Annotated in this window: 98 protein-coding genes, 5 tRNA genes, 5 rRNA genes and 1 riboswitch (2 of these 109 cut by a window edge); of the genes, 46 read left to right on the top strand and 62 right to left on the bottom strand. The window is 42.6% G+C overall.

Annotated elements, in window-relative coordinates:
• The 9 genes from AC2SLO_RS02240 to AC2SLO_RS02200 all read right to left on the bottom strand — a co-directional run.
• A 23S ribosomal RNA gene (locus AC2SLO_RS02240) occupies window positions 1–1874 on the bottom strand (it extends 979 nt beyond the left edge of the window).
• Window positions 1875–2183: 309 nt separating this feature from the next.
• Window positions 2184–2259 (bottom strand) — tRNA-Ala (locus AC2SLO_RS02235).
• 86 nt (window positions 2260–2345) lie between these two features.
• Window positions 2346–2422: transfer RNA gene (locus AC2SLO_RS02230), tRNA-Ile, on the bottom strand.
• A gap of 66 nt (window positions 2423–2488) precedes the next feature.
• Window positions 2489–4025, bottom strand: a 16S ribosomal RNA gene (locus AC2SLO_RS02225).
• 715 nt (window positions 4026–4740) lie between these two features.
• Window positions 4741–4854: ribosomal RNA gene (rrf, locus tag AC2SLO_RS02220) — 5S ribosomal RNA — on the bottom strand.
• Window positions 4855–5004: 150 nt separating this feature from the next.
• Window positions 5005–7857 (bottom strand): 23S ribosomal RNA (locus AC2SLO_RS02215).
• Between the two features lie 309 nt (window positions 7858–8166).
• Window positions 8167–8242, bottom strand: a tRNA-Ala gene (locus AC2SLO_RS02210).
• Window positions 8243–8328: 86 nt separating this feature from the next.
• Window positions 8329–8405 (bottom strand) — tRNA-Ile (locus tag AC2SLO_RS02205).
• 66 nt (window positions 8406–8471) lie between these two features.
• Window positions 8472–10008: ribosomal RNA gene (locus tag AC2SLO_RS02200) — 16S ribosomal RNA — on the bottom strand.
• The 16S, 23S and 5S rRNA genes sit together here with 4 tRNA genes alongside, the layout of an rRNA operon.
• Window positions 10009–10630: 622 nt before the next feature.
• On the opposite strand from AC2SLO_RS02200, the gene AC2SLO_RS02195 reads away from it, so the two are divergent.
• Window positions 10631–11449: a hypothetical protein gene (locus tag AC2SLO_RS02195; protein WP_486543812.1), complete on the top strand. Its 819-nt coding sequence runs from the start codon at window positions 10631–10633 to the stop codon at window positions 11447–11449.
• A 22-nt stretch (window positions 11450–11471) separates the two neighbouring features.
• Here AC2SLO_RS02195 and AC2SLO_RS02190 read toward each other — a convergent pair whose 3' ends face one another.
• The 5 genes from AC2SLO_RS02190 to AC2SLO_RS02170 form a co-directional block, all read right to left on the bottom strand.
• Window positions 11472–12545: a glycosyltransferase family 2 protein gene (locus AC2SLO_RS02190; RefSeq protein ID WP_486543813.1), complete on the bottom strand. Its 1074-nt coding sequence runs from the start codon at window positions 12543–12545 to the stop codon at window positions 11472–11474.
• A gap of 67 nt (window positions 12546–12612) precedes the next feature.
• Entirely contained in the window at window positions 12613–13782 is a 1170-nt protein-coding gene (locus AC2SLO_RS02185) for a hypothetical protein (RefSeq protein ID WP_486543814.1), read from the bottom strand.
• Entirely contained in the window at window positions 13779–14990 is a 1212-nt protein-coding gene (locus AC2SLO_RS02180; RefSeq protein WP_486543815.1) for a glycosyltransferase, read from the bottom strand. Before AC2SLO_RS02180 ends, AC2SLO_RS02185 begins: the two co-directional genes overlap by 4 nt.
• A gap of 91 nt (window positions 14991–15081) precedes the next feature.
• Window positions 15082–16692, bottom strand: coding sequence for a glycosyltransferase family 2 protein (locus AC2SLO_RS02175; protein ID WP_486543816.1), 1611 nt, complete (start codon window positions 16690–16692; stop codon window positions 15082–15084).
• A 463-nt stretch (window positions 16693–17155) separates the two neighbouring features.
• The gene (locus AC2SLO_RS02170) at window positions 17156–17788 is read right to left on the bottom strand and encodes a DNA glycosylase (RefSeq protein WP_486543837.1); all 633 of its coding nucleotides are present in this window, start codon (window positions 17786–17788) and stop codon (window positions 17156–17158) included.
• A 311-nt stretch (window positions 17789–18099) separates the two neighbouring features.
• Between AC2SLO_RS02170 and upp the strand changes: the two genes are divergently transcribed.
• A complete protein-coding gene (upp, locus tag AC2SLO_RS02165) occupies window positions 18100–18735 on the top strand; it encodes a uracil phosphoribosyltransferase (RefSeq protein ID WP_486543817.1) in 636 nt (211 codons plus the stop codon).
• A gap of 35 nt (window positions 18736–18770) precedes the next feature.
• On the opposite strand, the gene AC2SLO_RS02160 is transcribed toward upp, so the two are convergent.
• The 6 genes from AC2SLO_RS02160 to AC2SLO_RS02135 form a co-directional block, all read right to left on the bottom strand.
• Window positions 18771–19511 carry a hypothetical protein gene (locus AC2SLO_RS02160; protein WP_486543818.1) on the bottom strand — a complete coding sequence of 247 codons (741 nt, stop codon included), beginning with the start codon at window positions 19509–19511 and terminating at the stop codon, window positions 18771–18773.
• Window positions 19511–19993 carry an acyl-CoA thioesterase gene (locus AC2SLO_RS02155; protein WP_486543819.1) on the bottom strand — a complete coding sequence of 161 codons (483 nt, stop codon included), beginning with the start codon at window positions 19991–19993 and terminating at the stop codon, window positions 19511–19513. Before AC2SLO_RS02155 ends, AC2SLO_RS02160 begins: the two co-directional genes overlap by 1 nt.
• A 20-nt stretch (window positions 19994–20013) precedes the next feature.
• Window positions 20014–20835, bottom strand: a complete 822-nt coding sequence (locus tag AC2SLO_RS02150; protein WP_486543820.1) for a uroporphyrinogen-III synthase — start codon at window positions 20833–20835, stop codon at window positions 20014–20016.
• Window positions 20836–20899: 64 nt separating this feature from the next.
• Entirely contained in the window at window positions 20900–21916 is a 1017-nt protein-coding gene (gene hemC, locus AC2SLO_RS02145) for a hydroxymethylbilane synthase (protein ID WP_486543821.1), read from the bottom strand.
• 129 nt (window positions 21917–22045) lie between these two features.
• Complete coding sequence (locus AC2SLO_RS02140) at window positions 22046–22786, bottom strand: LytR/AlgR family response regulator transcription factor (RefSeq protein ID WP_486543822.1); 741 nt, start codon at window positions 22784–22786, stop codon at window positions 22046–22048.
• Window positions 22787–22909: 123 nt separating this feature from the next.
• A complete protein-coding gene (locus AC2SLO_RS02135; protein WP_486543823.1) occupies window positions 22910–24070 on the bottom strand; it encodes a sensor histidine kinase in 1161 nt (386 codons plus the stop codon).
• Between the two features lie 95 nt (window positions 24071–24165).
• On the opposite strand from AC2SLO_RS02135, the gene argH reads away from it, so the two are divergent.
• Window positions 24166–25551: an argininosuccinate lyase gene (gene argH, locus AC2SLO_RS02130; protein ID WP_486543838.1), complete on the top strand. Its 1386-nt coding sequence runs from the start codon at window positions 24166–24168 to the stop codon at window positions 25549–25551.
• 26 nt (window positions 25552–25577) lie between these two features.
• On the top strand, window positions 25578–25877 hold the full coding sequence (locus AC2SLO_RS02125; protein WP_486543824.1) for an oxidative damage protection protein: 300 nt from the start codon (window positions 25578–25580) through the stop codon (window positions 25875–25877).
• 104 nt (window positions 25878–25981) lie between these two features.
• Here AC2SLO_RS02125 and phoU read toward each other — a convergent pair whose 3' ends face one another.
• The 5 genes from phoU to pstS all read right to left on the bottom strand — a co-directional run bounded on the left by phoU (window position 25982) and on the right by pstS (window position 31154).
• On the bottom strand, window positions 25982–26737 hold the full coding sequence (phoU, locus tag AC2SLO_RS02120) for a phosphate signaling complex protein PhoU (RefSeq protein WP_486543825.1): 756 nt from the start codon (window positions 26735–26737) through the stop codon (window positions 25982–25984).
• A 218-nt stretch (window positions 26738–26955) separates the two neighbouring features.
• Complete coding sequence (gene pstB, locus AC2SLO_RS02115) at window positions 26956–27867, bottom strand: phosphate ABC transporter ATP-binding protein PstB (RefSeq protein ID WP_486543826.1); 912 nt, start codon at window positions 27865–27867, stop codon at window positions 26956–26958.
• 64 nt (window positions 27868–27931) lie between these two features.
• Entirely contained in the window at window positions 27932–28825 is an 894-nt protein-coding gene (gene pstA, locus AC2SLO_RS02110) for a phosphate ABC transporter permease PstA (RefSeq protein WP_486543839.1), read from the bottom strand.
• A gap of 71 nt (window positions 28826–28896) precedes the next feature.
• Window positions 28897–29847, bottom strand: a complete 951-nt coding sequence (pstC, locus tag AC2SLO_RS02105; RefSeq protein ID WP_486543827.1) for a phosphate ABC transporter permease subunit PstC — start codon at window positions 29845–29847, stop codon at window positions 28897–28899.
• A gap of 137 nt (window positions 29848–29984) precedes the next feature.
• Window positions 29985–31154, bottom strand: coding sequence for a phosphate ABC transporter substrate-binding protein PstS (gene pstS, locus AC2SLO_RS02100; protein ID WP_486543828.1), 1170 nt, complete (start codon window positions 31152–31154; stop codon window positions 29985–29987).
• 465 nt (window positions 31155–31619) lie between these two features.
• On the opposite strand from pstS, the gene AC2SLO_RS02095 reads away from it, so the two are divergent.
• Both AC2SLO_RS02095 and thiC read left to right on the top strand, forming a co-directional pair.
• Window positions 31620–31982, top strand: a complete 363-nt coding sequence (locus AC2SLO_RS02095) for a septal ring lytic transglycosylase RlpA family protein (RefSeq protein WP_486543829.1) — start codon at window positions 31620–31622, stop codon at window positions 31980–31982.
• Window positions 31983–32130: 148 nt separating this feature from the next.
• Window positions 32131–32264: riboswitch (TPP riboswitch) on the top strand.
• Window positions 32265–32548: 284 nt separating this feature from the next.
• Window positions 32549–34549 (top strand): phosphomethylpyrimidine synthase ThiC, encoded by a 2001-nt coding sequence (gene thiC / locus AC2SLO_RS02090; protein WP_486543830.1) that lies wholly within the window; start codon window positions 32549–32551, stop codon window positions 34547–34549.
• 147 nt (window positions 34550–34696) lie between these two features.
• Here thiC and AC2SLO_RS02085 read toward each other — a convergent pair whose 3' ends face one another.
• Window positions 34697–35587, bottom strand: a complete 891-nt coding sequence (locus AC2SLO_RS02085; RefSeq protein WP_486543831.1) for a fructose bisphosphate aldolase — start codon at window positions 35585–35587, stop codon at window positions 34697–34699.
• Window positions 35588–36022: 435 nt separating this feature from the next.
• Here AC2SLO_RS02085 and AC2SLO_RS02080 point away from each other — a divergent pair, with 435 nt between their 5' ends.
• The 6 genes from AC2SLO_RS02080 (at window position 36023) to AC2SLO_RS02055 (ending at window position 41879) form a co-directional block, all read left to right on the top strand.
• On the top strand, window positions 36023–36541 hold the full coding sequence (locus AC2SLO_RS02080; protein ID WP_486543832.1) for an META domain-containing protein: 519 nt from the start codon (window positions 36023–36025) through the stop codon (window positions 36539–36541).
• Window positions 36542–37036: 495 nt separating this feature from the next.
• The gene (locus tag AC2SLO_RS02075) at window positions 37037–38032 is read left to right on the top strand and encodes a DUF1852 domain-containing protein (RefSeq protein ID WP_486543833.1); all 996 of its coding nucleotides are present in this window, start codon (window positions 37037–37039) and stop codon (window positions 38030–38032) included.
• Window positions 38033–38137: 105 nt separating this feature from the next.
• Window positions 38138–39166, top strand: a complete 1029-nt coding sequence (locus tag AC2SLO_RS02070; protein WP_486543834.1) for a methionine synthase — start codon at window positions 38138–38140, stop codon at window positions 39164–39166.
• Between the two features lie 79 nt (window positions 39167–39245).
• Window positions 39246–39758: a flavin reductase gene (locus AC2SLO_RS02065; RefSeq protein WP_486543835.1), complete on the top strand. Its 513-nt coding sequence runs from the start codon at window positions 39246–39248 to the stop codon at window positions 39756–39758.
• A gap of 149 nt (window positions 39759–39907) precedes the next feature.
• Window positions 39908–40741 (top strand): sulfite exporter TauE/SafE family protein, encoded by an 834-nt coding sequence (locus tag AC2SLO_RS02060; RefSeq protein WP_486543836.1) that lies wholly within the window; start codon window positions 39908–39910, stop codon window positions 40739–40741.
• Between the two features lie 202 nt (window positions 40742–40943).
• Complete coding sequence (locus tag AC2SLO_RS02055) at window positions 40944–41879, top strand: IS256 family transposase, variant Zn-binding type (protein WP_495637095.1); 936 nt, start codon at window positions 40944–40946, stop codon at window positions 41877–41879.
• A gap of 156 nt (window positions 41880–42035) precedes the next feature.
• On the opposite strand, the gene glmS is transcribed toward AC2SLO_RS02055, so the two are convergent.
• From glmS to AC2SLO_RS02015, 8 genes are all read right to left on the bottom strand, one after another.
• Window positions 42036–43883: a glutamine--fructose-6-phosphate transaminase (isomerizing) gene (gene glmS, locus AC2SLO_RS02050; RefSeq protein ID WP_486542477.1), complete on the bottom strand. Its 1848-nt coding sequence runs from the start codon at window positions 43881–43883 to the stop codon at window positions 42036–42038.
• Window positions 43884–44096: 213 nt separating this feature from the next.
• A complete protein-coding gene (gene glmU, locus AC2SLO_RS02045) occupies window positions 44097–45485 on the bottom strand; it encodes a bifunctional UDP-N-acetylglucosamine diphosphorylase/glucosamine-1-phosphate N-acetyltransferase GlmU (protein ID WP_486542479.1) in 1389 nt (462 codons plus the stop codon).
• Between the two features lie 24 nt (window positions 45486–45509).
• A complete protein-coding gene (locus AC2SLO_RS02040; protein WP_486542481.1) occupies window positions 45510–46112 on the bottom strand; it encodes a phosphatidylglycerophosphatase A family protein in 603 nt (200 codons plus the stop codon).
• Between the two features lie 2 nt (window positions 46113–46114).
• Window positions 46115–47137, bottom strand: a complete 1023-nt coding sequence (gene thiL / locus AC2SLO_RS02035) for a thiamine-phosphate kinase (RefSeq protein ID WP_486542483.1) — start codon at window positions 47135–47137, stop codon at window positions 46115–46117.
• 56 nt (window positions 47138–47193) lie between these two features.
• Window positions 47194–47952, bottom strand: a complete 759-nt coding sequence (gene nusB, locus AC2SLO_RS02030) for a transcription antitermination factor NusB (protein WP_486542485.1) — start codon at window positions 47950–47952, stop codon at window positions 47194–47196.
• A 300-nt stretch (window positions 47953–48252) separates the two neighbouring features.
• On the bottom strand, window positions 48253–48765 hold the full coding sequence (gene ribH / locus AC2SLO_RS02025) for a 6,7-dimethyl-8-ribityllumazine synthase (protein WP_486542487.1): 513 nt from the start codon (window positions 48763–48765) through the stop codon (window positions 48253–48255).
• Window positions 48766–48936: 171 nt separating this feature from the next.
• Entirely contained in the window at window positions 48937–49707 is a 771-nt protein-coding gene (gene hisF / locus AC2SLO_RS02020) for an imidazole glycerol phosphate synthase subunit HisF (RefSeq protein WP_486542489.1), read from the bottom strand.
• Window positions 49708–49790: 83 nt separating this feature from the next.
• Window positions 49791–51089 carry an MFS transporter gene (locus AC2SLO_RS02015; protein ID WP_486542491.1) on the bottom strand — a complete coding sequence of 433 codons (1299 nt, stop codon included), beginning with the start codon at window positions 51087–51089 and terminating at the stop codon, window positions 49791–49793.
• Between the two features lie 398 nt (window positions 51090–51487).
• On the opposite strand from AC2SLO_RS02015, the gene AC2SLO_RS02010 reads away from it, so the two are divergent.
• The 3 genes from AC2SLO_RS02010 to AC2SLO_RS02000 all read left to right on the top strand — a co-directional run bounded on the left by AC2SLO_RS02010 (window position 51488) and on the right by AC2SLO_RS02000 (window position 53983).
• Window positions 51488–52738 carry a homoserine kinase gene (locus AC2SLO_RS02010; RefSeq protein WP_486542493.1) on the top strand — a complete coding sequence of 417 codons (1251 nt, stop codon included), beginning with the start codon at window positions 51488–51490 and terminating at the stop codon, window positions 52736–52738.
• An 84-nt stretch (window positions 52739–52822) separates the two neighbouring features.
• Window positions 52823–53062: a hypothetical protein gene (locus tag AC2SLO_RS02005; protein WP_486542495.1), complete on the top strand. Its 240-nt coding sequence runs from the start codon at window positions 52823–52825 to the stop codon at window positions 53060–53062.
• A gap of 15 nt (window positions 53063–53077) precedes the next feature.
• Entirely contained in the window at window positions 53078–53983 is a 906-nt protein-coding gene (locus AC2SLO_RS02000; RefSeq protein WP_486542497.1) for a class II glutamine amidotransferase, read from the top strand.
• A 58-nt stretch (window positions 53984–54041) separates the two neighbouring features.
• On the opposite strand, the gene AC2SLO_RS01995 is transcribed toward AC2SLO_RS02000, so the two are convergent.
• Window positions 54042–54590 (bottom strand): YchJ family protein, encoded by a 549-nt coding sequence (locus AC2SLO_RS01995; RefSeq protein WP_486542499.1) that lies wholly within the window; start codon window positions 54588–54590, stop codon window positions 54042–54044.
• Between the two features lie 305 nt (window positions 54591–54895).
• On the opposite strand from AC2SLO_RS01995, the gene AC2SLO_RS01990 reads away from it, so the two are divergent.
• Both AC2SLO_RS01990 and AC2SLO_RS01985 read left to right on the top strand, forming a co-directional pair.
• Complete coding sequence (locus tag AC2SLO_RS01990) at window positions 54896–55063, top strand: hypothetical protein (protein WP_486542501.1); 168 nt, start codon at window positions 54896–54898, stop codon at window positions 55061–55063.
• 18 nt (window positions 55064–55081) lie between these two features.
• Window positions 55082–57148 carry a neutral/alkaline non-lysosomal ceramidase N-terminal domain-containing protein gene (locus tag AC2SLO_RS01985; protein WP_495637083.1) on the top strand — a complete coding sequence of 689 codons (2067 nt, stop codon included), beginning with the start codon at window positions 55082–55084 and terminating at the stop codon, window positions 57146–57148.
• Window positions 57149–57375: 227 nt separating this feature from the next.
• Here the strand turns inward: AC2SLO_RS01985 and AC2SLO_RS01980 are convergent, their stop codons facing one another.
• From AC2SLO_RS01980 to AC2SLO_RS01970, 3 genes are all read right to left on the bottom strand, one after another.
• Window positions 57376–57759, bottom strand: a complete 384-nt coding sequence (locus tag AC2SLO_RS01980) for a DUF2147 domain-containing protein (protein WP_486542505.1) — start codon at window positions 57757–57759, stop codon at window positions 57376–57378.
• 303 nt (window positions 57760–58062) lie between these two features.
• Window positions 58063–58377, bottom strand: a complete 315-nt coding sequence (locus AC2SLO_RS01975; RefSeq protein ID WP_486542507.1) for a hypothetical protein — start codon at window positions 58375–58377, stop codon at window positions 58063–58065.
• A gap of 165 nt (window positions 58378–58542) precedes the next feature.
• Window positions 58543–59541 carry a DNA/RNA non-specific endonuclease gene (locus AC2SLO_RS01970; protein WP_486542509.1) on the bottom strand — a complete coding sequence of 333 codons (999 nt, stop codon included), beginning with the start codon at window positions 59539–59541 and terminating at the stop codon, window positions 58543–58545.
• 272 nt (window positions 59542–59813) lie between these two features.
• Between AC2SLO_RS01970 and AC2SLO_RS01965 the strand changes: the two genes are divergently transcribed.
• Window positions 59814–59904 (top strand) — tRNA-Ser (locus tag AC2SLO_RS01965).
• Between the two features lie 221 nt (window positions 59905–60125).
• Window positions 60126–61430, top strand: a complete 1305-nt coding sequence (locus AC2SLO_RS01960) for an iron-containing alcohol dehydrogenase (protein ID WP_486542511.1) — start codon at window positions 60126–60128, stop codon at window positions 61428–61430.
• Window positions 61431–61574: 144 nt separating this feature from the next.
• Here AC2SLO_RS01960 and AC2SLO_RS01955 read toward each other — a convergent pair whose 3' ends face one another.
• Complete coding sequence (locus AC2SLO_RS01955; RefSeq protein WP_486542513.1) at window positions 61575–62510, bottom strand: LysR family transcriptional regulator; 936 nt, start codon at window positions 62508–62510, stop codon at window positions 61575–61577.
• A 383-nt stretch (window positions 62511–62893) separates the two neighbouring features.
• On the opposite strand from AC2SLO_RS01955, the gene AC2SLO_RS01950 reads away from it, so the two are divergent.
• The 3 genes from AC2SLO_RS01950 to ycaC all read left to right on the top strand — a co-directional run bounded on the left by AC2SLO_RS01950 (window position 62894) and on the right by ycaC (window position 65560).
• Window positions 62894–63307, top strand: coding sequence for a DoxX family protein (locus AC2SLO_RS01950; protein WP_486542515.1), 414 nt, complete (start codon window positions 62894–62896; stop codon window positions 63305–63307).
• Window positions 63308–63769: 462 nt separating this feature from the next.
• Window positions 63770–64537 (top strand): YoaK family protein, encoded by a 768-nt coding sequence (locus AC2SLO_RS01945; RefSeq protein WP_486542517.1) that lies wholly within the window; start codon window positions 63770–63772, stop codon window positions 64535–64537.
• A 348-nt stretch (window positions 64538–64885) separates the two neighbouring features.
• Complete coding sequence (gene ycaC / locus AC2SLO_RS01940) at window positions 64886–65560, top strand: isochorismate family cysteine hydrolase YcaC (protein WP_486542519.1); 675 nt, start codon at window positions 64886–64888, stop codon at window positions 65558–65560.
• A 456-nt stretch (window positions 65561–66016) separates the two neighbouring features.
• Here ycaC and AC2SLO_RS01935 read toward each other — a convergent pair whose 3' ends face one another.
• Window positions 66017–66343 carry a GNAT family N-acetyltransferase gene (locus tag AC2SLO_RS01935; protein ID WP_486542521.1) on the bottom strand — a complete coding sequence of 109 codons (327 nt, stop codon included), beginning with the start codon at window positions 66341–66343 and terminating at the stop codon, window positions 66017–66019.
• 324 nt (window positions 66344–66667) lie between these two features.
• Between AC2SLO_RS01935 and AC2SLO_RS01930 the strand changes: the two genes are divergently transcribed.
• From AC2SLO_RS01930 to AC2SLO_RS01920, 3 genes are all read left to right on the top strand, one after another.
• Window positions 66668–67381 carry a pirin family protein gene (locus AC2SLO_RS01930; RefSeq protein ID WP_486542523.1) on the top strand — a complete coding sequence of 238 codons (714 nt, stop codon included), beginning with the start codon at window positions 66668–66670 and terminating at the stop codon, window positions 67379–67381.
• Window positions 67382–67543: 162 nt separating this feature from the next.
• The gene (locus AC2SLO_RS01925) at window positions 67544–68476 is read left to right on the top strand and encodes a pirin family protein (RefSeq protein ID WP_486542525.1); all 933 of its coding nucleotides are present in this window, start codon (window positions 67544–67546) and stop codon (window positions 68474–68476) included.
• Between the two features lie 194 nt (window positions 68477–68670).
• On the top strand, window positions 68671–69279 hold the full coding sequence (locus AC2SLO_RS01920) for a nitroreductase family protein (protein WP_486542527.1): 609 nt from the start codon (window positions 68671–68673) through the stop codon (window positions 69277–69279).
• Window positions 69280–69756: 477 nt separating this feature from the next.
• Here the strand turns inward: AC2SLO_RS01920 and AC2SLO_RS01915 are convergent, their stop codons facing one another.
• The 3 genes from AC2SLO_RS01915 to AC2SLO_RS01905 form a co-directional block, all read right to left on the bottom strand.
• Entirely contained in the window at window positions 69757–70566 is an 810-nt protein-coding gene (locus AC2SLO_RS01915) for an SDR family NAD(P)-dependent oxidoreductase (protein ID WP_486542529.1), read from the bottom strand.
• Window positions 70545–71657 (bottom strand): MBL fold metallo-hydrolase, encoded by a 1113-nt coding sequence (locus AC2SLO_RS01910; RefSeq protein ID WP_486542531.1) that lies wholly within the window; start codon window positions 71655–71657, stop codon window positions 70545–70547. Before AC2SLO_RS01910 ends, AC2SLO_RS01915 begins: the two co-directional genes overlap by 22 nt.
• A 188-nt stretch (window positions 71658–71845) precedes the next feature.
• Complete coding sequence (locus tag AC2SLO_RS01905; protein WP_486542533.1) at window positions 71846–72559, bottom strand: RluA family pseudouridine synthase; 714 nt, start codon at window positions 72557–72559, stop codon at window positions 71846–71848.
• Between the two features lie 332 nt (window positions 72560–72891).
• Between AC2SLO_RS01905 and trxA the strand changes: the two genes are divergently transcribed.
• The 3 genes from trxA to AC2SLO_RS01890 all read left to right on the top strand — a co-directional run bounded on the left by trxA (window position 72892) and on the right by AC2SLO_RS01890 (window position 75958).
• Entirely contained in the window at window positions 72892–73218 is a 327-nt protein-coding gene (gene trxA / locus AC2SLO_RS01900; protein ID WP_486542535.1) for a thioredoxin, read from the top strand.
• A 1019-nt stretch (window positions 73219–74237) separates the two neighbouring features.
• Window positions 74238–75506: a transcription termination factor Rho gene (rho, locus tag AC2SLO_RS01895; RefSeq protein WP_486542661.1), complete on the top strand. Its 1269-nt coding sequence runs from the start codon at window positions 74238–74240 to the stop codon at window positions 75504–75506.
• Between the two features lie 206 nt (window positions 75507–75712).
• Window positions 75713–75958, top strand: coding sequence for a YMGG-like glycine zipper-containing protein (locus tag AC2SLO_RS01890; RefSeq protein WP_486542537.1), 246 nt, complete (start codon window positions 75713–75715; stop codon window positions 75956–75958).
• A gap of 126 nt (window positions 75959–76084) precedes the next feature.
• Here AC2SLO_RS01890 and ypfJ read toward each other — a convergent pair whose 3' ends face one another.
• Window positions 76085–76969: a KPN_02809 family neutral zinc metallopeptidase gene (gene ypfJ / locus AC2SLO_RS01885; RefSeq protein WP_486542539.1), complete on the bottom strand. Its 885-nt coding sequence runs from the start codon at window positions 76967–76969 to the stop codon at window positions 76085–76087.
• A 641-nt stretch (window positions 76970–77610) separates the two neighbouring features.
• Between ypfJ and AC2SLO_RS01880 the strand changes: the two genes are divergently transcribed.
• Complete coding sequence (locus AC2SLO_RS01880) at window positions 77611–77988, top strand: hypothetical protein (RefSeq protein ID WP_486542541.1); 378 nt, start codon at window positions 77611–77613, stop codon at window positions 77986–77988.
• 145 nt (window positions 77989–78133) lie between these two features.
• Here the strand turns inward: AC2SLO_RS01880 and AC2SLO_RS01875 are convergent, their stop codons facing one another.
• The 5 genes from AC2SLO_RS01875 to rpmI form a co-directional block, all read right to left on the bottom strand.
• Window positions 78134–78439, bottom strand: a complete 306-nt coding sequence (locus tag AC2SLO_RS01875) for an integration host factor subunit alpha (protein ID WP_486542663.1) — start codon at window positions 78437–78439, stop codon at window positions 78134–78136.
• 162 nt (window positions 78440–78601) lie between these two features.
• A complete protein-coding gene (gene pheT / locus AC2SLO_RS01870; protein WP_486542543.1) occupies window positions 78602–81013 on the bottom strand; it encodes a phenylalanine--tRNA ligase subunit beta in 2412 nt (803 codons plus the stop codon).
• Between the two features lie 106 nt (window positions 81014–81119).
• On the bottom strand, window positions 81120–82223 hold the full coding sequence (gene pheS, locus AC2SLO_RS01865) for a phenylalanine--tRNA ligase subunit alpha (RefSeq protein WP_486542545.1): 1104 nt from the start codon (window positions 82221–82223) through the stop codon (window positions 81120–81122).
• 328 nt (window positions 82224–82551) lie between these two features.
• Window positions 82552–82908, bottom strand: coding sequence for a 50S ribosomal protein L20 (gene rplT, locus AC2SLO_RS01860; protein WP_007394884.1), 357 nt, complete (start codon window positions 82906–82908; stop codon window positions 82552–82554).
• 84 nt (window positions 82909–82992) lie between these two features.
• Window positions 82993–83193: a 50S ribosomal protein L35 gene (gene rpmI / locus AC2SLO_RS01855; RefSeq protein ID WP_486542547.1), complete on the bottom strand. Its 201-nt coding sequence runs from the start codon at window positions 83191–83193 to the stop codon at window positions 82993–82995.
• Between the two features lie 524 nt (window positions 83194–83717).
• Here rpmI and hisIE point away from each other — a divergent pair.
• The 6 genes from hisIE to AC2SLO_RS01825 all read left to right on the top strand — a co-directional run bounded on the left by hisIE (window position 83718) and on the right by AC2SLO_RS01825 (window position 89006).
• Window positions 83718–84572 carry a bifunctional phosphoribosyl-AMP cyclohydrolase/phosphoribosyl-ATP diphosphatase HisIE gene (gene hisIE, locus AC2SLO_RS01850; RefSeq protein ID WP_486542549.1) on the top strand — a complete coding sequence of 285 codons (855 nt, stop codon included), beginning with the start codon at window positions 83718–83720 and terminating at the stop codon, window positions 84570–84572.
• A gap of 64 nt (window positions 84573–84636) precedes the next feature.
• Window positions 84637–84891, top strand: coding sequence for a twin-arginine translocase TatA/TatE family subunit (tatA, locus tag AC2SLO_RS01845; RefSeq protein WP_486542551.1), 255 nt, complete (start codon window positions 84637–84639; stop codon window positions 84889–84891).
• A 65-nt stretch (window positions 84892–84956) separates the two neighbouring features.
• On the top strand, window positions 84957–85721 hold the full coding sequence (tatB, locus tag AC2SLO_RS01840; RefSeq protein WP_486542553.1) for a Sec-independent protein translocase protein TatB: 765 nt from the start codon (window positions 84957–84959) through the stop codon (window positions 85719–85721).
• Window positions 85718–86551 (top strand): twin-arginine translocase subunit TatC, encoded by an 834-nt coding sequence (gene tatC / locus AC2SLO_RS01835; RefSeq protein WP_486542555.1) that lies wholly within the window; start codon window positions 85718–85720, stop codon window positions 86549–86551. Before tatB ends, tatC begins: the two co-directional genes overlap by 4 nt.
• 245 nt (window positions 86552–86796) lie before the next feature.
• Entirely contained in the window at window positions 86797–88311 is a 1515-nt protein-coding gene (locus AC2SLO_RS01830; RefSeq protein ID WP_486542557.1) for a UvrD-helicase domain-containing protein, read from the top strand.
• Window positions 88312–88355: 44 nt separating this feature from the next.
• Window positions 88356–89006: a DUF2268 domain-containing putative Zn-dependent protease gene (locus AC2SLO_RS01825; RefSeq protein ID WP_486542559.1), complete on the top strand. Its 651-nt coding sequence runs from the start codon at window positions 88356–88358 to the stop codon at window positions 89004–89006.
• Here AC2SLO_RS01825 and AC2SLO_RS01820 read toward each other — a convergent pair.
• Window positions 89003–89377, bottom strand: a complete 375-nt coding sequence (locus AC2SLO_RS01820) for an ASCH domain-containing protein (RefSeq protein WP_486542665.1) — start codon at window positions 89375–89377, stop codon at window positions 89003–89005. The genes AC2SLO_RS01825 and AC2SLO_RS01820 overlap by 4 nt on opposite strands.
• A gap of 308 nt (window positions 89378–89685) precedes the next feature.
• Here AC2SLO_RS01820 and AC2SLO_RS01815 point away from each other — a divergent pair, with 308 nt between their 5' ends.
• The gene (locus tag AC2SLO_RS01815; RefSeq protein WP_486542561.1) at window positions 89686–90654 is read left to right on the top strand and encodes a tRNA dihydrouridine synthase; all 969 of its coding nucleotides are present in this window, start codon (window positions 89686–89688) and stop codon (window positions 90652–90654) included.
• Between the two features lie 100 nt (window positions 90655–90754).
• Here AC2SLO_RS01815 and AC2SLO_RS01810 read toward each other — a convergent pair whose 3' ends face one another.
• The 3 genes from AC2SLO_RS01810 to AC2SLO_RS01800 form a co-directional block, all read right to left on the bottom strand.
• Entirely contained in the window at window positions 90755–91180 is a 426-nt protein-coding gene (locus AC2SLO_RS01810; RefSeq protein ID WP_486542563.1) for an MAPEG family protein, read from the bottom strand.
• A gap of 74 nt (window positions 91181–91254) precedes the next feature.
• Window positions 91255–91665: an OsmC family protein gene (locus tag AC2SLO_RS01805; RefSeq protein ID WP_486542667.1), complete on the bottom strand. Its 411-nt coding sequence runs from the start codon at window positions 91663–91665 to the stop codon at window positions 91255–91257.
• Window positions 91666–91892: 227 nt separating this feature from the next.
• On the bottom strand, window positions 91893–93821 hold the full coding sequence (locus AC2SLO_RS01800) for an autotransporter domain-containing protein (RefSeq protein WP_486542565.1): 1929 nt from the start codon (window positions 93819–93821) through the stop codon (window positions 91893–91895).
• A 398-nt stretch (window positions 93822–94219) separates the two neighbouring features.
• Between AC2SLO_RS01800 and AC2SLO_RS01795 the strand changes: the two genes are divergently transcribed.
• Window positions 94220–94741: an RNA pyrophosphohydrolase gene (locus AC2SLO_RS01795; RefSeq protein ID WP_486542567.1), complete on the top strand. Its 522-nt coding sequence runs from the start codon at window positions 94220–94222 to the stop codon at window positions 94739–94741.
• Between the two features lie 150 nt (window positions 94742–94891).
• Here AC2SLO_RS01795 and AC2SLO_RS01790 read toward each other — a convergent pair whose 3' ends face one another.
• Both AC2SLO_RS01790 and AC2SLO_RS01785 read right to left on the bottom strand, forming a co-directional pair.
• Window positions 94892–95986, bottom strand: coding sequence for an NAD(P)-dependent alcohol dehydrogenase (locus AC2SLO_RS01790; protein WP_486542569.1), 1095 nt, complete (start codon window positions 95984–95986; stop codon window positions 94892–94894).
• A gap of 299 nt (window positions 95987–96285) precedes the next feature.
• Window positions 96286–97146, bottom strand: a complete 861-nt coding sequence (locus tag AC2SLO_RS01785) for an NRDE family protein (protein ID WP_486542571.1) — start codon at window positions 97144–97146, stop codon at window positions 96286–96288.
• Window positions 97147–97440: 294 nt separating this feature from the next.
• Between AC2SLO_RS01785 and urtA the strand changes: the two genes are divergently transcribed.
• The 8 genes from urtA to AC2SLO_RS01745 all read left to right on the top strand — a co-directional run bounded on the left by urtA (window position 97441) and on the right by AC2SLO_RS01745 (window position 106665).
• Complete coding sequence (urtA, locus tag AC2SLO_RS01780; RefSeq protein ID WP_486542574.1) at window positions 97441–98790, top strand: urea ABC transporter substrate-binding protein; 1350 nt, start codon at window positions 97441–97443, stop codon at window positions 98788–98790.
• Between the two features lie 373 nt (window positions 98791–99163).
• Window positions 99164–100954, top strand: coding sequence for an urea ABC transporter permease subunit UrtB (gene urtB / locus AC2SLO_RS01775; RefSeq protein ID WP_486542576.1), 1791 nt, complete (start codon window positions 99164–99166; stop codon window positions 100952–100954).
• A 10-nt stretch (window positions 100955–100964) separates the two neighbouring features.
• Complete coding sequence (gene urtC / locus AC2SLO_RS01770) at window positions 100965–102035, top strand: urea ABC transporter permease subunit UrtC (protein ID WP_486542578.1); 1071 nt, start codon at window positions 100965–100967, stop codon at window positions 102033–102035.
• Complete coding sequence (urtD, locus tag AC2SLO_RS01765; RefSeq protein WP_486542581.1) at window positions 102035–103069, top strand: urea ABC transporter ATP-binding protein UrtD; 1035 nt, start codon at window positions 102035–102037, stop codon at window positions 103067–103069. The genes urtC and urtD overlap by 1 nt, the downstream gene beginning before the upstream one ends.
• Before the next feature lie 78 nt (window positions 103070–103147).
• Window positions 103148–103846 (top strand): urea ABC transporter ATP-binding subunit UrtE, encoded by a 699-nt coding sequence (gene urtE / locus AC2SLO_RS01760; protein ID WP_486542583.1) that lies wholly within the window; start codon window positions 103148–103150, stop codon window positions 103844–103846.
• A 182-nt stretch (window positions 103847–104028) separates the two neighbouring features.
• The gene (lgt, locus tag AC2SLO_RS01755) at window positions 104029–104913 is read left to right on the top strand and encodes a prolipoprotein diacylglyceryl transferase (protein WP_486542585.1); all 885 of its coding nucleotides are present in this window, start codon (window positions 104029–104031) and stop codon (window positions 104911–104913) included.
• Window positions 104914–105114: 201 nt separating this feature from the next.
• Window positions 105115–105975: a thymidylate synthase gene (locus AC2SLO_RS01750; protein WP_486542587.1), complete on the top strand. Its 861-nt coding sequence runs from the start codon at window positions 105115–105117 to the stop codon at window positions 105973–105975.
• 108 nt (window positions 105976–106083) lie between these two features.
• Entirely contained in the window at window positions 106084–106665 is a 582-nt protein-coding gene (locus AC2SLO_RS01745) for a dihydrofolate reductase (RefSeq protein ID WP_486542590.1), read from the top strand.
• A gap of 198 nt (window positions 106666–106863) precedes the next feature.
• Here AC2SLO_RS01745 and AC2SLO_RS01740 read toward each other — a convergent pair whose 3' ends face one another.
• The gene (locus AC2SLO_RS01740; RefSeq protein ID WP_486542592.1) at window positions 106864–107232 is read right to left on the bottom strand and encodes a hypothetical protein; all 369 of its coding nucleotides are present in this window, start codon (window positions 107230–107232) and stop codon (window positions 106864–106866) included.
• A gap of 229 nt (window positions 107233–107461) precedes the next feature.
• Window positions 107462–108181, bottom strand: a complete 720-nt coding sequence (locus tag AC2SLO_RS01735) for a TSUP family transporter (protein WP_486542594.1) — start codon at window positions 108179–108181, stop codon at window positions 107462–107464.
• Between the two features lie 249 nt (window positions 108182–108430).
• On the opposite strand from AC2SLO_RS01735, the gene AC2SLO_RS01730 reads away from it, so the two are divergent.
• On the top strand, window positions 108431–108541 hold the full coding sequence (locus AC2SLO_RS01730; RefSeq protein ID WP_486542597.1) for a transposase: 111 nt from the start codon (window positions 108431–108433) through the stop codon (window positions 108539–108541).
• Window positions 108542–109018: 477 nt separating this feature from the next.
• On the opposite strand, the gene AC2SLO_RS01725 is transcribed toward AC2SLO_RS01730, so the two are convergent.
• The 5 genes from AC2SLO_RS01725 to lnt form a co-directional block, all read right to left on the bottom strand.
• Window positions 109019–109804, bottom strand: a complete 786-nt coding sequence (locus AC2SLO_RS01725) for a class I SAM-dependent methyltransferase (RefSeq protein WP_486542599.1) — start codon at window positions 109802–109804, stop codon at window positions 109019–109021.
• Window positions 109805–110014: 210 nt separating this feature from the next.
• Window positions 110015–111838 (bottom strand): aminopeptidase P family protein, encoded by a 1824-nt coding sequence (locus AC2SLO_RS01720; protein WP_486542601.1) that lies wholly within the window; start codon window positions 111836–111838, stop codon window positions 110015–110017.
• Window positions 111839–112094: 256 nt separating this feature from the next.
• Window positions 112095–113666, bottom strand: a complete 1572-nt coding sequence (locus tag AC2SLO_RS01715; RefSeq protein WP_486542603.1) for a peptide MFS transporter — start codon at window positions 113664–113666, stop codon at window positions 112095–112097.
• Between the two features lie 766 nt (window positions 113667–114432).
• Entirely contained in the window at window positions 114433–114876 is a 444-nt protein-coding gene (locus AC2SLO_RS01710) for a hypothetical protein (RefSeq protein WP_486542605.1), read from the bottom strand.
• A 286-nt stretch (window positions 114877–115162) separates the two neighbouring features.
• On the bottom strand, window positions 115163–115343 hold the 3' end of the coding sequence (gene lnt, locus AC2SLO_RS01705; protein WP_486542607.1) for an apolipoprotein N-acyltransferase. 1397 nt of this gene lie beyond the right edge of the window; the window shows 181 of its 1578 coding nt (coding positions 1398–1578); the start codon falls outside the window, past its right edge; it ends in the stop codon at window positions 115163–115165.

Below are 115343 nucleotides of genomic sequence, written 5' to 3'. Positions count from 1 at the left end.
GCCGTTTACTGGGGCTTCGATCAAGACCTTCGCATACGCTAAGCCCATCAATTAACCTTCCAGCACCGGGCAGGCATCACACCCTATACGTCCACTTTCGTGTTTGCAGAGTGCTGTGTTTTTAATAAACAGTTGCAGCAGCCTGGTATCTGCGACTGTCAATAGCTTACGGAGCAAGTCCTTCACCATCGACAGCGTACCTTCTCCCGAAGTTACGGTACCATTTTGCCTAGTTCCTTCAGCAGAGTTCTCTCAAGCGCCTTGGTATTCTCTACCTGATCACCTGTGTCGGTTTAGGGTACGATTCGTTTATGACTATCGTTTAGAAGCTTTTCCTGGAAGCATGGTATTTGCCACTTCGCTGTACAAGTACAGCTTGCTATCAGATCTCAGTATTAACAGCCCGGATTTACCTAAGCCGTCTACCTACATCCTTTCACTCAGACAACCATCGCTGAGCTGGCATAACCTTCTCCGTCCCTCCATCACATCATAAACAAGTATCAGAATATTAACTGATTTCCCATCGACTACGCCTTTCGGCCTCGCCTTAGGGGTCGACTCACCCAGCCCCGATTAACGTTGGACTGGAACCCTTGATCTTCCGGCGTGGATGCTTTTCACACCCATTATCGTTACTCACGTCAGCATTCGCTCTTGTGATACCTCCAGCATGCCTTACGACACACCTTCACAGGCTTACACAACGCTCCCCTACCACTTGAAACATGTTCAAATCCGCAGCTTCGGCTCCTAGTTTGAGCCCCGTTACATCTTCCGCGCGGGCCGACTCGACTAGTGAGCTATTACGCTTTCTTTAAAGGATGGCTGCTTCTAAGCCAACCTCCTAGCTGTCTATGCCTTCCCACTTCGTTTCCCACTTAACTAGGAATTTGGGGCCTTAGCTGGCGGTCTGGGTTGTTTCCCTCTCCACGATGGACGTTAGCACCCACCGTGTGTCTCCCGGATATCACTCATCGGTATTCGGAGTTTGCATCGGTTTGGTAAGTCGGTATGACCCCCTAGCCGAAACAGTGCTCTACCCCCAATGGTGTTCGTCCGAGGCGCTACCTAAATAGCTTTCGGGGAGAACCAGCTATCACCGAGTTTGATTAGCCTTTCACCCCTATCCACAAGTCATCCCCTAGCTTTTCAACGATAGTGGGTTCGGTCCTCCGGTGCCTGTTACGGCACTTTCAACCTGCTCATGGATAGATCACTCGGTTTCGGGTCTATACCCTGCAACTAATTCGCCCTATTAAGACTCGGTTTCCCTACGGCTCCCCTAATGGTTAACCTTGCTACAGAATATAAGTCGCTGACCCATTATACAAAAGGTACGCGGTCACGGATCAAGTCCGCTCCCACTGCTTGTACGCACACGGTTTCAGGTTCTATTTCACTCCCCTCACAGGGGTTCTTTTCGCCTTTCCCTCACGGTACTGGTTCACTATCGGTCAGTCAGGAGTATTTAGCCTTGGAGGATGGTCCCCCCATCTTCATACAGGATTTCTCGTGTCCCGCACTACTTAATATGCTTGCATTTATGTTTCGAATACGGGGCTATCACCCACTATGGCCAGTTTTCCCACACTGTTCTTCTACATAAAATTAAGTCGGCTCCTCCCCGTTCGCTCGCCGCTACTAGGGGAATCTCTATTGATGTCTTTTCCTAAGGGTACTGAGATGTTTCACTTCCCCTCGTTCGCTTCCTAATAAATTAGGATACCTAACTTACGTTAGGTGGGTTTCCCCATTCAGAAATCTCCGGATCGCAGGTTATTGCCACCTCCCCGAAGCTTATCGCAGGCTGTCACGTCTTTCATCGCCTCTGACTGCCAAGGCATCCACCATGTGCGCTTAATTACTTGACCATACAACCCCAAAGGGTCTTTGTCAGCAATTATAACGATATCACCTTGATAATTTACGCTTGATTCAGTTCTCTTTACTTTGTAACCAACCTCTTGGGATAACAACTGATGTCGTTAAAGAGGTTGGTTACTGGTTGACACCTAAACGTGAAAGATTAGGTATCAACCGTATTACAACTCATATCTATGTTTTTAAATAATAATAACGCTGTCATCCAGTCGTCATATGCTTTCTGTATAAAACAGAAGTAAGTAATCAGTAATCACTTAATTCTGGTTTATCTATTACTCTTAATCTGTATCACCAAATGGTGGAGCCAAGGAGAGTCGAACTCCTGACCTCCTGCGTGCAAGGCAGGCGCTCTACCAGCTGAGCTATGGCCCCTGAGAAGCGTGAAGAAATGTGCTGGGAGCACATTTTAGCTTCGCAAGAGAAAATCTGTGATTTTCTAGTGCTTTCCGTATGATAAGTGGTGGGTCTGATAAGACTTGAACTTATGACCCCCGCGTTATCAACACGGTGCTCTAACCAGCTGAGCTACAGACCCTGAGCTTAAAGCTTACTAAAACCAAAGAACAACTTGTTGTGAATTCTTGCTGACCGGATGCGTCAATAAGGAGGTGATCCAGCCGCAGGTTCCCCTACGGCTACCTTGTTACGACTTCACCCCAGTCATCAACCACACCGTGGTGAGCGCCATCCTAAAAGGTTAGGCTACCCACTTCTGGTGCAATCAACTCCCATGGTGTGACGGGCGGTGTGTACAAGGCCCGGGAACGTATTCACCGCGGCATTCTGATCCGCGATTACTAGCGATTCCGACTTCATGGAGTCGAGTTGCAGACTCCAATCTGGACTACGATAGGCTTTTTGAGATTCGCATCACATCGCTGTGTAGCAGCCCTCTGTACCTACCATTGTAGCACGTGTGTAGCCCTGGTCGTAAGGGCCATGATGACTTGACGTCGTCCCCGCCTTCCTCCAGTTTGTCACTGGCAGTATCCTTAGAGTCCCCGGCCGAACCGCTGGTAACTAAGGAAAAGGGTTGCGCTCGTTGCGGGACTTAACCCAACATCTCACGACACGAGCTGACGACAGCCATGCAGCACCTGTATTCTAATTCCCGAAGGCACTCCCGCATCTCTGCAGGATTCTAGATATGTCAAGACCAGGTAAGGTTCTTCGCGTTGCATCGAATTAAACCACATGCTCCACCGCTTGTGCGGGCCCCCGTCAATTCATTTGAGTTTTAACCTTGCGGCCGTACTCCCCAGGCGGTCTACTTATTGCGTTAGCTGCGTCACTAAGGGATCAAGTCCCCCAACGACTAGTAGACATCGTTTACGGCGTGGACTACCAGGGTATCTAATCCTGTTTGCTACCCACGCTTTCGAACCTCAGTGTCAGTATGATGCCAGGAGGCTGCCTTCGCCATCGGTATTCCTTCAGATCTCTACGCATTTCACCGCTACACCTGAAATTCTACCTCCCTCTCACCTACTCTAGCTCACCAGTATCAGATGCAGTTCCCAGGTTAAGCCCGGGGATTTCACATCTGACTTAATAAGCCACCTACGCTCGCTTTACGCCCAGTAATTCCGATTAACGCTTGCACCCTCTGTATTACCGCGGCTGCTGGCACAGAGTTAGCCGGTGCTTATTCTGCAGCTAATGTCATCGCTTATGGGTATTAACCATAAGGTCTTCTTCACTGCTTAAAGTGCTTTACAACCAAAAGGCCTTCTTCACACACGCGGCATGGCTGGATCAGGGTTGCCCCCATTGTCCAATATTCCCCACTGCTGCCTCCCGTAGGAGTCCGGACCGTGTCTCAGTTCCGGTGTGGCTGATCATCCTCTCAGACCAGCTACAGATCGTCGCCTTGGTAGGCCTTTACCCCACCAACTAGCTAATCCGACTTAGGCTCATCCAATAGCGAGAGCGCAAGCGCCCCCTTTTCCCCGTAGGGTGTATGCGGTATTAATACGAGTTTCCCCGTGCTATCCCCCACTACTGGGCAGATTCCTAAGTATTACTCACCCGTCCGCCGCTCGACGCCTGATAGCAAGCTACCATCGTTTCCGCTCGACTTGCATGTGTTAAGCCTGCCGCCAGCGTTCAATCTGAGCCATGATCAAACTCTTCAGTTTAATCTTGCTATGAAGTCCTTTAAAGAGACTTCTAAACTTGGCTCATCCTATTACTAGCAAATTTGCTTTCCGTATGTTTCATATAATGAATTAACTTCGAGTTTCTTTACTAATTAAAGAATGATAATTTTTATAGTTAGTCACTACCCCGATAAGAGATAGCCCCAACTTTAATTTTTAGCATCCTAAATCAGCAAAAATCCACACAAGTTGTTCTTTGATTTTAGCTTTTAAATAGTTGACTTATCGCGTCATCCGCGGTAAGTTTAACACTAAGATAAGTTTAAGCAATTTACGTTCTTACTTAGCGAGCCATTCAGTATATCACTTTTTCGATTCCTGTCAAGCTTTTGTTCTAATTCGTTTCATTCAGGTAACACGAACCAATCTTTCAATTGGCAATCTCGTTGTCCCGATGAGGTGCGTATTATAGACGCTTTAATTATTTAGTCAAGAGCTTTTTTAAAGTTTTTCAATTCTTTATCCGCTTCGCTTACGCTAGGCTTTCTCTTGAACAGGTAGCGTATTATATAGACTATTAGAGCAAGGTCAAGGGTTTGTTTTTATTTAATTTATTGACTCAAATCTGCTACTTGGACCAGCTAAAATGACACCTAAATAATCAACTTTTAATAACTTCTAGCTAAATAATAAAACCATGCAAAAGAAAAAGCCCCCATTCAAATTAATGAAAGGGGGCTTTTAGGGTATAGGGAGCTGACGATGACCTACTCTCACATGGGCGAACCACACTACCATTGGCGCTACGATGTTTCACTTCTGAGTTCGAGAAGGGATCAGGTGGTTCCATCGTGCTATTGTCGTCAGCAAAGGGGGTATAGATATGAGTTGGTTAAGTGTTAGCTTAACTTTGTGTTGACTAGTATATCAAGAACCTGAATCAATGTATTATCAGGATGATATCGAAATAATTGGCTGTCTCTGTTTTATCAGAGCTACAAAACCACTTGGGTGTTGTATGGTCAAGCCAAACGAGCAATTAGTACAGGTTAGCTACACGCATCACTGCGCTTCCACACCCTGCCTATCAACGTTGTAGTCTTCAACGGCTCTTAAGGGAAATCTAATCTTGAGGTTGGCTTCCCGCTTAGATGCTTTCAGCGGTTATCCAATCCGAACGTAGCTACCGGGCAATGCCATTGGCATGACAACCCGAACACCAGCGGTTCGTCCACTCTGGTCCTCTCGTACTAGGAGCAGATCCTCTCAAATTTCCAACGCCCACGGTAGATAGGGACCGAACTGTCTCACGACGTTCTAAACCCAGCTCGCGTACCTCTTTAAATGGCGAACAGCCATACCCTTAGGACCTGCTTCAGCCCTAGGATGAGATGAGCCGACATCGAGGTGCCAAACACCGCCGTCGATATGAACTCTTGGGCGGTATCAGCCTGTTATCCCCAGAGTACCTTTTATCCGTTGAGCGATGGCCCTTCCATACAGAACCACCGGATCACTAAGACCTACTTTCGTACCTGCTCGACTTGTGGGTCTCGCAGTTAAGCGCGCTTTTGCCTTTATACTCTATGAACGATTTCCGACCGTTCTGAGCGCACCTTCGTACTCCTCCGTTACTCTTTAGGAGGAGACCGCCCCAGTCAAACTACCCACCATACATTGTCCTCGGTATTGTTATACCTGAGTTAGAACCCCAACATGACCAGGGTGGTATTTCAAGGTTGGCTCCACAAATACTGGCGTATCTGCTTCAAAGCCTCCCACCTATCCTGCACAAGTCAGGTCAAAGTTCAATGTAAAGCTGTAGTAAAGGTTCACGGGGTCTTTCCGTCTAGCCGCGGGTACACAGCATCTTCACTGCGATTTCGATTTCACTGAGTCTCTGCTGGAGACAGCGCTGCCATCATTATGCCATTCGTGCAGGTCGGAACTTACCCGACAAGGAATTTCGCTACCTTAGGACCGTTATAGTTACGGCCGCCGTTTACTGGGGCTTCGATCAAGACCTTCGCATACGCTAAGCCCATCAATTAACCTTCCAGCACCGGGCAGGCATCACACCCTATACGTCCACTTTCGTGTTTGCAGAGTGCTGTGTTTTTAATAAACAGTTGCAGCAGCCTGGTATCTGCGACTGTCAATAGCTTACGGAGCAAGTCCTTCACCATCGACAGCGTACCTTCTCCCGAAGTTACGGTACCATTTTGCCTAGTTCCTTCAGCAGAGTTCTCTCAAGCGCCTTGGTATTCTCTACCTGATCACCTGTGTCGGTTTAGGGTACGATTCGTTTATGACTATCGTTTAGAAGCTTTTCCTGGAAGCATGGTATTTGCCACTTCGCTGTACAAGTACAGCTTGCTATCAGATCTCAGTATTAACAGCCCGGATTTACCTAAGCCGTCTACCTACATCCTTTCACTCAGACAACCATCGCTGAGCTGGCATAACCTTCTCCGTCCCTCCATCACATCATAAACAAGTATCAGAATATTAACTGATTTCCCATCGACTACGCCTTTCGGCCTCGCCTTAGGGGTCGACTCACCCAGCCCCGATTAACGTTGGACTGGAACCCTTGATCTTCCGGCGTGGATGCTTTTCACACCCATTATCGTTACTCACGTCAGCATTCGCTCTTGTGATACCTCCAGCATGCCTTACGACACACCTTCACAGGCTTACACAACGCTCCCCTACCACTTGAAACATGTTCAAATCCGCAGCTTCGGCTCCTAGTTTGAGCCCCGTTACATCTTCCGCGCGGGCCGACTCGACTAGTGAGCTATTACGCTTTCTTTAAAGGATGGCTGCTTCTAAGCCAACCTCCTAGCTGTCTATGCCTTCCCACTTCGTTTCCCACTTAACTAGGAATTTGGGGCCTTAGCTGGCGGTCTGGGTTGTTTCCCTCTCCACGATGGACGTTAGCACCCACCGTGTGTCTCCCGGATATCACTCATCGGTATTCGGAGTTTGCATCGGTTTGGTAAGTCGGTATGACCCCCTAGCCGAAACAGTGCTCTACCCCCAATGGTGTTCGTCCGAGGCGCTACCTAAATAGCTTTCGGGGAGAACCAGCTATCACCGAGTTTGATTAGCCTTTCACCCCTATCCACAAGTCATCCCCTAGCTTTTCAACGATAGTGGGTTCGGTCCTCCGGTGCCTGTTACGGCACTTTCAACCTGCTCATGGATAGATCACTCGGTTTCGGGTCTATACCCTGCAACTAATTCGCCCTATTAAGACTCGGTTTCCCTACGGCTCCCCTAATGGTTAACCTTGCTACAGAATATAAGTCGCTGACCCATTATACAAAAGGTACGCGGTCACGGATCAAGTCCGCTCCCACTGCTTGTACGCACACGGTTTCAGGTTCTATTTCACTCCCCTCACAGGGGTTCTTTTCGCCTTTCCCTCACGGTACTGGTTCACTATCGGTCAGTCAGGAGTATTTAGCCTTGGAGGATGGTCCCCCCATCTTCATACAGGATTTCTCGTGTCCCGCACTACTTAATATGCTTGCATTTATGTTTCGAATACGGGGCTATCACCCACTATGGCCAGTTTTCCCACACTGTTCTTCTACATAAAATTAAGTCGGCTCCTCCCCGTTCGCTCGCCGCTACTAGGGGAATCTCTATTGATGTCTTTTCCTAAGGGTACTGAGATGTTTCACTTCCCCTCGTTCGCTTCCTAATAAATTAGGATACCTAACTTACGTTAGGTGGGTTTCCCCATTCAGAAATCTCCGGATCGCAGGTTATTGCCACCTCCCCGAAGCTTATCGCAGGCTGTCACGTCTTTCATCGCCTCTGACTGCCAAGGCATCCACCATGTGCGCTTAATTACTTGACCATACAACCCCAAAGGGTCTTTGTCAGCAATTATAACGATATCACCTTGATAATTTACGCTTGATTCAGTTCTCTTTACTTTGTAACCAACCTCTTGGGATAACAACTGATGTCGTTAAAGAGGTTGGTTACTGGTTGACACCTAAACGTGAAAGATTAGGTATCAACCGTATTACAACTCATATCTATGTTTTTAAATAATAATAACGCTGTCATCCAGTCGTCATATGCTTTCTGTATAAAACAGAAGTAAGTAATCAGTAATCACTTAATTCTGGTTTATCTATTACTCTTAATCTGTATCACCAAATGGTGGAGCCAAGGAGAGTCGAACTCCTGACCTCCTGCGTGCAAGGCAGGCGCTCTACCAGCTGAGCTATGGCCCCTGAGAAGCGTGAAGAAATGTGCTGGGAGCACATTTTAGCTTCGCAAGAGAAAATCTGTGATTTTCTAGTGCTTTCCGTATGATAAGTGGTGGGTCTGATAAGACTTGAACTTATGACCCCCGCGTTATCAACACGGTGCTCTAACCAGCTGAGCTACAGACCCTGAGCTTAAAGCTTACTAAAACCAAAGAACAACTTGTTGTGAATTCTTGCTGACCGGATGCGTCAATAAGGAGGTGATCCAGCCGCAGGTTCCCCTACGGCTACCTTGTTACGACTTCACCCCAGTCATCAACCACACCGTGGTGAGCGCCATCCTAAAAGGTTAGGCTACCCACTTCTGGTGCAATCAACTCCCATGGTGTGACGGGCGGTGTGTACAAGGCCCGGGAACGTATTCACCGCGGCATTCTGATCCGCGATTACTAGCGATTCCGACTTCATGGAGTCGAGTTGCAGACTCCAATCTGGACTACGATAGGCTTTTTGAGATTCGCATCACATCGCTGTGTAGCAGCCCTCTGTACCTACCATTGTAGCACGTGTGTAGCCCTGGTCGTAAGGGCCATGATGACTTGACGTCGTCCCCGCCTTCCTCCAGTTTGTCACTGGCAGTATCCTTAGAGTCCCCGGCCGAACCGCTGGTAACTAAGGAAAAGGGTTGCGCTCGTTGCGGGACTTAACCCAACATCTCACGACACGAGCTGACGACAGCCATGCAGCACCTGTATTCTAATTCCCGAAGGCACTCCCGCATCTCTGCAGGATTCTAGATATGTCAAGACCAGGTAAGGTTCTTCGCGTTGCATCGAATTAAACCACATGCTCCACCGCTTGTGCGGGCCCCCGTCAATTCATTTGAGTTTTAACCTTGCGGCCGTACTCCCCAGGCGGTCTACTTATTGCGTTAGCTGCGTCACTAAGGGATCAAGTCCCCCAACGACTAGTAGACATCGTTTACGGCGTGGACTACCAGGGTATCTAATCCTGTTTGCTACCCACGCTTTCGAACCTCAGTGTCAGTATGATGCCAGGAGGCTGCCTTCGCCATCGGTATTCCTTCAGATCTCTACGCATTTCACCGCTACACCTGAAATTCTACCTCCCTCTCACCTACTCTAGCTCACCAGTATCAGATGCAGTTCCCAGGTTAAGCCCGGGGATTTCACATCTGACTTAATAAGCCACCTACGCTCGCTTTACGCCCAGTAATTCCGATTAACGCTTGCACCCTCTGTATTACCGCGGCTGCTGGCACAGAGTTAGCCGGTGCTTATTCTGCAGCTAATGTCATCGCTTATGGGTATTAACCATAAGGTCTTCTTCACTGCTTAAAGTGCTTTACAACCAAAAGGCCTTCTTCACACACGCGGCATGGCTGGATCAGGGTTGCCCCCATTGTCCAATATTCCCCACTGCTGCCTCCCGTAGGAGTCCGGACCGTGTCTCAGTTCCGGTGTGGCTGATCATCCTCTCAGACCAGCTACAGATCGTCGCCTTGGTAGGCCTTTACCCCACCAACTAGCTAATCCGACTTAGGCTCATCCAATAGCGAGAGCGCAAGCGCCCCCTTTTCCCCGTAGGGTGTATGCGGTATTAATACGAGTTTCCCCGTGCTATCCCCCACTACTGGGCAGATTCCTAAGTATTACTCACCCGTCCGCCGCTCGACGCCTGATAGCAAGCTACCATCGTTTCCGCTCGACTTGCATGTGTTAAGCCTGCCGCCAGCGTTCAATCTGAGCCATGATCAAACTCTTCAGTTTAATCTTGCTATGAAGTCCTTTAAAGAGACTTCTAAACTTGGCTCATCCTATTACTAGCAAATTTGCTTTCCGTATGTTTCATATAATGAATTAACTTCGAGTTTCTTTACTAATTAAAGAATGATAATTTTTATAGTTAGTCACTACCCCGATAAGAGATAGCCCCAACTTTAATTTTTAGCATCCTAAATCAGCAAAAATCCACACAAGTTGTTCTTTGATTTTAGCTTTTAAATAGTTTCTTAGCTTGTCGTCCAAGCCTAAGTTAAATCTTTTGCTACACTCAGTTATTATTAATTAGTAATAACGTTGTTGCTTAGCAGGCTGACAATTATATAGATTTCGATATCTTTGTCAACACTTAATTTTAATTCTTTCTAAGTGAACTCGCTTCTAATCTCTCGATTAATTCGCTGTTGTCCGTCTTAGTGAGGGCGTATTATAGAGGGTTTAATTCTAGTGTCAACCCTTGATCTAAAAGTATTTATTTTTAGTGAAGATTAAAGTCTTTTTTGATTGATAACTGAATTCTTGTTTACATCAAACCTTATATTAGTTAATTACCTCTGCTCTACTAAACTTTATAATACAGACACCATATCACTATAAAAGTGCTTCGTTTATGACCTATAAGACAGAACTTAAATCAGAGTTACCTTCTAACTCTCAAATACTTAACCAGACTGACCTTTTTGAAAAGGATATCCTTCAAGAGGCTTATCTAACCCTACCCCGTTTTTTCATTGAACACTTATTAGATAGCCAAAGAGTCGTTCTTATCGCCAACAATCCTGCTATTAGCACAGAAATTTTGGATAGCACCTTACAACAAGACGATATTCTGGTGTTGTTCAATCATTTTATTCAAGCCGATTACTTCACGAGCAGCCCATTGGCTCAACCATTGCTTAAATTATTATTTTTTAGGCAAATAGGTGACAGTCTTCTACATTTCGGCTTACCACCACGTCGCAACAATCTACCCGCTATCGAGCAAATACTGAAAGATGGCAAAGTTGGTTTTCTTTTTGGCAATGAGGGCTATCACTTTCCTACTGTAGAAGATGACCCTAATCCTGATGACGATCCTATTGATGACAGTGTGACACTCGTAATTAGCAATTTATTACGTCAGGCAATAAGCGATGACTACTACACTAGAATCTTAAACGATATGCACCCAGTGGTCGCTGATTATCCTGTTTATGAAAACATTCATTCATCAGCCCCCTCATCAGGTTTTTTAATGTATCGCTTAATGCTCGCAGTGCAAGCTTATTTAAAAGACCAGTATGAACACCCGCTAGAGATTGTGTTACTTGGCTTTAATCATAATAAGAGCACAGAATATTTTTGGCATGGACATAACTGGGATTTTGAAAGACAGGAAATGTCTAATCTACCTGATAACGTCACAAGAATTAAAACAACTGAGTCGTAACCTCATTGATATCATATTTAGTTTATACGAATGGCGCATCAGGACAGTGCGCCTTATCGACTTCTTGCGAAGTAGGTTGTCTTAATATGTCAATTGGCTTGGCTTGATTATTATCCCATTTAATCAGTCCCATATCTACAAACTCGGTTAGCCAACCTGACATCGGCCAATGTTGCCACTTATCAAAAAACTGATTGGCATTAATAACGATACTGTTTAAGTGGTTAAGCGGTGGCCGATATACCGAATGCTGTTGATGATAAACAACATCACTGGTGAGGTAGAAATCTATATCTAGCTTGCGAGCAGTAAAGGCAAAATCTGTATCCTCAGCACCGTAGCCTACATAGCTGGTATCAAATCCGCCTATATGCTCAAACTGTGATTTATAAATTGCGAAACACAAACTCCAAAACGAGCCATAATCATCAGTTTGCTCTATTTTAGTATCGTCTTTGTCTATCAGATATTTGTCTGTAGAACCACTCGATGTTTGAGCCTCAATTAATACCTTTGATACCAGATTATGTCGATAAGGATTTGGCACTGACAAAGAATCTAACCACTTTGTAGACAATATACTTTCTTTATTATTCTCATCTTCAGCTTCACTATAAAAACTTAATCGTTGAGTCTCTTCTTCCGTCAAAGGACGCGTTAAATAAAGAGGTTGTCCCATGATTAGGCTTTGTGGGTACTGCTTAATTTTGTTCGTTATTCCTGCAATAAAATCCGCTGAGGCGATACAATCAACATCTAAAAAAATAAGAATATCATAGCTTGCCCGCCTCGCACCTAAATTACGATTACGACCAATATCAAACCGTGCTGACAGTTTGTTTTCAGAGTCGTCTTCTATGGTCTGACTGGCTGTGGTAGGAACTTGAATGATATTTAAATCAAAAGTATTCAGTCTATTTTTATCCGCATCATCATTAACAATAATTACCTCAGCAGGCTGCATAGCCCCTGATTGCAAGCTTGCCAGCAAATTATATAAATGATTATTACGCCCATAGCAGGTCGTAATCACACTGACAGGTAAGATATTGTCTGAATTATTATCTGCAGATCGAGTGTGGGAGACAAGAGGCATGACTGTGGATATTCCTTGATTTTGATGGTGCTGCTTAGAGATTAGACTTGGCTTTTAAAGTCCAAACTCAATTCTGACGCTTGGGCTGGATACTAAGTTGCGGCAGTAACCACTTATAAAACCAGTGTTTAACACTTTTGTGTTTAACGAGGCTTTGACTAAAGTCAGCTGTCGCAGATTGAGAAAGCATGTCCCGCAATGAGCGATTGGTATTCGGAATGGTTGCCATATTGCTATCAACTAACTGCTCGAATGCGATGGCTCGACCACACGAGATGAGTGCTTGCGCCATTTGCTGCTGTTCATCATGTGGACGTTCATCCGGAATAACAACCAAAGGCGTATCGTATTGGCAAACCTCCCCCACGGCATTGAGGCCACAGGCCATCATCAATAAATCGCTATACTGTAAAAAAGGAGTGACACTGTCTACTTGGGCCGCTAAATCAACAGACGATTTTGCTTCGGTAGTGATAGGACCAAGCGAAATAATATAAGCATCAGGTAGTAACTCTCTTAGCGTGGGCAATAAAGTATCCACTGTTTCATGCCCGCCGAACCCTTTTATAACCGTTACTATAGTAGACGGCCGTCTTGGATCGAGCAGGTTCTCTTGCTGATTGGCTAAATCAGCGACCATTGCCTTAAACTGTTCTTTTGAAAGATTTTGCTTAGAGAGGGATTGATTTGCAAAACCCAAATATAAGGTTTTGTCACGTACCCACTGCGGCACACTGGCAGATTCTAATGCTTTTGGATACGGCGCTAACAATCCAATAGCACCAGCAAACGCATTTAGATGCGGTGAATCATTGCGCTCACCTGGCAGGCGTACATATAAATAAGGGATGCTGGCAGTTCGGCATAACAAAGCGACTTCAACACTTAAATCAACAATCATCAAGTCGATTTTGCGGCTTTGTACTTCTGACAGTAAGATGTGACTGCGCTGCCGAATATTATTATTCCCAACCGGTGAGTAGTGCAAGCAATCAGGCTGCCAATAAACACCTGCTCTACCCGGCAAAACATCTGAATTCATTTCATGTTCATCTGGTAGGCGTATGATATTTCTGAGGTCTACATGCCGAAAGATATAATTATCTTCAGGCAAACTGGTAAATACCGTCAAATTGTCTGATGAGGCCTTATCGAGTAACTGCAATTGAGCCGCTAATTTATCTGCTTGACGGCAGTGCCCTGTACCATGATGGTGCGCATAATACCCGATATTCATAGATTATACGTCTCATCTATAGATTGATAACCAGCAGCTAGCTGTGCTGATACACCATCACAACCTTTCTCTGCTAGGTTATTAATCGTCTTAAAATAACAAGATAAGTATCCATCTACCATCGCCTGTACAGAGCAAAACGCCTCTGCTCGAGCACGGCACGCTTGTCGTGAGATATTCTTAATATCACTGAAAGCAGCGATAAATTTCTGCTCGTCATGCTTTGGTACAATAATACCGCTGTCTCCTGTAATAATATCCTTACTCGCACCAGCATCGAAACCAATAACAGGGCATCCGGCCGCCAGACTTTCAGCCAGAGTTAGTCCATAAGGTTCATCCCATGTACTGGTAAACAGCATGGCTGTCGACTGCGTTAGATAGCCGTTTATTTCATTCTTAGTCAGATGCCCAACATAATTAAACAAGCCTTGACCGCCATTTTCCGACTTATCTCTCTTTAAAATCGGAGCTACTTTTTCATTAAAGTAGTCAAGATTGCTTTTGGGCCCTGCAATGGTTAGTTTTTTATTGGCTTTTAGGCAATACTGCATCGCAAGATGGGTGCCTTTTTCTGGACAAATCCTGCCAAACCAAAAATAAGACTCTTCCTTAACCTCATCGGTATTGCATACAAATGATTGAACATCGACGCCATTATAGACAACGGTAGAGGCAACAAATTCCTCAAATAGGTGTTGTTGAAAATTGCTGACACTCGTGAACTGGGTGTCTGTACCTTTACTTAGCGTCAGTAACGCCAAACGTAACTGTGGAAAAATAGGCGTATGAAAGGTGGTTATCAATCTTGGTCCAAGCGCTTGACCAACCAGCATCGGTACATAATGTAAGCTGTGGTTGTGAACCATATCAAATTGACCTCGATTGGTCGCTTCAATAATCTCTCGCATGGCATCTTGGTATAAGTGATACTGGTACAGCTCATCACGCGTCATACCCAGTGAAGTGTGTTCATTGGGGTATATTTGCTCATCGAATGCCTCACGTGTCATCAGTGGTCTTAATATTGCACCTGTTTGACTGTCTTTGTGCGCATAAAGGGTTACCTCATGCCCACGCTTAACCAGCTCATCACACAGTAAATGAGTAATCAACTCCAACCCGCCAGCATAAGGCTCAGCGATGGGATATAAAGAATGCGCGATAATGGCAATTTTTAGAGGCCGGTTCACTCCCTCTGTAAACATAGAGCGTCCTTAATTTGTATTCGTTATAAACGATTTATTATTGTTATTTCGAGACTTTTTACGTTATATAAAGCAGTTAAATATTTTCAAGCTAGGCAATACTTTTAAATACATCGGCACTGAACTCTGTGCTATTTAACCTCTCTAGACTGTTACTAGCAGGTTGACTGAAGCCAACATTTGACTCTGAATAATTAGACATAAGCACCGCAGCTGCGGCTAATTTTAAGCCTATTATTGATAAAGCACAGACCGTCAACGCTTTTGAATGCGGCCATACCATGACAACTGTCCCAATATTGAGGCCGGTTAAAAGCTTAGGAAGCACTCTTGCTGCTTGCCACTGATTTTTCAATGTTTTTTGTGGATGGGTATTGACCTTTGGCGTACATATAAACGGCTTTTGCTGTCCCCACAACACAGGAAGCCATGACAAGGCGCCAATTTCCCAAAAATTTAGGTGCACAACCCAAGCACGTAATCTATGAATAATAGAGGTTTTATAAGTAAGGGTTTTTCTATCAGCCTTTGATCCTCTTAGCTTAGTCATCAAAGATTTAAAGGGATTAGTCTTAATAGAAGAAGATGCTGAAATATCTGTCTGAATTGGATCTGGCACGGTTAGCGGTTTTGAGTCACTTAAATACGCCCATAATCTACGACTAATAAAAACAGCGTATCCTGCAAAACTAAATTGCAGCGCTGTTAATGAGATAGATAATAAAGACTCTTGGTCAACGTAGTTATTAACAATCAGACCGCCAATACCCAATGTTTGCAGCAGTATAAAGACGCCTGTTAAATTTATCCAAGCATTCAATTGAGAGACATGTGCCCGAAGATAACGAACACTCTTAAAGTCAAGAGCCTGCGAGAATTTAAAGGGAAGACGCTTATTTACAGGGTGCTTATCCTGTATCTGATTAGATGAATTAGCCTCAAGCTCCATTTTATTGACTGTCTCTGCGATATTCGATAGCCCTAATTGCTTAGATCTGCGTAGAATCTTGCCGTAATTTCGTAGCACTTGCACGTTGCCATATACCCAGCGTCGGCGCTGTGCTATGAGATCAACTATATTCAGAGGCAACATGCCTGTAGCAATCACCTCATTAACGTACTGAGTGCGTTCCCCATTTAGATGCAGTAACACACCCATCTGCGCATCCTCTGTTATCGAGTCACTACACCATCCTCCCACTCTTACTAACGCATCTTTTTTAATAACGGCACAGGTACCCGTCGATAATGCCCGCTGCCGATTATTGGGTTTATTTAAATGATAGCTAAAATAATGATTGAGCTCGGTATGTATATCCGCTCTCCCTCTATCCCGATAATATTGAGGAAACTGTAGCAGCGCATGATCAGGAAAGCGCTTAACTGCTTGCTTAATTCTCTCACGTGCCCAAGGAAGAAGCTGATAATCACTGTCAACGACAACAATGTAATCACACGCCTTATCCATCATCTGCAGTGCTAGATTTAACGCGCCAGCCTTATAGCCTACAACGTCATCAATATGATGAAAGCGTACTTTTAGTGACTTAGGCAAACTATTACAGTACTGCTCTAAAGGCTTATAAAGAGCTTCATTGGTATGGTTATTATCGATAATGAGTATCTCATCAGCATGAGATTTAACCACCAACAATGCCTCAATCGTTTGCTGCACGACAGCAGGTGGCTCAGCACGAGTCATCAGTTGAAAGCTTATATTAATGGCAACACCTCAAATAGGATTAATTAGAAATAATTAAAGCAGAAAGCATACGTCTTATCAGCTTTCTTATTAAATACACTGTTAAAATTTTTATTAACTAAATCAAAGCAGTAACCCCATTAGACCACTAATAGACGAGTGGATTATGTGCTTTTTTTGTCCTATCCTTTGAACTATCTGTAAATGAAAGACTAGCTGTGTAACCAAATGCATAAACTGTAACTTTATATAATAGATATAGCTTATCTATGTGACAGATAGATGTATTAAATCTAGGTCAATAGTGCAAATTAAACTAGAAAAATAGCATCAACGACCTTAGCCTTTTCACTAAAATATAGCAAAAGATTAAGGCCGTATTGACAGTCTGATAGGATTAAGAATAAATACGCTGGAAAATCGGAATAATAGCCAGATAAGCTCTAACCCGATTTGAAGAGAACTAGACTTTCCCTACCTGCTCAAAGAAGTCTCGATAAGCGGCCACTTTCTTATCCAATGACAAAGGATAAGCTCGAGACGTAGAGGGTAGTCGATATAAGGTTAAGTCTCGGCCTGCATAAAGGTAATCTATCTGCTGATTGGTCTTGGGCATTTTTGATTTAGGAATGGGCGCGCCTTGCTCTTCTTCTAACAATTGCATCAATATCTCAGTCGCTTTACCACCGGTGGTAAAAATGGTCTTAAGCTGTGGCAGCTGCGACAATATCTCATGTAAATCTACCGTTTCGACAATAGTCAAAAAGCGATCCGCAGCATTACCCTGCTCTCGAATGGCCTTTTTAACGGTCGGGCAAGAGGCGATACCTCGATCATATAAAAAAGCATTGATACGCTCAGGGTCAAAACCTTTTTCTGTTCCATTACGGAAATAATCGGCATTATTAAAGAATACACGCCCATAAATACGCCACATATCATTATTAAAGTTCGGGTAATGAAAAGACATCCCCCATTTATCTGGCGTGGGCGGCAGGGTTCCCATCATCATGACAGTCGCATTTTCAGGTAGCACCGGCTCGAAAGGGTGACTTTCTACAGGTAAATCGCTATTAGTGTTATCGTTATTAATGATTCATTCTCCTCATTATTATTAGCGGGTATAGCTTTATATAAGATTAAAACTATTCATATGATATCTAGCCTATCTAAACTGGCAGGTTTGTCAGTTGCTTTTGTTTTATTGGTATAATTGTTTTGGTAATTTTTTGGCACATATATTAGGGCGTATTCGTTGATACACCCTATTTTATTGCGCTATTTTATGTACACTATAGATAGACTCAAGTGCTATTTAAAATAACATCAGGGTCAGCAAATATCTCTTTATAATACTGTAACTTCATTCTATTCGCCCGCATCCCCCAGACGCTTAACAGAGGTTTTATGAACAATCTGAACATAGAAATCATCGACCATCCCCTAGTCCGTCATAAGCTAAGCTTAATACGACAAAAATGCAGTACTTATAAATTTCGTACTTTGACCAGTGAGCTTGCTCGATTAATGGCTTATGAGGCGTGTCGTGACTTTGAAATTGAAGAGTTTCCGATGGAAGGCTGGGATGGTAGTGAAATTAAAGGTGAGCAGATTATAGGTAAAACGGTGACCGTCGTACCTATTCTACGCGCTGGATTGGGTATGTTAGATGGGGTTTTAGATTTGATTCCAACTGCTAAAATCTCAATGGTTGGCTTACAGCGAGATGAAGAGACACTACAGCCCGTACCTTTTTTCGAAAAGTTGGTTGCTGATGTTGATAAGCGCCCTGCTCTAATCATTGACCCTATGTTAGCGACTGGCGGCTCAATGTTAGCAACCATTGAGATGCTAAAGAAGAAAGGCTGCTGTTCAATTAAAGCGCTAGTCTTGGTTGCTGCGCCTGAGGGCGTGCGTTTGATTAATGAGCATCATCCAGATGTTAAGATTTATACCGCCTCGTTGGACAGTCATCTAAATGACGATGGCTATATTATCCCCGGTCTTGGCGATGCTGGTGACAAAATCTTTGGTACTAAATAAAAGCAAAGCTAAACTCTAGGTTCGCTCTATTCGCTTTAACGCATCGTATAATGCCTAATCAGATATTGACTATCAAGTTGGGCATTATTTTTATTTGTATGTGACTCTTCTTTGGTCAGAATTAACTGATTGAAATCTAGAATCATCACTTCATTACGCAAACCATCACTGGTACGCTTATTGTGCTTTACTGCAAAGGCTTTGACGTATTCTGAGGCTGCGGTAATGATATTTAAAACAATCACAGGATTTGTATTAACAGTTGATTTAGACGTAGAAGGCTTTCGCTGATTATTATTAATATGAGAATGGCGCACAGCATCATTTAATGCCTTAAACGGATTGAGAGTGCTAATTAATAACTTCTCTTGCCTAACGATACTGGGAAGTTTTCCGCCAACCAATACAACTTGACCGGCTGGCAGGCGCTGAGTATGCCGCATCAGCTCGTGCCTTAATAAGTCAGGCATATCGGCGTTAAAGATATCTTCGTTTTGACTATAAAACGCTCTAAAACTGCGCTGAACATAGCCACCAAAGACCGTAAAGTTAATCCAATCTTGATACATCGGCTCTTGTTGCAGCAACTGACTAAACTGCTTTTGCAGCTCGGCATCCTCTTGATAACCCTGTTGAATAACCGATAACAGCAACTCGTAAGCAGAATCATAATGGTGACCCTGCCATAACAATGGATACAGCGTGCTATCAAGACTCGGTAATAAAGGCGTTAATTCACCGGCAGCAGGGGCCTTTTTGAATAATAAGGAGAACATTAAGTTTGCGGGGTATGACCGACACGCAGCTCAAACGATAAGATGATGCTGCGCTCTGTGTCTGTCCAAGCGACTTTAGCATTGCCCTCTTTATTGAGTCTGACTAAGGCGGAGCTACCGGTTGCCACCACAGCTTGCTGCGCGGTACTAAAATAGCAATACTCCATCACGATGCTGGTATTACCCAGTTTTTTTGTGCGTACGCCAATCAATAGTGTATCTGGATAAACCACCGGCTTTAAGTATTGGCAGCTAGACTCCGCCAACACTGTGGTCACTTCATCATTAAAACAATTAACATCAGACAGATAATTAATCCGCGCTGACTCTGCATAACGATAATAGACCACATTATTAACATGATTAAAGGCATCCATATCGTTCCAAACGACAGGCTGCGCGTAAACACTAGCAAATTTAGTTAAAGCTTCGGGCTTCTCAAATGTTTCTGATACTTTAATAGTCTGCTGACTGCTGCTCATAGTTTATCTCTTATTAATTATTATTCAGGATATTGACTTAAACGCTCAATACCCCGCCAAACCTCATCCACATCCAAGTGTTCAATACGCGTACAAGACAACTGCAGATCTTGCAAGGTCTGAGTCAGGCGCGTCCCAAAGGTTAGATAGCTGAAGTCTATTAATTTCAGTGTTGCGTCTTTACTGTCTAGTAATAAACGCCAATTGGTAAATGCCTCACCACTGCTGACCAGTGCAATCGGCTTTTGATGTGATAATTGGCTCTCTTGCGACTCTTTATTAGTATCAATATCCGCATGCTTTAGACTATCTAACTGTTGCTGCATGGCCTTAAAATTTTGCTCGGCATCGACGGGGATATGACGCTGATACCAAGCAATGGAATCGACTACTATCTCTTTATCTTGTAAATGATTAACGAGTAGCCGTCTACCGCCACGTCCTCGCCAAATCAGCACCTTATCTCCGGCTTGTAAAGTAAACAGCTCCGCCATTCGCATCATGCCCTCATTACTGTATTCATCTGGGCATTGCACCGTCCAATCGGCCTGCCGCAGTACCTCAGCGGTGGTATGACCCACGGCAATAACTGCGCAGCTTGGCACAAATCCATCGGGACAAGCTGCCAAACCCATACGTGCTGCGGTAGGACTCACCACTACTAATGCGTGGTAGGCGTTAGGCTTCTGATAAAAGTCTTGTTGATACTGATACTCGCACTCACTGATATTAATGGGTGTTAATGTCAGTAGCGGCATCTCTAGCACCGTCAACCCTCTATCCTGCAAAGCATCACTTAACAGTTTGGCACGGTTAGCAGGACGAGTATTAATAAATATCATGACAATCGTTACGCGCGTCAGGGTTTAGGTTAATAAGAGAGCTTATAAAATAAATAGAAAGTTATTAACTCTTATTATCAGAATATATGGCCGCTAGGATACTGTCTGCACCTGAACTTAGTAGCTGTTCGGCAACATCAATACCCAATTGCTCGGCTTGTGCTTCACGGTCTGCTTGGTTGCCTGTCATTGCGATACGCTTATCCGCTTTTAGCAATGTCGTTCCATCTTCTGAGCCGACACGGCCACGCAGCCATAAGGTTTTGTTATGCGAATTGGCTTCCTCTTTTTCAATAACTGCAAACGCTGCAATCGGTACCTGACAACCACCTTCTAAACGGCGATTTAAAGCGCGCTCTGCGATAAGACGGATACGCGCCTGACCATCATTTAATGGCTTAAGCAAATTGAGCACTGCCTCATCATCACTACGACATTCGATAGCAAGTGCCCCTTGCCCTACTGCTGGCAGGCTGATGTCAATATCAATTTCTTCACGGATACGGTCGCTTAGCTCAACTCGTTTCAGACCACTGGTCGCTAAAATAATCGCATCATACTCGCCAGCGTCTAGTTTACCCAAACGGGTCTGCACATTACCGCGTAACGACTTAATAACCAAGTCAGGGCGATAAGCTTTGATCTGGCATTGGCGGCGTAAACTGGCAGTACCCACGACCGCACCTTGAGGTAGGTCATCTAATTTGCTGTAGTTATTAGACACAAAGGCATCGGTTGGGGTTTCACGTTTGCAGTAGGTCCCTAATATGAGCCCCTCAGGCAATTCCATCGGCACATCTTTTAGCGAGTGAACCGCAATATCTGCGCGTTTGTCATAAAGTGCTTGCTCAAGCTCTTTGACGAACAGCCCTTTACCGCCAATTTTGGCCAAAGGTGTATCCAAAATCTTGTCGCCCTTAGTTACCATGGTCACTAAGTTCACCGTTAAATTGGGATATAAAGACTCTAATCGCTGCTTAATATGCTCAGCTTGCCACATTGCCAATGGGCTTTTGCGCGTGGCAATATTCAAAGTATCTAATGCAATGTCTACGGTTGTGTTATTCGCTGATGTGGTCATAAATATCTTTTTATCAATGTGGTCAATGTGTGGTGTATTAAAATACGTTAAAAAACACCCCTATTTAATCATAAACACAGGGGTGTTGCAGTGTGGTTATGTTGGCAATACTTTAAAAAACAGGCGTATTTAGTTATTCTTCATACGCTCGCGTAGTGTAGGAACATGACGGCGACTGACAGCCAATGTATCCTCTATCTCCTGAAAGCCTACCTGATACTGACCGGCATCTACCATCTCTAAATACTTCAAATAATCTACATTAATCAGTGCGTTACGGTGAATTCGGAATAATTTGCCATCAAATTCCTGCTCAATCTCTTTTAGAGTGTCATCAATCAAAACCACGCCTTTTTTATGACGTACTTTGACGTACTTTTGATCGGCAGTAAAATAATAGATATCTTCTAATTGGATAATTTCAATGCCTTTATGAGTACGTGCAGAAATAGAATTGCGCTCTGTCGTCTCTTCAATATTATTATTTAACTTGGCAAGCTCATTCATTTGAGCCGCATTCAAATGACTGGCTTTATCCAATGCATTAAGCAAATCTTGTTTTTTAGCCGGTTTGAGCAAATACGCAATTGCATTGGTCTGAAACGCAGTAATGGCGTACTCATCAAAAGCAGTCACAAAAATAATCGCTGGTGGGTGCGCCATTTTATTTAGCTCAGTAGCGCACTCAATACCGTCCATCTCAGGCATACGTATGTCGAGTAACAAAACATCGGGGTGATATTCTGCAACCGTCTTTAAAGCTTCGCGCCCTGACTTTGCTTGTGCCACCACAGTATGCCCTGACTGCTCGATAATCCGTACCAAAAGTGCTCTGGCTAAATTCTCGTCATCACAAACGACTATTTTCATTCACTTATCCTAAGACTGTTTAAAGCGTGTGACTCTCTTCCTTGTTGCCGCTATCTCTTCAATGACTCTAATAATTATCCATCACTCTCACATTATTCTACTTACTTTCTACCCTAACTGATTTTAAAACTGAGCATCATGTAAAGGATAATCGATTCGAGTAACAATCTGTTGATTCTCTGCTGACATGATTATTTTTGCACTGTCACCAAAATTCTTACGCAGGTAATTCTCCTGCACACTAAAATCAAGATATCGGTTTAAGTCGTATTTATTGATATCATTACCCTCTGGGATATTCGAGGTCACGATAACATAGACTTTATTATTCTGCCATTGTACAGTTATGGTTATAAATACCACGTCTGTGCTTAGTCCTGCAACATATAATATCGTTTTTTCTAATACCTGCTGAATACTAAAAGAGGGGATACTCATATCATAAATCAAATCAGCATCAGGCAGATTCCAAGTGACTACCAGTCTATCCTGCAAGCGGTAATGCTCAATAGCAAGGTAATGCTCGCATAGTTCAATCTCATCTTCAAAATTCACCTCATCAGGTTCGTTAAAGCTCATCCGAAATAAATAGGACAAATGCTGCAGCATATCCGTGGCATCTTGCTTTTTGTCATCTACCTCGATGAGTGAAATAAGGGTATTAATAGTATTAAATAAGAAGTGTGGCTCTAATCGCGCCTTAATATATTCGTTTTGGGTGGCCAATCTATATTCAAAGGACTTCTGCAGGTTTATTAAATCACGGTGACGACGTAGATAGTAAATCATCATCACCAACATAAATCCGCCAGTATTCACCGCATGCAGCGCCGTCACCCTGACAATACGTTCAAGAGTTATATCAGTAATACCAAAATAACCAACCAGATATAAGACACTAAAGGCTGCAAATATAGCGACTAACACCCCCGTCAGCAGCATTTTAGTACATACCGTTATCACCCGAGCATCTTTGAGAGATGGGCGCTGTATTTCTATTAAAAAGACAGTGGTAAAAATAGTAATAAATAGGACAATAAAGCTGAGCACATAATAGTTGACAGCGTCTTGCCAACCATTAAACCCCTCTAACTGAAGTCCGGTAATGAATAATGCCCAGACCGCAATATAGGCAAGTCCCTCTAATAATGAAAATGAGCGAGAAAACACGGGTACAAAAAACTCCAAGCGCTCAGCTAGCAAGGTCGACTCGTCCTTTGCTATACTGGGGACTCTGTGCTTTTTACTGGATTTAGACTGATATGACTGCCACCAACGACTCACCAAATAATACCCTTACATCATCGACTCAAACGTCAACTGCTGCTAACGCCTCTCCCCCTGATTCTAACACAGCCGGTAAAGGACAAGGCCAACAAATGTGGGGCGGCCGCTTTAGCGAGGCCACTGACAGTTTTGTTGCCGCATTTACCGCATCGGTTGGCTTTGACCAACGTTTTGCCAGACATGACATTCAAGGCTCTATCGCCCATGCCACCATGCTTGGCAAGTGTGACATCTTAACTCAAGAAGAAGTAGACACCATTATTAAGGGGCTACATCAAGTTCAGCAAGAGATTGATGCTGGTGAGTTTAACTGGTCTATCGCGCTTGAAGATGTACATATGAATGTCGAATCGCGTTTGACAGATATCATTGGCACAGTTGGTAAAAAACTGCACACTGGTCGTAGCCGTAACGATCAGGTTGCCACTGACATTCGTCTTTGGCTACGTGAAGAAGTAGACAACATTGTTGTGCTATTGGTGAAATTGCAAGCTGGTCTATTGGGTCTGGCAGAGAAACACACTAATACCATCATGCCAGGCTTTACCCATCTACAAACCGCACAGCCTGTGAGCTTTGGCCATCACGTGATGGCTTGGTTTGAGATGTTAAACCGTGATACTGATCGTCTAATTGATGCGCGTCGCCGTATTAATCAAATGCCATTGGGCAGTGCCGCACTTGCCGGTACCACCTTCCCTATCGACCGCACAATTACTGCTGAGCTATTAGGTTTTGAAGGTATTTGTGAAAACTCATTGGATGCTGTTTCTGATAGAGACTTTGCGATTGAGTTTACCGCAGCGGCGTCTATCTTAATGATGCATTTATCACGTATGAGTGAAGAGATTATCTTATGGATGTCTGCACAGTTTGGTTTTGTGCAAATTCCTGACCGCTTCTGTACCGGCTCATCAATTATGCCGCAGAAGAAAAACCCAGATGTACCAGAATTGGTACGTGGTAAAGCAGCACGTGTATTCGGTCAGCTGACTACCTTATTAACCTTGATGAAAAACCAGCCATTGGCGTACAACAAAGACAACCAAGAAGACAAAGAGCCTTTATTCGACTGCGTCGATACTCTAACCGGCTCGTTACTTGCATTTGTGGATATGCTGCCTAATATAGTACCTAACAAAGAAAATATGCGTGCTGCAACGATGAAAGGCTACGCCACTGCAACTGACTTGGCAGATTACTTAGTACGCCGCGGCGTAGCATTCCGTGATGCGCATGAAGTCGTCGGCAATGCCGTTGCCTTAGCCATTGAAGAAGGCGTCGATTTAAGCGAGCTTGAGCTTGGACAATTGCAGCAGTTTAGTGATGCTATTGGTGAAGATGTATTTGACTATCTCACCTTAGAAGGCTCGCTTGCTGCCCGTGACCATTTAGGCGGTACTGCGCCGAACCAAGTTATTAAAGCGGTGGCTCGTGGTCGTGAACGCTTGGCTAAATACAATATCGACACTCAATAAACCACTGATATTAATAGGATAAAATAATGACAACTACTTTTGATCCAAAAGCGAATACCGTATTTTGCCGCAAATATAAACAAGATTTACCAAAAATGCCAAAGCCACCTTTTCCTAACAAAAAAGGTGAGGAGCTTCAAAATAGCGTATCTAAAAAAGCATGGGATGAGTGGCTAGAATTACAGACCATGCTGATTAATGAAAACCATTTAAGCATGATTAATCCTGATGCCAAAAAGTTCATTAATGAGCAACGTGAGAAATTCTTCGATAATGAAGACTACGAGCGTCCTTCAGGATATACGCCTGAAACTGACAGCAAGTAAAACGCTTCACTAAACCACCTGAGTGAATATGTAAAAGTTTGAAGCAATAAAAAAGGAGCAACCCTAGGGCTGCTCCTTTTTTAGGTCAGTAATTAACGGCTCCGTTACAAATTACCGTTACCGTTATGGTTACGTGCAGCTATATGATTAGACGCCTCTTGAACCGCTTGTTCTACGGTCACAAAGTCAGTATGTCGCACATCTTTACCACTGGTGCAATAAATAACTAATTCAGCAATATTACGCGCATGATCACCGACACGCTCTAACGCACGCAGTACCCACAAAATATTAATGACTTTAGACACATGACGGCTGTCTTCCATAATATAAGTCATTAAAGATCGCGTCGCTGTTTGATATTCAGCATTCACCACATCATCACTTTGTAATACGGTAAGGGCTTGCTCAGGATCCATACGGACAAAGGCATCAAGTGAATCGAGTAGCATTAGTCGAACTTGATTAGATAAATGCTGAACTTCGGAATACCCTCTTGGTGACTCGCCCTCTTTTGCTAGCTGAACAGCCATACGGGCAATTTTACTGGCTTCATCACCCACTCGTTCTAAGTCAACCACGCCTTTACTTAATGCCATGACGAGACGTAGGTCATTGGCTGCTAATTGACGCTTGGCGACCAGCAAAATAATCTGCTCATCGACCTTAATCTCCATCTGGTTGACGTTAGTATCATCATCGATAACTTTTATGGCGGTTTCAGAATTACCATCAACGAGTGAATGCGTGGCTAAGGTCACTTGTTCTGCTACTAACCGTCCCATCTCCATAAATAGCTCAACACTTTGTCTTAAATCTTGATCAAAGCTTTTAGACAGATGTTTTTCAGATGTGGGCATAAGGATATCCTATTCTTTTTGTGAAATGTTTCCGTACACAACATGTCCATGAACAAACAAGCCAAATAACAGACAATACCTCTAAGTTGTGCTCAGGATTTGTCGCTATTTGGCTTGGCTATCTAAAATTGAGTCGGTATAACTTAGCGTAACGCTTACACTTTATATTAGATAAGCATCAACTAACAATGCTTATTTTTATAAAGAATCGTTTAGCGTTAGCCATAACGACCTGTAATATAGTCTTCAGTCGCTTTTTGTGCTGGGTTAGTGAAGACTTGATTGGTCTCACCCATCTCAACCATATCACCTAGGTACATATAACAGGTATAGTCAGAAACACGAGCCGCTTGTTGCATGTTATGGGTTACGATAGCAATGGTATAGTCGTGTTTTAAGTCTTCGATAAGATCTTCAATCGCACCGGTTGAAATTGGGTCAAGTGCTGACGTTGGCTCATCTAATAACAATACTTCAGGCTTAGTTGCTACACCGCGAGCGATACATAGGCGCTGCTGCTGACCACCTGATAAAGACAGACCAGATGCTTTTAGCTTATCTTTTACTTCTGGCCATAATGCTGACTTTTTAAGCGCCCACTCAACGCGCTCATCAAGATCGGCCTTGCTCAGCTTTTCATACAAGCGCACACCAAATGCCACGTTGTCATAAATAGACATTGGGAATGGCGTTGGCTTCTGGAATACCATACCGACGCGGGCACGTAGTAAGTTCACATCAACATCTTTATCTAAGATATTTTTGCCGTCAAGAATGATTTTACCGTCAGCACGCATGCCTGGGTACAAATCATACATTCGGTTAAAGGTACGTAGCAGCGTAGATTTACCACAGCCAGATGGGCCGATAAATGCCGTTACATTCTTTTCAGGAATGTCGATGTTGATTTGCTTTAGGGCTTTAAAATCGCCGTAATAAAAGTCCAAATCACGGATTTTCATTTTTGGATTTGGCATATTGTCTGGCAAATCAGCAACGGTTTGTTTGGTAAAAGAGGCCGTATCTGGCTGCTCTTGTTGATTACCCGTCTGAATTGGCTGCTCTAACATACTTTCACCACTGTTGTTTGTGGTGTTAACGACTGCTTTTTTCTCTAATGTGTCTGACATAATCATACCTTATATATCACTTAAAAATGAGTAACGGTTGTGTGTGCTTGTTTGTTTAATCAGCTTAATTTTTCTCGCGGCCAACAATACGAGCAAGGATGTTAAGGCCTAATACAGAGAAGGTAACTAACAAAGCACCACCCCATGCAATCATATTCTGTGTGTCATCTGGTGCTGCAGCAAATTGGTAAATGGTCATTGGTAAGTTGGCCATAGCACTGCCCATGTCCCAACTAAAGAATCGGTTATTTAGTGCCGTAAATAGTAATGGTGCGGTCTCACCGGTAATACGGGCAAAGCCTAAAAGAACACCGGTAATCAAACCTGATTTTGCGGCACTCATTGTTACTGAAGTCACTACTTTCCACTTCGGTGCGCCTAGCGCATAAGAGGCTTCGCGCAATTGGTTAGGTACTAAGTTCAACATGGTTTCGGTGCTACGTACCACAACTGGGATAATAATCAGTGCCAGTGCAATAGCGCCTGCCCAACCTGAGAAGCTGCGGTTGTTTACCATTAATGTAAACACAAATAGACCAATAACAATAGAGGGCGCTGATAACAAAATGTCATTTAAGAAACGTGTTGCTTTACCAAGCCATGAGCCTTGAGAGAACTCTGCTAAATAAACGCCAGCCATGAGTCCGATAGGTGCGCCTATCAACAGACCGCTACCTGCAATCATGATCGAACCCACAATCGCATTTCGCAAACCACCCATGGTATTAGGCGGCGGCGTATCGACGGTAAAGATAGGCATGGTAAGCATCGCCTCCATCCCTTTACGCAGTAGATCAAATAAGATCCAGCCCAGCCAAAATAAACCAAAACTCATAGCCAATACGGCAAAGATAAGACCCAGTACGTTATAGAACTTACGCTTTGAGTACAGTGACTTATTCATGCGCTGCTCAAAACTGCTTGGGCTACTAGAGGCTGATGTTACACTTGAATTCATTGTCATAATATTTTTCCTGCCAAATACCTTACATATCTATGATTAAGTCGTCTAAAAATAGCTGCCTAAAATTAGTTACCAGCTCTCTTATCAATACGTGACAACATGATTTTAGATATGGATAAAACAACAAAAGTTATAACAAATAGAATTAAGCCTAGATGTAATAAGGTGGCGACGTGCATTTCACTAGAGGCTTCCGCAAATTCATTGGCAATTGACGAGGTAATAGTCACACCTGAGCCGAATAAATTTGAATTAATGTTATAAGTGTTACCGACTAAGAAAGTTACCGCCATGGTTTCACCCAGTGCACGGCCAAGACCAAGAATCACACCACCAACAACACCCGCTTTGGTATAAGGTAGGATAATCTTATACATGACTTCCCAAGTAGTCGCCCCTGCGCCATAAGCCGATTCTTTTAATAACTCTGGAACCACCGAGAACACATCTCGCATGGTGGCAGCAATAAAAGGAATGATCATAATGGCTAAGATTAACGAGGCAGTGAAAACACCGATCCCCAGCGGCGGTCCGCCAAAAAAGCTACCAATAACCGGTATCGGACCAAAGTTATCAATAATGAAAGGTTGAACATATTTGGCAAATAAAGGCGCTAATATGAAAAAGCCCCACATACCATAAATAATAGACGGAATACCCGCTAATAATTCAATGGCCATACCCAATGGACGCCGTAACGTCTTAGGGCAAAGCTCTGTTAAGAAGATTGCAATACCAAAGCTAACCGGAACGGCAATCAGAATAGCGATAATAGACGTCACAATGGTGCCGTAAATCGGGGCTAAAGCACCGTACTCATCATTAACGGTACTCCAATTTGAACTGGTATAAAAACCAAAACCAAATTCTTTAATGCTTGGCCATGCTCCGATAATTAGCGACAGCATGATTCCGCCTAAAGAAACCAATACTAATAACGCAAAGAACTTGGTCATATTGACAAAAATGACGTCGTTTCTTCGCTGCTTTGCTAGCTGAGCCTGTAAGTCAGACATGGTTACCCCAACATGAGTAGAAATTTAACTTTCTTAAAATTTATAAATCGAAATATAATTAGTAAAAGGCAAGTAAATGAATTGTCATTTACTTGCCAATTGTTTAACATTCATTAACAGTGACAAGTTAACGAATATTATTTAGGGGTATATACTGGCTGACCGTCAGCACCAACTACTTGCTTCCACTCTTCTTTGAATAGAGCGACAGCTTCGTCTGGGAATGGAACATAATCAAGGTCTAATGCCGCTTGATCACCTTCGTTATATGCCCAGTTAAAGAAGTTCAATACACCAGCAACTTTTTCAGGGTTCTTAGGCTGTTTGTGTACTAAGATGAAGGTTGCTGCAGCGATAGGCCATGCATCGGCAGTATCTGAGTTTGCGATAACTTTGTAGAAGCCTTCCGCTTTTGACCAATCAACGTTACCAGAGGCGGCGAATGATTCAGCAGATGGCTCAACTTTGTTACCCGCAGCGTTAATCATAGCGGTATGAGACATGTTGTTCTGCTTAGCGTAAGCATACTCAACATAACCGATTGAGTTAGGTGCTTGAGTTACCATACCAGCAACGCCTTCGTTACCTTTACCACCAACGCCAGTACCGGTTTGGTCAGTTGGCCATTCAACGCTTTTATCAACGCCGATGTTAGCCCAGTCGCTTGATACTTCATTTAGATAATAAGTGAAGTTGAACGTAGTACCAGAACCGTCAGAACGGTGAACCGTAGTGATGTTGGCATCAGGAAGCTCAACGCCTTCGTTTAATGCAGTGATTGCTGGATCGTTCCACTTAGTGATTTTACCTAGGTAGATATCAGCCAATACTTCGCCGCTTAATACCAATTCACCAGGCTCAATACCTTCGATATTAACGATAGGTACAACGCCGCCGATAACGGTTGGGAACTGGATAAGACCGGCTTCTGCTAGCTCTTCTGGCTTAAGCGGCTTATCTGATGCACCGAAATCAACTGTGTTTGCTTTAATCTGCTTAACGCCACCTGAAGAACCGATAGAGTTATAGTTGACTTGACCTTTGGTAGCGTTTTGGAAGTCAGCAGACCATTTTTGATAGATAGGTGCTGGGAAAGATGCACCGGCACCACTGATGTTCATTTCAACGCCTTCAATGTCTGTGTAGCTATCAGCACTACCAGCAGTTGAATTGGTTGATTCAGAAGCGGTTGTGCCTTCAGTAGTGGTGGCTGTCTCACCATTTGTAGCGGTGTCGTCCGTTTTCTTGTCACAAGCGGCTAAACTTAAAACACTTGCTACTGCTACGGCCAATAGTGAATAACGCATATTCTCTCCTAAAGAGTCATTGATAAATATTTTTATATAGGTAGGTAAAAATAGAGTTGCCACATAATGATGAATCCTTTTATCAGCTCCTCTATCGGATTGAGCACATTTTGCCCTCTAAATATGACAGTTTGATGAAATAATTATTTATTGTAAAAAATAGTAACTTTTAGAAAGCAATCTTTTTAAAAACTTACATTGCGTATGCTTTAACACGACTCCCACAGAGCTATCTATCTCACCATTAAGTATTCTTTACATTGACTTTACCTATTAGCAAGGTAAACTAAACCGTAGTCCTGTACACTACGCATTCAATGTTTTGGTGCAGACAATTTAATTTTGCTACCCGTCAGGGCTCTTAATAGAGTAATACTTAGGACTAACAGCCTAAGATTAACGGTAACGCCAAGATTCTATTGTAACAATGTGTCCCAACCATTAATGAAAAAACAGGTACAACCTATGAAAAAACTTTTTATGCCATTTGCTCTGCTGTTAACTATGTTATTAACAGTACCTGCCAACGCTGGCCTCGCCTCGTGGTATGGTCCAGGGTTCCATGGTAAAAGAACGGCATCAGGCGCCATTTATAATATGTACGCCATGACAGCCGCTCATAAATCACTGCCTTTCGGTTCTAAAGTAAAAGTAACCAATCTTAAGAACAACAAATCGGTTGTGGTTAAAATTACTGACCGTGGTCCATTCACCCCAGGTCGTATTATTGATTTATCTAAAAAAGCAAACCAGTCGCTAAACTGCAACTTATGTAAAGTGGACGTCGAAGTACTGAGTAGAGGCGACGGCAAGTACCGTAAACAGTAAGTCTTACTGACATTATTATGTGCAAAAAGCCAATGGATTAATCCATTGGCTTTTTTTGTGTTATAAAGGAAATGGCATATAAGATTTAAATGCAATTGAAGACTGTTATTGGACTCAAAGTTTGATAAGATATCTGTATTATCAAAATCATTAAGACTCGGGGTGCAGGCCATCTGTTCGCTAATAGTTTAGTTACTATTATTGGACAAAGCGTTTGCTGAGACATCACCCGTTGAACCTGATGCGGTTAATACCGCCGTAGGAAAGTCATTGCAACTCCCCTATCCTTTATAAAGACCTGCTCATTATCATGACGAGCCAGACTCACGCTTATGTTAATCCTTTAAAATTCGCATGCTTATTTATCAATATATAAGCGCATAATATTTAAAGAGATATTCTCAAGTTACCGTCTGCTGATACAGGGTTTATTTATAAACAAATAGGGTACTGTCAAAACGACAAAATCTGCACTTACCGAGTCTTTATTTTTACCTCCGGTTTTTAGCCTTTTATTCTAGAAGCCAACGTGGCAATTGCCATTAGCAAAAAATAAGGAAATTCCCATGAGTAATGCAGAAAATAGTATCAAAACTCCCGCTCACCGCAACGCCAAAGACGAGCGCTTTGACGAAGAAGCCCGCGACTTAACGCGCAGCCTGCCCGCCTCACGCAAAGTATATATCGAAGGCTCACGTCCTGATATCCAAGTGCCGATGCGTGAAATTACTCTAACCGATACTCCAACTGGCGGTTTTGGTCTCGAAAATGGCGAAAAGAACCCGCCTTTTTATGTCTATGACACCTCGGGCGTGTATACCGACCCCAATGTTAATATCGATTTGACTAAAGGCTTGCCAAAGCTGCGTGAAAAGTGGATTGAAGAACGTGGTGATACTGAAATTCTAGACGGCCTATCAAGCAACTACGGTAATGAGCGTGCGCGTGACATCAAAACTGCTAACATTCGCTTTGCTCATATCGATAAGCCACGTCGTGCCAAAGCAGGTAAGAACGTTACCCAAATGCATTATGCACGCCAAGGTATTATTACTCCTGAAATGGAATATATCGCCATTCGTGAGACTCAAAAGCAGCATGAACGGACCGATATGCGTCAACATGCTGGCGAAAGCTTCGGTGCCAATACCCCAAAAATTATCACCCCTGAATTTGTGCGTGATGAAGTAGCCGCCGGCCGAGCCATTATTCCAAACAACATCAACCACCCTGAATCTGAGCCAATGATTATCGGTCGTAATTTCCTAGTGAAAATTAACGCCAATATCGGTAATTCAGCACTGGGCTCAAGCATTGATGAAGAGGTGTCGAAGATGACGTGGGCTACCCGTTGGGGTGCGGACACCATCATGGACTTATCAACTGGTAAGAATATCCACGAAACCCGTGAATGGATTATCCGTAACTCGCCAGTGCCAATCGGTACCGTGCCTATCTATCAAGCACTAGAAAAAGTCGATGGCGTAGCAGAAGACTTAACTTGGGAGATATTCCGCGATACCTTAATTGAACAAGCTGAACAAGGCGTGGACTACTTTACTATTCATGCTGGCGTACTACTGCGCTATGTGCCATTAACTGCTAAACGTCTGACCGGTATCGTCTCTCGTGGCGGCTCTATCATGGCCCAGTGGTGTTTAGCGCATCATAAAGAAAGCTTTTTATATACCCACTTTGAAGAAATCTGCGAAATCATGAAGCAGTATGACGTGGCTTTTAGTTTAGGCGATGGTTTGCGTCCGGGCTGTTTGCAAGATGCCAACGATGAAGCTCAATTTGGTGAACTGCGTACTTTAGGCGAGCTGACTCAAGTGGCTTGGGAACATGATGTACAAGTTATGATTGAAGGTCCAGGTCATGTTGCCATGAACCGTATTAAAGAGAACATGGATCTACAGCTTGAGATGTGTCATGAAGCGCCTTTCTATACCCTAGGCCCATTGACCACAGATATCGCTCCTGGTTATGACCATATTACCAGTGCTATCGGTGCGGCTATGATTGGCTGGTATGGTACGGCAATGCTGTGTTATGTGACCCCAAAAGAGCATTTGGGCTTACCGAATAAAAAAGACGTAAAAGATGGCATTATCACTTATAAGATAGCTGCCCATGCTGCTGACCTTGCTAAAGGTCACCCTGGCGCTCAAGCTCGAGACAATGCTCTGTCTAAAGCTCGCTTTGAATTCCGCTGGGATGACCAGTTTAACCTGGCCTTAGATCCAGATACCGCACGTGAATATCATGATGAGACGCTGCCGAAAGATGCGCATAAGTCAGCTCACTTCTGCTCAATGTGTGGTCCTAAGTTCTGCTCAATGAAGATCACTCAAAATGTGCGCGAATATGCAGCAGGCCTGCCTACCGGTAGCGAGGTAACCCCAAGTAGTGGCGAGCTGTCTGATGATGTACATCTAATCAAAGAAGTGGATACTGAGCTTGTTGGTCAAGTCGGTGAAGCCAGCTTTGAGGAAGTACAAAAAGGCATGGAACAGATGAGTGAGAAATATAACAGCGAAGGACGCCAGTTGTATAAAGAGGTTTAATAAAAAGGTATATGATCTAGATCTTTAGTGCTAAAATAATAAAAGAGCTTGAATCTCTAGAGATTCAAGCTCTTTGCTTTTGTATAGGTTTAAAACAGCAGCATTAAGAATAAATAACCTAAAAACTGTGCTTGTAAGATGAACTATCTATACTTTAGATGCGGTATAGATTTTGTCGATTGATGCATCAATAGTCGCTGAGAATTCTTCGTCTGTTTGAGACTTAGATAAACCTTCAGTGAAAGCACGCGAGAAGCTAGCAATCATACCTGGGTTTTGTTTTAAACGCTCACAAGCTTCATCACGACTATAACCACCTGATAAGGCAACCACTTTAAGCACTTTTGGATGGTTAACTAACTCTTTATAGAAGCCTTGCTCTTCTGGCAGTGTCAGCTTCAACATCACTTGATGGTCATCATCTAAGCTGTCTAAGTTACGTAGAATCTCCTCTTTTAGTAACACTTCGCTTTCAAGCTTATCTTTGCTTTCGATGTTAACTTCAGGCTCAACGATTGGTATAAAGCCTTCAGACAAAATCTGCTTCGCCACGTCAAACTGCTGTTGTACCACAACTTCGATACCGTGTTGGCTCGCTTGATGGATAACCGAGCGCATTTTGGTACCAAAGATAGGATAGTTTTTTGCCTTCTCTAGTAATGCCGCCAGATTTGGAATTGGCTTCATCACTTGTACACCATCCATCTCTTCTGCCAGACCTTTATCTACTTTTAAGAAAGGAACGATATTTTTATCTTCCCATAAGTAGTTAGCGGTTGGCTTACCATTCACTTCGCGGTCCATCGTGTCTTCAAACAAGATAGCGCCCAATACACGACCACTGTCAAAGCAATCACAAGTCATGATACGGGTGCGCATTTCATGCACTTTAGCAAACATCTCATCATCATTTGAGTATTCGCTTTCTTCTACGCCATACATACGTAGCGCTTTTGGTGTACTGCCTCCACTTTGATCAAGGGCTGCGATAAATCCAGTGTCATTTTTGATACGTTCTAGCTGTTGCTGATAGCTCATGATTTTTCCTATTTCTATGCTAAAAGTGAATGAAAGAGTGATAAAAGGAGTAACTTAATTTTTGTTATAAAGGTAACATAGCTTAGCAAAAAAATCCGCATTGTTCATGTTTAATAGCGAGGCAAACCATTACCCTAAAGCTTACTATATAACTGTCACTGCTTGGATAATTTCTGTTGGTATTATACGCTACTGAGCCCGAAAAATAAGCCTAGATAGCAGCAAAAATACAAGAGTATTACGCCTCTATTGACTCAATTCTACTCGATTAGTACTCTGTTGAATTTTAATTACGGGTTAACGATGAAGACAGTTAATAGTTAATACTTTTAGTATTCGAATGGTTATTATATCTTGTATGCAAAAATAGGCTCTGTGATAATGGGGCTTAAAATAACAAATAACCCTAATTTTTTCACTTTTAAAGAGAGTATTATGAAAGCATTAAATGTACTGATAATGGTCACTACCCTTACTATAGGCGCTCTTGCTGCTGGGTGTCAAACCACCAACGGCGTACAAACTACCACTCCGCATGCTCATTCTAAAATCACTACCCAACCGATTACTAATGATGTGTTACAAGCCTACAATTGGCAGCTTATTGATGCAGTTGATGCTGATAACCAAAAGGTAGATGAGCTGTTTATTAATCCGTCTAAGCCATTGACCTTAAACTTTATGGCAACTGACAGTGGCAATCTCGTTAACTTTAAAAACACCTGTAATAATATTTCAGCGCCTTATAGTATTAATAATGGTGATGTACACATTGGCAATATCATGAGCACTATGATGGCTTGTCCAGATACCGAAGCAAAATTCGATGCCGCCACAGTAAAAACAGTGATGGGCACATATACTTTGAGCAAAAATAGTGGCAATGTGCCTGTGTTAGTTATTTCAAATGACAACCAAGTGTCTCATTTTAAAGCCGTTGCTAAAAATAAATAACCGTCATCCATATCTTATTATCTCATTACGAAGGAGTGCTTATCTCTAGGCGCTCCTTTTTTATGCCTCTCACACCTTCTTATATCTCCCCGGTTTGGCTAGCTTTATTGTTATACCAGTTGATACTTTCTAATAGTAGGATGAATAGAATTCATTTATAGCAAAATCTGTCTATTCTTTAATCAATTTCTATCCACGACACCTGAGTAACTATTCTTCTATCTAATTGACATTCACTAATCACGCTGATATCAAGCCAATCCTATACACCCCTTATATAATATAGCCTTAGCTATTAAAAACCTTTAAATTACTCTGATTTTTAATCCTTAAAATCACCTTTAAATAGTATTCCTTTATTTAAAGCATCTATAAACATGAATTAAATTCATCTTATTTTTAATTTATATCGTTTTTATTCATGTTATATATTGAGTATGATTCATCACATACAGACATTTGGTCGATTTAAAAATTAAGATAGAGGGTAATCCGATGAGCAAGCAGTTAACCTATTCAATCTCGAAAATTCGTTTTGATGAAAACTACAAACCGGCAGACAGCACGCGTCTGACAACCAACTTTGCGAATTTAGCCCGTGGCAATAGCCGCCAAGAAAACCTACGCAAAACGCTAACCATGATCAACAACCGCTTTAACGCGTTAGCCAACTGGGACAATCCAAATGCAGACCGCTACTCAGTTGAAGTAGATATTATTTCTGCAGATTTAGACGTCGAAGGAGATGGTAAGACTTTTCCAGCGATTGAAATGCTACAAACCACTATCGTTGATCATAAAGAGAACAAGCGTATTGAGGGCATTATCGGTAACAGTTTCTCCTCTTATGTGCGCGATTACGACTTTAGCGTGGTATTGCTCGATCATTTTGATAAGAATCCAAACACACCACCACCTGAAAGCTTCGGTGCACTGCACGGCAAACTGTTCCAGCACTTATTAAATTCAGACGCTTACAGAGCCAACTTTAATAAGCAGCCTGTTATTTGCTTGAGCGTGTCGACCAGCAAAACCTATCACCGCACAACCAATCAACATCCCGTATTGGGCGTGGAATACAGACAAGATGAATACTCGTTAACTGATGAGTATTTTCATAAAATGGGCTTAAGAGTGCGTTACTTTAAGCCTAAAGGCAGCGTGGCACCACTGGCGTTTTACTTCTCTGGTGACCTGTTGGCCGATTATACTGATCTCGAATTAATCAGTGCAATCAGTACGATGGAGACTTTCCAGAAGATTTACCGTCCGGAGATTTACAATGCCAATTCAGCAGCCGGTCAGGTTTATCAGCCAAGCTTAGAGTATCAAGATTACTCACTGACTCAAATTGTCTATGACCGTGAAGAGCGCAGTCAGTTAGCAGTGAAACAAGGTAGATTTACTGAAGAGCAATTTATTAAGCCGCATCAAGAATTACTTAATGAGTGGGCAGCAAGTTTAGATGACTCGAGCACTACATCTAGTTAAAATGATGCACATACTAAAAACGTGGCTTAAGCGTTTGCTTACTGATTAAAACCGACCGCTCCCAAATATATCAAACATCAAACCAGATTAGAGAAGATAAATAACATGGCACTATTATTACCAACGTCAACCGCAGGCAGCTTACCAAAACCTTCGTGGCTGGCAGAGCCTGAAAAATTATGGTCTCCTTGGAAATTAGAGGGTGACGCGCTTATCGAAGCCAAACAAGATGCGCTACGTGTGTCATTGCAAGAACAAGTCAATGCAGGCATCGATATTGTCAGTGACGGCGAGCAGACTCGTCAGCATTTCGTGACAACCTTTATTGAGCATCTCGATGGTGTTGATTTTGAAAATCGTGAAACAGTTAAAATCCGTAATCGCTATGAAGCGAGCGTTCCCTCAGTAGTCGGTGCGGTTAGCCGTCAAAAGCCAGTGTTTGTTGAGGATGCTGCTTTTTTACGGGCACAAACCGATCAACCTATTAAATGGGCGCTGCCTGGTCCAATGACCATGGTGGATACTTTATATGATGGTCATTATAAGAGCCGTGAAAAATTAGCTTGGGAATTTGCCAAAATATTAAACCAAGAAGCCAAAGATTTGGAGGCTGCTGGCGTAGATATTATCCAGTTTGATGAGCCTGCCTTTAATGTCTTCTTCGATGAGGTCAGTGACTGGGGTGTTGCCACGTTAGAGCGTGCTATTGAAGGCTTGAAATGTGAAACGGCAGTACATATCTGTTATGGCTATGGTATTAAAGCCAATACCGACTGGAAAAAGACGCTGGGTTCAGAATGGCGTCAGTACGAAGAGATATTCCCTAAGCTTCAGCAGTCTCAGATTGATATTGTATCGCTAGAATGTATCAATTCACGTGTACCAATGGACTTGATTGAATTGATTCGCGGTAAGAAAGTGATGGTTGGTGCCATCGATGTGGCAACCAATGAGATTGAAACACCGGAAGAAGTAGCCGATGTGCTACGTAAAGCCTTGCAATTCGTCGATGCAGACAAGCTATACCCATCGACCAACTGCGGTATGGCGCCTCTATCACGTCAAATCGCTCGAGATAAGTTACATGCGTTAAGTGCAGGCTCAGCCATTGTTCGTAATGAGCTAACTCGCTAGTTTTGCTAATAAGCAATAACAGGCGTGATATAAATAAGGTATTTAGTACTCTATCAAAACCAACCTTAGGATGACAGTCATGATTGAAGCAACCGATTTTAGAGATGCCATGTCTTTGTTAACGACTGCTGTCAATGTCGTCACCACCAAAGGCGCCACTGGCATTCATGGATTTACAGCCTCTGCGGTGTGCAGCGTCACCGACACACCGCCGACGTTATTGGTCTGTATGAATACCACTTCTCGTTCCCATGCGCATTTCGTTGATAATAAAGTGTTAAGCGTCAATGTGCTGGGTGCCCATCATGAACAAATCTCGAATGCTTTTGCATCTAGACTAGATTCTGAAGCGCGCTTTAAACAGGCTAATTGGACTGAGCTTAAAACAGGTGCGCCTATTTTGGAAGATGCTTTAGTGAGTTTTGATTGTGAAATTGACCAAATCCAAGAGGTAGGAACACACAGCGTATTTATGTGCCGCGTTGTCGCTATTAAGCAAGCCGAGCAGCATAGAGGAAAGGGAGAGAGCTTAGTCTATTTTAATAGATCTTATCATCAGCTTGGTCAAAGTGCTCAAGCACAAATTGCTTAGCTACAGACTAAAATAAAGAGGGTCTATGTATTATTCGATAGACCTTGATTTAAGCACTACTCACTTATCTCTAATAAAAATCGTAATCTGGCCAACCAACGTTTGATAAACTATCAAACCAAATAAACTTGACTGAGATATAAAATCCCGTGGAATTAATCATCTTTTTAATTATTGGCGCTCTAGCAGGATTTGCTGCGGGGCTTTTTGGTGTGGGCGGTGGCACGATAATCGTACCCCTGCTTTTTATTGTGTTTACCCAAATGGACTACCCTGCTGACGCAATTATGCATTTAGCGTTAGGGACATCACTGGCGACCATTATTGTAACCTCTATTAGCTCGTTAATGGCGCACAATAAAAAAGGCTCAGTGATGTGGCCTGTGTTTAAAAATCTAGCACCTGGCATGGCAATCGGCTGCTTTTTGGGCGCAGGATTGGCAGGACAAATCTCTGGAATTCACTTACAAATTATCGTTGGTGTGTTCTTGCTTTGGGTTGCTTATAAAATGTTCGCTAAAGCCAAGAATCAGGCAACACCGGCAAATGCTAACAGTCAAAACGTCGGTTATACAGAGGCTCACCTACCGTCAACACCTAAGCAATTAGCCGCTGGCGGCGTGATTGGTATCGCCTCGGCCATCTTCGGTATTGGCGGCGGCAGTTTAACCGTGCCCTACCTCACCCGTTATGGGGTGGTCATGCAAAAAGCAGTGGGCACTTCAGCAGCTTGCGGCTTGCCGATTGCGATTGCTGGCGCGTTAGGCTTTATGCTGTTTGGTATGCAGCAAAAATTAGATGTACCAAATACCATTGGCTTTGTGCATATTTATGCCTTTTTAGGTATTAGCGTCATGAGCTTTTTTACAGCCAAACTAGGTGCAAAAGTCGCTCATATTCTATCTCCGGCGATGCTAAAGAGATGCTTTGCTGTGCTACTAACTGTTGTCGGCTGTTACTTCCTATACAAAGGTCTGCGTTAGGCCTGACAATTATAGTCAGCGAACTACTCAGCGGTTACAGTGTTAACCTCGCTAAGCCTACATTTGTAGGACTGACACTCGGTTGCTTTGTAACCATGTTAGACCTCTTTGACTATATATTACGCCTAGTGATTAAAGGTGTAATGGACAAAATTCAGGCTGACACCCCCTTTAAAGCTATATACTATAAGTATTTGCAAGGATTGAAAGCCATGAATCAAAAAACTGCCCTTTTTGTGGTGAAAAACACACTAAAAAGAATGGTTATAAATCAGGGAAACAGCAGTACAAATGCCTTGTTTGTAATCGGCAGTTTTTAGGTGGCAGGCGGCTCAATAATACAACTTTGTGGCAAGAATATACTCAAGGTAAACAGACTTATAAACAACTTGCTCATAAGTATGGCTGTAGCATAAAGACCATACAAAGGCGACTAGATACAATTGAGATAAAGTCACTTAATAAGCTACCTACTCGTGCCAACATAGTGATGGACACGACCTACTTTGGTAGAACATTTGGCTTAATGGTATTTCTCGACTATACAAGCAAAGCGGTATTACACCACCGTATTATTCACTATGAGACCAACGCTCTGTATAAACTGGGAATAGAGCATATAAAATCACAAGGCATTGATATCACTAGCATTACTTGCGATGGAAGACGAGGTCTTAATGCTTTGTTTAAAGATATACCGATACAAATGTGCCAGTTTCATCAACTACAGATCATCACTCGATACTTAACTCGTAGGCCTCAAAATATCGCAAGTATTGCACTTAGACAGCTAGCTTTAAATATAAAGGATTATGATAAGACAACGTTCATTCAAGCTCTAGATAGTTGGTATTTGACTCATGAGGACTACTTAAATGAGCGTAGTACCAATATAGATACTGGTAAGACTTGGTACACCCATAAGCGTCTTAGAAGTGCTTATAGAAGCTTGCGAGTAAATAGTGATTGGTTATTCACTTCTAGAAAATTAGATGACTTAAACATTCCAAATACAACTAATTCTCTAGAAGGTTTGTTTAGCGAGTTAAAACGCCAATTAAGCAGTCATAATGGGCTCAATAAACAACGTAAGCTTAAGTTTATTAACAACTTTTTAATGACATACTCTGAAGGGTAGCCTGAATTTTGTCCATTAGAGACTAACCGCTCGTTTTTAGCCTGAATTTTGTCCATTACACCTGATTAAACCAATCAGATAACAAAAGCCCCTGCTAATCTTAGAATTAGCAGGGGCTTTACGTGTAACAAAGTTAGAATCTGTCGAAGATTAAATCTATTCGACCGTCACTGATTTTGCCAAGTTACGTGGCTGATCCACATCCGTGCCGCGCATAACAGCTACATGATACGATAAGAACTGAATGGGAATGCTATAGACGATTGGCGCTAGATGCTCATTCACATCTGGTACATTAATCACGTGCAGTCTGTCATCGCTCACAAGCTCGCTTGAATCACTAGCAAACACAAACAGCTCACCATGGCGCGCATGCACTTCTTGCATATTGGCTTTTAATTTATCAAGCATGCTGTCTTTTGGCGCAAGCACTACAATCGGCATATCTTTATCAACCAAGGCCAATGGACCATGCTTGAGCTCACCGGCCGCATACCCTTCGGCATGAATATAAGAGATTTCTTTAAGCTTTAATGCACCTTCTAAAGCGATAGGATACTGCACACCGCGGCCTAAGAATAACGTACTCTTTTTGTCTTCGAACTTCTCACTCATCTTTTCAATCGACTGGTCAAGCGTTAAGCTCTTATCTAGCTGACCTTTTAGGTTGTGCATTTCGGTGACAATGGTTTTGAGCTCATTGGCATCAATACGCTGCTGAACTTTACCCACTTTCAACACCAGTAACATTAAAGCAGCCAATTGAGTAGTAAACGCTTTGGTCGATGCAACACCAATCTCCACGCCAGCTAATGTCGGCACAAAAATATCAGTTTCACGTACCAAAGACGAGGTCGCTACGTTACACACGCTTAGGCTGACTAGGCCATTGATATCGCTTCTTTTAGCCAAGCGCTGAGTTTCACGTAAGGCAGATAAGGTATCCGCTGTCTCACCCGATTGTGATAAGCAAACCACTAAGGTGTTGTCCACCACCACAGGATTACGATATCTAAATTCGCTGGCCACTTCTACCGAGCAAGGCAGGCGGGTTAAATTCTCAAACCAATACTTAGCGACCATACCGGCATGATAACTAGTACCACAGGCCAAGACCTGAACATGACGAACACCTGCCAACGCTTCTTCATGACGCTGCAAAAAGTCTGCTTTCAAATCATCGGCATCGATACCCATCTCTAGAGTACGCGCCACCGCATCTGGCTGCTCGTAAATCTCTTTGAGCATATAATGCTTAAACTCGCCTTTATCTGCGTTATGCTGCTCGGCATCTAACTCTTTAATCGCGCGTTCAACCGGCTTACCATCAGCAAATACTTGGATACCATCACGTTTGATAATCGCAATGTCACCTTCCTCTAAATACATAAAGCGGTTGGTTACAGGCAATAGTGCCAATTGGTCAGAAGCAATAAAGTTCTCTCCAATGCCCACGCCGATTACCAATGGAGAGCCTAGACGTACAGTGATTAATTCATCAGGGTTATCGACGTGTACCACGCCTAGTGCAAACGCACCCTGTAAACGTGGCACAATCTGCTTAACCGCTTTAAATAAATTACCGGTCTCTTTATAGGCGTCTGCTACTAAATGAGCCACTACTTCCGTATCGGTCTGAGAGGTAAAAGCATAACCTTTTTTAATCAACTCTTCTTTTAGCGGTCCGTAGTTCTCTACAATGCCGTTGTGTACCACGGCTACTTTACCAGATACGTGCGGATGCGCATTATGCTGTGCAGGCTCACCATGGGTCGCCCAACGGGTGTGGGCAATACCAATATGACCTTTAAAAGTATTGGCGTTACCGTCTACAGCATTGACGAGCTCTTGGACTTTACCGACCTGACGCTCACGATATAACTCGCCGTCACGGATAACAGTAAGACCCGCTGAATCATAGCCTCTATACTCTAAGCGCTTTAGACCCTCCAATAAAATATTAGAGATATTACGCTCAGCGATGGCACCGACTATTCCACACATATCTTGTCCTTAATTGATCATTCTTAATAGCTGCTGATGAGGTTATCTAGCCAGCTTCTTATTTGTTATTCACCCGCACATCACCTTATCCGCGGCCGACGATATCTTCCTATAATGGCTTTTCTATAACAGCTTTCTATGAGCTAAGGTCGCATCGACTGGTTCAGAGGCTAAAGGGTTATTGTTACGGGATAATACTGTGTCATCCTGAGCTTACTTCTTCTTTTCAGGACGCTGATAATTGTCTTTTTGTACTTGACGACCACGGGCAATCGCTAGCGCATTGTCGTCTACATTTTTAGTAACCACAGAGCCTGCACCAATTGTTGCCGTACTGCCGATAGTCACAGGCGCTACCAGACTTGAGTTCGAACCAATAAAGGCGTTATCACCAATGGTCGTTTGATGCTTATTAACCCCATCATAATTACAGGTAATCACGCCGGCGCCCACATTCACATGACGGCCAATTTGTGAGTCGCCCACATAACTTAGATGATTTACTTTACTGCCTTCACCAATGTTCGACTTTTTGATTTCAACAAAGTTACCTAGACGAGTGCTATCGGCCAATACCGATTGTGGACGCAGGTGCGCAAATGGGCCAATGCTGGCTGACTCACCAACAGTTGCCTCATCAAAGACACAGTAAGGCTTCACGTGGGTACCGCTACCAATATGACTGTCTTTAATAACACAGCCTGCCTCAATAGTCACGTTATCGCCTAACGTAACTTGACCTTTAAACACCACATTCACATCAACAAAGACATCTTGACCGACCGTGACTTGACCACGGATATCAACGCGACTCGGGTCAGCAAACTGTACGCCTTGTACTTGTAAATCCTCTACTAGCTTTGCTTGCAAACTGCGTTCAAGTTTGGCAAGTTGCTGGCGGTTATTAACGCCCTCAATCTCAAATTCATAATCAGGCTCAATTGCTTCAATGGCAAGACCATCGGCGACGGCCATTTTTACGATATCGGTCAGATAATATTCTTGTTGCGCATTATCGTTAGATAATTTAGGCAAATATTTGTGCAATAGCGCATTATCAACACAATAGATACCGCTGTTGATTTCACGAATCAATTGCTCTTCTTCAGTCGCATCTTTTTGTTCAACAATCGCTGTAATCAGACCTTGCGCATCACGTTTAATACGGCCTAGTCCAAACGGATTATCGACTGTTAACGTCAGCATCGACATGCCTTCGACATTGGCCTCTTTTAAGCGCGTCAGCGTGTCAGCGCTAACCAGTGGTACATCACCATATAAAATTAAGCTTTTGCCCTCACTCGGCAAATCCTCTAATGTTACTTTGACCGCATGACCGGTGCCGAGCTGCTCGGCCTGCTCAACCCAAGTCAACTTGTAATCTGCCATTGCATTTTTGACTTGATCGCCACCAAAGCCATACACCACAATCGTCTTATCTACATTGATTGACTGGCAAGTATCTAAAACATGGGCCAACAATGGCTTGTCCGCCAAGGTTTGTAATACTTTTGGTTTTGCTGACTGCATGCGCGTGCCTTTGCCAGCAGCAAGGATAATGACAGATAAGGCAGAAGAATTTGATACAGAAAGTTTTGTCATAGTTTATATCGTTATTTAAATAAGTTAAAAAAGAATAGTGACCGCTATAAAACTTGCAATTGCCATTAATAATATTGCCATCGCTGCGGCAATAACATCATCGAGCATAATACCCAGCCCACCCTTTACTTTACTATCAATCCATCCTATAGGATAAGGCTTTACAATATCAAAAAATCTAAATGCTAAAAAAGAGGTGATTAAAACAATCCAATCTAAAGGCACTTCATCTATATGGGTTAATTGACCCAAACCTATATAAGATAATGGTAGCATGGTAATCCACATGCCTGCCCATTCATCCCAAACAATATGTGGGTCATCATGCACGTCCATAAGGATTGAAGTACGGTCGCAGATCCAAATGCCGACGACACTAGCAATTATGGTTATGGTCAAAAAGGGGATGAACCCTAACATCATAAGTGGTATGCCAATCAAGAAACCAGCAAGTGTGCCCCATGTACCTGGTGCCCGTTTAGGCAGTCCACTACCAAGCCCAATACCTAGCCAATAAACTAGCTTATCAAGACCGTTTGAGTTCTGCGGTAAAGGAGGACATATATTAGCCTTTCTAATATCAGGCTTATGATCATGATGAGGTGAGACAGATGGGTCAGACGACATTGCTATTCCTTGCTAAAGTGCTGATAGCCGCTTAAGTTAGGATATTCAGTAAACGGATAGGGGCTTTGATGGGTCACTGAAGTACCTTGATAAACTAGATTAATATGTGACGTCTCTTGTAGTGTTGTTTCTGGTTCAACGACCTCACCAATACAAGTCACTTGAGTATGCACTGTGGGCACAGACACATCAGCAGGTAAGGTAAATGCCAGCTCGTAATCATCTCCGCCGGTTAACTGGCACAATAGTCGCTGCGCCAAATCAATGCGCTGTAATGGGTCGCTGGCAGGCAGATTCTCTAACTCTAAACGCATGCCGACACCGCTTTGCTCACAAATATGGCTTAAATCTTGAGTCAGTCCATCCGAGACATCAATCATAGCAGTAACCTTTCCTTGCTGAGACAGTGCTTCACCTAGGCTAATACGGGGGGTCGGCATATGCAAGCGATGCGCCAACTGCTGACCAATCTTAGTTTCTGGATGATACAGCGCATAACAAGCATCGCCTATACTACCAGAGACATAGACCTTATCACCAACTTGTGCGCCGCTGCGATAAATAGCCTGTGTTGTACCATCCAGAATACCATTAGCCGTTATACTCAGCACAAGCTTATCATTGCGCGTGGTATCACCGCCAATAAGACGCACTCCAAATTGGGTGCAAGCGTGAAACAGCCCTTTTGCAAAGTCGCTAAGCCAAGCTTCATTAGCTAACCGCTTTGGTAGCGCTAATGCCAGCAAAATACTATGTGGTTTTGCACCCATTGCGGCAATATCGGATACGTTTACTGCAACAGTCTTAAATCCAATCACAAACGCCAACTCATTTACTTTTGTCCAGTCTTCACTAAAATGCCGACCTTGCACCAGTGTATCAACACAGGTCACCCATTGACTAGTAGCAGGTAATCTAATGACTGCCGCATCATCCCCTAAGCCTTTAATAATAGGAGCAGCACTTTCCACTTGGCTATGGGACAGTTGTTCAAAATAACGGTAAATAAGCTCAAATTCAGTCATTAAATATCGTCCTGAGTTGGACAAGGGGTAAAAAGCTTATGCTATAAACACGTGGTTTACTTTGAAGATTTACGTCCAATTCGAGGTTTTGGCTCACGTTTAGGCTCACTCTCGCTGCTCGAATCCTCAATCGTATTTTTGTTTGCCTTGTCTACATCTAAGGTACCAGTATCTAATCTATTAGCATCGTTTAAAGTTTCTGAACCATGCTTATCCGTCTTTTCTGACACTGCATTTAAAGCTTGTTTCTCTTTTGACTTCTTCTCTTTATAACCACTGCCTGTATCCGCAGCAACTTCTACTTCGCGAAGCTCGGCTGCTAACTTGTCCATTACCGCGTTGATAAGCTTATGCGCATCTGTTGCGCCAAAGTGTGTATTCAGCTTCATCGCTTCATCTAATACCACTTTATAAGGAATATGCAGACTGTGTTTTAATTCATAAGCACCAATTAACAGTACGGCATGCTCAACCATATCAATCTTATCGATTTCACGGTCTAGATGCTGCGAGATTAGCGCCTCTAGCTCTTCGATTTGCTCAGGAATATCACGCATCATATCGTGATAATAGCCCAAATGCACGGTATGCATGGCATTGGTCGCACGGGTACGCGCCGCGATATCATGGGGCGGGTTTGACTTCCAAGCACCATGGCCAGTTTGCTCAAAGCGGTGATCAGTCATTAGCCACTCGTATAGCCCTTGTAACGCAAAACGGCGTGCTTTACGTACCGCAGTATGGCTGGTTTTGTAGCTGGATTCGCTGATATCGAACTGGGTGTTTTCAGCTTGTATCGGGGTGTTGTCGCTCATATAGTCAGATACCTATCGCCAGAGGGGATGCTCTGACATTTCTTTAATTACATTCAATAAAAATATTTAATAAAAAACTTTAATAAATAAGGTCACAGCCAACAGGTTAATTTGGAGGGCTGCTTTATATATAGTAGTGCACCTGTTGTGAGTATCACAAATAGGCACAACATCATGCAAAATTAACGATAATAATCAATTGTGTTGGCTAAGTAGAATGGCTATGTTCATAATAACAGAGCCACTCTCCTGCCAGTTCTGCTTATCTAATATAAAAAATTAGACTTAGAATCTTGCAGCTTACTCGTCGTCTTCAACATCAAGTTGAGACAATACTGCGATCATCTCAAGAGCAACTAAAGCGGCTTCTGAGCCTTTATTACCGGCCTTTGTACCAGAGCGCTCAATGGCTTGCTCGATGCTGTCAGTGGTCAAGATGCCATTAATTACAGGAATATTATAATCCATAGATACACTAGCAAGACCATTGGCCGAGCTGCCGGCAACGATATCAAAATGAGGCGTGCTACCACGGATAACCGCGCCTAACGCAACAATCGCGTCAAAACGATCAGACTCTGCAGCACGCTGTGCTGCTAGTGGTAATTCAAAGGCACCCGGTACACGAATCACACTGATGTTTTTGCCAGAAACGCCATGACGTAATAAGGCATCAATTGCGCCATCGACTAATGACTCAACAACAAAGGCATTAAAACGGCCAACCACGATACCGATACGGGCATCGGTGTTTTGATGTAAATTGCCTTCTAGATGGGTGATATCGTTACGCTCTTTTTGTAAATCTTGCATTGCCATGTCCTAATATAAAGAAGTAGCTCATTAAAGTGACGGCCTGCAGCTTGCGTCCGATAACTGACAACAAAGCTATCATAGACCAAAAGTAAAATAAATTAGGCTTATAATAGCATTTTTTACCATCAATTTTCGTTGTGATTCGTTGTTATCTGCACAGAGTATATGCTACAAACGCATCTCAATACCGCGCTCGGCCATATACTGCTTTGCCTCACCAACGGTATATTCGCCAAAATGGAAAATACTGGCTGCCAATACCGCATCAGCACCGCCTTCTAATACGCCTTCTGCTAAATGCTGCAGATTACCCACACCACCAGAGGCAATAACTGGTATATTGACGCGCTGAGTAATAGTTTTCATTAATGCCAAATCATAGCCCTTTTTGGTGCCATCGCCATCCATTGAAGTAACCAATAACTCGCCAGCGCCAAGCTCCGCCATTTTAACTGACCAAGCTACTGCATCGATACCCGTTGGTTTGCGGCCGCCATGAGTGAATATCTCCCAGTGCGGCTTTCCATCAACATCATCCACTCGTTTGGCATCAATCGCCACAACAATACACTGACTACCAAATCTCGCTGCTGCTTCTGCAACAAACTCTGGCGTAAATACCGCTGCTGAGTTAATTGCCACTTTATCGGCACCGGCATTAAGCAGATTACGGATATCTTCAATTTTACGCACGCCGCCGCCTACTGTTAGCGGAACAAAAACCGTTTCAGCGATACGCTCTACCATCTCATACGTGGTATCGCGCCCATGATGAGTGGCGGTAATATCCAGAAAAGTAATCTCGTCAGCGCCTTGCTCGTTATAGCGCTTGGCTACTTCTACTGGGTCGCCTGCATCTTTGATATCAACAAATTGAACACCCTTTACCACACGGCCATTATCGACATCTAAACACGGAATAATTCGTTTTGCTAACATGCACTCTGCCCTATAATTGTCATTTCTATGTTTGGTATCTATTACTAAAATTAGCCACTACGCTTATCATAGTCAAATTTATATCAAATGTCTTGCAGTGGTCTAAAGGTCGGCAAACGATAAATATAAAACCCAGTGATAAAGCCTATAAAGCCCAAGAACGCCATATAAAGCGCGGGCGTGAAGCTGACCTGAGTGGTTGCATAGACCAGCAGTGCTGGTAATACACCGCCGACAATGGCATAAACGCCATTATAAATAACAGATATCGAGGTCAATCGGTTTTGTGTTGGGAATAGTTGCAGCATAATAATCGGGCATAAACTAACCACACCCGCGGTAAAGCCAAGTAAGGCGTACATAATCAGCACGTAATCGGCGCCACCATATTGCAGACTATAATAAAAGGCAAACATCTGGATAACAGGGATTACCGAGCCTATCATCAGCACTCTGCCTAGATTACCTTTATCCGATAACAGGCCATAAAACAGCGTGCCAAGGATAAAGAAAAATACGCCTATTACATTGGCAGCCATCAGCATGCTGGCATCGACACTAAAGCGCATTAATACCAATTGCGGTAAAGCCAAGGCCACCATAATAAACATACTGGCCAAATAAAAGCTAAGCAACGAAGATAAAAATATGGCATGGAAGCGATTGGTGGTTGCCGCGCCTGATGATTCAGCCACTATCTCTGTAGAGCCCCGTTCAGCATTTTGTAATTGCTCTTGTTTAAATATCGGTGTTTCTCTTAAATAGCTGATTAAGATAACAGCGATAAAGCAAAAGGCTGATGAGCTGATAAATACGCTGCGCCAAGTGCTATTCCCTAAGTCTTCGATAGAGAACCTGTCAAACAGTCCTTTAAAGACAAAAACAGTGACCAGCACGCCGAGCAAAAAGCTTGCTGACACCGCACCCAAATACAGTCCGCGCTTAGTACTGGGCGCATGCTCACCAATAAACACCCAGCTTAATGCACTGTGTGCACCAAAGCCCATGCCTTGCACTATTCTGATGATTAAAAATAAAATAGGCGCTAGGATACCAACTTGCGCATAGGTCGGCAGGCAAGCGGTAATCAAAGAGGTAGTGGCTATAAATGAGGCGCTGACCATAAATGCCGGCTTGCGCCCCTTGCCATCACCATAGCGTCCTAATACATACCCGCCAAGCGGGCGTGCTAAATAACCGGCTGCGAAAATACCAAAGGTCTGCAGCTGAATTAATAGCGTGTTTTGGGTGCTCGGAAAGAAGGTATCGCTTAGTGTATCCGCTAAATAGAAGTAGATTAAAAAGTCAAAAAAGATAACAATATTACTGTATAGAATAATACTGAACTGTTTAAGCGGGAAATTCTTGGCAGTCATAGGCATAATAAGTGAATCCAAGAATTCATATCATTGGTGTCGTCATAATTAAAATATTGATATCTGCTAAAAAAAACGTTTAGAGTGTATCGACTATTTTTTGTATAGATAATTGGGTATATATATGAAACATATTATACCTACTACCTGATTAACAATGTTATTTTTTCCAATAGATTCGTGCTGTCAGATGTGCAAAGGCTGCTTTGATTCTAATAGATAGTATTAAAAATTGATAAAGCCGTCATAAATGATAGCAGTATTTAGGCGAATTCTATCGGCCTTTATCCTATAATCATTGACTAATGCGTATCCAAATTGAATCATACTATTTAATAGTCATTATTTACACCTGTGGTCTACGTCACATTAACAAACCAACCTCAACCGATTAAGAGAGCGTCATGTCTGTATATACTCATTTGTCAGAAGACCAATTCACCGCCTTTTGTCATGCCTTTGGCATCTCATTTGATAAAGCCATTCCCATTACCCAAGGGGTGAAAAACTCTAACTGGTTTATTCGGACCACCGAAGATATTGAAGGTGAATACTCGTATGTGTTTACCTTATTTGAGGAGCGCCCACCTGCTGATATCGAAAAAATGGCGACCATCTTAAACAGTTTAAAAGGTCAATTACCAGTTGCGGCACCGCTACCGAAAATCGCCCGTAAGCCCAATGGCGCACCGGATTACTTAATCCAATATGAAAACAAAGCCATTACCTTGGTGCCTTGCCTATCAGGTACGCATCCCAAGCAGACCACTGCCAGTATGTGCCATACTATGGGACAAGCACTGGCCAAGCTGCACAACACTTTGCAAGATTTAACACCGGCTGAAAACTATGGTGTTCCGCTATATCCTTGGGATAAAGTCCGTGATCGCGAGATTCAGTTTATGCCCTCAGATGAGGCGCAGCTGATGCGAGATATCTGGCAGGACTATGAGGCACTGCCACTTGCCAGCCTACCGAAAGGCTTATGTCATTTAGATATGTTTGCCGATAATACTTTGTGGGATTTGAAAAATGGCAATGAGCAATTAACTGGTCTGCTAGATTTTACTGAGGTCAGTGTTGAGCATTATGTGATGGATATTGCCATTACTATTAATGACTTCTGTACCACTTGGGGTGATGCCGGTGACGGTGAGTCTGTGAATTTTAATCGGCAGAAAATGCAGGCATTTATTAGCGGTTATCAAAGTGTGCGTCCTTTAACCGCTGATGAGGAACATGCTCTACCGCTGATGCTTGCCATGGCAGCTGTTACCTTTTGGCTACTGCGCTTAAATGTGATTTTCTATAATCGTGAGCAAGGGCGTACTGGCGACAATATTATGGTCAAAAACCCTGACCTAATGAAACGTCTAGCGGCATATCACTGGAGCCAAGTTGAGAAGCTACGCAATGAACAACAAACCGTTTACGTATTAGAACATGCCCGTTTCGAGAATGACGATCGAGACAATGATCATACTGATTTTAAACTTATTGGTGTATTTGCTAGCGAGAAGGATGCGCAGAATGCCATTGAACAACTTAAAGATAAGCCTGGCTTTAAAGACTATCCAAATGGATTCCATATAGATGCCTATCCGCTTGGTCAGATTAATTGGTCATCAGGGTTCGACTTACCGATTGAGCGATAAATTATCTTTAATTATGGTTTAATTAAGGCTCTGTTTAATACCCATTAAAGCGATCAATTTTTGAATACTCAACAAGGAGCAGTTATGAGTGAGCACGTGGATGACTGGCACAAGTTGGCAAGTTACGATACCAATATTCAAGGCGATCTGCATGCCAACCTATTGAAAAACAATGGTATTGAAGTCTCTACCCAAAGCCTAAGCGCCATCCCTGGTATGAACTCTGGCGCGGTACTTTGGGTAAAAAAAGATGATTTAAGTGCCGCAAAACAAATTTTAGAGGACATTGATGTTCTTGACGTCGATGATCCTAGCAACGAATAACGTAGTGAGTAAACCATGTGTCAATTATTAGGTATGAACGCCAATACACCCACGGATATAGGATTTAGCTTTGCTGGATTTCGTGCCCGCGGCGGTAATACCGACCACCACAGCGATGGCTTTGGTATTGCTTTTTTTGAGCCTAATGCCTGTTCACCCGACGAGGATAATCCAGCCGCGCGTGGATTAAGACTGTTCCATGATGACAAGCCAAGCTTTGAGTCACCGGTTGCAGAGCTGGTAAAGAATTACCCGATTAAAGCGCTCAATGTTGTGGCTCATATCCGTAAAGCCACTCAGGGGCGTAATTGTCTTGCCAATACTCACCCCTTTGTGCGTGAAGTGTGGGGTGAGCAGTGGGTATTCGCTCATAATGGTCAGATGAGGGATGGCTTTATTAAACGCTGCCAACGCCTGCAAAGTAATGGTAATAGTGAATACTGCCGTCCGGTGGGATCAACGGACTCTGAAGCGGCGTTTTGTTATTTGATTAATCGCTTAAAATCGACCTTTAAACAGCGTCCTTCAGATGAGGCTTTATTTGCCTTTTTAACCACCCAGTGCCGTTATCTTGCGGCAAATGGACTGTTTAACTGTCTGATTTCTAATGGTGATTGGCAGCTTGCTTATGCCAATACCCTACTGTTTTATTTAACCCGTAAAGCACCGTTTGGAGAAGCCAAGCTTGCCGATGATGATTTGTCGATTAACTTTGGGGATGTGACCACAGACAAGGACAAGGTCACCATTTTAGTAACTGTGCCTTTGACTGAAAATGAAGACTGGCAACAGCTTGCGATTAACGAGTGTCTTGTCTTTCGAGATGGCGACATTGTGTTTCAAGACACACCAAGCCAGCGTAAGTACCTCAGTATCGAGGAAGGTATCGCTATTGCCCGTGAGGTTGGGGCAAGTGTTTAGTGGACACTAACCATTAAAACAAAACTTTGAAATGCCCTATATGACATATAGGGCATTTTTACGCAACAAACTGTCCACAACAGCGTTTAAACTTCTCGCCAGAGCCGCAAATACACGGCTGCTTTTGAGTCACCTTCAAACGAACTGTTGGGTCTAAAAAATACCATTGCTCGGATTTCGAGCCTGCTTTATCTCTGGCTTTGGCTTTGACGAATGCAGATAACTCTGGATGAAAGCCCAATTTAAGACTGCCTTCCTCCAAAGTATGATAATAAGCATTGAACGCTACCTGCGCATGCCGTTTACCTAGTTTCGACGTATGTTGCTTTATCTCAAGCCCTGCCCAGTTTGTCTCCTCTGCCCACATCTGTATGGCCTGTTTGTCCAAAGATGACTGCTGCGCTGGCAATGTGGTCGCCACAATATACTCAGGCAGTACTTTTACAAAAGCACTATAACGCGAGCGCATTAACATCTCTGCATTCTCGGCCTGTTTATCACCTTGATGCAGTGGCTGACAACACTCGGCATAAGAGGGCTGTGTGACGGGCGTTTCTACCGCTGTTTGGGTAAGTGATACTCTACAAGGACAGATCGTAGTTGGCATAATAGACCTCAGAATAATAACAACCAAAGCAGATTCAAGCTTGGTCAATAGATGGATAAATAACTGATACAAAGTGTAGCACTATATGAATCAAAACTCGCTTTGGCTCAAAAATGCTTAAAGAAGTGTTATCCCATCCATTTTTCACGTATATTAAGTGAACAGTCGTTACAGGGAACCCAACGACTTAGAGAAAAGGTGCGCGCCTATTTTGCTATAAATCATGCGTGCGCCTTTTACTGTTAACAAAATACAGTCCAATATCACATTGCGTCTCGTATTTTATTGTATGTTAAGGATAACCAATGAAAACCTCTTTTTCACCCACATCACTACTTCGGCCACCTATGTTACTTGCAATCATATCTACCGCCGCCTTCGGCATGGCACTCACCACTTGGGGTAACTCCTCGTCAGAGGATAGTCAGAAGCCTGAAAAGACTAGCGTTAATCCCTCAGCTCAAGTTGATTAAACAGCGATGCCGTCTTTATTGGCAACCAATGCAAATCCATCAACACTAAATCTACTTTCCTCAAACAATTCGAGCAATGGATACGCCCAAGCTGCCGCACCTGCCAGCCCTTATTTGGTAGGTGTTGGTAAAGCCGATATCACTGGCGCTGCCGCAGAGTCCGGTATGTTCGGTTATGCCGATGGTCAAGTGGTAGAAGGTATTAACGATCGCCTATATTCACACGCCTTTATTATTGGTGACCCAAACAGTGACAGCCGTGTTGTCTATGTGTCCGCCGATATGGGCGCCATGTTTACTTCCGTGAAGCTTGAAGTCATTAAACGATTGGCCAGCAAATTTGGTAGTGAATATAACGATGACAATGTGATGCTAACAGCGACCCACACCCATGTGGGTAACGCCGGCTATTCACATCAGCAGCTGTATCAAATCGCCAGTAATGATGACACCACCGCCGGCTATAGCACTCAAAACTTCAATGCCATCGTCGACGGTATTGTTACCTCCATTGAGCGTGCGCATAAAACTTTGACCCTAGGACGCTTGTCGTTAGCACAAGGCGAGTTAAAAGGTGCAACTATTAACCGATCTATTCCTGCTTATAATAATAATCATGATGCGCATGATTATGACAGCAATGTGAACGAGACCATGACGCAGCTTCGCCTTGATACCGCTGATGGTACACCACTAGGATTGATTAACTGGTTTGCGGTGCATCCCACCAGCTTTAGTAACCAGTTTATGCATCTAAGTGCGGACAATAAGGGGTATGCCCAGTTAGAAGCTGAGAAAAAACTGGCGCCAAATTCAGACAAGCCTTTTGTCGCCGCCTTCGCCAATGCCGATGAAGGTGACGTTATTACCCGCGGTGGTAATGCCAACTCTAAACCCGGCTATCAAGGCAGTGATAATGAATGGGAAAATGTGATCCGTGATGGAGAGCTACAAGTCAACAAAGCCATTGAGCTTTGGAATCAAGGCACTCCTGTCGTAGGTCCGGTTGATTATCGAGCACGCTGGATTAATCTGAAAGGCTATCAGGTCGATGCCAAGTTCACCGCTGGCGCAGGCAACAAAACCTTATGTTTGCCAGCACGCGGTTACTCTTTTGCCGCTGGTGGTGAGAATGGCCCCTCCAATATTCCTGGGATGTATGAGGGGATGACCCGTGAAAACTTCCGTATCAATGATGATATTAATAAAGTTGACCCCTCATTTTTGGGCAGTTTAACCCGAAGCATTTTTGGTATTGTCTCAACTGTGAACCAAGACGACTGTCAGGCTGAGAAGCAAGTACTATTACCGACGGGCAGCTGGGGCTGGATTAATACCGAACAACCGGTACAGTTGATGCGTATTGGTAATTTAGCCATCGTCGCTATTCCTGGTGAACCCACGACCATGGTCGGTCGCCGCCTACGTGCAGTGGTATTAGAGCAGCTAAAAGACTCAGGGGTTGATACTGTGATTATTAATGGTCTAGCTAATAATTACAGCGGCTATCTAAGCACTCGTGAAGAGTTTGCTATGCAGCATTACGAGGGTGCCTCTACCGAATATGGTCCGTATCAAACTAATGCTTACCTGCAAGAATACACGCTACTTGCTCAAGCCATGCGGGATAATACCGACATCTATGACACCACCAGCCCGCCTGATTTCTCTAACAAGAGCTTTACAGAGCGTCCAGGCGTTGTCTTTGATGACAAACCTCTACAAGAAAAGTGGGGGCAAGTTCTTATTCAGCCTAATAGCAGCTACCAAGTAGGCGAGACTGCTACAGCCATCTTCCGTGGTGCACATCCTAAGAACAACTTACGCACTGAAGATACCTTCTTAAAAGTTCAGCAGCTAAAAGAGGGTCAATGGGTAGATTACTTAACCGATAGCGATTTTGAGACCATGTATACTTGGAAACGTGATGGTATCAGCTATAGCAAGGTTATGATTGATTGGCGTATTGGAGAGCAAACGCCACCGGGCACGTATCGTCTAGTACATCAAGGCGACTGGAAGAATGGTTGGAACCAAAAGATTTCGCCATATACGGGTTACTCTAACGCTTTTACGGTGCAATAAATACTGTTCCATATAGTTTATCAATATAAAACGGATTGGAACAAAGGACTTACTGGTTATAGACAAAATAGTCAGTAAGTCCCTCTTTCTCACTATCCCTTTATATAAACGATAGACGCAAAAAAGCCAGACACTGAAGTGTCTGGCTTTTTGCTGTTATAACCCGTCTTTATAAGGATGGGGTTATAAAAGAGTTGCTTATTTAGCGACTCAAATTGAAGAGTAACTTATTTCTTTTTCCACGTTTGGCTACGTGAGAATGGACCTAAATGACCTTTCAGTTTTAAGTCGCTACCGCTTAATTGTGCGGTTAGACGATAGGTTTTACCATTTTCTGGATCAGTGATTTTACCACCGCTGTATTTACCGCCGCCATCAGCTTTTAAGCCTTGGATAACAGTACGACCAACAAACTTCTGACCTTCAGGACGCTTAGTTGAAATGATTTTACCGCTTAGCGTGCCATTAGATTCAACGATTTTAACAACTGCTTTTGGTTCGCCGTCATCATAAGTCTGCCAAGTGGTGTTAGCTAATGGATCAGCCGCCATAGCGACAGTGGCAAGACCTAGAGCTGATAATGCAAGAACTGATTGGTTGAATAATTTCATATTACGATTCCTTTCGATAGACGAGGGTTTACTTAGTTAAATTCATAAAATAATGAATTATATTAAACAAATAACTTATCAACATGCCTTTTCTTGTATGTTGTGCAATATCTTTGCAAAGTTATTGTTTTAATTACTACTTCTTGATTCATGGTTCGTTGTATCTTATGCCAGTGCCTATAGTCTGGTCAAGACATTTTTATTCGTGAACCATGAATGACTGTATTAATTATAGAGATAAAAACCAAAAAATAAAGTTTTAAATGATCTGTTTATTGCAAACTTATATTTCAACGGTAAGAGTTATGAAAAGGGATTGTCTACTTCGTTACCCGATTGCGTCTGTCCGCTTACAATCGACTCTTTTGTTGCTGTTACGTTGTCTGTTGCATTAAGCGTACCTTCAGCATCTGCTTGCTGCAATGCGCTTACCACATCATTAAACACTTGCTTTAGTTTAAGCGCCTGCTCAAGGCCTTTTTTGGATTTGGTAATATCAATATCACCATACACAATCACTTTATCGGTTTGATTCTCAAAGATAAGCTCACCGATTTGCATACTTTGATGATCATTTTCAAAAGGAGCAAATAGCTTTTTTGGGCTTGTCTCGTTCATTACGGCATTCCTTTATTGGCTAACAGAGGCTGATGATTTGACCACGCTATGGGTTATTATTGACTATAATAAATAATGGTAATAAAAGCCGTTATAAAAATCTTGATGGTCTTAGTGAAAACCATTCAAGCTTATTATAAGTAGATTGGATGAAAGCATCTGACATTATTTGGTTAAAAAATTATCCACAAACCAGCATAAAATCTCAACCAATATAAGATACCACAGCGGCTCATCTTCATCCTGCTGATTGGTATGCGGAGCATTGTAATCACTACGGTCGTCTATATCACTGAGCATAGTTGGTAATGACATGGGATTGGCTCTAGACTGCGGCGAAATACCTGGGAACACATCGATACCTGAACGCAGCGCCAGCTCATCAATACTAATCACCTCTACCCGTTTGGTATCGTCATTTGGCGCATAATAGGCACCGGCCTCCCCTGTCGATGGCACGTACAATGCTTTGAAGGTATGCGTTGGTACAATCACCCGCTTATTAAGCTGGGTGACTTTATTACCTCTAAAAGCCACACCGGTTACCACGTAAACGTCGCCATGCTTTTTGGTCAGATAACGGGTCACTGACTCCAAGTTTTTCCACACATAACGGTTATTTTCAGGAGTTTGCGGGATAATATTGGCTAGACTAAAACTATCATATTGCTGACTTTCATCAGCCATATCGGCATTGGGTGCAAGATGCCCGCGGTCATATCCTGAGCCCTTATAATCAGATAACTGCGCTCGCATACGACTTGGCAATCTGCTTTCACTATGGAAGCTGTCATCCCTAGGAATCTCTTCTGCTTGTAGCAGGCGCTCGCGGGTCAAATACTCAGCTGACCATAACGGTGTGCGTGATAAGCCAGAATATAAGGTAGCAAATCCATCAAAGCACAAAGGGACACTGTCTTTGACTAATTTATTTTGCAGTAAATCTGGCGCTATGCCGTCATAGAAATTTTGTCCACAACTTCTAAAATCAGCACTCCATGCTGCAATAGAGAAGAACAAACTTGTTATCACTACCAACAATGAGCGCAAGATAACTTGAACTGCGTTGGAACCCTGTCGTGCTTTATTGGCTATAGTATTGTGTCTACATCTTTCATTCACCACGTTTTTTACCGCCCCATACCTTGCTAAATTATCGTTCATTGCCCTACCTTTAAGCCAACAATACTACTCACTCATGCTAACCCAAAAAAGAACATCATCCTAACAATGCATGTCTTAAGAGTAAAGCGGTGCCGACGTTTAAACGTCGTTACATGACATGTATTTATTAAGCTTTATCTCATAAGCCCATATAGTTTACTGAATTCATGATTAAACAGCACTAATTGCCGGTTATATTAGAAAATAAAGCGAAAGTGACAGCTTATGATGACAACGGGGCCGCCTTTCGGTATACTATGCGGCTATCAAATGGTGAAGTGGCCGAGTGGCTGAAGGCGCACGCCTGGAAAGTGTGTATACGTTAATAGCGTATCGAGGGTTCGAATCCCTCCTTCACCGCCAATTTGATTAACTACTCTCCTTTTATATCTTCAATATTTACCAAGCCATTTCTTTTGAAATATAATTTAAGCACCTACTCAACACCCCTTTCTCATTGATGCAAAACCTTTTTTGCTATCGGCCGTTATAATAAATACCCCTCTAATAATCCCTATCTTGCTGATATTCTGCTATTATTTCCACATTAATAGACTATTTCATGCTTTAAAAAAGGATTTTTTATGCTTGCCAAAACCTCTCTTGAAACTCTAAGCTCACTACATCCAAAATCAATCAGCCGTAATGGTATCCTAGGCACCCTGACTCATTCAGGTTATGTCGCCGTGGCCAAAACTCGTGCTACCGCATTACAAGCCTTTGCTATGGTGGTGACCATTCCACGTCCACAGTTATTCGTTGGGGAACAATCTTGCTACGAGCTTTGCGATTTGATGATTAACGAAGGTGCTACTAATATCCTTATTGTTACCGATGCGGTATTAAATAAGTTAGGCGTTCCTGAAAAAGTTACTACTTATCTTGAAAGTAAAAACATCAGCTATCACCTCTTTGATGGTATCACTCCAGACCCTACTTTTAGTGTGGTTGAAGCGGGACTAAAGGCATCTGTTGATAATAACTGTGATGCCATTCTTGCCGTAGGTGGCGGCTCAGTAATCGATGCCTCAAAAATTATTGCTATAGCTCAAGCAACCAAACGTAAGCCGCAAAAGCTAATGGGCATCTTAAAAGCCTCCAAGTGTATGCCACTATATTGCATCCCGACCACGGCGGGCACTGGCTCAGAAGCCACATTGGGTGCTGTTATTTCGGATGATAAAACCCATCAGAAGTCATTGTCGATTGACCCGCGTATGGTGCCCTTAGCATCAGCCGTAGACCCGAAGATTATGCAAGGTATGCCGCCGCATATCACTGCCGATACCGGTATCGATGTATTGACCCATGCGCTGGAGGCATGGATGAGCGCCAATGCCAGTAGCGAGACTGATTATTACGCAGCCTCTGCAGCCCGAACCGTAATGCGGTATTTACCCATTGCTTATGAAAATGGGGAAGACTTAAAAGCGCGTGAACAGATGGGCATCGCCGCTCATTACGGCGGTATTGCCTTTAACAAAGCCGGTTTAGGATATGTTCACGCTATCGCTCACCAATTAGGCGCGGTGTACGGTATTCCACATGGCCGTGCTAATGCCATTGTTTTACCTTATATTCTTGATGCAAATCGCAATGTGTCTAAAACCAGATTGGCGCTGCTCGCTAAGAAGACAGGCCTTGTAGACCCTTCAGCTGATGATGCTGAATTGGCTGATTACTTCATTACTCAGGTCAAAGCCCTGATTGAACAGGTCAATATTGACCCTATCGTTAAAGGTATGAAAGAAGAAGACTTCAAGAAAATGGCCAAAGGCGCTGCGAAAGAAGTCAGTGATACTTATGCCGTTCCAAGATATTTAACCAGTAAGCAGATTGTTGCTATCTTGAAGAAGATTAAAACGGCTAGCGAAACGGATAGTCAATAAACCAAGCCAGATTTAGCTTAAGCCTCTATTAAAAAAGCCCGCTATCTTAAGATAGCGGGCTTTTTATATCGTCTATATTTTTAATACCACCATATACAACGACGGATGGGCACTATACACAATGGTTGCTATAAATAGTCGATACTAAAACTGATTAATCATACCCTCTGTTACCAGATGTTGATCCCAATAAGGGTCATCGCCAATTTGCTCAATAATAAAGTCTATCAAGAATCGGCAACGCTGCGATAAAAACCGGCTCTTAGGATAGACAGCATAGGCATTAATCTGTGGTAATCGATACTCAGGCATTATTGAGACCAACTCGCCACTTAATAGACATTTATAGGCAATAAAGGTCGGCATATACGCAATCCCATGCCCTTTTCGAGTCATGTCTAATAAAAAATCACCGTTATTTGCTTTGATTTTGGACTGAGTGACAATACGATGTGACTCGCCGGCATCATCTGTCAGTACCAATTCACTGGCACGCCCTAGTCCGTATTGCAAAAACAAATGCTCTTTTAAATCATTAATAGTCTTGGGCGTACCCTTCTTTGCGAGATACTTAGGGCTACCACACAGAACAAAGCGTATCGGCGTTAGGCGTCTGGCCTGATAACTAGAGTCTTTTAGCTCGCCAATACGCACAGCCATCTCATAGCCTTGCTCGATTAGGTCAACTTGTTTGTCTGAAAAATCCAGCTTAAAATTTAAATTTGGGTGCAGCTGCGAATACTCATGAATAATATCGCTTAAATGCATCAACCCAAAGCTTAACGGGGCAGTCATCTTGAGCGTGCCTTCAATGTGAGTCTGCTCTCCGCTAACCTCTTCATTCAAAATATCTACTTCGCTTAATATACGCCGTGACTGCTGATAATACTGACGGCCTGCTTCGGTCAGCGTTGAGTTGCGCGTCGTACGGCTAATCAGTTGACTGTTTAAACGGTGTTCTAAATCCTTAAGACGTCGACTCACTGCAGATTTAGCGATATTTAATTGTTCTGCAGCACTGGTGATACTACCCGCATCAACAATACGGATAAACAGTGCCATATCTTCTAATTGTCCCATTCCCATCCCTTCTTATCAGATAACCGTCTAAATTGTAGGTTATAAAATGCCTTAATTTATAAACAGGTTTATTTAACTCTTTATTGGCGTTTATTGTTGGCACTTAAGACCATTCCTGAGAGCATCCTGTTTTCATTGATTATTTTCTTTACTCTCTTACTACTTTGTAACAGACATAATAAGATAAACTGCAAAGTCTCAAGTGCTGTCGCTGTATAGATTAATAGTTGGTTTTATTGACTAGCACAGCAAAACTTCGGATTGTTCTGATATTAAGAACTATAATTTGCGATTATTGGTGTTTACATCGTTTTAGTCAACAATTAAGATACTCACCATTAGCAAAGAACATTAAAACAACGACTCTTTTTAAGGAATTAATCATGAACGCAATCTCAAACATCAGTGCCCCACTTGGCCGTATTCTAATTGCTGGTCTCTTTATCTACTCAGGTATCGGCAAAATCACAGGCTATGCTGCTACCCAAGGTTACATGGAAATGATGGGTGTGCCAGGCTTCATCCTACCTTTAGTTATTTTGTTAGAAGTGATTGGTGGTATCGCTATCGTGGTTGGTTTTCAAACACGTATCGTGGCATTGTTCTTGGCTATATTTAGCTTAGCCTCTGCCTTTATCTTCCACCCATTCAGCGATCCAGAACAGCAAAACCATTTCTTGAAAAACCTCGCAATCGCTGGTGGTTTCTTAATGATTGTTTCTCACGGTGCCGGTCCTTTCTCAATTGATGCATCAAGAGAGCCAGCCACAACAGCGCGTCATAACAACCGTATCTAATAGTTAGCGAAATCGCTTTACTCTAAATTTTAGTAAAGTCATTCATAAAGGGCGTATTGAACGAGGTTCGATACGCCCTTTATTGTTTGATTAGTTACCTAAAACCGCACTAATTGAGGGCTCAGACTCATCAGTGGATGCAAAACCATTAAGCTTTTAACTGAAACGCAACTCAAAAATGTGTATGTATCCTCCATAATTAAGTCATCATAATAAACTTGATACAAATTAGATTTGTGACCTTTGTACGCACTGTACATGCCACCTATCTGAGACTGTAGCAAGTTTATTTTTTATATATAGTGATAAGATTATATTTACAGTTTAATTCCTAGGATTAGCATTTATAAAATGTAAATCACCATAGTCCACTTTTTGAATACTGATAAGACGATAATCAATATAGCTCAGATTTGTCTCATTAGGAGTAACTTATGGATAATAATTTTTTGGAGTATAATAATGAGTAATCCGAATATTAATGACAATAAAGATGAGACCCATAAGGTCACAAAGCCTGACCCTCACTCTCAGTTAGGATTTTGGCAACGATTTCATGGCCCGATTCTACTGACCTTAGTCGGTGGTGCAATTGATACCATTGGTTTCGTTGGCCTATTAGGTTTCTTCACTAACCATGTGACAGGAAACTTAGTAACCGCCGGTAGTGCCATCGTGAAGAACGATAATAGTCTTTGGATTGACCTCTCTGTTCTTCCTGTGTTTATTATCACGGTTATGCTGACCAAGCGATTTATTGATCGCAGTGATTCGAAGTCGCCTATTTTAAGCCGCTTATTATTTACTGAAGTTGCTTTTTTAACTGCATTTATGGTTTCAGCATTGTACTTTGGTCCATTCAGCGATGCTGGTGCGGTTGAGCTGGCATTTACCGGATTTTTAGGCTTAATGGCCTTTGCTATTCGTAACACAGCGGGCAAGACAGTCATGGGTAAAATGAGCCCAACGCTATTGATGACGGGTAATACGACTAAGTTAGGTATGGATTTATCTGATTATGTTTTTAACCGTAATGAATGCAATATGAATGACTTACAACACAGCTTAGCGCTTGTTATGAGCTTCGTCACTGGTGCCTTCTTAGGTACAATCCTTTATATCTGGATTGGATTTTGGTCTATTGCTCCGTTCATCCTACCTGTTCTATATTTGGCGTTTGCAACACGCGATGAGGATTACCGAAAATCTCAGCAAATGCATCCTAAATAAAGAGCTCAATTTGCAGCACGTTAAGCCTCTATCTACCCAGGGGATAGGGGCTTTTTTATACCTAAATTTTAAGGGTTGCAAAGGTATACATAGAACAGCAGGTATTTACTTAACTTTCTCTACATTGTTTACAAACCACGTACCAAACAATACTAAGTCAATAAAGTTATATTGATTAGGAATGGTATTCTCTAAGGGTATCGAGATTACTTAGTTCTAATAATATTGCATTTAGCTTAGTTAAAGCAATCTTATTAAAATTTACTTAGTAATACGTTATATATAGATATATCAAGATTCAAATTTATTCTTACTACTATAAATAAACCAATTAAAAAGGACCTAGATATGTTTAAGCCTAAAAAAACAAAACTAAAAACGGATGACAATCTATATAAGCGTCTGTCTGTAGATGATGCTGTTGTACTATTTGTTGACCATCAAACAGGTCTACAAACTCTATGCCGCGACATGCCAGCTGATGAGTTCAAAAGCAACGTATTAGCTATGGGTAAAATCGCTAAATATTTCGATTTACCAGCAGTTATGACTACTAGCTTTGAGCAAGGTCCAAATGGTCCAATGATGCCAGAGCTAAAAGAGATGTTCAAAGACGCGCCTTACATTGCTCGTCCAGGTGAAATCAACGCTTGGGATAATGAAGACTTTGTTAAAGCAATTAAGAAAACTGGCCGTAAACAAATCATCATCGCTGGTATCGTAACGGAAGTTTGTGTTGCATTCCCAGTATTGTCTGCATTAGCAGAAGGCTACGAAGTATTCGTCATCACCGATGCTTCAGGTACATTCAATGATATGAGCCGTAACGCTGCATGGTTACGTATGCAACAAGAAGGTGCTCAGTTGTTAACTTGGTTCGCTATGGCGAATGAGCTACGTCGTGACTGGCGTGAAGATATGGAAGGTTACCTAAACCTTTTCTATGATATCAGCACTGAATATGCGCCATTAGTAGACAGCTACAATGCGGTTAAAAATGCTGATCCAAAAGACTTGCTATAATTAGTAATCCGAGATTCCGTAATGGAATGAAGACTGACATTCTAGGGCGTGTCCTCATTTTGAAAATGGTGATAAAAGTAAGATAAATCGCAGTCAGACAAGGAAGATAATGCCGTAAATATCGAGATATTTACTCGTCATTTGAGGCAGTATGACAAGATTTAGCTATTTTTAGCCCATTTAAATGTAATCGTACGAATTGAGGACACGCCCTAACTTAATGCTTATTTTTCTAATCAGCTTTATAGTGAGATAACTTTTAACTTACTAAGATTTGTTTAGTCTTCTATAAAAGCACCCTTTCTAACTCATAGTTAGTTGGGGTGTTTTTTATGTCTGTGTATTTCTTAAGGTTGGATTCTAATCGTGAGCCGATTAGGGTTAGAAAATGATAAGAATAAAGTCATAAAAAAATGAGCAACCTAAGTTGCTCATTTTTACGATTAAATCTAACGCTTATGCTTTAGCGTTATGGAATACTGAGTTATCTTGGTACTCAGGATGCTTATCGATATATGATTTGATAAAGGGGCAAATAGGTTTCACGCGTAGATTATTTTCAGCAGCGTAATCTAGTAGATACTTGGCTAAATAACCAGCGATACCACGGCCGCCTAACTCTTTAGGTACTTCGGTATGCAGATAAGCAATACCCGGTTCACCTTGAGAGGTTTCAAAGAAGTCATAATCTTCAAAAGCCACGTGGCCGTCAACGTGAATCTCAAACTTTTTGGCTTCTTTATTATCAATAACTTCGTAATTTAAAGGTTGTTTATCAGACATTATTATTCCTCTATTAATAACACCTTGCCCAATGAGCAATATCATTTTTATCAATGCTACCGCTTATTTATGACACAAGTGAATTTGGATGATTTATTAGTTTTAGAGTATCGAGCTTGGATAAAGACAGCCTAGCAAATGAATTGCTAGCCCCTTTTATTCGCTACGTTCTCATGATATATCGTTGTCATATGAACGTCTAGTTGACCTATGTACAAAAGCGCAACTATCAGTAACTTGCATTTTATTTTACAGGCTTTATTATGTACCTGTATTAAATCTTATATCGTCTTTATTAAGAATTGGTTGTTAAAGGTGGTTATTATGAAACTGGTTTACCATGCAGCTAATACACGTGGTGGCGCACATCATGGGTGGCTAAAAAGCAAACACACCTTTAGCTTTGCAGATTACTATAATCCGGACCGTGTCGGCTTTGGCGCGCTACGGGTTATCAACGATGACCATGTCGAAGGCGGCACAGGATTTAGCGAGCATTCTCACCGCAATATGGAAATTATCAGTATTCCTTTGTTCGGTCAGCTCAAACACAAAGACAACATGGGTAACGAGGGCATTATCGCAACTGGTGACATTCAGGTGATGTCGGCAGGCACAGGGGTGGTCCACTCCGAAATGAATGCGAGCAATAACCAGCCGGTTAAATTTTTGCAAATTTGGGTCGAACCCAATAAGATGAATGTAGAACCGCGCTATCAGCAAGTACGACTGGTTGACCTACTAAATCGCAATCAATTTAATCAAGTGCTGTCGCCTAACCCAGATGATGATGGGGTTTGGATTCATCAAAATGCTTGGTTTAGTGTTGGTGAGTTTGATAAAGGTGAGATTAGCACCTATGCCATACGTGGCCCATTAAATGGCGCTTATGTTTTTGTTATCTCAGGAAAAGTGGTCATTAAAGGTCAGATATTAGAAGGTCGAGATGGTCTAGGTATCACCGATACCAAAAACTTTACTATGGATGTGCTGGAAAATGCTCAGATATTGGTCATGGATATTCCGATGACATTCTAAGAGCATCGGAATTAGAAGTGCCAGAATAACAGAGTACAAACAAATTTTTACGTAGTCGCTGACCCTAATTTTTCTAGATAAGCTACTGTATGACAACCCATAGCGTATATGTACAGGTAGGTACAACGTCTATCATAATTAATGTTAATTTAGAGGTGAATTATGAAAACTAAAATTCTTGAACCACGTCTAGCAGATGTTGGCGGTATTCCTATTGCTCGATTACTACCGAATAAAGGCAAGCGCCCTATTGGTGCTTGGTGCTTTATGGATCATGCCGGTCCTGCAGAGTTTGGTGAAGATGAAGACGGTATGCAAGTGGGTCGTCATCCACACATCAACCTACAGACGTTTAGCTGGATGATTGATGGCGAAGTGCTACACAAAGACAGTATTGGTAATGAGCAAGTCATTACCAAAAACCAAGTTAACGTAATGACTGCAGGTACTGGCCCTGATCAAGGTATCAGCCATACTGAGCAAAGCGTATTTCCAGATACAGGCGGCTCTGCTAATGCGTGGCGAGGTATGAATATGGTTCAGTTATGGATTGCTTTGCCATTAGATCAAAAAATCGAACGTGATTTCCATCATTACCCAGAGCTACCTAGCTGGTCAGCAAACGGTGCAGATTTCGTTCTAACCACAGGTGTTTATAATACACCAACTGGTGACAGCTACGAAGCGCCTACTATTCAGTACTCTAAGCTTGTCGGTGTTGACGTTCACTTAACCGAAGATACAGAGGTTGAGTTAACCCTAGAGCCGGGTATGGAGTACGGTATCTTAATGGTAGTTGACGGTGCTGAATATAATGGCACTCAGTACAAACAAAACGACTTAATCCGTTTTGATGATGTTCAAGAGCGCACAACGATTAAAGTAAGTGGTAAAAAAGACACTCGCTTTATGCTGTTAGGCGGTGAGCCACTGAATCAAAAAGTATTATTGTGGTGGAACTTTGTGTCTGATAACAAAGAAGATATTGAGCAAGCCATTATCGATTGGAACAACCATCACCCTCGCTTTGGTAATGTCAATTCGGATCTTAAGCGTTTGGTAGCACCAAAATTACCTGAAGGTTTTAAAGAATAGACTCTTTATTAAATGTATAAAATTACTATCTACTGTTAAATAAATTTACAAAAAAACAATGTCAGTTTTATTTGATTATTTTATAATCATGCAAGATAATTTACAGGGGCACTAGAAACTTACAATAAGCGTGCCCCAACGTAAGTTAACTTTATAGCTGTATTTTATTTCTTGTTTCATAACGGAGAATGACTATGTCAGACCTACAAAACTTACAAAAACTAGCTGAAAAACGTCGTACTATCTATGCATTAAACAGCACTCTACCTGTCGCTAAAGAACAAGTTACTAAAATTGTTGAGCATGCTATTTTGCATACGCCTTCAGCATTCAACTCTCAATCAACTCGTATCGTTGTATTGTTTGGTGAAGATCATAAAAAATTATGGCAAATCACTGAAGATGAGCTACGTAAAGTAGTTGCAGATGACGAAGCATTCGAAGCGACTAAGCAAAAACTTGAAGGCTTTAAAGCAGGCGCAGCAACTATCTTGTTCTATGAAGATCAAAACGTTATTGAATATCTACAAAACAACTTTGCTCTATATGCAAACAAATTCCCAATCTGGTCAGAGCAAACAAGCGCTATGCACCAGTATGTAATCTGGACTGCACTTGCTGCTGAAAACATCGGTGCAAACCTACAGCATTACAACCCACTAATCGATAGCGAAGTTGCTAAAACTTGGAACATCGATCCTAAATGGGATTTAGTTGCTCAAATGGTTATCGGTGGTATCGAACAGCCAGCAGGCGAAAAAGAATTTGAACCACTAGAAAAACGTCTTAAAGTTTTCGGTTAATTGAAAACCCATACTGATTAGAGACGTTTATAATATTTATAACGCTCTAATGACGTAAAAAAAGCAGCCTTGAGCTTTCAGGGCTGCTTTTTTATGTGCGCTTGTTTTATTTTAAGCTTAAACATATTGATTAAGCTAAATTATATTAGGGCGTGTGGAACATTCGACCATGGCACTGGCGGCGACTATTTTTTAGTCAATATGCAGTGAAATTTTTGACGCTTAGTCATTCTAAGTTAGACAATTTCGCAATATATTGGCAAAAAAGAGTCCCGCCCCTGAGAACGGGCAAAGCACTGCTTTGCCCGTTCGCAAGGCGAGAGCTGTGCTCGAGTGAGGCTGATGCTAAAATCGCCCCAGACGTTGTTGCAAACCTAGTCAAGGTCTAGACATTAACGACGGTTTACGCCTAGTCTGAAACAATTTTAGCTATCAGCAGTGCTAATTTGCGAATGTTCCACACGCCCTAAAATAAGCCTAGCGTTTAGCCTGACGCTTAAGACCTTTCTTGCGGAAAGTTTCCACAAAGTTACCTGTTGTCTGTGGAAAGATATTCGCAATCTTTGCCACCACACCACGGCTTGCCGGCAATACCATCTCAAGCGGACGTTTTTCAAGCACAGGGCCTACAATAGCATCAACCACTTCATCCACACTTAAGGTACGATTGCCCGAGAAGGTCAGCGCTGCCTGCTCCTTACCCTTTTGCTGATCAAGCATAGGCGTCTGTACAGCATCAGGACATAAAGTCGTCACCGCAATACCATATTTGCCTAATTCCATACCAGCGGCTAATGAATAGGAACGTACAGCATACTTACTCGCACTATATAAAGACAGACCTGGTACTGGTGAAAGCGCCGCTAAAGAGGCCACATTGATGATATGTCCGCTGCCCTGCTGACGCATAGTATCGACCACACTTTGGGTACCGTATATCGTACCTTTGACGTTAATGTCAAAGTGCAGGTCAACATCATTGGGTACATCAATGTCGGTTATCCAGTTTTCTTTAAGCACGCCCGCCACATTGCACAGCACATCCACTCTTTGCCATTTCTCAAGCACGGTGGCGATGACCTGTTGCCACTGCTCAGGTTCACGTATATCTAAAGACTGCAATAACAACCGCTTGCGTACAGAGTCGGTTAACTGTGCATAACTGCTTTGTAGTGCATCCTTATTGATATCACAGGCGCATACATTATTGCCGCTATCAAGTAAACGCTGACACAGTGCTCGGCCAATACCTGAAGCACCGCCCGTTACGATATAAGTTTGCGCCATATGCCACCTCTCTTCTTTTTGTTTTTAGATTTAGGATTTGGCGTAAACTTACCAAACTCAAGCTCGCCCATACGTATGGTCGGCGCCGTGCCTGGGAAGAATACATATCCTGCAGACTCTGAGGACAAGGCCATGTTATAAAAGCGCTCGTCTTTAGGATAAGGTCCGGCTACGGTTTTCTCTTGAATCATAGACAGATATTGATCAATACCGAATTCTAAAGTATTGCCATTTAAAATAACTTCTGATTGAGTCATTTTGGCGTAGTCAGCAAGACCTTTTATTTTGGAGTGCTCAGGTGAGTAAGCATCCATGCTAACCCCATTTTCGGAGGTTACTAATAAGCCTTGATCGGTATGGGCAACAATCGAGTGATTGCCCTCGGTATGGCCTTTGGTACGCATCAGCGCAACCGAGCCATCACCGAGCAATACATCGCCATCTAATAGCTCAATTCGACTGTCATCGATACCATCGATACCGCCTGGGCAATACCACTGATTCTGCCAAGGCAATAAAGCTTGAGCACTTTCCCACTCCTCACGCATCACGAGTAGCTTGGCATTTGGAAATAATGCAGACTGCCCTGTACCACCTAACCAACGGGTAATATTCTGGGTATGCAAATGATCATAGGTAATATAATCAACGTCTTCAGGATTTAGTCCGAGTTTATCTAGCACGTTAAGCACGGTATTGGTGGCTCTGACCATAATCTTTTCAACAGGCTTAGACAATACACCCATATCTTGCAACATGTGGTAGAAATAGGGTGTCTCTGCTTGATGCTCCCAGTCTGATGGGCTAACCAGTAAGGTTTTTAGACCCTCATCACTATCAAACTGAATGACGAATACTTTGTTACAGATATGAAGGTAGGGAGAGGCGCCGCCAAAAGCGTGTAAATAGCCAAACTTGGTCGGGTATGGAATACGAATCAGCTCAAAGGTTTTGTAGAATTTGACCTTGGGGCCAGCAAGCATGGTTTTGCGGAAGTCTTCGGCAGCAGCGCGTACATCTTCGACTCGGTCGAGCGGCTTTGCCGCATCACGCGCGTGCTCGAAGTGATTGGTTGAGTGAATCACAGTCATAGAATATCCTTATTTTATGGTAGCCCCTTGTTAGCACTAGTCTAATGGCCTTTAGGGGTTGGTTCACAGAAAGACGCATTACCTTTGACAGGTAATGTCATCTTTAAGAGAGACTATCTAATATATATCCTATCTACACGATACTATCTGGCTCTATTGATTAAAAGACTTTTATTTGCCTGATAGGTTTAAAACGGCACAGGACTTTCCCACGCCATCCAAGTGTTCATTGCCGGATGTTTAAGACGCAGTTTGTGGGCATGTAAATTTAATCGTGGCGCCAGCTCTAGCGCTTCGCCTTCCGCATAAATGGGGTCACCGATAATAACATGACCCAAGTGCAACATATGCACACGCAATTGATGGCTGCGCCCAGTAACAGGATGAAGCGCAACACGAGTCACAGACTTACCTTGACGCAGCTCATGATGCAGCACTTCATAATGGGTCAGTGCATGCTTTTTCCAGTCTGGATCAGCCACATGCTTGGGCTTAATAGTCGGCTCATAACGTACCGGAATATTAATCTTACCCTTCTTACCAGGTGTCGCTAAAGTGCCCTGCACGATGGCTTGATATTCTTTTTGTGGAATACGTTCAATAAATTGTTTACTAATATGGGTTTGCGCCGGTTTGTTTTTGGCAAAAATCATTAGACCTGACGTGTCCATATCCAAACGGTGAATAAGCTTTACATCAGGATTGGCTTTCACCAGTCGAGCCAATAGGCTAACCTTTAAGTCCTTACCGTCAATACTGAGCAGTCCGGCCGGCTTGTCCACCAATAAGATATCGTCATCTTCATAGACGGTAATTTGTGCCATAAAGTCTTTGAAAAACTGCGTATCACGCTGGGTTTCTTCAAGGTTAAGCTGGTTTACTGTTTCTAGTGGTATCGCCATAATACATTGCAACGCTGTAATAAATGATTGAATAAAAAGGTAAAACTGCTCTAGTAGTTATCTAAGTAAATAAGCGGCTAATCCACAACCTTATTTAATATGTTTGCACGCCATTTGATAAGTATTATCGCCCATTTACTGGAGGTGTGAGTATATCATCAATCCAACTTATACCAATTATTAACCAGATTTAACCGGCCGCAGACAAAACAATGCATAATAAATGGTAAAATAGTTTCTAATAGTATTTTCGCATCAACGTGCTATATCTATTTTTTAATATTTATAACATCCATTCACATCCGTATTTTAATAAAATAAAGGAAATCCTTATGTCAGATTTAATTATCAACACCACAGATGCAAACTTTGACCAAGATGTACTACAAGCAGATAAGCCTGTATTGGTAGATTTTTGGGCAGCTTGGTGTGGTCCATGTAAAGCAATTGCACCAGTTTTAGAAGAGCTTGCTCAAGACTACAATGGTAAAGTAACCATCGTTAAAGTTGACGTTGATGAAAACCCAGAAACTGCAAGCCGTTTCGGTATCCGTAGTATCCCAACGCTAATGGTATTCAAGGGCGGCGAGAAAGTAGATACGGTTATGGGCCTTCAGCCTAAAGCTGATCTAGCTGCTTTACTTGATAAGCATGCCTAATGACTTTTTGGTCTTTTTGTGATGTCCTTTTGATTGGGTATTCACCTATCGGCATTCACTAAAAAAACCAAGGAGCAGGGTTTAAAAAGGCGATTGTCCTTAGATAATTGCCTTTTTTATCTTTATAATTATGGGCTTAGCGAGGCGAATAACGGCTTATATACTGCCTTACTATTAAATCCTTATCTAATGAAGTAGAGAGTATCTTCTATTATTAGGCCAAAATATGAGTGCGTTTAGGTAAAATCCTGATATTTAATGGCCTTTAAAGCAACAAAACCATTGACATAACGCTGTAAAACACCGTATAGTTTGTGTTCTAGAGAATACCTATTGTCAACTTGCGGTCAATTCGCGAAGTCTCAAGAAATGAATGCTGATTTAACGCATCCTTAGTTTCTGTCTTACCAGTACTCGCTTATCTGTACGCAATCTTTGATTTATCATCCCTTATCTAAATCACACTATCTGAACTTGCGTCACTGTTAATAACAACGCCAGTTAGTCGTCTTTTTATATGCTGATTGATAGTCAAATATTGACAATCAAAAGACCTTTTCTCGCTTTCTTGCACAACAGTAAACCCCGTCTGAATCCAATATACTTTATATTTAATTGATTAAATAATAGGTAAAACGCTTATCTAAGATACTGCGTATAAGCTGCCTTCTTCTAGCTTAGCGCCAATTTTACATATTCATTTATTGTCACTACTTATTGCTATATAACCTAATATATTTGCAAATTGTTAGTGATAATGTGCAAGATAATGGTTGCTATAACATCAAAAGACGTGTGTGTGACTTGTGCAAGTATTAATACGTGGTCATGGTACCTCTATTCTATTTATATCATAAACTCAGTAATCTTATTTTCATGAATAACCTTACTTTTTCCTACCATTATTTGGTGTCAACTCTACCTGTGTGTAGCGATAGCCTTTATCGTAACCACAACAATCACTTATTGCATACTTCTAGTAGCTGACTATGACTCAACAACCATCAAACGAAACCTCTATGAATCTGACTGAACTAAAAAAGAACTCTGTTTCTGAATTGCTAAATATTGCAAAAGAGATGGGACTCGATAATCTTGCCCGTAGCCGCAAACAAGACATCATTTTTGCTATTTTAAAAAAGCATGCCAAAAATGGTGAAGCCATCTATGGTGATGGTGTACTTGAAGTACTGCCCGATGGTTTTGGCTTTTTGCGCTCATCAGAAGGCTCGTATCTAGCAGGTCCTGATGATATTTATGTTAGTCCGAGCCAAATTCGCCGCTTTAGCCTAAAAACAGGCGACTCTATTGCCGGTACGATCCGTCCGCCAAAAGATTCTGAACGTTATTTTGCGCTATTGAAGGTCGGTGAGATTAACTTTGATACCCCAGATCGTTCACGTCATAAATTAATTTTTGAAAACCTAACACCACTATTCCCAACTGAGCAGCTTAAGCTTGAGACAGGTAATGGTACGACTGAAGATTTAACCGGTCGTGTTATCGACTTGATTGCGCCTATCGGTAAAGGTCAGCGCTCTATTATCGTGGCACCGCCAAAAGCTGGTAAAACCGTTCTACTTCAAACCATTGCACAGTCTATTACGCGTAATAATCCTGAATGCTATTTGATTGTTCTGCTTATCGATGAACGCCCAGAAGAAGTGACCGAAATGCAGCGCACGATACGCGGTGAAGTGGTTGCCTCTACTTTTGATGAGCCGCCACAGCGTCACGTCCAAGTTGCCGAAATGGTTATCGAAAAAGCCAAGCGTCTGGTTGAGCACAAACAAGACGTGGTGATTTTATTAGACTCTATCACTCGTTTGGCACGTGCTTATAATGCGGTCGTACCGTCATCTGGCAAAGTATTATCAGGTGGTGTAGACGCCAACGCGTTAGCACAGCCTAAACGCTTCTTTGGTGCAGCACGTAACATCGAAGAAGGCGGTAGCTTAACCATTATCTCAACTGCCCTAATCGATACTGGCAGTAAGATGGACAGCGTTATCTTCGAAGAGTTCAAAGGGACAGGTAACCAAGAAATTACGCTTGAGCGTGATTTGGCTGAAAAACGTGTATTCCCAGCTATTAATATCAAAAAATCTGGCACACGCCGTGAAGAGCGCCTGCTTGATGAGGATACGCTGCGTAAAGTTTGGATTTTACGTAAATTGCTTCAGCCGATGGATGGTACGCAAGCCACTGAATTCTTGCTCGATCGCTTAAAAGAGGCAAAAACCAATGATGATTTCTTTGATCAAATGAAGCGTAAATCACAAAACTAGTTGTTTAAAAGCTTGATATAACGTACGAAAGAAGATGGCCGTTAACAGATGTTAGCGGTTTTTTTGTAGGATACATCCACATAACACCGTTTACATTCCGTGAGTATAGCGTAGCCTTATCGATACACTGCTATTTTGGCTGATACGCTACACTTATCAAATCGTAACTTGTTTAATTTCTCAGGCCAAATAAGGAAGAATATATCATGAAACTTACTAAAACTCTTGCATTCGCAACGATGACTAGCTCTGCACTTCTTATGGCTGGCTGTAATTCAACGGGTGGTTTTAATCCAAATAATATGAACAACACTGCTAAAGGCGCGGCGGCTGGCGCGGTTGCTGGTGCTCTTATCAAGAGCGGTGGTGATAGTGGAGATATCGCTAAAGGTGCTGCAACGGGTGCCGTATTGGGCGGTGGCACGGGTTATGTTATCGATCATACTAAATAATTGTGGGTTAATGAGTCGCTATTTTATTTAATTATCCAATGATAAATGATTAAACAAAAAAGCCTGCAATTGCAGGCTTTTTGTTTAAAAGCTATTTACCTAACATCTAGCGTCTATTAAATACTGCTAAATACTGCCTGAGAATGTATCACAGTTGCGTACATCACCCGTTTCAAAGCCACGGCTAAACCAGTTCACACGCTGCTGACTGCTACCATGCGTAAAGTTATCAGGAACCACTGCTCGGCCACTAGCCTGTGCTAAACGGTCATCACCAATCTGACTGGCTGCCTGTAGTGCTTCATCAATATCGCCCGATTCTAAGAACTGAACACGTTGTTGATTACGATTCGCCCATACCCCTGCATAGCAGTCTGCTTGCAATTCTTGACGTACTGACAACTCATTACCTTGCGCTTCACTGACTTGACGACGCGCCTCATTTACCTTTTGTGATGTACCCATTAAGGTTTGCACGTGGTGACCCACTTCATGTGCAATCACATAAGCCTGTGCAAAATCACCCGCCTTACCTTGGTTTTCAGCATCGCCTGAACCTTGCTGATCACCAGTAATGCCTAAATTTTGTCGCATTTCAGCGAAAAAGGACGTATCTAGATATACTGTCTGATCACCTGGGCAATAAAAAGGACCAGTTGCCGCCGTTGCGCTACCACAGGCTGAGTTAACGCTACCGTTAAATAATACCAATTGTGGCTCTTGATATGTTCCGCCTAACTCTTGGAAGACCTGTTTCCAAACATCTTCAGTATCCGCCACAACAGTGGCGACAAACTGAGCATCACGGCTATCATCATTTAAAGGTTGAGTACTCGTAGCACTACCTCCCCCGTTAGTAACGGATTGACCTGTCTGAAAAGCGGTCATTGGATTCATGCCAAATACTAACCATAAGATGAGGCCAATTATGATACCAAAAATACCACCGCCTGCTGCTTTACCTCCACTCATGCGCACATTAGAGCTTCTACGCCTACCTCGCCATTTCATCGATAGTTGCCTCAATTATTGATTTATAAACATTGTTATATTACCTGTTTCATACCTTATCTTATAGGATTTGGATATTATATAAAGCCCCTACACAAGGCGATACGACAAAACACAACATATTTATATAAGTAGATGACTGTTATTAGTCATAGCATGCAGCTAATACCATCCAATCTACCGTTCATCCTATAAGTATCATAGTATAGGCACAAATAAGACTATACTCTAGGGGTGGTGCAGCATGACGGCTTTGTGTTCTTAATGGAATGGACAGCTCAGTAAGGATTGGTACTGTTTTGAAGTAACAATGAACTTACATTCTGTGATTGCATCCAGTTGAGTTAAGAAATAAAATGAACAAAAATGCTTAGTATAAGTGTTTATCAAAATTTTTAGACTTAATTTTTTAGGTAATCGAGAGAATTTATTACTCTAGTTTCGTTAAAAATTGTATCTAAATATAATGTTTAACAAGATTTACTTTATATTGTCATATTGGTGAGGTATAATCGCCAACGAATTCTGACTCTGTAAGATTTCACTTATGATCTAGTTAGATGACAGAAATACTTTTTATTTCTGCGTGACTGTTTATAAATTGCTTTGTCAGTCATATTTCACTTTTTTGGAGATAAACTATGAAACTTAAGCTACTTGCACTTTCAGGTCTAATGGCTGCTACTATGGGCTTAACAGCTTGTGACAGCAACAAAGAAAACGCTGTTGAAGACGTTAACGACGCTCAAGAAGAGCTACAAGACGCAGAAGCAGAACTAAACGAAGCTGCTGCTGAAGGCGAAGCTGTTGGTACTGAACAAGCTGAATTAGCTGACGCACAGGCTGCTGCAGACGAAGCTGAAGCTGCTGCTATGGCTGGTGATGCAGAAGCTATTGAAGAGTCAAACACTACTGATGTAGATGCAGTTTCAAATGAAGCTATGGCTACTGCTGATGACACTACTGATGTAGCTGTTGTTGAAGATGCTGAAGGCGATGCTGAAGTTGTAACTCAATAATAGTAATTCCTACCTAGCAAAAAAGTTATACAAAAAAGAGAGCCAGTTGGCTCTCTTTTTTTGTTTTTTGACTTCAATTTAAAAATAGTTCAAGGTTAAGATTCTGTAGAAGCGAGCAATAACTTATGTTACTGGCTATCAACTTCTAAGCTTGTTGCGCTGTCTGCCTCTCATCTACTTGGCGACGCAGTTTTTGACCTGCTTTAAATGTCACCACACGGCGTGCACAGATTTCAACCTCTTCTCCTGTTTTCGGGTTGCGTCCTGGTCTACTCTTCTTATCTTTTAGGATAAAGTTACCGAAACCGGATAACTTTACATCTTTGCCATCTACCAAATTGGCATAAATTTCATCAAAAAACGAATCTACTAACATTCGTCCCTGTTGACGGGTAAACCCAAATTTATCAACAAGGTGATCAATAATATCTGCTTTTGTAAGAGTCATGATTGCGTCTTCCTTTTCGTATTCAATCTTATCAATGGCTTTTAATAGACCTGATAATAATAGTAAGGCCCATAAGCTTCCTGCTTGATGGGCGCTGTTTTGGTTATTTTAAAAACAACTGTCTTTAAAATAACATTTATGTGTCAGAGTGTATATTAATATTTCTTAACTGTCTCTTAATTGTACACCATAGGCTTCCTGTAATGAACCTATCACTTTCTCCATTGCCTCGTTGACAACCTCATCGGATAGGGTCTGTGCGACATCCTGCCAGATTAAAGCAAAGGCAACGGAACGCATGCCCTCTGGTGTGTGCTCACCTTGGTACACATCAAACAACCAGTGCTGTTGTAGTAGGGTTCCACCTGCCTTGCGGATAGTCGCAGATAAATCTTGACGAGGAATATTAGCATCTACTAAAAAGGCAATATCACGGCGAACTTGAGGGAACTTAGAGGGACTTTGAATGCCGTGTAGCACTCGCATTTGCTCCAAAATTGGCTCTAATGTTAATTGAGTAACCCAAGTCTTAGGTAAATCCAGTTCTTGAGCAATACTTGGATGCAGCTGACCTAACCAGCCCACAACCTCACCATTGATTAATAACTCTGCGCTTTGACCAGGATGTAAGAAATCCAATGTGCTGCGCTGATAGCTAATACTGGCGTCATCTAATGTCGATGGTAGTAATTGCTCCACATCATTTTTTAGATCAAAGAAGTCCATCGCACGATTGTCATGTGCCTGTTCTGGATAGATATCACCAGTTGCGACAATCGCTAGACTTGGGGTTTGAACCAGTTCAGAAACAGTAGCGCCCACAAAGCTTAGACCGGTTTCAAAGAAACGCACGCGAGGCTGTTGACGGTTTAAGTTATACTGCACACAAGGCAATAAGCTTGATAGTAAGGTGCGGCGCATTACCGCTAGATCTGATGAAATAGGGTTAGCAAGCGCTAACACATTACCCAGTTTTGAGTCATCCAAGATGGTTTCAATCTTCTCATCACTAAAACTAAAGCTAATCGCTTCCATATAGCCTGCATCGACCATTTTAAGCTTCAAGCGGTGCGTCAAATCAGCAGTGTCATCGAAACTCATGTCGACACCAAGATTTGGCAGGGTGCTTGGAATATTGTCATAGCGATAGATACGCGCGATTTCTTCAATCAAATCTTCACTAATCTCAATATCAAAACGATGGCTTGGCGGTAAGCAGTAGAGAACGGTCTTGCCGTCGTGCTCAGATTCTTCTACTTGAATCTCAAGACGTGTTAATATCTCGATAATACGCTCTTTGGCAATCTCAATACCAATCACGTCTTTCACTTTCTGTAAAGGTAGACGTACAATTGAACGGTTTGGCAACTGATTAGTGTCTTCAACGGTTGTAATATGACCGGCTTCACCACCTGCTACACTGCTAATGAGGTTAACTGCACGATTTAGGGCTGTTGAAGGCAGCTCAAAGTCCACACCACGTTCAAATCGCTGCGAGGCATCAGTATGTAAACCAAAACGGCGCGCACGCCCTGCGATAGCAAGCGGTTCAAAGAACGCACTTTCTAACACAATATTGGTGGTCTCATCGGTAACGCTGCTGCGCATACCGCCCATAATACCAGCAAGGGCTAATATGCCTTCATCGTCAGCAATAACCAGTTCGTCCCCTTTTAAGGTGACGGTTTGCTCATTGAGCAGCTCCAAGCTTTCGCCTTCTACCGCTTTACGAACCTTAATGGCACCGATAATCTTATCAGCATCAAAAGCATGTAGCGGCTGACCCAGCTCTAATAAAACATAATTAGTCACATCGACCAAGAAGTTATGCAAACGTTGGCCACTTTGTAGCAATGCTTTTTGCATCCACTCAGGTGTCTCAACACTGCGGTCAATATTAAGCACCGGCTGTGCAAGATAGCGTGGACACGCATCAACCGCATCAACCGTTACTGCTTGAGTTGCGTCAGTATCACCAACTTGCTCAGTGGTCTCTGGAGCAGTCACAGGCAGATTGTTAATCACACCGATTTCACGGGCAATACCACGGACGCTAAAGCAGTCGCCACGGTTTGGGGTGATAGAGATGTCTAAAACCTTATTGTCTAGACCTAAGTAATCACGAATATCTGTGCCCAGAGGTGCATTGTCTGGCAGCTCAAGCAAACCATCTACCACATCTGGCAAATCAATTTCTGATGCACCGCATAACATACCTTGTGACTCAACACCGCGCAGCTTGCTCTTTTTAATCTTAAAACCTTTGCCGTCTGGTGTCGGTAGCTTTGCACCAATAGTAGCCACAGGTGCACGCATGCCAACACGCACATTTGGTGCACCACAAACAATTTGTAGCGGCGCATCACTATTGATATTAACCTGAGTTACTCGCAATTTATCGGCATCAGGATGAGGTTCAACAGAAATTACTTCACCGATGACCACACCACTAAAGTCAGCCGCAACCGCTTCGATATCGTCAATTTCAAGACCTGCCATGGTCAACTGATCGGCCAGCTCTTGTGTACTGTTATTTGGGTTTACCCACTCGCGTAACCATTGTTCGCTAATTTTCATAGAATTCTCAAAAGGCTGTCAAATTATTATGTCTGTTATCGTATCGGATATTTACCAGAGACTTTGCGTAATACCGCAAATCTATCTGGATTTATCAGCACTTGGCTTAACCAAACTGACGTAAAAAACGCACATCGTTTTGGAAGAATAAGCGTAAGTCGTCAATGCCGTAATAAAGCATGGCGAAACGCTCGATACCCATACCAAAAGCAAATCCTGTATATTTCTCAGAATCAATACCGCAATTGGTTAATACTTTAGGATGTACCATGCCGCAGCCCATCACCTCAAGCCACTTACCGTTATCGGCTAAGATATCAACTTCTGCTGACGGTTCTGTGAATGGGAAGAATGACGGACGGAAACGAACGGTCAGCTCTTTGCCAAAGAAGGCTTGCAAGAACTCATTGATTAAGCCTTTAAGCTCCGCAAATGTGGTGCGTTCAGTAACCATTAGCCCCTCCAATTGATGGAACATAGGCGAGTGGGTTTGATCTGAATCGTTACGGTACACGCGTCCTGGACAGATAATACGAATCGGCGGCGCGCCCGCTTCCATGGTGCGCACTTGCACTGGACTGGTATGAGTACGCAGTAAATAATGTGCATCAAAATAGAAGGTGTCATGCATAGCACGCGCAGGATGATGCGACGGGATATTCAGCGCTTCAAAGTTATAATAATCGCTTTCAACTTCAGGGCCAGTCGCCACATTAAAGCCAGCTTGCATAAAGAACTGCTGCATACGTTGAGCGGTCATAGTCACTGGGTGTAGTTGACCTTTTTGCTGACCACGTGCCGGTAAAGTGATATCGATACGCTCTGCTGCTAATTTAGCTTCAAGTGCCGCAGCTTCGAGCGCTTGCTGCTGATTGTTTAGCGCATCATTAATCTGAGTACGCACTTGATGTAGCCAGCCACCCATGGTCTTTTTGCTATCAGCATCAAGTTTGCCCATCTGCTTTGACCAACCAGTTAATGCGCTTTTCTTACCGGTTAAATTCACACGCATCTGCTGCAAATCGGCACTGCTTGCAATCTCGCTAACGGCCACTTTTGCAGCATCAGCATATGTCTGCAACTGCCCTTCATTTAACTCGCTTAGCGTTTCAGATAAATTTGGAAGGCTGGCTATAAGGTCAGCTAAGCCACGTTTTGGCTCAGTGTTAGTATCATTTTGAGTATTCGATGTGCTGTCAGATTGAGTCATGTAAGCATTCTCAGAGTTTGTTAGCTGTGGGCAGCCTTGTCCTTCTCTATATAAGGATAAGGCGCCTTAAATTGAGGGGTTAATTAGATCAAAGTAATGGCTTAGCATCAAATATAAGATGCGATTATGACGACTTTATTGTTATTAGAATCACGCTCTGTCTTTATTCATATTAATAAGTGCTGATATGAATATACAGAAATAGCAATGATTTTAGTCGGCCATAGAGTGAGCTATTTGCCAGTAATTGTAAGCAAATTAAACAAAAAAAGCCATCGATATGCGATGGCTTCTTTTATTACGATAATGACTACTTAATGAATGCTAATTAAGCCAAAGCAGCTTTTGCTTTTTCAGTCAATGCTGTGAATGCAGCAGCGTCATGCATAGCGATATCAGCTAGTACACGGCGATCGATTTCGATGTTTGCTTTTTTCAGACCATTGATGAAACGGCTATAGCTTAAACCATTTAAACGTGCACCGGCGTTGATACGAGCAATCCAAAGACGACGGAAAGTACGTTTTTTGTTGCGACGGTCACGATATGCGTATTGACCAGCTTTAGTTACAGCTTGGACAGCTACACGATAAACTCGTGAACGAGCGCCGTAATAACCTTTAGCGCGCTTTAAGATTTTTTTGTGACGACGGTTTGCTTGAACACCACGTTTTACACGGGCCATAAGATACTCCTAATAAATTGATTTGCCTGAACTTATACTTTCAATTAAGTTAAATAATATAAGAACAATAAAAATTAAGTGGGTTTATAAATAAGGGCACATACGGCGAACCGCAGCTACATCAGCAACATGCACCAGTTTCGTACCACGTAATTGGCGAATACGTTTAGGAGACTTTTTGGTCAGAATGTGACGTTTGAACGCTTGTTTGCGCTTGAAGCCGTTAGCAGTTTTTTTGAAACGCTTAGCAGCACCACGTTTTGTTTTCATTTTAACTTTCTTCATAAGAACCTCTTATTCTTTGTTGTCAGCTTTAGTGTGTCTAAATAGAGAACACTCAGCTTAACAGCCAAGGGAAAACCTGTTCGTCAGTATATTAGTCTCCTTTATACGTCGTAAACTTAATAAAAAGTTCGTCAATATAAAGCCAGTAATATCACTGCCTTGAGGTGGGAATTGCGTATTCTATCAGATAGTGTGTGTTTAACCAACCACATTTAGCCAAAATAGCGAAAAATCGAGGTCCAACTGACGATTTATCAAGCCTTATCTTTAAATCGATGATTTTACCTATTGTCTGTTCACTATTTTCCTATTACTTAGCATCTTCTATTTATCACCACACCCGTCTATTCATTCGTTATTAAAAATGAGCTTATTGTCAAAAATCAGTCATTAGAATGTGGTGATGACACGCTTATAAACCTATATACTATGAGTCATATCATTCGCTTTATACAAACAATTGGTTAGCTATTTACTATAAGCGGCCGCATTATTTTATTTATTGATATTGATTAGGTTTTTTTATGTCCGATTCCGCTCTAAATGCCAACGATACCCAGACACGCTCATGGTTAGATGAGGTGACATTTAATTCAGATGGCCTGCTGCCTGCGATTGCTCAAGATAAAGAGTCAGGTGAGATATTAATGATGGCATGGATGAACCGTGAGGCCTTACAGCTGACCGCTGAAACCAAAACAGCGGTCTACTTCTCTCGCTCTCGCAGCAAGCTGTGGCATAAGGGAGAGACCTCGGGGCATACGCAAATCGTTCATGACATTCATCTTGATTGTGATGCCGATGTGGTGGTGCTGACAATCACACAAATTGGCGATATTGCGTGTCATACCGGACGTCGCTCTTGTTTTTATCGTAAGCTTGATTTAAGCGGTGATACGCCAAAATGGCAAAATGACGCGCCTATTCTTAAAGATCCAAAAGATATTTATGGTGCTACAGACAGTCATGCACCCAGTGATATAATAAAGGCTGATGACAATACGCGTGCGGATATTAATGCAGCCGATGTGCTAAGCCAGTTAGATGCCGTATTAGAGGCACGTAAACAGGCCGATTCCGGCAGCTCTTATGTGGCAAGCTTATACGCCAAAGGTATCAATAAAATATTAGAGAAAGTCGGCGAAGAGGCGGTTGAAACCATTATTGCCGCCAAAGACCTGGCTGCTACGCCTGAAAACTCTGATACAGAAGAATCAAAATCCTTGGTCGATGATTTGGTATATGAAATTGCCGATGTTTGGTTTCACACCGTGGTCACATTAGCGTGGTTTAATATCGGGTCCGATCGTGTCTTGGCAGAGCTTGCCCGACGCTTTGGTTTATCTGGTATTGAAGAAAAAAACAGCCGTACTCAATAAGCGGCTAATCCAACCCATGTAGTCAGTTATTGACAATAAATAAGTTACATTAAAGGACAAGATTATGAGCCTATCTCCCATGCAGTTGTTGATTATCCTTGGTATTGCCATCCTTATTTTTGGTACAGCAAAACTGAAAAATGCCGGTAAAGATTTAGGCGGCGCGGTTAAAGGCTTTAAAGATGCGGTGAAAGATGAAGAAGAAGCGCATGCTAAGAAGCATAACGTTATCGACCATGATACCAATGCTAATAATAAAGTAGACGCTGGCGTTAAAGTTGATGACATCAAAGTCAAAACTGATGACCATCAAGCGTAGTCACTTATCCCTTGTACCTTATAAAGTAAGTACCTTGTAGAGCAGTGATAGGACGATAAGCGGTTATGTTTGATTTTAGTTTTTATGAGCTAATGGTGTTTGGCATCATTGCACTCATTGTGCTCGGCCCAGAGAAGTTACCCCAAGCGGTGCGTACCGTGGGTACTTATTATGCTAAATTTCGCCGTACCGTGGGTACTTTAAAGGCAGAAATGGAAGCTGAGCTTGATTTGGCTGAAACACGTCAAAGGATGCAAGAGGAGCTGGCTAAAATTAAACAAGCTGAAGCAGAGATGCAACGAGAAATGGCTGAGCTGCGTGGCAATATGAAAGAATTTGAAGCACAGCAAAACTCTCAGCTTAGAGCCGCTCAAGGTGGTGCAGTTGCCGCCGGCACCAGTGCTGCACCAAAAGATAAGAAAGACTGGGTGCATCCTGTCGATCAAGCCAATCCAAATATGGCCGCACCCACTGCTGTTACCACAGATTATAGCTATGGTAATAATCCAGACAGCACTCAGCCTGCACCGACTGTAGAGGAAGGCTTAGAGTCTGATGTATTAAACAATGATAGCTCAGAGCGCAAAGATTCAAATAATAAAACCACTCAAGCTGCTGCTCAGCCGATGACGCGTCCTTGGGAGAATATGTGGTTTTTGTTGGGTGATTATGACAGAGCGAGACGATTACCCCCTGCCCCCTTGCTACCAAATTATAAAGCCAATCCATTGCTGTATAACATGGTGACACAGTCTTCGCAGGCAGCTACATCCTCCGAATCAAATGCCAATAGCTTAAGCACGGACAGCGCGGCTGAGGTGAAATCATGAGTTTACTTAAGAATAAAAAACCAAGGTTTGCGCCAAAAGACAGCACCGAAGATTTAAACGATGATTTACCCAATACTGAGCCCAACAGCTTAGCCGATATGCCGATTACTGAGCATTTGGTTGAACTGCGCTCGCATCTGATTAAAATTATGGTGATTGTGGGTGTCATCTTCTTGGGCTTGGTTGGCTTCTCGCGTGAGTTGTATGACATCGTCTCAGAGCCACTGGTAGAGATTTTACCTGCGGCATCAACGATGATTGCAATCGATCCCGTGGCTAACTTTATGGCGCCAATTCGCTTAACGTTGCTGACTTCTGCGTTTTTTGCGATGCCGTTTATTTTGTATCAAATCTGGGCATTTATCGCACCTGGCTTGTACAAACATGAAAAACGCATTGCGGTGCCCATTTTATTATCCTCTATTGTCTTATTTTACACCGGTGTGGCCTTTGCTTATTTCATCGTTTTAAGACGGGCGCTTAGCTTTTTGATTACCTTCTCGCCATCAAGCGTGGTACCGATGACCGATATTGAGAGCTATCTAACGTTTGTCACTAAGCTGTTGATGTTGTTTGGTATTACCTTTGAGATACCGGTCGTGGTATTGATTTTGGTTATTACTGGTATCGTATCGGTGACCACCTTGGCAGATAAACGCCGCTATGTCATCGTTGCCTGTTTTGCCGCGGCCGGCGTGATGTCACCGCCTGACGTGCCATCGATGTTCTTGTTGGCATTACCGATGATATTATTATTCGAGTTTGGTTTATTAATGGCACGCCTACTGGTCCGCGAGAAAAAGAAAGCGGCCGTAACTGACGAAGAATAAAACGCATGTGAGGTAGGTTGATAAACTTACCTCAACCCTCATCTAGTTATTATCCTTAATCCTTATTTAAACCACTTTATTGATTCTGCTTTAATAATCTAATTTGATTCGATTGATAAATACGCTGCGTTTCATGCGTATCTTATTGTCGACGCCATCTATTAATATCTTCCTCTTTTTTTGCTTAATGACTATGGGTTACCTATAATCCATATCGACTTTTTGATTAATATACAGGTAATAACATGTCCATAACCAATGCGCCGTCACCTCAAATGCCCGCTTATATGAGTGACCCTACTGAGGAGCAGTTAGCGGCGTTAAATATGGCTATGGACGGCAAGTCCTTTAAGGTCGTGGCTTACGCCGGTGCCGGTAAAACCACTACCCTAAAACTTATTGGTGAGCGTCTGCGAGGACGTGGTCTTTATTTAGCGTTTAACAAAGGCATCGCTAATGAGGCAAAACAAAAGTTCCCAGGTCATGTCGATTGTCGAACTTTTCACTCACTTGCCTATCGCCATGTACCGCGTGATATTACAGCCAAGCTATCGTTACCTCGCTTTTCACCCAAACGTTTGGGTGATGATTTAGGATTACGAACTGTACAAGTACGCCGCCAGATGGACGGCAAAACCAATTACGTTAGCCTAACCCCTGCCCGCCAAGCACGATTTGTCAGTGATGCGGTGAGCTATTTTTGTAGTACGCACGCCAGTTATCCAGCACCAAGGCATCTACAATTCCCAAGTTGGATCAACGAATCGGATGCCGAGCAGCTGCGTGAGATGCTGTACCCTGCGGTCGAAAAGCGCTGGCTTCAATCCATTGATGCACGTCACCCTGCCGGCATTGGCCATGATATTTATCTAAAACTCTGGGCCTTATCTAAACCTGCCATTCCTGCAGACTTTATCTTATTTGATGAGGCGCAAGATGCCGATCCATTAATGATGGGGATTTTGACCCAACAGCCACGCCAAGTCATTTATGTCGGTGATGCGCATCAGCAAATTTATGAATGGCGCGGTGCGGTCAACGCAATGAAAAAACTGCCGCTGCCACAAACCTTACTCACTCAGTCTTTCCGATTTGGTGAAGACATTGCTGATGTGGCCAATTTATTGTTAAAAGCGCTGCAAGAAGAGGTCCCTTTAAAAGGTAGTCCACATAAGACTTCCACTACCAATAAAACTCCTACTCATGGTAAAAAAGACGCTGTCTTATGCCGTACCAATGCTGCGGCTATGGCACAGTTATTGGCAGGACTAAAGAACGGGCATAAGGTTGCCTTGCAAGCAGACTCCGACCGCATGCTAAAATTCTGTAAAGCGGCGGAAAGCCTTAAAGCCGGTAAGTCAGCGTATGGTGTGCCAGAGCTGGCTTACTTTTATCATTGGAGTGATGTGCAGGATTATGCTGAAACCACCGAGGGCAGTGACCTTAAAACTTTAGTGAAGTTGGTCGATGACCATGGGACTGATGTATTAAGTAAAGCGGTCAATAGCTTAACCGATGTCAAAGATGCCGACTACGTGATATCTACCGCGCACAAAGCCAAAGGCCTAGAATGGGGACGCGTGCAACTTGATGATGACTTTTATTATGACGTCACTACTAGTGGCATAAAAATCAACCCTGAAGAGCTGCGTCTGCTCTATGTGGCGTGTACCCGTGCGCAAGATAACTTAGATATTCATAATATTAAAGACTTAATATCCGGTCTTAAAACAGGTAAAAAAGTAATCTATGGATCTTAAGGTATTTAAATGAGTGTCCTTAATACATTGGGGGCTGTATAGCAATGCCAATTCAACTTGTAATGTCAGACAATTCACAGAAACTAAAAGACTTTATCCCCCAAATAGTATCATTGACTGAGCAATGTGAACGCTCTATCCCTACCTATTTTAATAAGAGGTCATTAGATATTAATCTCGAGGTGACAACTGGACAATTTGTCATACCTGAAACGGGTATTGGCGGCTTTTCGCCAAACCAGAATACAATAAAAATAACACTTGATACTGCAAGTTCATATTTACAGCGTCATTTTGATAAGGCCTACATGGCGACTTTATACCATGAAACCCATCACTGTTTCCGACATGCCACAGTAGGCTATGGACAAACTCTCTTTGAGGCGATGTTAACCGAGGGACTGGCATGTCATTTTGAAGAAGAAACGGGGTATGATAAACCAATGTATGTTAATCACTTATCAGCTAAACAACGACAATTACTCATCAAGCAAGCTGAGCAAATTTGGCAGCAGCAACCCTATGACCACGTGAGTTGGTTTTTTGGCAATGAAAATAGGGAACTACCACGTTGGGCGGCTTATGATATAGGTTACTATCTGACTGGTATTTATCTAAAAAAATCAAACCAAACTGCCAGTCAGTGTCATGATACTGATAGTTCAGATATACTTAATACCTTAAAAGAAGATTAAGAGGGTGAGTTCTTAATACCTTCAGGCATATTGATAAATTTAGAGTTTATTTTAACGACTTCGAAAGTTTCGCATACTAATAACTCTTGAGTCGTAAAGGGGATTTCGAACTCATTTGCTAGCTCATTAAAAAACATTAAATGCCCCTCCCACCAATATTTAAATGTGCCATCACCTTCACCTTCGGATAATGCAAACTCAATAGGCACCTCATCCATAGGTTGCAGTATCACTTGAGTCGTTTTAATGATAACTACTGGCCTGTCCTCACTGTTTAAAATAATTTGGTACAACCCGACTTGTGGTAAGGGCTCTCCCTCTATTTCGTATAATCTGTACCAAGAGCATGTCGCTGTCTTTTTACCGTCTATGACTAATTACAATAACTCATCTGGCTCAAACCCAAACTGCCAAGCCGTTGCTTTAATATCATATTGACCAGTTTTTTGTTTATAGTCTTCCCAAAAGGTTATAGTTTCTTTATTCATCAATTCTTCTACTCTGGTTTTTATCTAATTATTTTAGGAAAAAATAAACTAAACGTTCTCTTATTACTTTATTAAATTTTTTACTTTATTAAAATAGTCGCTTAATTGTCTCTCATTCCAAGAGACTAATAAAAGAGACTAAAAATATAAGCTGTTATACTACCTCATTTAAATCTGCATACGTGAGCTTTATGTCATTTACCACCCAATTCTTCTCAAAGCCTGTGCGTCTGCTTGCCCCGATGGAGGGACTTACTGACCCCTTAATGCGCCAAATACTAACTCAGATTGCAAGTGACTTGGGTCGCCCTTATGATTGGTCGGTTAGTGAGTTTATTCGTGTCACTCAGCATGTACTACCCAATCATGTGTTTTACCGTTTTGTGCCTGAGCTTAAACATAACAGCAAAACGGCCAGTGGCACCCCTATTCATATACAGCTACTGGGTAGTGAACCTGAGCTCATGGCGCAAAATGCCTTGGCGGCGTGTGAACTTGGTGCTCTAGCGATTGACTTGAACTTTGGTTGCCCTGCCAAAACAGTTAACAATCATCGCGGCGGTAGCGTACTCCTAGATGAGCCAATGCTAATGCGAGATATTATCTCAGCAGTGCGCGACTCTGTGCCCAGTCATATTCCGGTATCTGCCAAAATCCGTTTGGGCTATACCGATACCAGCAATATGGATGACATTAGACGTGCCATTGCGGATAGCGGTGCTAACTGGCTGACCATTCATGCGCGCACTAAGACCCAAGGCTATAAACCGCCTGCTTATTGGGATAAGATTGCTCGATTTACAGAATTGCCAATTCCAGTGATTGCTAACGGCGAGATTTGGAACTTTGAACACGCTCATAACTGTATGAAGCAATCTCACACCTCGCATTTAATGCTGGGACGCGGTGCGGTTACCCGTCCTGATTTGATTGCACAGGTCGATAGTGCAGATATTAACCTGCCTTGGAAATCTCTCATTCCACACCAAATTGCCTTTTTGCAAGGTGCGGCCAAAAATGATGTGGTATTAATCGGTCGTTATAAGCAGTGGCTCGGCATGCTTAGTAAAGGTTATGTTGAAGCCAAAGCGTTGTGGGATTTGATTAAACGAGTCAAAGATAAGCAAGCGATTATTGAGCAGCTTAAATCGCAACTGTGACTATCGCTAGGATACAAAAAAGGGGTAGCAATATTAATATGGCTACCCCTTTTTTGTATATAAATTTTGTATTATATCTATTTAGACTATCGACTCAATTTTAGACCGTCATTTTTATGGCCAAATAAAACAACATCAAACAGCATACCACTGACAATGCCCAGATAATAGAACGCAGGGTCGGCAGATTGATAATATAAGCGATGCCGTAGCCTACACGCAGTAAGATATACATCACTGCCAAATAGTTAACGACTACTTGGGGTACGAAAAACAGCATAGCAACCACCACTGAGGCCAAAAATACGGGCAGCGTCTCGAAGCTATTTTGTTGAGCAGCATTGGCGCGGGCAGCACGGCCAGTGAGTTTGGCAAGCGACTCACGAGGATGCGCATTGTTAGCTATACCAAAGCCGCCCATCATTTTCGCCATCAAAGCGAATAAAAAAGGCAATATACTGGCAATAATCATGGCCCAAATCGCCACGCTTGCCGAATCAGGTATTAAAGAGAAAAACCAACTCATACGCGTTCCTTGAAACCCATTTAGCGACCGTTATATTAATAGTACAAGTGTAGTAGCTGACGTTTAGTTATAACCTAACCTGCAACCACCTCATAGCTGTGGGTAATATTTACGCCACCGGCCGCTAACATTTTACTGGCAGAACAATATTTGTCAGCCGATAACTCAACCGCTTTCGCCACCTGCTTTTCTTTGACCTCATTGCCTGTAACCACAAAATGCAGATGAATATCGGTAAAAACCGCAGGAACGGTATCGGCACGCACAGCTGATAACTCACAGCGCACGTCTTTAACATCTTGACGGCCTTTTTCTAAAATACCGACCACATCATAACTGGCACAGCCGCCAAGCCCAAGTAATACCAGCTCCATTGGGCTTGCGCCTGCTTCTTTATTGGCATCAATATCGACTGTCTTGCCTGATGGCGCTGTACCGACAAAATGTCTGTCTTGTTTCCAAGTCACATCGCCTTGTAATGGCATGTCTTTACGGTCGATTCTTGGTGTCTCATTACTCATAAAAGCTATCCTGTCTAAAAGCGATAAACATTATCTAAATACTGAGAGTATTGTAGATAATGTCTAATAAAATCAAAATTTATTTAGGGTTATATCAGGGTAATCATTGATATTATCAAGACATTCCCTCTCGAATACAAGCGGACACCCCTGTCATCTATCTTGACTATAACACGCTTTTATACCGATATTTAAAATGCACTACTCATACCAATAAACACACTGGTATTCTCGTCATCATCACCCGAAGCATGTGATACGCCTGCATTGGCATTAATAGCACCAAATTGACGCGATAAGCCTAATGTCACACCAAAGCTGTCATCATCAATATCTGCTTTCGGCGTTGTAAAAGGCACATTAGAGAGCGTATTAAGGCGCGCGGTCACTTCATCACGGCTGTCATCGATTTGTTTTTGATAATGCAAATCACCGAACACATTTAGGGTACTGTTTAATCGGCTATTGGCTTTCAGTCCAAATGTACCATAAGTGGTAGTGTACTTTTGTCTATCAAACTCCATAGCAACACCGGTTGGCTCACGCTCTATCATCTTGCCAAGTTTGATACGGTTAATCGTTGCGCCTAGATACGGCGTTATCGTAGTTTGATTAAACTGGAAAGCATCCGGCATTTGCATTGGATAGCCGGCTTGCAATGCACCATAATAACGGTCGCCATTGACATCAGATTTAAAGATCTGACGGTAATTATCAAGGCTAACTCGGCGGCTAACATCCATATCAATATTGCCATAGCCGACTGCACCATTGACCTGAACCCCGCCAAACTGATTACTGTGATAAAAACCAATACCCAGCTCATCATGATCAACTTTGCTTAGTCCCGAGCGAATATCACTATCTAACTTAGTTTGAGAGATATTGGCATAGATACCAGAAACTGCATTCTCTGAGCTGTCATCAGCGATATCTAGACCGACTAATAACTGCGTATTACCATTGCTATCGAGATGCGCAATATCGGTTGAATTCACATCGGCTGACGCCCAAAGTGCTGGGCCAGACTGTTTTAGACTTTGATTATTGCCGTTTTGATATTGATTAATATGTGTTTGCAAACGGGCATTAGTCGCCAACGCCGATGTGGTGGCAATGTGCGGCAGCAAGCTGACTTCACTTGGCGCAGTGACTACTGCATTGGCATAATCGGCAATCATTTGATGCGCGCGGCCTGCTGGGTGGATACTGTCTGCAAAAAAGTACGTTTGATTGGCACCCGGCTCAACCAAATCATCACGACCACAATCTAATGAGCTACTGGTGTTACAAGCGGCTTTGCTGATATTGCTATAGCCGTAGGCAGCAGGGTCTGCTGCCACTTGCTGCAATAAGCTAAAGGTATCTAGTGGAATAATATTAGCGCCTGTTGCTGCTGCACCTTTAAATAGTACATCGTTATATTTTGACGACAGCCCTGTACCAAATGCTTGTAGCGACTCCTCCGCTGATGCCAGATAAGGCGTTAGCCCTACATCGGGAATATTAGGAACTAAAATATAGTTAGCGCCATTTTCCTGTAGCTTACTAATGGTTTCAATCTGACTTTGGGTAGCAGCAGTAATAATATTATCGGCATTGGGCAGGTCGCTGACCACAGATAATAAGTCATTAGCGCCAATCCAAACTGAATAAATCCCTTTAGAGTCGATACGATTATTTGCTAAATACTTATCAACTTGATCGCTAGCGGATGCAATTAACAAACCACCTCTGTCGACCTTAATGCCTGACCTTGCACCGCCAATGGCATAGTTATTCACTGGTGAATTATTAACTGTCGTGCCGTCGATACTGTCGGCAACGGCTGTATGACCGAGCTGCGCGGCAAATGAGGTTGCCCAAGTGTTGTCTGGATTGGTAGTGAATTGACCTGATTGCTCTTTAGCAGATATCGACTTGAAATAGCCCCCGTCGGTTAAGCTATCACCAAAGAAGGTAACACTGTTGTATTCGCTGGCCTGTGCGCTACCCATTGAGGTGAGCATAATGGCTACGATGGCGGCAGATAGCTTAGCGGGTGACAATGAATGTGTTGAAAATGAACTAGAGGTAAGTGATTTAAGAATACGAGTATTGTCCGTGCGACATGATGGCATGGTGACGTCCTTGTCAATAGAGGTTATATAAGCAGTAATATCTGATAGTAAACAAGTGTATAGTCTTTATGAAAATCTGGCAATCGATTTACATCAGGCTTTGAAAAATTATGTTAATTATCGATTATTTTTATTTGCTTTGAAATCGGACCAGCAGCACCCACTAAACATATGAATTAACTGGTTTTTCGTTAGAAACTTTAAGGCGATACTATGAAACATTTTATATCAAAATATCATTACCATTTAACTTGATTTACTGCTTTAATAGAGGTAATGATTATCAGTCTGTCTGTTTTCTACACTCATAGAAGATTAAAATGATAATAGATACTAAGAGTGCTTGTTAAAACATTGGGCTGATTAAATTTTAACATTTTAAATTTAAGGTTTTAGTCATGATTGATGCAGACGGCTTTAGAGCCAATGTCGGTATCATCTTGGCAAATACACAAGGACAAGTACTATGGGCAAAACGCGTTGGTCATAATTCTTGGCAGTTCCCGCAAGGGGGCATTGATGCGGGGGAAACACCCATCGACGCCATGTATCGAGAACTATGGGAGGAAGTTGGATTATATCCTAAGCACGTTCAGTTATTAGCCGCAACAGACAATTGGCTAAGATATCGTTTACCAAAACGATATATTCGCCATGGGCAACATCCTTTGTGTATTGGACAAAAACAGAAGTGGTTTTTGCTCCAGCTAGATGAGCCGAATACAGAACATATCCGCTTTGACACAGCAAAGCCAGAGTTTGATCATTGGGAATGGGTCAGTTACTGGTATCCGCTCGGTCAAGTGGTTCATTTTAAGCGAGGCGTATATCGCCGTGCACTGCGAGAGCTGGCACGCGAGTTACCCCTCAAAAAAGAGTTGATTATCCCTGAGCAAACCAATCATTTGCTGCAAGTTTAATCGCTGCTTTTACTGCTTAAAATTAGTTTAGATCAGTTGTTTATTATTAAAAAAGCCCGTATCTAGTGATGCGGGCTTTTTTGCACTTAATAGCTTATGTCTAATTATTTGTACTTATCAAGAGCCCAGACTATGTACTTAACCCTTACCCTAAGGCTTAATTGCCACTTTTAACACACCATCACGTTGATGCATAAATAAGTCGTAAGCATCAACGATATCATCTAACTTATAGGTGTGAGTTACCATTTCTGATAAATCAATACGACCAGACTCAATAACGTTAATCAGACGACGCATACGCTCTTTACCACCGGGGCACAGTGCGGTACGGATGGTATGGTCGCCAAGACCAGCGGCAAAATGTGCCATCGGAATGGTTAAGTCTTCTGAATAAACGCCCAAGCTTGAGAACGTGCCACCCGGCTTAAGTATCTTGAGTCCCTGCTCAAAGGTCGACTGTAACCCCAATGCTTCAATACTGCTATCGACACCGCGTCCGCCTGTTAATTTCATAATCTCGTCGACCACATCGACTTCTTTAAAGTTAAGAGTGACGTCAGCGCCCATTTTTTTGGCCATTGCCAAGCGATCATTATTACCATCAATAGCAATAATAGTTGATGCACCTTTTAGCTTAGCACCGGCTGTCGCACATAGTCCGATAGGCCCTTGGGCAAAAACAGCCACAATATCACCGATTTGGATATTGGCATTTTCAGCACCTTTAAAGCCGGTTGACATGATATCAGGGCACATGAGCACCTGCTCATCGGTTAGCCCGTCAGGCACAGGGGCTAAGTTAGCCTGTGCATCTGGCACTAAGACGTATTCTGCTTGCGTACCATCGATGATATTACCAAAGCGCCAACCACCGGTCGCTTTATAGCCATGACAAGCGCAGGTACCATCTGGCTGAATATAACCGCCATCTTGTGAAGGAAAGCCATCTTGGCTGGCGTATGAGGTGAAGCTTGGGCAAATAGCACCCGCAATGACGCGTTGCCCCTCTTCATAGCCCATAACCGCACTACCCAGCTTCTCGATTACCCCAACAGGTTCATGACCAATGGTCAGCCCTTGAACAACCGGATATTCTCCTTTATAGATATGAATATCGGTACCGCAAATGGTAGTCGTGGTAATTTTAATCAGCGCATCATTAGGGCCGATATCTGGTATTTTCTTTTCTGTCAGCTCAATTTTACCTGGTTCAACGAATATTAGCGTTTTCATCATGCTCATGGCATATCTTCCTTGTGTGTTGGCTTTTATCAACAAAACAGTGGTCTTTGGTGTCAGAGGTAACTGTTTTTTCCCTTTACTCTCGATCCTATAAATAGAATATACCTTTCATATATGACAAGAAAGTTTAAAACCACATTATTTTTATGGGTTTTGTAACTTAACTGTCTCTATTCATAGCCTTTTAGCCCTTATATAGTCAAAGAACTCTAAAATGGTTACAAGGCAACCGAGTGCAAGTAGCAAGTAATACGGGAGTAGGCTTTACGAGGTTAACGCTGTAACCGTTTAGTAGTTCGCTAACTATAGGGATACTCACGACTCTCTAACGCTAACACTGGCTTGGCGGATGCGGTCTGTGTGGCTGGATTGGACTGCACTAAATGAGCCACATGATTGACACCTAGATGTGGGGCCAGACTCATCGTCAATATACTTTGGGTACGGGTGCCATAATTGGGCATCTCTGGCGTATCAATACAGATAGAGGACAACGCCTGCTCTAGCGACTTTGGCAGTCCCGTATTAGGCAGCTGATCGCTGGGAGCTTGCAAGGTATCTGACAATACCTGCCATGCAGCAGCTTGCCAATAGTGTTTGTCACCGTCCTTAAACTCAATACTTTCACTAATCAAAGGCAGCACTTCTTGGCGTACTCGGCCGCGCAAATGCTCAGATTTAAACCACTCACTGTCTGGCTGACCGTTTGAGATAATATGAAGACCACTGTGTAACGGCGTCGGTGGATAGCCTCGGTTATTGACGATCACTGCTTGCTGGGTATCACCAACAATAAGATTAAATCCTGCGTAGGCTTGTAGATCAAGCTGACGGGCAAACGCAAGTGGCGATAAGTCACTAGTTAAAAAATTAGTTACCAGCTCGCCTCGAGAGCGTTGGTTTTCGCTCGCTTGTACGCCATCTCGAAAATTTAACACCGCTGCCCATCGCCCGTTCTGATTGACTATTTCTCCCTTTGTGCTTTGTTGGTGCACGCCAAGCCAGGTTCCGCCACTTTTATTATCACGACCGGCATAGATTGGTTCATCTGCCCACTGATGGGCTGCTGTGGTTGGTCGTGCCAAAAATTCATCGCGGTTAGACAACAGCACTAATGGCATCTCATCGAATAATTGCCACGCAATAGCCGCTATACACATTAGATTTCCTTTTTTTAATGAAAATTATTAATAACAAATCGGTCTTTGGTTTAAGTTTTAAATCAAATGGTTCTATTTATGCTCATTTTTAATACATAAAAAACATAATTTTATCGTGTAGGTAAAATAAATAGTCTATTTTAGGGCAAAAATAAACCTATTTATGTCAATAAGAACAAAATTGGTGCAAATTTAATCAATTAAGGTTGGCACAATTATTGAAACATTAATAACAGTTAGTAACTTTATATTACCTCAGCTTACACAGCTGTTATTTTACTCTTGGAGAAATTTATGTCTTTATTAGCCACTGTACCTGCCCTAGTGCCTCGCACTACTAAAACTGGTGTGTCATCACGTTTATCTGTTTTAGCCGTTGCGATAGTCGGAAGCTTAAGCCTGATTGGCTGCCAAAAACCTGCAGAAACCACTGCGGAGACCACCCCTGCTGAAACAGAAACCAGCACCGAGACAACTCCTACCCCTGCAGCCAATGGCGATACTATTAAAGTAGGTATTTTGCACTCCTTATCTGGCACCATGGCCATCTCAGAAACCTCTTTAAAAGACACGGCGCTAATGACCATTGACGAAATCAATGCCAATGGTGGTGTTTTAGGCAAACAGCTAGAAGCAGTTGTAGTTGACCCTGCGTCAGACTGGCCATTATTTGCGGAAAAAGCCCGCCAGCTATTAACTCAAGATAAAGTAGACGTTATCTTTGGCGGATGGACTTCAGTATCACGTAAATCAGTACTACCGGTTGTTGAAGAATTAAACGGCTTAATGTTCTACCCTGTACAGTACGAAGGCCAAGAACAATCAGAAAACATCTTCTATACCGGCGCAGCGCCTAACCAGCAGGCCATCCCTGCTGTTGAGTACTTAATGAGCCCTGAGGGCGGTAGTGCTGAGCGTTTCGTGCTTTTGGGTACCGATTATGTGTATCCGCGTACCACCAATCAGATTTTACGCGCCTTCTTGAAGTCTAAAGGCGTCGCAGATGAAGACATCATGGAAGAGTATACCCCATTTGGCTTTAGCAACTATCAGACTATCGTCGGTAACATTAAGAACTTCTCTACGGGTAAAAAGACAGCGGTCATCTCTACCATTAATGGTGACTCAAACGTACCATTTTACCGTGAGCTTACCAACCAAGGTATCAAAGCGTCTGATATCCCAGTAATGGCATTCTCAGTAGGGGAAGAAGAACTACGCGGTATCGATACCAGCTTGTTACAAGGGCATTTGGCAGCGTGGAACTACTTTATGTCGGTTAAAAACCCAGTTAATAGCGACTTTACCAAAAAATATAAAAAGTACGCCTTGGATCATAAGCTCCCTAATGCTGACAAAGTAGTAACCAACGATCCTATGGAAGCCACTTATGTGGGTATCAATATGTGGAAACAAGCAGTTGAGAAAGCAGGTACAACTGATGTGGATAAAGTACGTATCAGCATGGGCGGTCAAACGTTCGATGCCCCTTCTGGTTATACTTTGAAAATGGATGAAGAAAACCATCACTTATGGAAGCCGGTCATGATTGGTCAAATACGTGCTGATGGTCAGTTTGATGTGATTAGTAAAACGCCAGAGGTAATCCGTGCCGAGCCTTGGAGTCAGTACATTCCTAAATAACTCATATAAGTAACTTAAATTGGTCACCCGTATAAATGACGCAAAATTGATATGAGTGGCAACTTGTAAAAGACTAAGGTCAATAGAGGACAATAAAAGAGGAAGTTTACTTCCTCTTTTCACCGCCACCTTTTATCTCAGCTTTTTGTTTTAACGCTTCGTTTTAGCGTTTCATAGTAACCTTTCATAGTAGCGTCTTATGTCAATACGATTTATAACAAACTATTAATAACCGACAATTTTATTACTTGGCTATTTTCCATAAACCCTTGCTGTATACGTCATCTCTTTATGATTAGACCCCTCTATATCAAAGAAGGTTAGACATCAAGGGTTTGTCGAACATCATACTATTCTCATTAAGGAGCCGCATATGCCGCGCCATATCTCACGCTCAATAGCAGAGCCCTCGTATAAGAGGCAGCCGTTGCTGATAACACGGTTTTTCCGCTTTTTAGCGTGGCTGCCTTTGTTTTTTGTCACTTACCTTACCTTATTGGTGCCTGCGCACGCTGAGCAGACATCCGCAGTAGCGGATACGGTGACTGCCACCTCACAAATCGTAAATACTGATGGTGACTCCTTGCAGGATCAAAATGAGCACTCTCTAACCACGCCAGCAGCCTTGGATAACCCGATTGCGAGCTCAGGTGATGCCATTGAGCAGTTTGTCGCCGCTGATTTTGCTCAACGTCAAGCGATGTTAAATAACTGGCCTGGAACAGCTGAAAGCTTAGATACGTTAGTTGAGCTGATTAGTAAAGATGAGCTGTATCAAGGTAATGGCGGTCAGACTTATCTACTCAATAGTGACGATCAATTATTCACTTATCCTGATAAACAAGAAACTAGCGAATGGCCTAGCGATTTATCACAAATTACACTGACCAATGCATTGCGTTCAGCATTGACCTTTGGTCAAGCTAAGGTCAAGCTTGCATCTGACAATACCGCTCAGCGTTTACAAGCAGTAGAGATTTTATCTGACAATATAGATCAAGTCGACCCTGCGACGATTACAGCCGCCGCTGCTAAAGAAGATAATGGCAAGGTGCAAGAGGCGCTTGCCGACCTGCAAGCTCGTATCAATTTTAGAGATGGCAATCTCGCCACTAAAATTGCGGCCGTTAATGAGCTGGCTGATAGCGACAGCCCGCAAGTCCTAGTCGATATTCAATCTGCCCTTACTGCTGACAATTTAGATCCTGCGTTAAAAAGTGCCTTAGTGGCAGCTGAGAGCAGTGTTGCCAATCGCATTAAAGTAAGCACTTGGACAGGTCATTTATTTACCGGTATGAGTACCGCCAGTATCTTGCTTTTAGCCGCTCTTGGTCTTGCCATCACCTTTGGCTTACTAGGTGTCATTAATATGGCGCATGGTGAGCTTATTATGATTGGCGCTTACGCCACTTATGTGGTGCAAAATTTATTTCAAGCGTATCTACCGGGTATGGCAGGCTGGTATTTAGTCGCAGCCATCCCTGTTGCCTTTTTAGTCAGTGCCATTATTGGCATGATTATCGAGCGTATCGTGATTCGTCCTCTGTATGGTCGTGAGCTTGAGACCTTACTGGCGACCTTCGGTGTCAGTCTCATTCTGATGCAATTAGTGCGTATGATCTTTGGCGCACAAAACGTTGAAGTGAGTAACGTTGACTGGTTAAGCGGTGCTTATCAGGTGTCCTCAAGCTTATCACTGCCATATAACCGTATCGCTATTATCGGTTTTACCGTGATTGTATTGGCGCTACTGGTGTATTTACTGAACAAAACCCGCTTTGGTTTGTTTGTGCGCGCAGTGACTCAAAACCGCCAAATGGCGCGTGCCGTAGGCATCCCTTCTGCCCGCATCGATATGCTCGCTTTTGGACTTGGTTCAGGGCTAGCAGGACTTGCTGGTTGCGCATTGGCTCAAGTGGGTAACGTCGGTCCTGACTTAGGTCAGACTTATATTATTGATGCCTTCTTAGTCGTTGTCGTTGGTGGTGTTGGACAAGTATGGGGCGCTGTATTGGCAGCTTTAGGTCTTGGCGTGAGTGGTACGGTGCTTGAAATTGGCATTGGTGCTGTGATGGCTAAGATTGTGTTACTGGTTCTTGTGATTCTGTTTATTCAGAAACGTCCACAAGGTTTATTCGCCCTCAAAGGCCGCTTTGTGGATTAAGGAGAACCTCATGCGTATTACTCAACTATTATCTGATTCACCGCGTAACTCTATTCTTATTGGGCTGTGTTTCTTAGTACTGCTGATACTACCTTGGCTGCATTTAATGCCTGAAAGCTCAAGCCTGCATTTATCAGCTTACTGGATTACTTTAATTGGCAAAATCATGGCACTGGCCATGGTGGCTTTGGCGCTAGACTTGGTTTGGGGCTATGCCGGTATTTTAAGTCTTGGTCACGGCCTATACTTTGCGCTTGGCGGCTATGCCTTTGGCATGTACTTAACAAGGGAAACTGCTGGCGCGGGATTGCCTGACTTTATGCGGTTTTTAAGTTGGACAGAAATGCCATGGTACTGGGCCGGAACGCAAAACTTCTGGTGGTCAATAGCACTGGTGGTGCTTGTACCTGGGCTGATTGCCTTTATCTTTGGTTTCTTTGCCTTTCGCTCAAAAATTAAAGGTGTTTATTTCTCCATTATCACCCAAGCCATGACCTACGCCGCGGCGCTGCTGTTCTTCCGTAACGAAACGGGCTTTGGTGGCAACAATGGATTTACCGGATTTACCACGCTTTTGGGCTATGACATCACTGCGTCATCAACCCGTGCCATGCTGTGCTTTACTACCGCACTTGCCTTACTGCTGTCTTATGTCGGTCTGCGATATTTAATGAATCAGCCTTATGGCCGTGTGCTTGGCGCCATTCGTGATAGTGAAAATCGCTTGCAATATTTGGGTTATCGTACGCTTTGGTACAAGCTATCTGCTTGGGTATTGTCTGCGGTGATCGCCGGTATCGCTGGGGCCTTATATGTGCCCCAAGTCGGCATCATTAATCCAGGCGAGATGAACCCTGTTAACTCCATTGAGATGGCGGTATGGGTAGCTGCTGGTGGCCGTGGAACCTTGATCGGTGCCATTGTTGGTGCTGGCGCGGTCAATGCCATTAAAACCTACTTTACGGTTGCCTATCCCGAATTTTGGTTACTTATCTTAGGTGGGTTATTTGTTGTCGTTACCTTATTTATGCCGAATGGCATTATTGGCCTACTCGACCGCTTTAAGAAGGAAAAAGAATAATGCCAAAACAATCTATTGATTCAACGACGGATACGACTGTGGCACAGCCAACTAAAACAGACCATTTATTAAAATCACCTAAGAAAGCGTCTTCAAATCAAGAATTAAATCAAGAAGGTGCTAGAACTGCAACGACATCTACGCATAGCATAGACTCTACTCCTGTAGCGAATAATGTGACAGTAGATACTCACCCATCAGCGACTCATAACAACCCAGTGACAACGTTGGCAGAAGACTACGGCGATAGCGATGGCTTAGCGCATCCTAAACCTAAGTCAGGGCCAGATATGAGCCATGGGATTGCACTGTATTTGGAAGAAGTTAGCGTGTGGTTTGACTCGTTTCAAGCCCTTAACAACTTATCTTTATATATTGAAGAAGGCGAGTTACGCTGCATCATTGGCCCTAATGGCGCGGGTAAAACCACCTTAATGGATGTCATTACAGGGAAAACTCGTCCTACTGAAGGCACTGCATTTTTTGGTCAGGTTCATGATTTATCGAAGCTGTCTACTGAAGAGATCGCCGAAGCGGGTATCGGTCGTAAGTTTCAAAAACCAACGGTGTTTGAAAACTTTACGGTACTTGATAACTTGATGCTTGCAGCGCCTAAAGACAAACGGGTTTCAAAAAGCTGGTTTACTAAAGTTGATGCCGATACACAGAATACCCTTGATTCAACACTTGAACAAATCCGTTTAAAAGACATGCTTCATAAGCCAGCTGGGCTGTTATCTCATGGTCAAAAGCAGTGGCTAGAGATTGGGATGTTACTCATGCAAAGCCCAAAGCTTATCTTACTTGATGAGCCTGTCGCCGGCATGACTGATGCCGAAACCGAACACACCGCTGAGCTGTGTCTACGCCTTAAGAAGAACCATACCTTAGTCGTGGTTGAGCACGATATGACCTTTATCGATGCTATTAGCGAGAAGGTTACGGTATTGGCCAACGGCGCTATTTTAGCAGAAGGTACACTTGCCGAGGTGCAAGCCAATGAAGCGGTTATTGAAACTTACCTAGGTCGTTAGGTTAGTTGGTCTAATTAGGTTAATAAGAATAAACATTGACTCAATAGCAGCCCGTCACATTTAGAGCAGGATATGAATATGTTAGAAGTTAAGGCCATAAATCAATATTACGGCGGCAGTCACATCTTACGTGATGTGACATTAACCGCGCCCATTGGTGAGTGTAGCGTGGTGCTTGGGCGCAATGGTGTCGGCAAAACCACGCTACTTAAATGCTTAATGGGAATCTTACCGATTAAATCCGGACAAATCTTATTAGACGGCAAAGACATCAGCAAACTGTCTCCTGAGCAGCGTGTTCGTTCAGGTCTCGCTTATGTCCCACAAGGGCGTGATATTTTTTCTACCTTAACTGTTGAGGAGAATATCTTAATCGGTATGGCAAAATTTGGTCATCGCAAAGCCAGCAAAGTCCCGACTCATTTGTATGATATTTTTCCTGTGCTTGATGAAATGAAACACCGCCGTGGGGGGGATTTATCGGGCGGCCAACAGCAGCAGCTTGCCATTGCTCGTGCCCTCGCCTCCGAGCCAAGAGTACTAATTTTAGATGAGCCGACTGAAGGCATTCAGCCCTCTATCATCAAAGACATTGGGCGGGTTATTCAAGACTTGGGGCGTAAGGGCAATATGGCTATTGTATTAGTCGAGCAGTTCTATGAGTTTGCCGAAGAGCTTGCCGATAACTACACCGTCTTATCGCGTGGACAAGTGGTTGCCAGTGGTAGAGGTGCTATGATGGCAGAAAATAACATTCAAGAGTTGGTGGCTATCTAAATTTAATTTAACACCAAACTTTATTTATAGTGTCATAAGCCGAGCCTTTAAACGCTCGGCTTTATTGTGCCTAATTCGTAATGGCGCTGTATTACCGTATCTAAATACAATTGATTGGTAATGTGCTTGTGACTAATTTTTGCTATTATGAGCCACATCAAATAACTATGTAGACTTCACTCATGATGATTCATCCTCAATTTGATCCTGTTGCTTTATCACTGGGCCCGATCCAAGTTCATTGGTACGGTTTTATGTATTTACTGGCCTTCGCTGCCGCTTATGGATTAGCGTGGTATCGCAGTAGCAAACGTGAAGGCTGGACCACTGAGATGGTTTCAGACTTGGTGTTCTTTGGCGCACTCGGTGTCATCTTGGGTGGCCGTATTGGCTACGTCCTGCTGTATCAGTTTAGCGAATTATTAAATAACCCTACCTATCTGTTTAAGGTGTGGGAAGGCGGCATGTCTTTCCATGGCGGCTTTGTCGGTGTGGCACTGGCCATGTTGTATTTCGCTAGAAAGTACAAAAAGCCCATCTTTAACGTGCTTGATTTTATTGTGCCTTGTGTACCGACAGGCCTATTATTTGGCCGTATAGGTAACTATATCAATGGCGAGCTTTGGGGGCGTGTATCTGACGGCGGCTATAGTTGGTTAACTTATTTTCCGCAAGCAGCACAATTTGATTCTGCCTTGATTACCACCAATCCCACCATGCAAACATTAATGACGCAGGTAAATGGTAATTACCTACTGCCGCGTCACCCCTCACAGCTTTATGAGGCATTTGCTGAGGGCTTATTAACCTTTATCTTGGTCTGGTGGTTCTCATCGAAACCACGTCCACGTATGGCAGTGACTGCTTTGTTCATGCTGTGTTATGGCATTAGCCGCTTTGTTATTGAGTTCTTCCGTCAGCCCGACCCAGGATATGAGCTATTTATGGGCTGGATGAGTAAAGGTCAGTTATACACACTACCTATGATATTGATTGGCCTAGTATTAATGGTGCTGGCATATCGTAACCAAGTTTATGATTGGGGCAAATATGCGACTCCCTCATAAGCCAGTTACTGATATTATTTACTCGTAAACCAAAAAACCATCCCCATAATTCTATTGTTTAGCTTGACCGTTTTGGCTGAGTCATCGCTCAGCCCAACTGATATCTAAACAGCCATTTAACTGGCATCAACTAGCCCAATAAATGGCAGCAGTCTAAATTGTAATCGACTCTCTCACCTCATAACTATTTGATACATGACTATGATAATGACCAAAAACGAAGCCGCTTATCTAGATTTAATTCGCTATGTGCGTGATCATGGTACCGAAAAGGGCGACCGCACTGGTACTGGAACACGCAGTCATTTTGGCGCTCAAATGCGCTTTGATTTAAGCGATGGATTTCCCTTATTAACTACCAAAAAAGTACACATGAAGTCAATTACTCATGAGCTGTTTTGGTTTTTAAATGGCGATACTCATGTCAAATACTTACAAGATAATGGCGTACGTATTTGGAATGAATGGTCAACCGCAGAGCAGACCGCACGTTTTGGTCGTCCTGAAGGTGAATTGGGTCCGGTATATGGCCATCAGTGGCGTAATTATGGTGCCAGTAAAAATAGCGATGGTAGCTATAATCAAGACGGTGTTGACCAGATTAGTGAGGTGATTGAGCAAATCAAGAATAATCCAAACTCACGTCGTTTGATTGTTTCAGGCTGGAATCCTGCTGAAGCAAACCAAGTTGCCCTACCCCCTTGTCATACCCTATTTCAATTCTTTGTGGCTGATGGCAAATTGTCTTGCCAGTTGTATCAACGCTCAGCAGACTTATTCTTAGGCGTACCGTTCAACATCGCTAGCTACTCGCTACTAACCCATATGATTGCGCAGGTTTGCGATTTAGAAGTGGGCGAATTTATTTGGAGTGGCGGTGATTGTCACCTGTATCAAAACCACATCGAACAGGTTAACGAGCAACTATCGCGCACTCCTTATGAGCTGCCAAAACTGTGGTTAAATCCAGAAGTAAAAGATATTTTTGACTTTAAATTTGATGATATTCGTATTGAAGGCTATCAGTCACATCCAGCGATTAAAGCACCGGTCGCTGTGTAATCCATAGGCTTATATCAATATCAATATCAAGCAAGACAGTACTATTAAACTAAGACATACACCTTTTGTTATTCGACCTAATATTCTCATTAGTTAAAGGACATTCTCATGAGCTACGCCCACACCCAGGTTGCCCAAATCGCTGCCATCAGTAATAACCGCTGTATCGGTAAGAACAACGAGTTACCTTGGCATATCTCCGAAGACTTAAAGCACTTTAAGGCTATGACAACGGCAGAAACCGATGCCTATGTAGACAGCGGCTTAAAAGGCATTGTCATTATGGGGCGTAAGACGTTTGAGTCTATGGGCAGCAAGCCATTGCCAAAACGTGTCAACTTTATTATCAGCACCCAGATGGATTACGCTAGTAAAAAAGGCTTAGAAGGTCTAAAGGATGTGCACGTAGTGCATAATTTAGATGACGCTTTGACTCATGCGGCTAATGTGGCACATGGTCTAAAGTTTGAGACCATTTGGGTTATTGGCGGTGAGAAAGTATTTAAAAATGCGATGATGTTTACCGATCGTCTTGAGTTGACTATCGTCGATACTGAGATTGAAGATGGTGATGCTTTTTACCCTGAAATTCCCGCTGACTTTGAAAAGGTTGATGAGTCTGAGTCATTCACGGATGAAGAAAATGGTTTAAGCTATAAGTTTGTGACCTATGTGGCTAAAAAAGGCTAATCATCTCGTATAGTCAGCAAACGGCTAAACGGTTACGACGTTAACCTCGCTAAGCCTATATTTGTAGTACTTGCACTCGGTTGCCTTGTAACCATTTTAGACTTCTCTTACTATATAACTCTAAAGTAAGTAAGCGATAAAAAGCGGTATCTGTTAAACAGACACCGCTTTTTTTGTTTTTAATCTAGGGTAATTTGACTACACTGCTGCGATTAACGTGACTACATCCGTGGTAAACGAGCCATCCGGCTGCACATTAAAATAGTCTTTCGCTTCTTGACCAATGCTGTGCTGTAGAGCCTGGATTGCCGTCACATAATGCTCGGGGGTGCGCATACGTGTTATCCAACTATCAAACTCTAACAGTAGCTTATGGGTCTGCATAAGATTGACCTTAAGCCCCACCTGACTAAACATCGTTTGCCATTCAGCCACCGAATAATCAAGCACATGACTGTTGTCACGCAGTATCTCAATGGTTTGTAAAAAGGTATCGCAAATCGGACTTGGCGGCGCCATTACATCAATCATTATTACGGTGACTAAGATGTCCGATACTTTGTACATTTTATGTCGCAAAATTTGCTATTATAAAGTCGCTCTACACAACCTTAGTATTTTACTGATTTGAAGCAAGGTCTAATATGAAAAATAGTTCTAAAAATAACCAAAAAAAATTATACGGAAATACAAATCGTAACACATACCTGCCTATAAAACCTTTAGTTCAAACAGTAAATTGAACCTAAACGCAATTACAATAGCAGTTTGGGCGTCAATTTATACATAACTAAAGTTAATTAAAAAAAACATATATCTGTCTGATGCAGATTATAGTAACTAGCCATCTTAGAAACACTTTTGCATAATTTTCTTTAATTTTTCCTCTAAATGCTGTACCTATTTTTGAGCCTACTATTGCAAATATGCACATAAAAAATATTTCAAAAATATAATCATAAAAATTAAATCCAATTAAGAAAAATAAAATGGTTTTTAAAAGATTTAGTATGGTGTTTATCCCAGAGTTTGTGACAATCACTTGATTTGGTTTATAACCATCACTAATTAGAACCGATGCACTTAAAGGTCCTGTTGCTCCTACAAATAGAGATATTGAGGTCTGAAAAATACCTAATGTCAAATATTTGCCAGGTATCTTTTTTATCAATTTACCTAATGGAATCCATAAAATTATTAAGATAAAAATACTAGTTAGTAATGGTATTAAAGCTGAATTAATATAGTTTACAAGAGAATATCCTAATAAAGAGCCAATTAGTGCGCCTATAAAAAAAATTAATATAGGGTTTTTGACAGCGTCCTTGATACCAAAAATAAATCTACTTGTATTGCTTGATAATTGCACAGCACCATGTACAGCAATTATTGCATTAGCAGGTAAAAATATGGGTAATACGGCTAACAGAAAAAGGCCTCCGCCAAGACCGACCGCTGCTGTAAATATTGATGCTATTAGGCTTAAAAGTGACAATTCAAATAGGGTTGTATACATAAATTACCCATTAAAACCCTATATTCAATCTGATATGTTTCATAACAAGTTTTAATCCATTAATTCAAGTTAGTTTGTACTATGCTACAGAGTGGTTAAATGAGCAAGGTTTTTATTCTTGACTCTGTCAACTTCGTGAGTTTTTTACAGAGACTGTCAAAGCGATAGACTCTGTAAATATAGCCCTATGAGAAAGAGTAGATTAAGTTGGTACAAACAAACCAGACTCATTGAACTATTTATTGCCGATTGTTCTACTGCATACGCATTGGCTGTCCATGGCATGACTTACCGCTCTTCTTTGGCAACTGGTCGACTATATACCATCAATATCGCTATGTGCGTAAAACAGGTAAATAACCACAACTAATGTCAATCAAAACATCATTGATAGGCGTTTTTATAGAGAATTTTATCAGCAGCTTACTCATTAAGTGGTTGCTGTATCAGTTTGAAGGCTAAAATTTCAAAAAGTCTTTTTGCTCTCGTAGATGGTAAATCTATTTTGAACATACGCGCACTAGGATTAATATCATTAATGGCTTTTAAGGCATTTTCTACATTTCATTCCACACGACCAAAACCAGTAGCCTTAACTCGAACTCCTTTAGCCACATTCAAAGCAAAACACCAATCCATACACCTTGCACGATGTGTAGGGTGTCGCCACGCGCACCATTAAAAATGGTATCTTATTAAACTATTTGGTAGGTTACGTTATCGCTAACACCGCACGCCGCTAATCCTCTTATCAACATTCTGACTCTTAAAGGTAGGTACGGTTCATGTGCTCAAAATTACTCCGTAAAAATAACCCTTTTGGCTGAATAAACTGGTTTAATCCAATTTTCCAGCTATTAACGTGACTACATCCGTGGTAAACGATCCATCCGGCTGCACATTAAAATAGTCTTTCGCTTCTTGACCAATGCTGTGCTGTAGAGCATGGATTGCCGTCACATAATGCTCGGGGGTGCGCATACGTGTTATCCAACTATTAAACTCTAACAGTAGCTTATGGGTCTGCATACGATTGACCTTAAGCCCTGCCTGACTAAACATCGTTTGCCATTCAGCCACCGAATAATCACGCACATGACTGTTGTCACGCAGTATCTCAATGGTTTGTAAAAAGGTATTGCAAATCGGACTTGGCGGCGCCATTACATCAATCATCATTACCGTGCCATTTGGCTGACACACGTGGCGCATCTCTCGCAGCGCTTGTGGCACATCCTGCCAATGGTGCGCAGAAAAACGGCTCACTACCACATCGAAGCTGTTGTCATCAAACGGTAGAGATTCTGCCACACCTTTTTGGGTAGTGATGTTATTAAAAGCCTTTTGCTGTGCAGAATCTGCCACTACTTTGAGCATATCTTCCGATAAGTCATAGGCGATGACGCTTTGGGCATGCGGTGCAGCATAAAAGCTGATATGTCCGGCGCCGCTGCCTAAATCCAATACCTTGGCATTGTCATATTGGCGTACTACCTCTTCGACTAAGCCAAACTCTTGCCCTTGTGCATGTACACTGCTGTTTAAATACGCTTCTGCTTGTGAGCCAAATTGTCTGTCCACCACTTGGTTGTGAGTTAGGTCTTTATTACTTGAGTGAGTCATATGAATTCTCCGAGAATTTAGCCAGCCTTTTAAGAGTTATTCTTACAATAAATAATTTGACTCATAATGAATACCGACTAATTAAATACTTACATAAAACTTATTGGAATATATAAATTATATTATTAAATAAAACCCCTCTTTTAGATCGCTAAAAGAGGGGTTTGCTCATACTCAATATACGCTTAAAGGGGTCTAAATTAAAAGGTCTTAAATCGCTTTCGTGCGCTCAGTTAACCAGTTAAGCGCCTCACCTTCAACACGGCCTTTTAGCTCGTTGAAAACATGGCTATGATAGTCATTCAACCAATCAATTTCTTCTTGGTTTAAAACGCTTTTATCAACTAGGCGGGTATCTATTGGGCATAAAGTAATGGTTTCAAAATGTAGGTAATCACCGAACTCAGTCTCTACAGGATTAGGCACAGGCTGATTGACAACCAAGTTTTCAATACGAATACCCCAACGACCTTCACGATATAAGCCTGGCTCATTACTGGTAATCATACCCACTTTCATCGCACGCTCTTTTGGCGTGGTTGCACTGTAAGCGATAACTTGCGGACCTTCATGCACGTTTAAGAAGTAACCCACGCCATGACCGGTACCATGACCATAATCCATCTGTGCTTGCCATAATGGCGCACGGCAAATGGCATCAATTAACGGAGAGGCAATCCCGTCTGGGAAACAGGCTTTTGCCAAGGCAATATGTGCTTTTAACACAATACTAAAGTCGCGTTTTTGCGCATCTGTGACATTACCGATACCGACCACACGGGTGATATCAGTGGTACCGTTTTGATACTGGGCACCTGAGTCAATCAATAATAAACCATCGCCATCAAGGTAGCTGAACTTGTCTTCGGTGGCACGATAATGCGGCAGTGCGCCATTTTCATTATAGCCTGCAATGGTTGGGAAGCTTGGTGATATATAATGTGGCTGCTTGCTACGTACGTCGATTAACATCGTATCGACATCTAGCTCGCTGAGACGCTCACCTTTAGTTAAACGTGTTTCAAATTCTGAGAAGAACTCACACAATGCGGCACCATCTTGACGCATCGCTTCACGCACATGCTCAATATCGGCATCAGACTTGACTGATTTTAATAAGGTGCTTGGCGCCATGTGCTCGACCATGGCAATGTCATCGCCTAAATCATTTAACGTACCCACAGCGACTTTGTTAGGATCTAATAATAATAAGTCTTCTGGAGTCAGAGCGCTTAGCGCAGTCTGAATTTGGTCGTATTCAGCGACCTCAATACCCGCCTGCTCAAGCAGCTTAGCAATATTAGCATCTACCTTTTGGGTGTCCACATATAGTGTGGCTTTGTCGGCATCGATAAGCATATGCGCTAAGAAAATCGGATTATAGTCAACGTCATTACCCCGTAAGTTAGTCAACCAAGCGATGTCATCTAAGCTTGAAATCAAATGATGACTGGCGCTAATCTCTTGCATTTGTGCGCGCACGTCAGCCAGTTTGTCTTTGGCAGATTGTGATAAAAACTGTTCATCATGAGCGTATAATTTGGCACTTGGTAGTGCCGGACGATCATCCCATAATTCGTTTAATAAATCTTGCTCAGTGATGAGACGAATACCGTCGTCTTCACCCTCAGCCGCCTCTTCAAAGGCATCTAATAATCGATCTTGCTCAGCCAATGACAAGACATTGCCATCAATGGCCACGCTATCGCCTACTTTTAGGTTCGCAGCCAGCCAGTCGGCATGATTGGGCTGACCTTTTTGCAGTTTTTGTAAGCTGATACCGGTATCTGCCAATTGATCCGCTGCTTGTACCCAGTAACGGCTATCGGTCCACAACCCTGCAAAGTCTTGTGTCACTACCAAAGTACCGACCGAACCGGTAAAACCTGATAACCACTGGCGACCTTGCCAATATTCAGGCAGATATTCTGATAAGTGCGGATCGGCAGAAGGGACAATAATAGCGGTAATGTCGTTGTTTTTGAGAACGTCACGTAGTTTGCTAATACGCTGTTGGATAATAGATTTACTCATAATATTCCTCTGATAAAGCGCCTCTTAGATGGGCTTAACTAATAAGATTTGAATAATTAAGATATGCGGTTTGTTGTTATAAAAGGAGCGTGTCTGCTCTAGATTGTGTTGTTTGCACTGATTTTAAACATTAAAAAACGTGCTACCGATTATGGTAACACGTTTGATTTATAGAACCGTTTTCAGTTAGTAAGCAGCTTAGTATTTTGCTTAAAAAACAGCTTAAAACTTATTTATAAAACAATGCAATGAGCTATTAAATAGTTTCTCGGCGCTTGTCTTCGGCTTCACTGCGATCAAGCATAGCTCTAACCGGTTTAGAGACGGCCAATAATACCAAGGCTGTCACTACCAAGAAGATAACCATAGTGGTGAATAAGTCTGGTAAGCCATCAATAGTATCGGCTGATACATGACCGCCGAAGAATGCGGCCACTAAGTTACCCATCGCATAAGAGGTAAAGAACAGACCCATCATCTGACCTTGCATGCCTTTTGGCGCAAGTTTGGTCATCGATGATAGACCCACAGGGCTCAGTGCCAGTTCACCTAAGGTTAATAATAACAAGCTACCTGTTAACCATAATGGCGATACCAAAGTGCCTGGGTTTGCTACTACCGCTTTGGCAGCAAAGGTCATCACCGCAAAGCCTGCCGCAGCCAATAACATACCTAAGGCGAATTTTGCCATACTGTTTGGCTCAATACCACGGCTGCCTAATTTCACCCAAATGATGCTGACAATCGGGGCAAGTAGCAAAATAAAGATAGGGTTTAATGATTGGAACCAGATACTTGGAATGGTAAAGCCCATCACATTCAAGTCAGTATAACGGTCTGCAAATAAGTTAAACGAGGTTGGCTGCTGCTCAAAGCTTGACCAGAATAAAGTCGAACCGATGATTAGCAAGAAACAAATTAACAGACGTAACTTATCAGTTTTATCAAGCTTCGGTGAGAGGAACATATAAGCAAAATACAAGACAACCATACCGGCGATGATATAGGTCATATACTCGGCCACAATACTCGGATTAAACGGCAGGATACCTGTCGCAATGACCACAACCAGTGCCGCTAATGCCGCTAAGAATACCCCGACCCAAAGACCAATGTTTTTGTGATTGCTTTTTGGGCGGTCCCATTCAGCAACTTTGCCTTTGGCGCGAAAGAAGCGATCTAAATTCTTTCTGGCAGCAAAGCGGTAGGTCAATAATGACACCAACATACCGATACCACCCACGCCGAAGCCAACGTGCCACATTTGACGCTCTTGGAAGATACCGACGATTAGTGCAGCGACTAAGGCACCGATGTTGATACCCATATAGAACAAGGTAAAGCCGCCATCACGTCGGCTGTCGCCTTCAGGATATAATGCACCGACCATCACCGAAATACAGGTTTTAAATAGACCCACACCAAGTACGATACAGATTAGACCGACGAAGAATAACGTCACTCCAAACACAGCTGACAGTGCAATACATAAGTGCCCCAAGGCAATAATAATACTGCCCCACCATAAGGCACGCTCTTGACCCAGCCAGTTATCGGCAAGCCACCCACCAGGAACGGCTGCAAGATATAACGTACCGGCAAAAATACCATAAATAGCAGATGCGGAGGAATCATCAAATCCCAAACCACCATCACTCATGGCAGCGACCATAAATAATATCAATAAGGGGCGAATACTATAGTAAGAAAAACGCTCCCACATTTCAGTAAAAAACAATGACTTCAAGGGCTGAGGGTGTCCCATAAACCCGTTGTCTAAAGCTTCTAGCTCAGGGGATGACCCTGCTGACTTTGACTCTACACTCATAATTTAAATTCCTTAATTGGGTTATCCATAGCAGTCCAACCTTGAACAATGTCACCGTTAACGGGGTCAACAGCATCCCAGGTACACTACCTATTTATGCCATCATAACGATACCAATCCCAAAATACGCAGCCCACACAACATCGGAGCTCGTGTTAGTGGGCCCACGGACTATTGATAACAATCAGACCGAGCTTTGTAGAAAACGTACTAAATTTGGGTCTTGGTATGACAATACTGAGGAATGTGAAGGGCAGTATTGCCGATTATAAGGCGTTACGTATCAGTCTTTGTCTTGCTGATATAAACTGCGTCATTGTTTCACGCAAAAATAAATGCGTAAAGACGCCACTGACAAAAAGATATAAAAAAACCCGCCCAATCTCAAGGATTAGGCGGGTTTTACATGAGACGTTGGAGAGACATGCACCAAATGTTTCTGTGTCTCAAGTTGATTATTACAGCCTTAATTCGCCTCGTTTAAACGGAGCCAAAAGGCAACCAAAAGACCAATAATAAAGCTCAATAGTTGAGATGTCTCAAGCCAATAGTTATTTATTTAAAGTCATCAAGGGTTATTGATAAGCAATCACTATCAACAACCCCTTTCAACTTATGACTAAAACTTAGCTTTTGACACACAGAAAGTAAGGTCTAAAAACAATCAACCTTCAGCAGCTAAAGGGCCGCTGCATAAATAAATGCGCTCTCCATGTTCACAAATAATCACCTAAACAGTGAGGGCTACTCTCTTAAACCGGTGGGCTTATTGAGGAGCTTCTACTTCTACCGTATCTTCACCAACAGTCTGTGATTCAACGGCTCCTGCATTCTCTGCAGTTGGCGCTTCGTCCACTTTGACTAAGTCTACGGTTTCATCTAATTCAACATTTTCTGCGTCTGATTCTTGCGCATCCGCTTCAGACGCGTCAGCTTCTGCTACATCATCAGCAGCTGCCTCTTCTGCAGTGTCATCAGTAGCTTGCGTATCTTCAGCAGTGGTTTCAGTCGCTACTGCAGCTGCATCGCTATCTGTGCTTGCTTCTTCAGTGGTGGTTTCTTCTACAGCAGCCTCAGGTGCAACATGGTTGCCTGCAGGGCGTAAAAAGGCTGAAATACCAATAAGAAGTACAATACCCAAGAAAGCAACGATACCGACTAGAGCAAAGAGCAGTTCTTTCTTTGGTTTATTTTGGCTTGCATCTGCCATAGGTCACCTATCTGTATAATTTGATAAAGGTTTAAGAGAGTATGTTCCGCTATCATATAGCACTTTTAATAGTTAGCAGCCGAGTACAATCTCCGTAGTGGCAGCTGTTTAGCACTATAGCATAATCGGAACCGTTCACATATCTTGCTATTATATCGCAATTTGCTACTTTTTGTGAAAATGCCCTATCCTATTTGTGGATTAACAGTACATTTTAGTGCTGCACTGTCGATTTATATCAATCCGCTTTAAATTTCTATAAACCGATAGCCTTTAAATAAAAGGCCTAGCGGCTAGACTTGCCACGTCTGCCCAGTATACTAAGTGCCAATAATAGACCAATAAAAATTAAAATCGGATAGTTACCAAAGCGCACATAAGGCGTCATACCTGTGCGCGATTGTACTTCACCGCGCAGTACCGTGCGCTCAAATTGTGGCGCCTGCTCAACGATACGACCTTTGTGA

The sequence above is a fragment of the Psychrobacter sp. CX14 genome, assembly GCF_057396205.2.
The sequence above is the reverse complement of the archived record's forward strand: the minus strand, read 5'-3'. Positions and strand labels throughout refer to the sequence as shown.

What these genes read in the sequence shown, in the direction of transcription:
- AC2SLO_RS01825 (WP_486542559.1), top strand. Translation starts at nt 88,356, where the DNA reads ATGCCAATTCAACTTGTAATGTCAGACAATTCACAGAAACTAAAAGAC.
- AC2SLO_RS01750 (WP_486542587.1), top strand. Translation starts at nt 105,115, where the DNA reads ATGATAATGACCAAAAACGAAGCCGCTTATCTAGATTTAATTCGCTAT.
- AC2SLO_RS02080 (WP_486543832.1), top strand. Translation starts at nt 36,023, where the DNA reads ATGAAAGCATTAAATGTACTGATAATGGTCACTACCCTTACTATAGGC.
- AC2SLO_RS01785 (WP_486542571.1), bottom strand. Translation starts at nt 97,146, where the DNA reads ATGTGTATAGCGGCTATTGCGTGGCAATTATTCGATGAGATGCCATTA.
- pheT (WP_486542543.1), bottom strand. Translation starts at nt 81,013, where the DNA reads ATGAAAATTAGCGAACAATGGTTACGCGAGTGGGTAAACCCAAATAAC.
- nusB (WP_486542485.1), bottom strand. Translation starts at nt 47,952, where the DNA reads ATGAGCGACAACACCCCGATACAAGCTGAAAACACCCAGTTCGATATC.
- AC2SLO_RS01920 (WP_486542527.1), top strand. Translation starts at nt 68,671, where the DNA reads ATGTCAGACCTACAAAACTTACAAAAACTAGCTGAAAAACGTCGTACT.
- AC2SLO_RS01955 (WP_486542513.1), bottom strand. Translation starts at nt 62,510, where the DNA reads ATGGGACAATTAGAAGATATGGCACTGTTTATCCGTATTGTTGATGCG.
- tatB (WP_486542553.1), top strand. Translation starts at nt 84,957, where the DNA reads ATGTTTGATTTTAGTTTTTATGAGCTAATGGTGTTTGGCATCATTGCA.
- AC2SLO_RS01790 (WP_486542569.1), bottom strand. Translation starts at nt 95,986, where the DNA reads ATGAGCATGATGAAAACGCTAATATTCGTTGAACCAGGTAAAATTGAG.
- ribH (WP_486542487.1), bottom strand. Translation starts at nt 48,765, where the DNA reads ATGCAAGATTTACAAAAAGAGCGTAACGATATCACCCATCTAGAAGGC.
- rho (WP_486542661.1), top strand. Translation starts at nt 74,238, where the DNA reads ATGAATCTGACTGAACTAAAAAAGAACTCTGTTTCTGAATTGCTAAAT.
- AC2SLO_RS01710 (WP_486542605.1), bottom strand. Translation starts at nt 114,876, where the DNA reads ATGGCAGATGCAAGCCAAAATAAACCAAAGAAAGAACTGCTCTTTGCT.
- AC2SLO_RS02155 (WP_486543819.1), bottom strand. Translation starts at nt 19,993, where the DNA reads ATGAGCAGCAGTCAGCAGACTATTAAAGTATCAGAAACATTTGAGAAG.
- AC2SLO_RS01960 (WP_486542511.1), top strand. Translation starts at nt 60,126, where the DNA reads ATGCTTGCCAAAACCTCTCTTGAAACTCTAAGCTCACTACATCCAAAA.
- AC2SLO_RS01745 (WP_486542590.1), top strand. Translation starts at nt 106,084, where the DNA reads ATGAGCTACGCCCACACCCAGGTTGCCCAAATCGCTGCCATCAGTAAT.
- AC2SLO_RS01970 (WP_486542509.1), bottom strand. Translation starts at nt 59,541, where the DNA reads ATGAACGATAATTTAGCAAGGTATGGGGCGGTAAAAAACGTGGTGAAT.
- trxA (WP_486542535.1), top strand. Translation starts at nt 72,892, where the DNA reads ATGTCAGATTTAATTATCAACACCACAGATGCAAACTTTGACCAAGAT.
- AC2SLO_RS01975 (WP_486542507.1), bottom strand. Translation starts at nt 58,377, where the DNA reads ATGAACGAGACAAGCCCAAAAAAGCTATTTGCTCCTTTTGAAAATGAT.
- AC2SLO_RS01950 (WP_486542515.1), top strand. Translation starts at nt 62,894, where the DNA reads ATGAACGCAATCTCAAACATCAGTGCCCCACTTGGCCGTATTCTAATT.
- AC2SLO_RS02075 (WP_486543833.1), top strand. Translation starts at nt 37,037, where the DNA reads ATGAGCAAGCAGTTAACCTATTCAATCTCGAAAATTCGTTTTGATGAA.
- AC2SLO_RS02125 (WP_486543824.1), top strand. Translation starts at nt 25,578, where the DNA reads ATGACAACTACTTTTGATCCAAAAGCGAATACCGTATTTTGCCGCAAA.
- urtE (WP_486542583.1), top strand. Translation starts at nt 103,148, where the DNA reads ATGTTAGAAGTTAAGGCCATAAATCAATATTACGGCGGCAGTCACATC.
- glmU (WP_486542479.1), bottom strand. Translation starts at nt 45,485, where the DNA reads ATGACAAAACTTTCTGTATCAAATTCTTCTGCCTTATCTGTCATTATC.
- AC2SLO_RS01980 (WP_486542505.1), bottom strand. Translation starts at nt 57,759, where the DNA reads ATGAAATTATTCAACCAATCAGTTCTTGCATTATCAGCTCTAGGTCTT.
- AC2SLO_RS01890 (WP_486542537.1), top strand. Translation starts at nt 75,713, where the DNA reads ATGAAACTTACTAAAACTCTTGCATTCGCAACGATGACTAGCTCTGCA.
- phoU (WP_486543825.1), bottom strand. Translation starts at nt 26,737, where the DNA reads ATGCCCACATCTGAAAAACATCTGTCTAAAAGCTTTGATCAAGATTTA.
- thiL (WP_486542483.1), bottom strand. Translation starts at nt 47,137, where the DNA reads ATGACTGAATTTGAGCTTATTTACCGTTATTTTGAACAACTGTCCCAT.
- AC2SLO_RS02010 (WP_486542493.1), top strand. Translation starts at nt 51,488, where the DNA reads ATGTCTGTATATACTCATTTGTCAGAAGACCAATTCACCGCCTTTTGT.
- AC2SLO_RS01805 (WP_486542667.1), bottom strand. Translation starts at nt 91,665, where the DNA reads ATGCCATTACAAGGCGATGTGACTTGGAAACAAGACAGACATTTTGTC.
- rplT (WP_007394884.1), bottom strand. Translation starts at nt 82,908, where the DNA reads ATGGCCCGTGTAAAACGTGGTGTTCAAGCAAACCGTCGTCACAAAAAA.
- pheS (WP_486542545.1), bottom strand. Translation starts at nt 82,223, where the DNA reads ATGACTCAATCTGACAGCACATCGAATACTCAAAATGATACTAACACT.
- rpmI (WP_486542547.1), bottom strand. Translation starts at nt 83,193, where the DNA reads ATGAAGAAAGTTAAAATGAAAACAAAACGTGGTGCTGCTAAGCGTTTC.
- AC2SLO_RS02065 (WP_486543835.1), top strand. Translation starts at nt 39,246, where the DNA reads ATGATTGAAGCAACCGATTTTAGAGATGCCATGTCTTTGTTAACGACT.
- urtC (WP_486542578.1), top strand. Translation starts at nt 100,965, where the DNA reads ATGCGTATTACTCAACTATTATCTGATTCACCGCGTAACTCTATTCTT.
- AC2SLO_RS01725 (WP_486542599.1), bottom strand. Translation starts at nt 109,804, where the DNA reads ATGACTCACTCAAGTAATAAAGACCTAACTCACAACCAAGTGGTGGAC.
- AC2SLO_RS02195 (WP_486543812.1), top strand. Translation starts at nt 10,631, where the DNA reads ATGACCTATAAGACAGAACTTAAATCAGAGTTACCTTCTAACTCTCAA.
- AC2SLO_RS02070 (WP_486543834.1), top strand. Translation starts at nt 38,138, where the DNA reads ATGGCACTATTATTACCAACGTCAACCGCAGGCAGCTTACCAAAACCT.
- AC2SLO_RS01720 (WP_486542601.1), bottom strand. Translation starts at nt 111,838, where the DNA reads ATGAGTAAATCTATTATCCAACAGCGTATTAGCAAACTACGTGACGTT.
- AC2SLO_RS02015 (WP_486542491.1), bottom strand. Translation starts at nt 51,089, where the DNA reads ATGCCTATGACTGCCAAGAATTTCCCGCTTAAACAGTTCAGTATTATT.
- AC2SLO_RS02040 (WP_486542481.1), bottom strand. Translation starts at nt 46,112, where the DNA reads ATGTCGTCTGACCCATCTGTCTCACCTCATCATGATCATAAGCCTGAT.
- AC2SLO_RS01800 (WP_486542565.1), bottom strand. Translation starts at nt 93,821, where the DNA reads ATGCCATCATGTCGCACGGACAATACTCGTATTCTTAAATCACTTACC.
- ycaC (WP_486542519.1), top strand. Translation starts at nt 64,886, where the DNA reads ATGTTTAAGCCTAAAAAAACAAAACTAAAAACGGATGACAATCTATAT.
- AC2SLO_RS01935 (WP_486542521.1), bottom strand. Translation starts at nt 66,343, where the DNA reads ATGTCTGATAAACAACCTTTAAATTACGAAGTTATTGATAATAAAGAA.
- lgt (WP_486542585.1), top strand. Translation starts at nt 104,029, where the DNA reads ATGATGATTCATCCTCAATTTGATCCTGTTGCTTTATCACTGGGCCCG.
- upp (WP_486543817.1), top strand. Translation starts at nt 18,100, where the DNA reads ATGAACAATCTGAACATAGAAATCATCGACCATCCCCTAGTCCGTCAT.
- AC2SLO_RS01810 (WP_486542563.1), bottom strand. Translation starts at nt 91,180, where the DNA reads ATGAGTTGGTTTTTCTCTTTAATACCTGATTCGGCAAGCGTGGCGATT.
- AC2SLO_RS02185 (WP_486543814.1), bottom strand. Translation starts at nt 13,782, where the DNA reads ATGAATATCGGGTATTATGCGCACCATCATGGTACAGGGCACTGCCGT.
- AC2SLO_RS01740 (WP_486542592.1), bottom strand. Translation starts at nt 107,232, where the DNA reads ATGTACAAAGTATCGGACATCTTAGTCACCGTAATAATGATTGATGTA.
- AC2SLO_RS01930 (WP_486542523.1), top strand. Translation starts at nt 66,668, where the DNA reads ATGAAACTGGTTTACCATGCAGCTAATACACGTGGTGGCGCACATCAT.
- urtD (WP_486542581.1), top strand. Translation starts at nt 102,035, where the DNA reads ATGCCAAAACAATCTATTGATTCAACGACGGATACGACTGTGGCACAG.
- AC2SLO_RS01795 (WP_486542567.1), top strand. Translation starts at nt 94,220, where the DNA reads ATGATTGATGCAGACGGCTTTAGAGCCAATGTCGGTATCATCTTGGCA.
- tatA (WP_486542551.1), top strand. Translation starts at nt 84,637, where the DNA reads ATGAGCCTATCTCCCATGCAGTTGTTGATTATCCTTGGTATTGCCATC.
- AC2SLO_RS02175 (WP_486543816.1), bottom strand. Translation starts at nt 16,692, where the DNA reads ATGACTCGTGCTGAGCCACCTGCTGTCGTGCAGCAAACGATTGAGGCA.
- AC2SLO_RS01815 (WP_486542561.1), top strand. Translation starts at nt 89,686, where the DNA reads ATGTCATTTACCACCCAATTCTTCTCAAAGCCTGTGCGTCTGCTTGCC.
- AC2SLO_RS01715 (WP_486542603.1), bottom strand. Translation starts at nt 113,666, where the DNA reads ATGAGTGTAGAGTCAAAGTCAGCAGGGTCATCCCCTGAGCTAGAAGCT.
- pstC (WP_486543827.1), bottom strand. Translation starts at nt 29,847, where the DNA reads ATGTCTGACTTACAGGCTCAGCTAGCAAAGCAGCGAAGAAACGACGTC.
- AC2SLO_RS01995 (WP_486542499.1), bottom strand. Translation starts at nt 54,590, where the DNA reads ATGCCAACTACGATCTGTCCTTGTAGAGTATCACTTACCCAAACAGCG.
- glmS (WP_486542477.1), bottom strand. Translation starts at nt 43,883, where the DNA reads ATGTGTGGAATAGTCGGTGCCATCGCTGAGCGTAATATCTCTAATATT.
- thiC (WP_486543830.1), top strand. Translation starts at nt 32,549, where the DNA reads ATGAGTAATGCAGAAAATAGTATCAAAACTCCCGCTCACCGCAACGCC.
- AC2SLO_RS01925 (WP_486542525.1), top strand. Translation starts at nt 67,544, where the DNA reads ATGAAAACTAAAATTCTTGAACCACGTCTAGCAGATGTTGGCGGTATT.
- AC2SLO_RS02150 (WP_486543820.1), bottom strand. Translation starts at nt 20,835, where the DNA reads ATGATATTTATTAATACTCGTCCTGCTAACCGTGCCAAACTGTTAAGT.
- urtB (WP_486542576.1), top strand. Translation starts at nt 99,164, where the DNA reads ATGCCGCGCCATATCTCACGCTCAATAGCAGAGCCCTCGTATAAGAGG.
- AC2SLO_RS01910 (WP_486542531.1), bottom strand. Translation starts at nt 71,657, where the DNA reads ATGACTGTGATTCACTCAACCAATCACTTCGAGCACGCGCGTGATGCG.
- hisF (WP_486542489.1), bottom strand. Translation starts at nt 49,707, where the DNA reads ATGTTAGCAAAACGAATTATTCCGTGTTTAGATGTCGATAATGGCCGT.
- AC2SLO_RS02190 (WP_486543813.1), bottom strand. Translation starts at nt 12,545, where the DNA reads ATGCCTCTTGTCTCCCACACTCGATCTGCAGATAATAATTCAGACAAT.
- argH (WP_486543838.1), top strand. Translation starts at nt 24,166, where the DNA reads ATGTGGGGCGGCCGCTTTAGCGAGGCCACTGACAGTTTTGTTGCCGCA.
- AC2SLO_RS02085 (WP_486543831.1), bottom strand. Translation starts at nt 35,587, where the DNA reads ATGAGCTATCAGCAACAGCTAGAACGTATCAAAAATGACACTGGATTT.
- pstB (WP_486543826.1), bottom strand. Translation starts at nt 27,867, where the DNA reads ATGTCAGACACATTAGAGAAAAAAGCAGTCGTTAACACCACAAACAAC.
- AC2SLO_RS02160 (WP_486543818.1), bottom strand. Translation starts at nt 19,511, where the DNA reads ATGTTCTCCTTATTATTCAAAAAGGCCCCTGCTGCCGGTGAATTAACG.
- AC2SLO_RS02095 (WP_486543829.1), top strand. Translation starts at nt 31,620, where the DNA reads ATGAAAAAACTTTTTATGCCATTTGCTCTGCTGTTAACTATGTTATTA.
- AC2SLO_RS01905 (WP_486542533.1), bottom strand. Translation starts at nt 72,559, where the DNA reads ATGGCGATACCACTAGAAACAGTAAACCAGCTTAACCTTGAAGAAACC.
- AC2SLO_RS01990 (WP_486542501.1), top strand. Translation starts at nt 54,896, where the DNA reads ATGAAAACCTCTTTTTCACCCACATCACTACTTCGGCCACCTATGTTA.
- AC2SLO_RS02180 (WP_486543815.1), bottom strand. Translation starts at nt 14,990, where the DNA reads ATGTTTACAGAGGGAGTGAACCGGCCTCTAAAAATTGCCATTATCGCG.
- AC2SLO_RS01735 (WP_486542594.1), bottom strand. Translation starts at nt 108,181, where the DNA reads ATGTATACAACCCTATTTGAATTGTCACTTTTAAGCCTAATAGCATCA.
- AC2SLO_RS02005 (WP_486542495.1), top strand. Translation starts at nt 52,823, where the DNA reads ATGAGTGAGCACGTGGATGACTGGCACAAGTTGGCAAGTTACGATACC.
- hisIE (WP_486542549.1), top strand. Translation starts at nt 83,718, where the DNA reads ATGTCCGATTCCGCTCTAAATGCCAACGATACCCAGACACGCTCATGG.
- pstS (WP_486543828.1), bottom strand. Translation starts at nt 31,154, where the DNA reads ATGCGTTATTCACTATTGGCCGTAGCAGTAGCAAGTGTTTTAAGTTTA.
- pstA (WP_486543839.1), bottom strand. Translation starts at nt 28,825, where the DNA reads ATGAATTCAAGTGTAACATCAGCCTCTAGTAGCCCAAGCAGTTTTGAG.
- AC2SLO_RS02140 (WP_486543822.1), bottom strand. Translation starts at nt 22,786, where the DNA reads ATGAAAATAGTCGTTTGTGATGACGAGAATTTAGCCAGAGCACTTTTG.
- urtA (WP_486542574.1), top strand. Translation starts at nt 97,441, where the DNA reads ATGTCTTTATTAGCCACTGTACCTGCCCTAGTGCCTCGCACTACTAAA.
- AC2SLO_RS01880 (WP_486542541.1), top strand. Translation starts at nt 77,611, where the DNA reads ATGAAACTTAAGCTACTTGCACTTTCAGGTCTAATGGCTGCTACTATG.
- AC2SLO_RS02000 (WP_486542497.1), top strand. Translation starts at nt 53,078, where the DNA reads ATGTGTCAATTATTAGGTATGAACGCCAATACACCCACGGATATAGGA.
- ypfJ (WP_486542539.1), bottom strand. Translation starts at nt 76,969, where the DNA reads ATGAAATGGCGAGGTAGGCGTAGAAGCTCTAATGTGCGCATGAGTGGA.
- AC2SLO_RS01945 (WP_486542517.1), top strand. Translation starts at nt 63,770, where the DNA reads ATGAGTAATCCGAATATTAATGACAATAAAGATGAGACCCATAAGGTC.
- hemC (WP_486543821.1), bottom strand. Translation starts at nt 21,916, where the DNA reads ATGACCACATCAGCGAATAACACAACCGTAGACATTGCATTAGATACT.
- AC2SLO_RS01915 (WP_486542529.1), bottom strand. Translation starts at nt 70,566, where the DNA reads ATGGCGCAAACTTATATCGTAACGGGCGGTGCTTCAGGTATTGGCCGA.
- AC2SLO_RS01830 (WP_486542557.1), top strand. Translation starts at nt 86,797, where the DNA reads ATGTCCATAACCAATGCGCCGTCACCTCAAATGCCCGCTTATATGAGT.
- tatC (WP_486542555.1), top strand. Translation starts at nt 85,718, where the DNA reads ATGAGTTTACTTAAGAATAAAAAACCAAGGTTTGCGCCAAAAGACAGC.